Source organism: Thermovibrio ruber, from assembly GCF_055380895.1.
The window spans coordinates 1-112,915 of sequence record NZ_AP042397.1 but is presented as its reverse complement, the minus strand read 5'-3'; the positions used below and the strand labels follow the sequence as shown (position 1 = coordinate 112,915).

The following is a 112,915-nucleotide window of genomic DNA, read 5'->3' as shown; positions in this document are numbered from 1 at the left end:
CTATGGATCCAAAGTACCAGGCAGACATCGTTAGGGAGCTGGGGAAGTTCTACGAGAAAGGCTTAGTTTACAGAGCAAAGAAGCCGGTTTACTGGTGTCCAAGCTGCGTTACTGCTCTGGCAGAGGCCGAAATTGAGTATGGAGACGAAACCTCTCCCTCTATCTACGTTGCATTTCAGGTAAAAGACGGCAGAGGCATCCTCCCTGAGAACTCCTACCTCGTTATCTGGACTACTACCCCCTGGACGCTTCCTGCAAACGTTGCTGTTGCCGTGAACCCGGAGCTCTCCTACTCAGTTTTAAGGTCAGAGGACAAGAACTACTTGGTTGCAACGGAGCTTCTTGAAGATTTTAAGGAGAAAACGAAAGTTGAAGGAGAAATCGTTAAAGAGGTTAAGGGTACAGAACTTGAGGGAATAACCTATTCTCACCCCTTCGTTGAGAGGGAGGGTCAGGTAGTCCTTGCAGACTACGTAGCCTCGGATACGGGAACGGGACTCGTCCACATAGCTCCTGGCCACGGTGAAGAGGATTACCAAGTTGGCCTAAAGTATCAGCTTCCGGTAATCGTTCCAGTTGACGACTACGGAAGGTTTACAGACGAAGCCCCGGAATGGCTCAGGGGAATGAAGATCTGGGACGCAAACGGCGTCATTATTGAAAAGTTGAAAGAGCTGGGGAACCTTCTCTACGCCGGCAAGATTACCCACTCCTACCCCCACTGCTGGAGGTGTAAGGGTAAAGTTATTTTCAGGGCAACTCCACAGTGGTTCATAGCAATGGACAAGGGAAACCCGACACTGAGACAGGTTGCCCTCTCCGAGATTGACAAAGTCCAGTGGATTCCAGAGTGGGGAAGGGTAAGGATAAGGAACATGGTTGAACAGCGCCCCGACTGGTGTATTTCAAGGCAGAGAATTTGGGGAGTTCCCATCGTAGCTTTCTACTGTAAAAACTGTAGTGAAGTTGTTTACTCTAAGGAGATTGCTGACAGGGTAGCCGGCATCTTTGAAAAGGAATCTGCAGACGCTTGGTATGAAAAGAACTCTGAAGAACTCCTTCCTGAAGGTTTTACCTGTCCCAAGTGTGGAGGAAAGGAGTTTGATAAGGAGATGGACATCTTAGACGTCTGGTTTGACTCCGGCTCATCCCATGCTGCCGTCCTTGAGAGGAGGCCGGAGCTCTCCTGGCCTGCTGATCTCTACTTAGAAGGCTCAGACCAGCACAGGGGTTGGTTCCAAGCAAGCCTTTTAGAGTCCTGCGGAACAAGAGGGAGAGCTCCCTACCGTTCAGTCCTTACTCACGGCTTTACGCTGGACGAGAAAGGCTACAAGATGAGCAAGTCTTTGGGGAACGTAATCTCCCCGTTAGACGTCGTTAAGAGATACGGGGCAGACATATTAAGGCTCTGGGTTGCAAGTGAGAACTTTACGGAAGACGTAAGGATTTCAGACAACATCCTGAAGAAAGTCAGCGATGTCTATAAGAAAATAAGGAACACGATCAGGTTTATGCTGGGGAACCTTTCAGACTTCACGCCTAATAGAGCCCTCCCCTACGAGGAGCTCTCAGAGATTGACAAGTGGGCTATAAACAGGTTCCAACAGTTTGCAAACGAAGTTATTAACGACTACAACAACTACAGATTTAACAGAATATTCAGGCGTGTTTACGAATACTGCTCCGTTGAGCTCAGTTCAATTTATTTAGACATAAGCAAGGATACCCTTTACTGCGAGCACCCAGAGTCCAAAAAGAGAAGGAGCACCCAAACGGCCATATACAGGATACTTTACGGTCTCATAATCCTTATTGCTCCTATCCTCTCCTTTACAGCCGAAGAAGCCTACAGCCACATACCCGGATCTGAAAAAGAGTCGGTCTTCTTAGAGGAATTTCCGCCTGTGTGTGATGATTTAGACGAGGAGATTCTCAAAAAGTGGAACAGGCTCATTGAGATAAAGGGAGTTGTAAACAAAGCACTTGAAACAGCAAGGAAAGAAGGAGTTATCAGCCATTCTTTAGAGGCTGCAGTTAAAGTCTACGCAGATGGAGAAGACTACAAACTTTTAAAGGAATACGAGAAGGAGCTCCCCTTCATATTCATCACATCTCAGACAGAGGTTCTACCCTACGAGGGAGCTCCGGAAACGGCAGTGGAGCTTGAGGAGGTTAAAGGAGTAAAAGCCGTTGCGGAAAGGGCAAAAGGTGAGAAGTGTCAGAGGTGCTGGATATACAGTGAGACGGTAGGAAAGGACAAAGAATATCCGGACGTCTGTGAGAGGTGTGCAAGGGTCTTAAGGGAGTTAGAAGGGTAATGAGGTATAGGTTAAAGGAGCTCCCCCCTTCCGACAGGCCGAGGGAGAAGATGTTAGAGCTTGGAGTAGAAAACCTCACAGATTCCGAGCTCATAGCGATTCTCCTTAGGACTGGAACCAGCGGCAAAAACGCCGTTGATCTGGCGAGGGAGCTCCTTAAATACTTTGGCGGAGTAGACAACCTCTCAAAGGCATCAGTTGAGGAACTCAGCTCCTTTAAAGGCCTTGGAAAGGCAAAGGCGATAACCCTAAAGGCGGCCTTTGAGCTCTCAAAACGGGTAAGGGTAACAAAGAGGGAGAGGATAACCTCTCCCCAGGAAGCATACGAGGTTTTAAAACCGTTCAGCTTCAAAGAGAAGGAGCACTTTGGAGTTTTAACTCTCAACAGGAAAGGCTTTCTTATAAACGTTCACGTTATCTCTGTAGGAGGAACTGGAAAAGTATCGGCAACTCCAAAGGAGGTCTTCAACCCTGCCGTTCGGGATCTGGCTGAGGCCGTTATCCTCTTCCACAACCACCCGTCAGGAGACCCAACTCCCAGCAGCGAGGATATTAAAGTCACACGAAAGCTCATAGAGGCCGGAGAGTTAATAGGTATAGAGGTTTTAGACCACATAGTTCTCGGAAAAGAGAGTTTTGTAAGCCTTAAAGGAGAAAACTTTGTTTAGGAGAGAGATACTCCAAAGGTTTAAAGGAAAGAAGATACTCGTAATCGGCGACTACATGGTAGATGAATATATAAAGGGAACAGTTGAAAGGATATCTCCGGAAGCTCCCGTTCCCGTTGTTGAAGCAAAAGGAGTAACCCTGAAACCGGGAGGAGCTGCAAATGTAGTTGCGAACGTTATAGCCCTTGGCGGCTACGCCGTTCCTCTGGGAGTTGTGGGAAACGATGGAGCAGGAGAGAGGTTGAGGGAGCTCCTAAAGAAAATCGGCGTTGAAACGGATACCCTCATAACAGACACCTCACGGCCTACGACACGGAAGACTCGAATAGTTGCAGGTTCCCAGCAGCTACTGAGGGTTGACTGGGAGAGCCGAGACTACCTTCCTGAAGAGATTGAAAAACAAGTGATATCCTTCCTTAATACAAACTACAAGGAGTTTGACGCTATTATCATCTCAGACTACGGCAAGGGGGTGGTAACAAGAGAGCTCTTCAAATTCACGGGAAAGATAAAGGAAAAAATCCCCATTTTCTTAGACCCTAAGGAGAAGAACTTTCCCATCTACACAGACGTTACGGCAATGACCCCCAACATAAAAGAGACAGCACAGGCCGTTGGAGTAACCCCAACCACCAAAGAGGAAACGGAGAGGGCAGGGAAGCTACTGATAGAGAGGTATAAGCTTAACTACGCAGTTATTACGAGAAGCGAAAAAGGACTCTCAATAGTCACAAAAAAGGAAACGAAACACATACCGACACGGGCAAAGCAGGTTTTTGACGTAACCGGTGCAGGAGACACGGTAATAAGCGCCTTTGCCCTGTCGGTTGCTGCCGGAGCTCGTCCCTTTGAAGCCGGAGAGATAGCAAACCTTGCAGCAGGAGTAGTTGTAGGAAAACTCGGAACTGCAACTGTAACGGTTGAGGAGATAGAAGAGGCGGCAAAGTTCTTAGGGTTAATAGATTAGAGGAGAGGTATGCTCTGCAAAATATGTAAATCAAAGGGTAAGAGGAACAAAGCCGTTATTTACCTTAAACACCACAGGCTTGCCCTCTGTAAAGAGCACTTCGTTGAATGGTTTGAAAAGCAGGTTCAGAAAACGGTAAAACAGTTCAAAATGTTCTCACGTAAAGAAAAAGTAGCCGTTGCAGTATCCGGAGGTAAAGACAGTCTTTCCCTATGGCTTGCACTCCACAGGTTGGGATACGAGACCTACGGCTTTCACATAAACTTAGGAATAGAAGGATGGAACTACTCAGAAAAGTCGGCCGAAATCTGCAGGAAATTCTCTGAAAGAATAGGAAGGCCGCTAATAGTGTTTAACCTTAAGGAAGAGTTCGGCTACACGATAGAAGAGATAGCTAAAGGAACAGGAAGAAAAGACGTCTGCTCCGTCTGTGGAACTTTCAAAAGGTATTTAATGAACAAAATCTCAAAAGAGCACGGTTTTACCGTAGTTGCCACGGGACACAACTTAGACGACGAGTCGGCACTCTTACTCTCAAACACAATGCGGTGGGAGATAGGCTACCTCGGAAGGCAGTATCCCGTCCTTCCTGAAGAAGGAGGCTTTGTAAGGAAAGTAAAGCCTTTCTGCTTCCTTACAGAGAAGGAAACAGTTAGCTACGCAATAGTGAATAAAATAGAGTTTATGGAAACGGGCTGCCCAAATGCAAAAGAGGCAACCTCAAAGCTCTACAAACAGGCCTTAGCCTTCTTGGAACACGAAATGCCCGGAACTAAGCTCCGCTTCTACAAGGAGTTTCTTAAGAAAGCAAAACCATTATTTGAGAAGGAACTTAAAGAAAAACTTGAGCTGAACGAGTGTAATGTGTGTGGGATGCCAACAACAGCTCCCGTATGTTCAGTTTGCAGGACTCTTGAGAGGTTGAGAAAAGAATGTTAAAGGTTGGAAAGATTGAATACTTAAACACGGTTCCCGTCTACTACGGATTTCTAAAGGGAGTTGTTGACAGCAGCGGCATTGAGTTTGTTGAAGACGTTCCCTCTGAGTTAAACAGGCTCTTAAACGAAGGCTTCTTAGACGTGTCGGTAGTTTCGTCTTACGAATACATCCAGAACAGTAAAAAATACTTGTTACTTCCAGACCTTTCAATATCGGCAGAAAGGAGAGTCGTAAGCGTCCTCTTCCTCTCAACAGTCCCGATCCACCAGCTCCACAGGAAAGACGTATGGATAACCAGAAGTTCTATGACCTCAAAGGAGCTCCTCAAATACCTTCTCCGGGAAGTCTACGGAGTTGAACCAAACTTCTACTACTACTCAATGAAGGAGAACTCACTCCCCAAAAATCCAAGGGCTGTTCTATCAATAGGAGACGACGCTCTGAAACTGATGAGAATGAAGAAATTTCCTTTTATATATGACTTGGCGGAGGAGTGGTTTAACCTAACAGGATTTCCCTTCGTTTTTGCCCTCTGGGCAGTAAGAAAAGACAGCTACACTAAGAAACGGGAAGAAGTTCAAGAGTTTTACAGGAAACTCATAAAGTCAAGGGATTACGGAAAAAAACACTACAGTGATATATGTAGGGAATACGCTCCTAGGTTGAATCTCTCAGAGAAGATGTGCAAAAACTACTTGAACTGCCTCAGATTCCACCTATCTGAATTAGAGCTGAAATCCTTAAAACTGTTCTCTGAGAAAATAAACAAACCTTTTAGCCCCCAGTTTATAGAAACATAAGCCTGTGGTAGAGCTCCTCCCTTTCCTTTTCATCCTCTAAGCGAGAAACGATAAGCTCAACAAGTTCCTTGTAGTCTCCGCTTTTCCACTCCTCAAGGGCATCTTCCAAAACCGGAAGTGCCATTATTCCAAAGTAGTCAGAGAGTATTTCAAGAGCCTTCTCTCTCTTCTCTTCTGTAAACTCCTCTAATTCTTCCTCTTCTCTCTTTTCAGGAGAAGACTCAGAAAGGAAGAGAGAGGAAAGAAGCGGAGAAAGCTGTTCCCTAAGCGTTTCTTTTGTATTATCCGGCAGCCCTTCAAGAAGGTTGTCAAGGAAGCTTTCAACCCCTGACGAGTTTAAAAGAGCTTCATCTATAACAAGAGAAGATGCAACGCCGAAGTAAGGATTGAGGATTTTAAGGAGCTCCTCTCTAACAGCATCGGGGATTGAGAGAACACCTCTCTGCAGAGAAACCTTCCTTTTAACACCGCTCTTTAAACGCTCTACAACGTACCTGTGGAACTGGGCAACAGCTGAATCAATATCTGTACCTTCCTCAACATCTCTTTCCAATCTCTTTATGGAAAGGCCATCTTTAAAAATGTTAGAAACAACTTTCCCACTCTTCTTGTAGTATTCAGTCTGAACGTGGAAAATAGAACCGCCTAGCCTGATATTCTCGTTGTAAGAAACGGCCATTCCCTCTTCTCCCAATTAGGCGATATGTGGTAGGATTATTCTACCACCAAAGTAATATTGGGAGACATTATGGAACTAAGGGGTGATTTCTCCTCTTACTCAGAGATCCTTGACCTACTTCAGATAGTAAGTATAGGTAAAAAAACAGGGGAGGTTCTCCTTAACAGCAACGAAGAAAGTATAAGTCTACAGCTAAAATACGGAAAAGTTATAAACTTCAAAACAAATGTTCCTTTTTTAGAGGATCTAAGAGAGAGAATAGAGAAGGGTGAACTATCCCTAGCGGAAGCTATTAAGTTCATTCTCCACTATGTTTCAATGTGGGATAAGGGAAGGTTTTCCTTCTTAGAAAAAGAAGTTAAAACAGAGCCGATTGGAGAAATAGACACAATTGCTGTCATGATGGACTTTACAAAAGAACAGGACGAACTGGGAGAGAAACTCAAGGAATTTTTCAAAAAAGATTTGGTATTTGAACTCTCTGAGAGTTTATCAGAGCCGATAACCATAGATCCGGAGAGCTGGAAGCTTTTATCGCTCCTGTCTAAGAGAAATAGCCTTGTTAAGGCTATCTTCCGGAGGGCAAACTCGTTTAAAAGTGGCTTAGAAAAGGTATATGCACTAAAGGAGAAAGGGCTCATTAGAGAAACTGAAGAAATTTCCAAGCCAACTATAAAAGAAAAAACTAGCTTTGTTAATCCAGAAGTTTTTAAAAGAATAGGAGAACTCTTAGTAGAAGCAATGGGACCAATGGGTGAATTCCTGGTTGAGGAAACATTAGAAGATATGGATATAACAAGACTTCCTGTAAACAGGATAGACACTTTCGTTGATAACTTGATAGAGAAAATTCCTGATACTTGTTTAATAGAAGGAGAAAGCTGTAGAGAAAGGCTTAAGGATGAAATTACACTTCTTTTAAGAGGAGGAAATGATGAAGGTTAAAAACGTAAGTATCTCTCAAAAAGTTCTCCTCGTTTTTGCAATAGTTGTCACACTTGCAACGGTTTCCTTTCTCCACCTCCTTGATAAGAACTACCAACAACAGCTGGTAAAAGAAGGAAGGTTAATTGCACAACAGGTTATTATCTTCAGGCGCTGGGTTGCTGGTTTTGGAACAGTTTGGACGAAGGACAAATACAATCCGGATACGGGATACCTGGTTGCCCTTGACGCTCAAAACGGGGTTTTAAAAAGTTACAGAACAGATGAAGTCCTCCAAAACGTTGAAGAAGTCCACTTCTACGCCCATAACCCCGCTCTGGCAACGAGGGAACTCTCCAAGCTAACAAACATAGAATACGGCTGGGGTTTTAAAGCAGTTTCCGACAGATACCTTTCACCAACGGACAAACCGGACAAGTGGGAAGAGAAAGCTATAGAGAAAATCAAAGAAGCTTTCAAAAAGGGAAATACTGGTGGAGAGTTTTGGGGTTGGGATGGCAATAAGTTCCGCTTTGCAAAAGCTTTAAAAGTTGAAAAGGGATGTCTTAAGTGCCACGGAGCTCCAGACCAAGTTGATCCTGTTTTTAAAAAGGCAATCATCGCAAAGTATGGAGAAGAAGCCTTTAAGAGGGCCTCTGGTTACAAAGAGGGAGAGCTCCGGGGTATCATCAGCGTAACAATAGTTCCTCCTAGCCTCTTAGGAACAGCAATTGATCTGATAGATATCTGGAACTTCCTTGCACTCCTCATAGCATTTGTAATCTTCTGGTACTTTGCTAAGAACGAGATTATTAAACCAATTGAAAAACTTACTCAAGCAGCCCACGATATCAGCGTCGGAAAGTTGGACGTAGACTTAGGAGTTAGAGGACTTAAAGAGGAAGACATTAAAGACGAGATAACAAAACTTGCAATCGCAATAGACAGGCTGAGGGCAAGTATACAGATAGCAATGGAGAGGCTTAGAAAGAGGAAGAAATAACTGAAACTAAAAACGTTAACATAAGGCCGCCTTCGGGCGGCCTTTTCATTTGGAGGATGTATGGTTCCCTTCTTAAGAGAGAGGAGAGAGCTCATAAAAGTGGGAAGGATAGCTTTTGAAGCCGGGCTTACTGATACCCACGGCGGAAACATCAGTATGAGGGTGGGTGACTATATCCTAATAAAGCGCTCAGGAAAGATGTTGGGATACCTAAAAGAGGAAGATTTTGTTCTAACGACGTTAACGGAAAACCCTGAGCTTGACAAATTTGCCTCTATGGAACTGGTTGTTCACAGAGAAGTTTACAGAGCGAACGAAAAGGTTAAGGTAATACTTCACACGCACTCTCCGTTTACAGTCGCCTGTTCACTAAAGGTCGACAAGATAGTTCCTGCAGATTCGGAAGGGAAACTCCTACTGGGAAAAGTTCCAGTTGTGAAGGCTAAAAAAGTGGTTTCATCCCCTGAAGTCGCCCAAAAACTCTCAAAAATCCTCAAAGAACACCCTGTTGCCGTTGTCTACAGCCACGGTCCATTTGCAGCTGCTAAAACCCCGGAAGAAGCCCTGATGTTCATCTCTGCCCTTGAAAACTCCTGTAAAATTCTTGCTACACTAAAAAACCTTTAAGGAGAGCTCCTTGGAGTGGAACTTTCAGGAAATCTGCATAATTGGTTTAGGATTAATAGGAGGCTCCTTTGCCTTAAACCTTAAGCTTAAAGGATTCCCCGGAAAGATAACAGCAGTTGACATAAACCCTGAAGCAATTGAAAAAGGGCTTGAACTTGAGTTTATAGATAGCGGAAGCATTAAACACTCTATAGTTTCAAGCGCCGACCTCGTAGTAATAGCAACACCGGTAGGCGTTTACGAAAAAGTAATAGAACAGATTAAACCCTACATAAAAAGGGGAACAATAGTAACAGACCTTGGAAGCGTTAAAGGAGAATTGGTTATAAAGTGTGAAGAACTCCTTGAGGGAACTGCTCCCTTTGTTGGTGGACATCCTATAGCCGGAACGGAAAAATCGGGAGTTGAAAACGCTGTAGAAAACCTGTTTGTAAACGCCAAATTCATAGTTACTCCCACAGAGAGAACAGACCCGAAAGCTCTTGAAAAGATAAAGAAACTCTGGAAGAACTTAGGATCTAAAGTTATTGAGATGGATCCCTTTTACCATGACAAGGTATTTGCCGCAGTTAGTCACCTACCCCACGTAGTTGCCTACTCAATAGTTGCAGCCATAGACCGACTTTCCGAAGAAGTTAAGCTTAACCTGTTTGACTACACAGGGGGAGGCTTTAAAGACTTTACGAGAATAGCAATGAGCGACCCGATAATGTGGAGGGACATCTGTATAGCAAACAGAAAAAACCTGCTAAAGTCACTTAAAACGTTTAAATCTGCACTTGAAGAGGTTGAAAAGCTCATAGAGTCTGAAAACAGAGAGGGACTAAGGGAGTTTTTCCAAAGAGCAAAGGAGAAAAGGAGTATTGTTAAATGAGAGAGATATACCCAAAGTTAGGATACAGGAACAGAAAGCTCTACTTTGAGGAAATTCCCCTTAGAGAAGTTGCAGAGTCTATCGGAACTCCCGTCTATGTTTACAGCAGAGGAGCACTAGAACACTGGTTCAGAGAGTTTGACTCTGCTTTCTCAGGAATTCCTCACACAACTTGTTTCGCCGTTAAATCAAACTCCAACGTTCACGTTCTAAAGGTCTTAAAGGAGCTTGGAGCAGGAGCAGACACAGTTTCCGTAGGCGAGATCTTCAGAGCTCTAACAGCTGGAATAGACCCGAAAAAGATCGTCTTTGCAGGGGTTGGGAAGAGGGAAGATGAGCTCCTTTTTGTCATTGAGAGGGAGATTCTAATGGTTAACGTTGAGTCTGAAGGGGAGCTCTACACCCTTGAACGGGTAGCAGAGAGGCTGGGAAAGAGAGCTCCCTTCGCTATAAGGGTAAACCCAAACGTTAACCCAAAAACCCACCCCTACATCTCAACGGGGCTCAAAGAGGCTAAGTTTGGCGTAACCTTTGAAAAAGCCCTTGACCTCTACAGGTATGCAAAGGAAAGTAGATGGCTTAACCCAGTAGGAGTTCACTTCCACATAGGCTCTCAGATAACGGACGTCTCAGTTTTTGGAGAAGCTGCAAGAAAAGTTGCAGATTTCGTTAAGGAACTCCACTCTTTAGGTCTTGAAATAGAATACTTTGATGCCGGCGGAGGTCTTGGAATAAACTACAGACCTGACGAAGAGCCTATCCCCTCAAGAAGATTGGCAGACGAAGTAACTCCAGTAATTAAGTCCCTCGGATGCCACCTTATCTTAGAGCCGGGAAGGAGGATAAGCGGAAATGCCGGTGTTCTCATAACAAAAGTTCTCTACGTAAAGAGGAGAGGGAACAAAACCTTCTACATTGTAGACGCCGGAATGAACGACATTGCAAGGCCTGCACTTTACGGAGCTTACCACCACATTGTTCCAATTGAAGAAAAAGGAGGGGAAACGGTAGTTGCAGATGTTGTAGGTCCTATATGTGAAACAGGAGATATCATTGCAAAGGAGAGGGAACTTCCACTCCTAAAAGAAGGAGACTACATAGCAGTTTTAAGTGCAGGAGCCTACGGGTTTACGATGGCCTCAAACTACAACTCAAGGCCAAGGCCTGCCGAAGTTCTTGTTGAAGGAGAAAACTTTAGGACTATAAGGCAAAGGGAAACCCTTTCAGACCTTATAGCGAGGGAGTTTTAAACTTTTCTGCCAATAGAGAGAAAAACAGGATACTCCCTTCCGCTTTTCTTGATTGAGAAGATTACCTTAAACTCCAGAGGTTCTATTCCAGCTGACCTCATATACCTTTCAAGCTCCTCCCTTTCAAAACCGAAGTGGTAGACGCCAGTGTTATCTGAGTGGAAAGAGCCGTCCTCCTTAACAAGGTCGGCAACGGCAACAAAACCTTCCGGGTTTAAAACCGAAGAGAACCAGTTAAAGAGCTTCTGAATTTCCCTAACGTGGTGGAGAGACATACTGGAGACAATTAAATCAACAGGCTCTCCCAAGCAAACTTTATCATAGGAACCCAAAACAGGTTCCACATTTGAAGCACCAAGTTTTTCTACCTTTTCCTTTAAAACTTCAAACATACCTTTAGAGTTATCTAACGCATAGACTTTAGAAACAAACGGAGCTAAGAAAAACGTTAAAAGCCCCGTTCCCGCTCCAAAATCAAGAACAACCCAGTCTTTGGAAACTGGAGCAGAGGAGACAATAACCTCTCCAATCTTTCTTGCCGTTTCTACTCTGTGGGTTTTTGAGTCCCACTCCTTGGCTACCCTGTCAAAAATGTTCATACTTCCTCCAAAACCAAAAAGCCCCCGCATGTACGGGGGCTTAACTATTTATCAAAGCTTCTATTAAACGTCGTAGTAGAGGAGGAACTCCATTGGAGTCGGCCTGAGCCTTACAGGGTCAATCTCTTCCTTCCTCTTATACTCAATGTAGTCGGCAAGGAACTCCTCTGTCATTACGCCGCCCTTTGTAAGGAACTCGTAGTCCTTTTCAAGGGCGTTGATTGCCTCTTCAAGGGAACCAGGAACAGTTGGAATATCTTTAAGCTCTTCAGGTGGAAGGTCGTAGAGGTTCTTATCCACAGGCTCACCCGGGTGGATCTTGTTCTCAATTCCGTCAAGTCCGGCCATAAGAAGAGCTGCAAATGTGAGGTATGGAGCTCCTGAAGAGTCTGGGAACCTAACCTCAATCCTCTTAGCCTTAGGAGATGTAACAACGGGAACCCTTATTGCAGCAGACCTGTTCCTTGCAGAGTAGCAGAGGTTAACAGGAGCTTCGTATCCGGGGACAAGTCTCTTGTAGGAGTTAACTGTAGCGTTTGTAAATGCACAGATAGCCTTTGCATGCTTGATGATTCCACCGATAAAGTAGAGAGCAAGCTCAGAAAGTCCTGCGTAACTATCGCCTACAAAGAGGTTCTCTCCGTTCTTCCAGAGTGAAACGTGGGTGTGCATACCAGAACCGTTGTCTCCAAAGAGAGGCTTAGGCATAAAGGTTGCTGTCTTTCCAAACATCTTTGCAACGTTCTTAACGATATACTTTGTCCACTGAATGTTATCGGCAGACTCAATAATGGTTCCAAACCTAAAGTCAACCTCACACTGGCCGCCGGTAGCAACTTCGTGGTGGAGACACTCAACAACTAATCCAACTTCCTCCATCTTAAGAGCAATCATCTTCCTAATGTGGTCAAGCTGGTCGTTTGGAGGAACCGGGAAGTAACCTCCCTTAGGTTTTATCTTGTGACCAAGGTTCGGGTTCTCGTCTGCTCCCGTTCTCCACCATCCCTCTACAGAGTCAACCTCGTAAAATCCGTAGTTCATTCCAACGTCAAACTTAACATCGTCAAAGATGAAGAACTCAGGCTCAGGACCACAGTAGAACGTATCAGCAATTCCTGTTGACCTTAAGTATTCAACAGCTTTCTTTGCGATGTTTCTTGGGTCTTTGTGGTAAGGCTCTTTAGTAACAGGGTCAACGATATCTGCAATAACTACAAGGGTAGGAACTTCAGAAAGCGGATCTATAGTTGCAGTTGTCGGATCAAGTTTAAACATCATGTCGCTGGCGTTAATCGGCTGCCACTGCCTAATTGATGAACCGTCAAAGAAAAGACCCTGCTCAAAGCTCTCCTCTGTAATCTCGTGGGCAGGGAAGGTTACGTGGTGCCAGGTTCCAAACATATCTGTAAACCTGAGGTCGACAAACTTAACACCTTCGCGCTGCATAAGCTCTACAACTTCTTTGGCGTTTTTTGGCTTCATGAAACCCTCCTTCCTTTATGTTTAAATTGCGTTTTCTCCTCTCTCTCCAGTCCTAATACGAACGGCATCCTCAACGGGTATAACAAAAACTTTTCCGTCTCCAATTCTACCTGTTCTTGCGGCGTTAACAATCGTCTCAATGACTTTCTCTGCAAGTGAATCGGGGACGACAACCTCAATCTTTACTTTAGGAATGAAGTCAACGACGTATTCTGCTCCCCTGTAGAGCTCCGTATGCCCTTTTTGCCTTCCAAACCCCTTAACTTCAGAGACTGTAAGGCCGTGAACTCCAATCTCCGTAAGCGCATCTTTAACTTCTTCAAGTTTGAAAGGTTTGATGATAGCTTCTATCTTTTTCATTCTTTCCTCCAACCCCTCTTACTGTCTGCTATTTTACCACTAAAACTTATAGATTCAAGCTTGTTTAATAAGCAAGAATATTGCCAATTCCTTACACCTAAATTTGCTACTTAGTGCATAAATAGTGTTCAAAACCTACTCTTTTATGCCTAATTTTTGTGCACACTTAGAGCAAAGACCATAGAACTTATACTCAATATCCTCAACAACGTAACCTTTCTGTTCAACTTTTTTACACGTATACCTGCAGAGGGGAGTTTTTACATCCTCTATCTTACCGCACGACTTACAGATAAAGTGGTGGTGAAAATCTGTCCTTCCTTCAAAGTGAGACTGCTTGTTAACGATTATCTCTTTTATCTTACCTTCCTGAGAGAGCTCTTTCAGAATCCTATAGACAGTTCCGAGGCTTATGTTGGAGAGCTCCTTCCTTGCTCTCTCGTAAACCTTCTCGGCTGTAGGGTGATCGTTTGAGTCAAGAACAACTTGGTAGACAACAGCTTTCTGTCTCGTGTTCCTCTTCCTCTTCGTTTTTTCAGCCTTAAGCTTATCCAAAACTTTCCTCCTGCTTAATTTTGACTAATTTAAATAATAACTGTTCTTCTTAAAAAAGAGAAGCCCCCTCAAATAGGGGGCAAAGGGGGATGGAAGTGAAGGAGAAGCCCTTATACTTTTATCCTGTCCTCAGGGTAAGCAGTAATGTGGTGTATAGAGATGTCTGCTCCCTCAAACTCTTCCTCTTCAGAGAGCCTAAGTCCCATAGTAGCCTTTAGGGCTCCGTAGAGGATAAAACCTGCAATGAGGGCGTAGCAGAGGGTTAGGAGAGCCCCAAAAAGCTGAGCCATAAAAGAGACGCCTCCTAATCCCCAGAGCACTTTCTTTCCAAATATTCCGGCAGCAATTCCTCCCCACAGACCGTTAAGACCGTGAAGGGGAACGACTCCCAAAACGTCGTCTATTTTCAGAACTTCCTGTTCGTAGATAAAGGCTTTAACGAAGATAAAGGCCGCTACAAAACCGATGATGAAAGCTCCCAAAGGATTGACAACATCTGAGCCTGCACAGATAGCCACAAGGCCGGCCAGAGCTCCGTTGTGGATAAATCCAGGGTCGTTCTTACCAAAAACAAGACCGCCTATAAGGCCTCCTGCAGTTGCCAAGAGGGAGTTAACTGCAACCAAACCGGAGATATCCTCAAGCTTCTGAGAGCTCATAACGTTAAAACCGAACCAACCGATGATAAGTATCCAGCTTCCCAGTGCAAGGTATGGAATGTTGCTGATGGGAATGGGTTTTGATTTGCCCTTAACGTAACGCCCCATGCGGGGACCTAAGAGGAGAATGGCAGGTAGGGCTATCCAGCCTCCAAGACCGTGAACCACCATAGAACCGGCAAAGTCATGAATAGGTGCACCAAATATGTGCTCTACCCAACCCTGAAAGGCAGAAGACCACCTTTCACCCCAGATGAGGGCTTCAAAAATTGGGTAGATAACACCGGCAAGGAAAAAGCCCGCAGTAATGTAGGGCTTGAACTTCATCCTTTCAGCAACGCCTCCGGAAACTATGGCTGAGATACAGGCGGCAAACATGAGGAGGAAGAAGAAGCGAACCAACTCCAACCCTTGGTCAGACATAAGCTGAGATGCCGGTTTTACAAAGCAAACCTTGTGGGCTAACGGATAACCTATCAAATAATAGGCCATCGTAGCCAATGCAACGTCAACGATTATCTTTACAAGGGCGTTTACCTGATTTTTCTTCCTTACAGTCCCAGCCTCAAGGAAGGCAAAACCTACGTGCATAGAGAGAATCATAACGGCGCCGGCAAGAAGATAGAAGATGTTTAGAGACTGAATAAGATGCTGAATTCCCAATTTCATCGGTTCAATACCTCTTAATGGTTTTTGTCTCCGTTAATATAGCAAGTCCCGTGCCTAATTAATTTTGGTATGATTGGCAAAACTGAAATGGGGTGATAAATATGAAAAAAGGTTTCCTCCTGCTTTCACTTCTCTTTGTTACCTCTTGCGGGCTGAGTAGCCTTAACCCGTTCAGCAAAAAAGAAGTTAAGTATCAACCCTACGTTCCCAAATCAGAAGTAGAAGCCCACCCAAAACTGAAAGGTGTTGATAACGTTGTCTACTTCATGAAGAGGTATTTCTCACCAGTTACGGCTGAAATCGTTCTCAACAGTTACGACGGTTTCATAATAGATGCAGGAAAGGATAAGGGAATTTCTGTAGGAGATAGGTTCGTATCGGAAAGTGGAGCTGTTCTAAAGGTAAGGGAGGTTAAGGAAAACTACTCAATAGCTCTACCTACGCTGGGAAACCCTACAGTAGGAGAAACCGTTCAGAAGTTAACGTTCAACAGAGTTGCCTTTATAAACTTTGTAGGAGAGAAAGGAAAAGAGCTCTACAAGAAACTCTCAGAGGAAGTTAAGAACTTAAACCTTGCCCCCTACAGCGATGGAGAGAAGCTGAAGAGGGAGTTTCACCTGAAATACCCCAGTGACTTTAAGAGGAAAGTTCCACTTGACAAATTAACGGGATACGACGCCTACATAGTTGTTTCAAGGGAAGGGGTTGCCCTTTACGATACAACAAAACGCCTAATTAGGTTTTTCCCGTGGGAGGGAGTTCCCCAGAGCTCCGTTTCCGTGGCGATGGAGACCAACTACAAAGAGGTTTACGACTTTAAAGGACATGCAACGAGCCTTTTCGTGGCAAACCTTCTCAAGAACCCCGGAGATGAGATACTTATAAATGAGGAGAACGGAATAGACCTCTTCAAACCAACGGTTTACGGTGTTAAGCTCGTTAAAAAGTTTAAAAATCCATTCAGGGGTTCTTACCTGTTCCATATCTGTCCAATTGACCTAAATAGAGATGGAAAGACAGAAGTGGTTATTGACGGCTTCTACCAAGACACAAAGAGCGTCTTATCGGGAATTTTCAGCTTTGAAAACGGAAAACTGAAAAAGGTCGCAACTTCAAACCTAATACTCTCCTGCTTTGACACAGACGGAGACGGCGTAAACGATACCATCTTTGGCCAAACTGTAAGCGGTGAAAACGATAAGTTCTTCGGTAAAAACGTTTACAGAATGGAACTTAAAGGAAACAGAATCGTTAAAGGAAACAAGGTAGCAGTTCCAGAAGGCTTTCAGGTAACGAGTGCCCAGATGTTTAAAAGCAACGGAAAGGAATACTTTGCCTACTACGACCTTGACTACTACTTCAACGTTTCAGACGGAAAAAAGGTTCTGTGGCGCTCACCGATACAGATAGGAGCTTCTCCTAATGCAATCTACTGGTATAACGAGGGCATGCTTGTCAGCTACTACATAACTCCAAAACCCAAACCGGTAGACGTTGACGGAGACGGGAATCAGGAAGTCCTCTTCTCTCAAAACAAAAACGCCGTTCCAGGAATACTGAGGAACATCTATACCTTTGACGGTGGAAGGGTTCTACTCCTCTACAGAAGTGGAGACGGTTTTGACTGGGAAGAGGCAACATCCTCTATCTACAACTTGGGAGGAGTTGAGGAATTTGACTACCTGCCGGAACAAGACCTGTTCGTAGCGATATTTACAAAAGTGAACATACTTACCAATCCTAAGTCTAAACTTCTGTTTATAAAGCCAAAAATTTAGAGGTTAACGTGAAAGAGGCCATTGAAAGGATAAAAGAGCTTACAGGAGAAGAGAGGTTTGATGTTGCGGTAGTAGGGGGTTCAGGAATTGACGTAGAAGGATCTGAGGTTGAAATTTCCTACTCTCAAATCCCGGGTATGCCTCAGACAGCAGTTCCCGGCCACAGGGGAGTTCTAAAAGTAATTAGGGTGGGAGATAAGAGGGTTCTCTTCTTTGAGGGAAGGTTTCACTACTACGAGGGAAGGGATGACTGGGAGATAAGGTTTATACCGGAGCTCTCTTCCAAATTGGGAGTAAAGGTATTCATTCCTACCTGTGCCTCTGGAGCCGTTTCAAGGAGGGCTGTTGAATCTGAAATAGGGGTTATCTACGACCACATAAACCTTACGGGAAAGAATCCACTTGTTGGACTTATAAAGGAACAGGGAAGCAGAGTTTTCGTAAACGGTAAAAAGTTCTACGACAGACAGCTCGTAGAAACGTTTTTAAAAGCTGGCCTTTCACAGGGCATAAAGGTTATACCAGCAGTCCTTGCCGCTACACTGGGCCCAAACTACGAGACTTTCTCTGAAGTGAGAATGCTGGAGACTTTAGGAGCAGACTGCGTAAGTATGTCAACAGTTCCGGATGTCATAGCTGCTAACTTTTACGGGATGAGAGTTGTTGCTCTCACCCTCTTTACAAACGACACTCTACAGCCAGAAGCCGACCACGAAGAAGTTTTAAGATTATCTCAAAAAAGAGGAAAAAAACTAAAACAAGTTTTAGAAAAAGGTTTGCTTTACCACTTCTTTAACGAGGTCTGATACGGAAAAAGTCTCAACAAACGTTAAAGGACTTTCTGGGATATCCGAGAGTATAAGCAAGATCTTTAAACTTCTCGGTGAAGCAAAAGAGAAAGTAGCCAAGAGCTTAGCTACCTACTTTTCAAGTTAAACCTAATTCCTTCATAGAGAGGAGCAGTTTTTCTCTACAGCTGGGGCAGAAGTCTTCGCCTTTGTAGTCTGTATCAGCAAGTGAGTTTGAAAAGTGCATAACGCACCTCGGATTTGGGCAGTGAGAAAGGCCGAAGACGTGCCCCATCTCATGGGTAACCTCTTTCCTAACCCTTGAGAAAAAGAGTTCTGAGTCGTCTGAAAGGAGCCTTGCGTATGAAACGATACACCCCTTAAAGGGGTAGGCTACGCCGAAAACGAAGTTTAGGTTATCTGAGTAAAGATCGTAGGGAGTGAGGGCGAGGGCAAAGAGTGAATCTTCAGGCTTTCGGAAAAGGACATTTTCAAGCTGGAGCTCTGCAAGAAGCTGGGAGTGGCGTGAACCTTTAGCGTCTGGGGGAATTACCCCTTCAAAACGGGGAAGGAGACCGAACTTATTCCTTAAAACTCTTTCAGCCTCTTCTTCTACCTCCGGAAGAGAAACGCCTACAGAGAAAAGGGAACAGACTGCCATCAGTTATCTCCTATCTCTTTTTCTTGGATAACCTCTTCTATCTCTTCAGGGGTAAAGAAATACTCCTTTCCGCAGAAGTTACACTTTATAGAAACTCCTCCCTCTTCTTTGAGCTTCTTGAGTTCCTTAACCGGCATGGCAACAAGGCCGCCCTTTGCCACTTCCTTTGAGCAGCGACACCTGAAGGAGAGCTCCTTCAGCGCAAGGAGTTCAGTAGTAAAGCCTTTAAAGAGGAGCTCTGCAATCTCCTCCGGCCTCTTACCCTCCTTTATGAGTGAGCTAACGGGGGGAAGGGACTTAACATTTTCCTCAAGTTTTGAGATGGCCTCCTCTGATGCCCCCGGCAGGGGCTGAGCGATAAATCCCCCTGCTGCTTCAACTTTTCCGTTTTCACCGACTAAAACTCCGATCGCAACGGCTGAGGGTATCTGTTCCGACTTTAACAGGTAGTAGGCAATGTCTTGAGCTATCTCTCCCGAAACAAGGGGAACGGAGCTCTCGTATGGAGTTCCGAAACCGAGGTCTTTAACAACAGTTAAAGTTCCTTTACCTACAGCCTTTGCGATGTCAAACTTTTTTCTTCCGTTTTCTTCCCTAACGAAGAGAGGAACGTTTGGGTTCTGAACGAAACCTCTAACTTCCCCTTTAGCGTTTGCCTCTGCAACTACCAAACCAACTGGGCCGTCTCCTTCAATCCTGAGAAGGACTCTCTGGTCTGTTCCGTGCTTTAGAAGTGAGGTTAGCAGGAGAGCTCCGGTAAGAGCCCTTCCCAAAACGGCAGTCGCCATAGGAGAGAGTTTGTGTCTGAGCCTTGCTATCTCACACAAGTTCGTAGTTTTCACGACAAAAGCCCTAAGTGCATCTTCCCTGGTAACGGCAATTACGCCATAGTCTCTATCCTGAAAATAGTTTTTTAGGTCGTCTTTAACCTGAGGAGTAAGCTCCTTTACGAGCTGCTCTCTGCTTGGTAGCCGTTTAAACTCTTTTCTCTCCTTCTTCTCCATCTCTTCCCTCCAGTAAGTTTACTACCAGCTTTGGAACTTCATCCCTATTTTCTAAGTTCAGCTGAAAAATTTTAAATTTACGTCTAATTTCAGAAACGAGGGGGTGAACATTCTTTTCCGGAATCGTAACAAGACAGTCAACGTTTTCCTCTACGAGCTTCTTTACTGTAGACTGGAACGCTTTAGAGAGGAGCTCCATCTTACCAACTTCATCTACAACAACAATTTTTCCTTCTTTAAGTGCTTCAAGGAGAAAAGGGACGGCAAATGACTCAAACCTGTCTACTAAAACTCTGTATTTACCTACCCTAAAATGGGAAGCGACCTCTACAGAGGCGAGGAGCTCCTCCTTTCCGTCAGTCCTAACAACCTTAAAGCCCCATCGTTTTCCATTCTTCCTTATCTCCTCAGTCCAGAAATCCTTTGCCCTACCTTTAAGCTGAGAGACGACCTTTTTAACAGCCGTCGTTTTGCCTATTCCAGGTCTTCCGGTAAGGGCAACCTTCATCTCTGTCTCACAACCGATAGGTTTTCAAGGTCAAGAATCATATTGTCGTAGGCCGCAATTACTTTAACTCCCGTTTCCTTGGAAAGGGATAGGGCAACTTCCCAGGGCTTTGCCTTTAACATAGTCCTTCCAAAGTGGGTAAGAAGTGCTAATTTTGGCCTTATTTCCCCAACAATTACTTTGGCATCTTCAACGGAAAGGTGGTCAATTTTCGGGTTTGGTTTAAGTAAAGTGGTGTTGAGGATTAACAGGTCTGAACCTCTGTAGGCAGGAATCAAGCCGTCAAAGAACTTGGTGTCTGAAAGGTAGCTGTAGGTGGTTCCGTTCCAGCTGAAAACTGCTCCGTAGGTTTCAACTCCGTGAACGTGCTTTACGGGAAATGAGACAGTAACGTTTGGGGAGAGTTCTACTCTCTTTCCCTCCTCTACTACCTCAACCTTTTCAATATTTTTCCTCGTATACTCAAGAACTACAGGGTCTTGGTAGAGGCAGTCTGACGGGCACAGTAAAAGCCCTTTTTTGTTTTTTCCCCCTAAGGTCATAGCTTCCAATATGTGGTTAACGTCGGCACAGTGGTCCAAGTGACGATGGGAGAGGATAACGACGTCCGTCCAGAAGGGCTCTATTCCCTTTCTGTGGGAGTGAACAAAGGCTCCAGGTCCTGGGTCAACGTGAACGTTAACGTCAGGAAAGCCGAAGTAAAGACCTCCAGCTTGCCTCTCAAAACCAAAAGCAACGTAACGGGCTCCAGCAGTCCCTAAAAAGACTAACTTTCCCTTTAAGATCTCTCTGTTGAGCTTCAAGCCGGGCAAATACCCCTCTTACTCTTCCTTACAAAATCAACTAACTCAAGAACTTCTGGAACGTTCTGAAACTCCTCTTCAACCTTACCCAAAGAAACCAAAAGTGGCTCGTCTGTCTTAAAGAGCATTTCAAAGGCTGTGGTCAGTGCTCTAATGGTCTCCTTCCTAAAACCCCGCCTCTTTAAACCTACGATGTTTATACCTTCTAACCTTGCCCTATTACCCTGTGCCATAACAAAGGGCGGAACGTCTCTGTGGACTGCAGAGGCACCTCCCACCATTGCATGTTTACCGATCCTTACAAACTGGTGAATCCCCGTCAGTCCACCGATAACTGCATACTCCCCTATTTCAACGTGCCCTGCAATCTGGACAGAGTTGGCAACTATAACGTTGTTCTCTATCTTAACGTCGTGAGCAACGTGAACGTAGGCCATAAGGAGAACGTTGTCTCCTACAGAGGTTACGCCACCTCCCCCTTCTGTTCCTTTGTGAATGGTTACGTATTCCCTTACCTTTACGTTATTTCCAATAACAACTTCTGTATCCTCACCTTTAAACTTTAAATCCTGAGGGACAACCCCAATGTGAGAAGAAAAAATCTCGCAGTTTTCACCAATTGTTGTTCTTCCCTCAATAACTGCTCCCTTTCTGATTACAGTCCCTTTACCTACTCTAACTCTACTGCCAACGTAGGCAAAGGGCTCAACTACTACGCCGTCGTCTAACTCTGCCCCTTTCTCAACTACGGCAAGTGGATGAACGTTTACCATCACTTCCTCGTTATCATGGCCATTATTTCAGCATCGCAGACCAAGTCCTCTCCGACAAAGGCCTCTCCCTTCATCTTTGACATTCTGGTCTTTATCACTTTAGGCTCAAGAACGAACTTAACGGTATTTCCCGGCCTTACAGGTTTTCTAAAACGGGCTTTGTCAATTCCCATAAAGTAGACGACATACTCTTCCGGGGAGATGTCAAAGGACTTGAACATGAGGATACAGCCTACCTGAGCCATTGCCTCTATGAGGAGAGCTCCCGGGAATATGGGATGCCCCGGAAAGTGCCCTTGAAAGAAGGGTTCGTTCATCGTTACGTTCTTTATCCCTACTATCCTCTTCTTGGGCTCAAATTCAACTATTCTGTCTACAAGAAGAAAGGGATACCTGTGGGGAATAATCTTCATTATCTCTACAATGTCCATCACCAAAAGTACCTCCTAAAGCTGTTTTAAAAGGACAACAGCGTAGGCAGAGATACCCTCTTCCCTGCCCTCAAAACCCAGCCTTTCGGTTGTTGTAGCCTTTACGGAAACTTGAGAGGGAAGTATAGCAAGAACAGAAGAGATGTTCTCTTTCATCTTTTCAATGTAGGGTGACAGTTTCGGCCTCTGAGCCACCACAACGGAGTCAAGGTTAACGACAGTGTAACCTTTCTCTTTAACGAGTTTAGAAACGTGGGAGAGAAGTTTCAGACTTGAAATCCCCTTAAACTGAGGGTCTGTATCGGGAAAGTGTTTACCGATGTCACCTAAGGAGAGAGCTCCCAAAATGGCATCACAGATGGCGTGAACAAGAACGTCTGCGTCAGAGTGGCCTTTAAGACCTTTATCATGGGGAATTTTAACGCCGCCAATAGTAAGCTCATAACCGGGTTCTAAGGCGTGAACGTCATAGCCTATTCCTACTCTGAACATTCAGGCAAGGCGGCTCCTTATCAGTTTCTCAACCTCTTCCCTAATAACCTTCTCAGCTATTTCAGGAACAACTTCCCAAGCAATCTCCCTTATTATCTCCTCTACCTTCTCCTCAGGAACAGTAATCCCTGATACCTCTTCGGCTTTACGCTTAACCTCCTGTTTTGCCTCGCTGACGACAGGTTCAGTCTGAGGAATTTCTCCTTTAACCGTCTCTTCTAATTTCTCAACAGGCTCCTGTGGAAGCAATTGTTCCTCTTTTTCCTCCTCAATCTCAACAGGAATAACAGGAACGTTTTCTTCAAGCTCCTCCTTAACAGGGAGAACTGGAACTTCCGGCTCTAACGACTCTGGAACCGAAATTTCAGATGTCTCCGGCTCAAGGTTAACAACTCCAAACTCGCCACTTTCAGGAACGGTAAGCTCTAACTGTTCCTCAAGTTGAGGGACTTCTTTTTTAACCTGTCTTAACAGGTCTAAGAGTTCCTCAACAGTAAAGGGTTTCTCAAGTGTAGAGTAAGCACCTAAAGAGATAGCCTTTTCTCTATCAAATCCTTCAGCCTTGTGGCCTATGAGGATAACGGGAATACCCAACTTAACAAGGTCTGGAATAACATCATAACCTGTCCCGTTGGAAAGGGAAACGTCAACAACAGCCAAATTGGGCTTCTCTGAGCTAGCAACGTTAAGTGCCTCTTTAGGGGTGTAGGCATGAAGGACATCTATTCCTCTGAGTGAGAGAACTATTTCAAAAAGCCTGTGCCAAGTTTTCTTATCATCTACGTAGAGAAGCTTCATCTCTCACCTCTTCCAGTTTTTTCTTTACGTCCTCAAGGAGAAGAACCAACTCCTTAGAGTTAAGAGCTTGGTCGTCAAGTTCTTTAACCAATGAAGTTAACTCCTCGTTCTTAAAAGAGCTTGCCATAGCAGTAAGCTCTCCCTTTACAAGGAGGGTGTTAAGCCTTTTTGAGAGAGAAAGTGCAGAGTCAAGAGAGGTTATAATGGAATCTACTACAGACAGGTCAACAGCAGAAGAAGTTGGTTTAGTGCTCTTTTTGGTCTTTGAGAGGAGAGTTTCTACGTCGTTTCTCAGAATAAGAAGGCTGTCTTTCACCTGTGTAAGCAGTGACTCATCAATTTTAGGAAGGTTAAACTCTATTTCCTTTAAGAGTTTTTCCGCCCTTTCTAAAGCCGATATTGAACCTTCAGTTAGGTTTAACCTGTAGAGGGAGCTCTTCAATCTGTCAATTTCAGATAGAAGGCCGTCAACGTTTCTCTTTAACTCCTCAACCCTTTCAGACTGAGCTTTTTTTATCTTCTCCTTAATCCCGTCAACTAAAACGGCTATTCTGTCTGAAAGTCCCTCTATCCTCTCCTTTATTCCGGTTAAGTCCGGTTGAGGAGGTTCTCTACCCGACAGGAACTTTGATATCAAAATACCGACAACAATACCTATGGCAGAGAAGGTTACAGCAACAATTAGAGTAGCAGCCCCTACGCCCATCTCCTTAATCCTCATTCTTTTAGTTCTAAGCTAAGTATATCGTAAATTTTACCTATAGGAAGTCCCATAACGTTGAAAAAATCCCCCTCTATTCTCTCTATAAAGAGAGCTCCCTTCCCCTGGACTCCATAAGCTCCAGCTTTGTCTAAAGGCTCACCGGTAGAGATATACCAGTCAATCTCCTCTCTCGTAAGTCTTTTGAACTTTACCTTACTCTCTTCGTAAGAAGAAACAAGACGGCCGTTAACAAGGAGTGAGAATCCTGTAATGACTGTATGCCAGAATCCGGAGAGTTTTTTCAAGAACTCAACTGCCTCTTCCCTTGACGAGGGTTTTCCTAAAACCCTGTCTCCCAAAACAACTATGGTATCTGCAGCAAGTCCTATCTCGTCCGGCAGAATCCGGTCTTTTGCCGCAAGTAACTTTGATTGGGCGTTATTAACGGCAGTTTCGTAAGGTGAAAGATACTCCTTTTCTGCAGCGTTAACCTTTACAACCCTAAACTTAAAGCCTACCATTTCCAGTATTTCCTTCCTCCTGGGGGAGGAAGAGATAAGGGCTATTTTAATTTGGCTTGGAGTTATCACCGATTACCCCCAAGGCTTTCAGCATCTCCTTTGCCGCTTCTTGCTCGGCAGCCTTTTTTGAGCGACCAGTCCCAGTAGTCTTTAACTCTTTAATCCTACACTCAACTGTAAATGTCTTCTCATGTTCCGGCCCCTCGGAACTAACGACATTGTAAACCGGAATCTCTTTAAACTCTCTCTGGGTTATCTCCTGAAGGTAACTCTTGAAATCCTTGTAGGTAACGGCGTTATTTAAAATTTCCCAGAGTTTCTTTAAGAACTTTTCCTTAAATACCTGTTTTGCCTTTTCAAATCCGGCGTCCAAGTAGAGAGCTCCGAAAACCGCCTCAAAGACGTCACAGAGGAGGGAGCTCTTCTTACTCCCTCCGCTTCTCTTCTCTCCTTTACCAAGGTAGAGGAACTTTCCGAGGTCTACGGTCTTTGCAAGCTCAGAGAGGGAAGGTTCACTAACTAAGAAAGCCCTAATCTGGGAGAGCTCCCCTTCGCTTTTATCGGGAAACCTCTTAATCAGCTCCTCACTGACTATCAGGCCGATTACGGCGTCTCCCAAGAACTCCAAAACCTCGTAGTTCTCCCCTGTCTCCTTCTCAAAGGCAAAGGAGCGGTGGATGAGAGCTCTCCTCAAAAGACCTTTATCTTTAAAGGAATAACCGAGCTTCCTCTCAAGCTCTACCAGCTTATCACTCCCTATCAATCCTCATACCTCTTTAAAACCAAGCAGGCGTTTGTTCCGCCAAACCCGAAGGAGTTTTTGAGAACATACCTAACGTCTACCTTAACAGCCTCGTTTGGAGTGTAGTTAAGGTCACACTCAGGATCGGGCTCTTCGTAGTTGATAGTTGGAGGAATTACTCCGGTCTGAAGAGTCATAACAGAGGAAACGACCTCAACGCCTCCTGCTGCACCAAGGAGATGACCTATCATGGACTTTATACTGCTTATTTTCACCTTGTAGGCATGGTCTCCAAAGACCTTCTTTATGGCCATAGTCTCAAAGAGGTCGTTGAACTTGGTTGAAGTTCCGTGGGCGTTTATGTAGTCAATATCCTCAGGTTTAATTCCGGCATTCTTTAGGGCATTAGCCATAGCCCTTGCTGCCCCTTCTCCTTCAGGAGCCGGAGCCGTCATGTGGTAGGCATCTCCGCTCGTTCCGTAGCCTACAACTTCTGCCAAGATTTTAGCCCCCCTTCTCTTGGCATGTTCAAGCTCCTCAAGAACGACAATTCCAGCTCCCTCTCCCATTACAAAACCGTCTCTGTTCTTCTCAAAAGGTCTGCTGGCCTTCTCAGGCTCATCGTTCCGGGTTGAGAGGGCTTTTGCAGCAGCAAAACCGGCAACAGCAAGTGGAGTAATACAGCTTTCAGCTCCTCCAGCAACCATAACGTCTGCATCGCCGTACTGGATCGTCCTGTAGGCTTCACCTATTGTGTGGGTTCCTGTAGCACAGGCGGTAACAACTGAAATGTTTGGCCCTTTGTAGCCAAACCTTATAGAAACAAGACCTGAAGCCATGTTTATTATCTCCATCGGAACGCAGAAAGGAGAAACACGCCTGGGTCCTTTCTCCCAGAGAATTTTTAGCTGTTGCTCAATCGTTGAAAGTCCACCAATTCCGGAACCGATTAGAACGCCGACCCTCGTTTTATCTACGTCAGACTCTTCTAAACCGGACTGTTCAACGGCCTGAACTGCAGCTCCAACTGCAAACTGGATAAACGGGTCTGTTCTCCTTACCTCTTTCCTGTCAAAGTACTGGAGAGGGTCAAAGTCTTTCACTTCGCCGGCTATCTGAACAGGGAAGCCTTCAGGGTCAAACTTTGTAATCCTTCCTATTCCAGATTTACCAGCAGTTAAGTTCTCCCAGAACTTCTCAAGGGAGCTCCCTGCAGGAGAAACAACGCCTAACCCTGTAATAACAACTCTCCTTCCCATTTTCTACTCCTGAGTTAGAACTTTATCAGTGAAAATACGGGATATCCTCTCTCCTCTATCTTCTTCCTTCCATCTAAGAAGGTAAGCTCAAGGAGGAAGTCAACGCTGATAATGTTTCCACCTAACTTCTCAACTAAGTCTATTGCTGCGCTCATCGTTCCACCAGTTGCTAAAACATCGTCTATGAGAACAACTTTCATTCCTTCCCGAATGGCGTCTTCGTGGACTTCTATCTTGTCCTCGCCGTATTCAAGAGTGTAAGTTGCACTTATCGTTTTGTAGGGAAGTTTCCCAGGTTTCCTGATTATTGCAAGCCCTGCCCCTATCTTATAGGCAAGGGCTGCGGCAAGGATGAATCCCCTTGACTCTATTCCGGCAACGATTTCAACTCCTGCTCCGATGTATCTGTTCCCTATGTAGTCAATAACCTTTTGAAAAGCCCAAGGCTTGTGTAGAAGGGGAGTGATGTCCTTAAAGACTATCCCAGGTTTTGGAAAGTCCGGAACGTCCCTGATTAGGGACTTAAGCTCCTCTATCTCTTTGTGAATGTTTAAATCGGTTTCGTTGACGCTCATTTTTCCTCCACGTTGAGCAGTTTTTTGACAATTTTAACAGCTTCTTGGGCGTCTTCCCCGTAAATACCCCCTATAGACTCGGCATACTCAGGAGTAACGACCGCCCCACCAACGATTACGGGGATGTCCAAACCTGCCTCCCGTATAGCTTTAATCGTCTCCTCCATTGCAGGAAGTGTGGTCGTCATCAGGGCACTTAGCCCAACGATATCGGCCTTCTCCTTTTTTGCAGCTTCAACGACCTTTTGGGGTGGAACGTTCGTCCCAAGGTCTACAACCTCAAACCCGCTGTTTTCAAGCATCGTTATAACTATGTTCTTCCCGATTTCGTGGACGTCTCCGTGGACTGTAGCCATAACAATCTTACCACCGAGTTTTATGTCTCCTCCTTTCTTCTTCATCTCCCTTTTCAGTATCTCAAAGGCCGACTGGACGGCTTGGGCGGAGCGAAGCATCTGAGGAAGGAATATATCTCCCTTCTCAAACCGCTTTCCAACAACGTCTAAGGCAGGTATTAGAGCTCTATCGCTTATCTCTATAGGCTCATACTCTTTGAGAGCTCTCTCGGTAGGTTCAACTATCCCTTCTCTATCACCTTCAAGGACTTTTTTAAAGATCTCTCCTAAGACTCCCGGGGGAGCTCCCTCTTCCTCCTTTGACTCCCCCTTCTCCTCTTTCTTCTCCTCCTTCGGTTCAAACTCAAGGGAAACTTTCTCTCCACCGACAAAGGAACAGGTGAGTTGGCAGATTTTCTTAAGGAGCTCCCTACACTCCTTATCTTCGCCTTTAGGTTTATAGTTCTGAAACCTTTCAACGAACCTCTGGGCTCCCTTGTCCTTACCGACTAAAACATCTGAGGCGTATATGGTCTCAACCATCCTTGAGTCGCCTGTGTTGACAATTCCGGAGTCTAACCCCGAGTAAATGGCCATAGAGATAAAGGCAGAGTTAATCAGTGACCTTGCAGGAAGGCCAAAGGAGACGTTGCTTACCCCAAGAGTTGTGGCTATTCCGAACCTCTCCTTTACAAGCCTTATGGCCTTCAATGTTTCAACCGTTGCCTCGGGCATTGCACTAACTGCAAGGTTGAGAACGTCTACAACTGTGGAGTCCTTACTTATTCCTAACTTCTCGCACTCCTTTAAAAGCCTTTCAACTACAGTAACCCTATCCTCCGCCTTTTCTTTTAATCCTTCATCGTCTATCGCAAGGAGGAGAACGTTTGCCCCGTATTTCTTAACTAAGGGCAGTATGTTCTTGATGTCCTTCTCCTCTCCGGAGCAAGAGTTAACGATAGGCCTTCCGTCACACATCTTCAGGGCTTCTTCAACGGCTTTCGGGTCTTTACTGTCAATAACCAAAGGAAGGTCTGTCGTCTCCATAATAACCTTTACCGCCTCTTTCATAGCAGAGGGCTCGTCTATTCCAGGAACTCCAACGTTAACGTCTAAAAGGTCTGCCCCTTCTTCTGACTGCCTTTTAGCCTCCTCCTTTACAAGGGAAAGGTCTCCTTTCTTAAGAGCCTCCTGAAGTCTCTTTTTCCCAGTAGGGTTTATCCTCTCACCTATCATCCTCGTTGGGTGGCCCGTTCCAAGGAAGACTAACTTCGTTCTGCTTGCAACCTTTACTCCCCTAATCGGATTCCTCTTTACAGGCTTTAAGTCTTTAACGGCTTCTTTGATTGCCTTTATGTGGTCTGGAGTCGTTCCGCAGCAGCCTCCTATGATGTTTGCTCCGGCTTTAACGAACTCAACTGCATACTTACCAAAGGTTTCAGGAGGCTCAGGGTATATCGTCTTTCCGTTCTTTAAAACGGGAAGACCAGCGTTGGCATAAACGATAATCGGAGTTTCCGTAACTGCAGCCATCCTCTTAACGAGGCCAGCAAAGCTCTCAGGTCCCAAGGAGCAGTTTGCTCCAACTGCTGCAACTCCAAAACCTTCAAAGATTGCAGCAGAAACCTCAGGAGGGGTTCCCAGTAGAGTTCTGCCGTCCTCCTGGTAGGTCATACTAACCATTACTGGAAGGTCGCAAGTCTCTTGGGCTGCAACAACTGCAGCCTTTGCCTCCTTCGTGTCAGACATGGTCTCTATGAGGACAAGGTCTGCACCAGCCTCGGCTCCCGCCTTTATCTGCTCTTTAAAGACGTCAACTATCTCGTCAAATGTATAGTCCCCAACAGGCTCTACGAAAACTCCAGTTGGACCAACAGAGAGGGCAACCAAAGCCCTTCCATCTGCAACTTCCTTTGCAAGTCTTACTCCAGCTGCAGTAAGCTCCTTTACCCTGTCTTCAAGTCCGTAGTGGGAAAGCTTTATCCTGTTGCTACCAAAGGTATTGGTCTCAATTATGTCTGCTCCGGCCTCTATGTACTCCGAATGAATCTCCTTTAAAACCTCTGGCCTTTCTACGTTGAGAAACTCCGGCGCAAAGTTAACGTCAACCCCCTTCTTCATAAGCATCGTCCCCATCCCGCCGTCTAATACCCATATCCGTTCAGACTCTAAGAATGGGTTTTTAGACAAGTCAGCCTCCTTGAAAGTTTTTAAACTGAAAGGAATTATAGCAGTGAAGGGGAGTTAGCCTTTAAAGTGGGAAATTACCCTTTTGGCTTCCTCAAGAATTTGACCTATAACCCAATCAGTCTTAGGCTTCCCTTTAGGGCAGTAACGTTCCTTTTCAGAGTAGAGGCAGCCGCAGTACTGCTGACGGTAAAGACCTTCGGCCTTTGAAATCTCTATCCCTTCTTTCCACCCCTCCCTGAAGTCAACGTCTAAAAACTTAACACCGAACTTCTTAGCAGCGTTTTCTGCAAGGGGAACCATTAACTCCCTCTTCTGGTATTTTGAGTAGAAGAGAGTTGAGGTGAAGGCGTCAAACTTCCCCTTTTTTGCAACGGCGGCAGCCATCTCAAGGCGCATAGAGTAGCAGACTTGACACCTGACGGGCTTTTCCTCCCTGAAGGCAACAGCCCTAAACCACCTTTCGGGCTCGTAGGTATCAAAGTAGATAACCTTGATACCCTCAATTTCCTCTAACTTTTTAACGGTTTCCATTCTTTTGACAAACTCTGTGCAGGGGTGAATGTTTGGGTTATACCAGAGGCCGACTATTTCGTAGTTCCTCTCCTTCAGCCACTTAATAGGGTAACAGGCACAGGGAGCACAGCAGATGTGGAGAAGAACTCTCACTCCTCAAGCTCCACGTCAAGGTCTGTCTTTACTTGGTTCTTTCCAGAACGCTTTGCAAGGTAAAGAGCTTTATCTGCCCTCTCAACAATTGCCGTCTCGTCAAGGCCGTCTCTCATCATGGCAAGACCGAGGCTTATCGTCACAGGTATCTGAACATCTTTATACTTGAAAAGTTGTTTCTCTACAGAACGCCTGAGCCTTTCGGCAACCCTTAAGGCTTGACTGAACGTAACGCCGGGTAAGAGAATTGCAAACTCCTCTCCACCGTAACGGGCTATAACGTCTCTGGCTCTGAGCTGACTCTTTAAAACCCTGGCAAGCTCCTGAAGAACATAGTCTCCTGCTTGATGGCCGTAGGTATCGTTTATCTTCTTAAAGTTGTCTATGTCAATCATTATCAGCGCAAAGGGGTAGTTTCTGCGGTAGAAGTCATTAACCATGTCGGAGAGAGCTCTGTCAAAGCTTGCTCTGTTTGCGACTTGAGTGAGGAAGTCAACAGTTGCCTCTTTCTCCTTTTTCTCAAGCTCCTCAGTTAACTTTTTTATCTGACTGTTGGCTTCCTCTAAACGTTTCTTAAGCTCCTCGTTCTGCTTTCTTATCTCCTTAACCTCTACAAGGACTTGACCTACCATGTCTTTAACAGAACGGTCTTCAACACTTTCCTTTATCTCTTTAAAGGACTCTTCCTTTTCTGATAGATTCCGGTTGTGTTTCTCAAGGCTTTCTATTACGCTGTCAATTTCCGAAACTATCTCTGAGGCTACCTTCTTAATAAATTCCTTCTCCTCCGGCTCCACTTCTACAAGAACGCTCTCAACTTCAGCCGTCGTCGGATATTTCTCCTTGAAAAGTCCCATTATTTCAAGGTCTGAAAGCTTTAAATCGTTCTCAATTATGTAGCAAAATATCTCAAACCAGAGGACGTAGTTCTCGGGAATCAGAGGTATGTTGTTTCTGGCAAGGAAGCGGAGCTCCTCCTTCGCAATCTCCGTTATCTTCTGAAGCTCTGAAGGAGTAAGCTTCTTCTTCTCCCTTACCTGCTTCAGCAGTTTACATTCTATTTTTCTCTTTTCCATAGCAGCTCAACCCCCGCTCCCTTAAAGCTGTTCTGAAAGGGCACACTAAGTTTAACAGATTTTATTCTAACAAAATCGGAATTCCATTTCTCAAGAATAGTTTTTAATAATTCATCTTGAAATTCTTCGATGTAAGTAAAGGTCTTCTTAGAAACATCCAAAACTGCCCTGTAGAGCTCCTGGTAGTCGACAAACTCTTTAGAGGTTACCTCAACAGTTAGCTCAATTTCCACTCCCAACTTCCTCTCTTCAGGGTAAAGACCACACTTTAAATAGAGCTTTAACCCTTCAATGAAGACCGTTCTCTCAAGTTTTCCTCTCGGTTGCAATTCTTTCCGCCTCCTCTACTAACCTTTCTAAAGCATCTTCCTGAGAGAGCTTATCTATCACCTTTCCTTTAACAAAGAGGATAAAGTAGCTACCAGCACCGGCTATTCCAACGTCGGCAAATGAAGCCTCTCCAGGGCCGTTTACGGCACACCCCATCACGGCAACTTTCAAGGGAACTTCTATGTGCTCAAGCCTCTTCTCAACCTCCTCTGCCAGCGTTTCAACGTCAACAAGGCACCTTCCGCAAGTTGGACAAGAAATAACCTCTACTCCTCTCTTCCTTAGTTCCAAAGCAGAGAGGATTTTATAGGCAATCTTTACCTCTTCCTTGGGATGGGTTGACAGGGAAATCCTCACGGTATCACCAATTCCTTCGTAGAGGAGTATTCCCACTCCCACTGCAGACTTAACTGCCCCCGAGATAAAGGTTCCGGCCTCTGTTATACCGATGTGAATAGGGTAGTCGGTCTTTTCGGCAAAGAGCTTATTGGCAATTACAGTAGTTCTCACCTCTGAACCCTTGAGGGAGAACTTGAGGTTTGTAAAGCCTATGTCTTCAAATCTCTTCGCGTAATAAAGGGCTGTCTCGACAAGGGCTTCAGATGTGGGAGCTCCATACTTGTTCAAAACGTCTTTAGGAATAGAACCTGAGTTTACTCCGACCCTTATAGAAACTCCCCTCTCTGCTGCAAGCTTTGCAATCTCTACAACCTTCCACCACTGACCTATATTTCCCGGATTTATTCTGATGCAGTCTGCTCCGTTCTCAATTGAGAGGAGAGCGAGCTTGTGGTCAAAGTGAATGTCGGCTATTAGGGGTATTGATATTTTTTTCTTTATCTCCGGTAGAGCTTCTGCGGCCTTTACAGAGGGGACGGCAACCCTTACGATTTCACAGCCGACTCTCTCAAGCTCCTTTATCTGGGCAACGGTCGTGTCAACGTCTTCTGTAAAAGTGTTTGTCATTGACTGGACTACTACAGGGTGGGAGCTCCCAATGGGAACCTTCCCTACCCAAACAGTTCTCGTCTTTCTCCTCTCTATCCAGCTCAAGGGCTTCTCCTTCTCAGAATTGGCTATATTTTAACCGGTATGAAAGATAAGGTTAAGGAAAACTTTTCAAAAGCTGCCAAAAATTACGACCGTTTTTCAGAGTTTCAGGACAGGGCTGGAAGGGAGCTCCTGAAAATCTACGCTCTTGCAGGAAGCCCTAAACCAGTTCTTGACATAGGAGCAGGAACGGGAAAACTGATTTTCGGAAAGGACGTTTTCAGTTTAGACATATCACTGAAGATGGCACAGCTCTGTAAAAAAAGAGAAAACTTTTCGGTGTGCGGCGACGGGGAGCTCCTGCCCTTTAAAGACGAGTCATTTAAAGCAGTGTTCTCAAACTTCTCACTTCAGTGGACAGACATTAAAAGGGTTTTAAACGAAACTTGTAGGATTTTAAAGGACGGTGGTAAACTCTTCTTGTCCGTTCCTGTAAGGGGAAGCCTTAAAACGGTATTCAGAGCTTGGGAAAGGGCATCAGGCTCAGTTCCGCTGTTTCAGTTTCCAGATGAAAAAGAGGTTTTTAACGCTGCAAGAGAAAGGTTTGAAATTGTTATGTTTGAAAGACTTCTGTTAGAGAAAAAGTTTAAGTCGGCAAGGGAAGCTCTAAAACGGATTACAGGTGTAGGAGCTAAAAACCCGTTTGGGAGAGCTCCCTTTAGAGAGGCAAAAAGGTTCAGGAAAATCTTAGAGGAGAACCCGAAAGTTGAATACAGGGTTCTCCTTTTAATGGCAAGGAAGCGTTAAATTTCAGCTTCCTTGTGTCTTGAAGCGTGGCACTGAATGTTTACAGCAACTGGGAGCGAAGCGATGTGGCAGGGATACCACTCAATCTTTACGTCTAACGCAGTAACCTTTCCTCCAAAACCTGAAGGGCCTATTCCAAGTTTATTTATCTCTTCCAAAAGCTCTTCTTCCAACTCTGCATAGCGAGGATCAGGGTTTCTGTGGCCTACAGGCCTTAAGATGGCTTTCTTCGCCAAGTAGGCAACTTTCTCAAAAGTTCCACCAATTCCAACTCCCACTATAATAGGTGGGCAGGGGTTTGGACCGGCATCACTAACAGATTTGAGGACAAACTTCTTAACTCCCTCTAAGCCGTCTGCAGGCTTAAGCATTGCAAGCCTGCTCATGTTCTCACTTCCACCACCCTTAGCAGCAACGGTTATTTTTACCTTATCTCCGGGAACAATTGAGTAGTGGATAACTGCAGGGGTGTTGTTCCCCGTGTTTTTCCTATCAAAGAGAGGGTCTGAAACAATAGATTTCCTCAAATACCCTTCGGTATAACCCTCAGCAACCCCCTGATTTATTGCATCCTCAAGGCTGCCACCAACAAATCTAACGTCTTGACCAACTTCAACAAATACAACGGCAAATCCCGTATCCTGACAGTAGGGGATCTCTTCTGTTGCAGCTATTTTTGCGTTTTCCTGAAGTATGTCAAACACGTTTCTCCCAACCGGGGATACTTCTCTCTTCTTTCCTTCTCTAAAAGCACTCAAAACGTCTTGAGGTAAAAAGTAGTTAGCCTCCATACACAAACGTTTAACCGTCTCTCTAACTTTATCAACGTGAATTTCCCTCATTCTTCCTCTCCTTAAAGGGGCAGTTTTTCAACGAGTTTCCTTACAGAATCTACAGATTTCCTCCAAGCCTGCCATTCCTCATCTGTTAAATCAAGTTTAATGATACCCTCAACTCCTTCTTTTCCAAGGACTATCGGCACTCCAACACAGAGACCTGAAGCCCCGTAGTATTCCCCAATCTCACCGTCTAAGTAAACGCTTGCAGAGAGGATCTTCCTCTTGTTCCAAAGAATTGCAAGAACCATTTCAAGGATTGAGGCGGCAGGGGCGTAGAAGGCACTACCGGTTTTTAAGAGCTGAACTATCTCCCCTCCGCCGAACCTGGTTCTCTCTATTACCTCCTGGAGTTCTTCATCAGAAAGGAACTTCCTAACGGGAATACCCGAGATAGTTGTATACTCTGGAAGGGGAACCATATCGTCTCCGTGGCCGCCAATTACAAAGGCCTTTATGTTCTCAACGGAAATCCCGGTTTTCTCTGAGATAAAGTAGGCAAAACGGGCAGAGTCAAGAACTCCAGCCATTCCCATAACTTTTTCTTTCGGAAACCCGGTAACCTTAAGGGCAGTATAAGTCATTGCGTCTAAAGGATTAGTAACAACTATCACGAATGCCTCTGGAGAGTACTTCTTAATCTGCTCGGAAACAGACTTAACAACTTCAAAGTTTTTAAAGAGAAGGTCATCCCTGCTCATTCCCGGCTTTCTGGGGAAACCGGCAGTTATAACCACAACGTCTGAACCTGCAGTATCCTCGTAGTTCCCGGTTCCTACAACGTGGGCATTAAAACCGAGAATCGGAGAGGCCTCCATTATGTCAAGGGCCTTACCTTTTGCAACTCCTTCGTTGATATCTATGAGAGTAATGTCTGCCGTCTCCCGCCTTGCAAGTAAGAGAGCAAGGGTTGCTCCGATGTTTCCAGCTCCAACAATTGTTATTTTTTTGCGGTCCAACGTTTCCTCCCTTAATCCTTTAGTTAGGATATTTTAACACGAATTTAACACACTCAAATTTTAAGTTGATAATGGTCAAAGCAAAGCAGAGTTCATTAAGTTTAATATTAAGGTAGAATCACTTTTAGGAGACATTATGGAAAAGTTTTTAAAAGCCCTTAAAGACTTACTAATTATGGAAAATACTCTACTAAAGAAGATGGTAAAGGAAGAGTTTATCCCAATAGACGATCTAAAGGAATTAAAGGACATACAGAAGAAAAAGAAGCCTTTTCTAAAAGAACTCTTCTCAATGGGAAAGCCACAGCTGGTAGATAGCTGGAAAGAAATAGAGGAACTTTCAATCCTCAATACAGAAAACAAAGAGCTCCTCATCAAGCTAATAGAGATATATAGATACTATTGATTGTTTGTTCTCTTTACTTTCTTTACAGCTTCCTCCTTTAAAAGGCTTTTTTATTCTCATCAGCACTCTTCTCAAGTGTATCCCAGTCTGGACAAGCCCTTACACACTCTCCGCAGTAAATACAGAGATATAGATTGTAGTGAAACTTCTTACTGCCGCCTTCTCTGTATGTAAACTGGATAGCCCCTGGAGGACAGACCATTTTAAATTTTGTGCAGAAGATACAGAGTTCTTCCTTGTAAACAATTAAACCTCTGTAGTTAGGGGGCGGAGGCAGAAACAGTAGCTATCGGGTATGCAGGGATTCTAATAAGAACAGTCTTCTTCCTTACCTCCTAATACCTTGGGTCTGGATTCTCCTTACGGAATCTAATATGGAAATTCCGTGGAGGTCACAGGAGTGAACTCCAAAAATAATGAGGTAGGACTGTCCTCGTGTAGTCAAGGGTAAGAAGAGCGCCTTACTCCCTCTCTTAACCGGAGCAATCAGCGTAGAGAGTTTCCTTAGCCCCTCAAGGAACTCCCACAGGTTTGACTTAGGTAGAACTTTAGCTCTCTCTATGTGGAAATCCTATAGTCTCCTCCTTTGAGAAAGGCTTACGTAAAAAACCTAAAATTACAGCTTAAGGAGGTAGGCAATGATAAAAAGGGCGATTTACCCGGGAACTTTTGACCCAGTAACTTTAGGACATTTAGACATTGTAAAGAGAGGGGTAGAGCTCTTCCCGGAGCTCATCGTAGGAATCGCCGAAAACCCGAAGAAAAAGCCACTCTTCTCTATTGAAGAGAGGAGAGAGATGTTCATAGAGAGCCTCAAAGAGGTTGGACTAAAAGGAAAGGTTGAAGTAAAGACCTTCAACTCACTCCTTGTTGAGTTTGCAAAGAGAGAGGGAGCAGTGGCAATACTGAGGGGAATCAGGATAGTCTCCGATATGGACCACGAGTTTACGATGGCCTCCCTCAACAGGAAGCTCTACCCAGAGATTGAAACGGTCTTCCTGATGCCTTCAGACGAATACGCCTATCTCTCCTCTTCTGCCGTAAGGGAGATTGCGTTCTACGGCGGAGACGTCTCACAGTTCGTTACCCCATTCGTAGAGAAGAAACTAAGAGAAAAGTTTGGAAGAGGATAGCGTAAATAAGTTAGAAAAAGTAGAGGAGTTCCCCTCTTTTTGAAGAGTTCTTCAATAGGAAAGGAATACAGGTTAGGGTTTTCCTTTTCAGCTCAAGGGCAAGGGTAACAAACACTCCTTACTCAAAAGGTTGACATCGTTGAACTAAGAAAACTCCCACGAAGACAGAAACTTAACGGTTTACACATACAGGGAAGAGGTGGCCGAGGAGCTCTTTTGGAAACTCTCCGGCTACCTAAGTCTCAGAGAAGTTAAAGGAGATTACAGGTTAGTGTCAAAACAGATAGTCTTTATCTCCGTCATCTCCTCAATCGCAAACTTAGGACCTTCCCTTCCGATGCCGCTCTCCTTAACTCCTCCGTAGGGCATCTGGTCAACCCTAAAGGTCGGAATCTCGTTAACCATTATGCCACCACACTCAACTTCCTCTGAAAACTTAAAGGCTGCCTTTAAGTTGCTTGTAAATATCCCGGCCTGGAGGCCGTAAGGCGAGTCGTTAACAGCCCCTATCCCCTCCTCTAAAGAGTTTACCCTGTTAACAGCTATAACGGGTCCGAAAACCTCTCCCCTAAAGAGCTTTACATCTCTAGGAACGTTAATAACAACTGTCGGCTCTATTAAGGTGTCTGAAAGCCTCTTCCCTCCGCACACAACTTCTGCTCCTTTTGAAACTGCCTCATCTATCCACTCCATAATCCTGTCGGCAGCTCCCTTATCTATAACAGGGCCGACGTCTGTCTCCTCAAGCCGAGGGTCTCCGACCTTTAATTTCTTTGTAAACTCAACCATTTCGCTGACGAAATCGTCAAACAGAGAGGAGTGAACGAAAACCCTCTGAACGGAGATGCAGACCTGACCGGCTAAGGCAAATCCTCCCCTTGCAACCTTCTCAGCTACAAGAGGGAGCTTCTCCTTCTGGTCTTTGTCTATGTAAACTCCAGCGTTTGAGCCGAGTTCCATAGCGTATTTCTTCAGCCCTCCGCGGCTCATTATTATCTTACCGGTCTGGACGCTTCCGGTAAACGTAATCATCCGAACGTTCGGGTGGCGAACGAGGGCATCTCCGGCTTCCTCTCCGTATCCCGTAACCACGCTAACGGCCTCAGGCGGGAAACCGGCTTCTATAAAGAGCTCCCCAAGCTTTATAACCGTCAGAGAGGTGTTCTCTGAGGGCTTAACTACTACAGAATTTCCAGCTGCAAGGGCAGGGGCAACCTTATGGCAGGTAAGGTTTAGCGGAAAGTTGAAAGGCGTAATACAGCCTATAACCCCTAGTGGAACTCTCCTAAAGAATCCAACCTTTCCCTTAACTCCAGGGGCAGCATCAAACCTAACCTCTTCTCCTAAAACCCTTTTAGCCTCTTCAGCAGAGAGGGTAATAGTGTTAATAGCCCTACCTACCTCTCCCATTGCCTCCTTTATAGTTTTTCCAACCTCCATAACCAAAAGCTCTGCAAACTCCCTACTCCTCTTAGAAAGGAGCCTTGCAGCCCTTTCCAAAATCCTGAACCTCTCGTAGGCAGTGAGCTCCTTCATCTTCTCAAAGCCCAACCTTGCAGACTCAACTGCAACCTCAACGTCCCTTTTATCTCCTCTTGGAATAGTTCCAACTAAGGAACCGTCGTAGGGAAAGCAAATTTCAATTTCTTCTTTCTTAAAGACCCTCTTGCCTGCAATCAACATGTATCCCTTCATCTCATACCCCTAAAATGAGTCTTGCAGCCAAGTAATCTGGAAGACCAGCCTTTAGAATACTCTTAGCTGCCACCTTCGTATCATATTCTACCCGATAGAGAGAAAACCTCTTCTCCTTCAGATTAAATACCCCAAAAGACGCCCTCGGGTCGTTGTCCCTGGGCTGTCCAACACTTCCCGGGTTTATCAGGTATCTTCCGACGTCAAAGGAGAGTGAGTAGACGCTCAATCTGTCAACGGTAGAACTAAGTAGTCTGTAGGCAGCAGGAATATGGGTATGGCCGAAGAAACAAACGTCCTTCTGCTGGGAGAGAAGAGCTCCGTAAGCATCTTTCTTACTCAGTATGTATTCCATACTTCCCGGTGACTTCGGCGTATCGTGAACGAGCTGACAACAGGGAGTTAGCTGTTGCACCCCCAGTTTCCTCAAAAACTCCCAGTTCTCGTCAGTTATCACCTCTTTAGTCCATTCAATAGCAGCCCTTGCATAGTCGTTCAGAAGGTAAACGTCAACAAAGCCTAAAAGGGCAAGCTCGTGATTTCCGAGAAGAGCAATAGAACAGTTCTCCCTAACCCAGCTAACGCACTCGTTGGGAAAGACTCCATAGCCGACGGTATCTCCCAAACACCAGACCTCATCAACTTTGAAATCCTCTATCCTCTTCTCAACAGCCTTTAAGGCATGTATATTCCCGTGAATATCAGCGATAATGGCTACCTTCATAAAACTCTCCAGAGAGGGTTAAATGTTAGAGATTTTAAAACTTCGAAACACGATAGTTAATAGAATTAGACAAACTTTCAACAAAATGGGCTACTTAGAGGTTGAAACCCCCGTTATAGTCCCCTATAGGAACCCAGACCCAAACGTTGAAAACGTTAAGGCTACCTTCCACGACTTTCAAGGAAAAGAGCACAGCTGGTTCCTCCACACGTCTCCCGAGTTCTTCATGAAAAGACTTATCTGGCACGGAGCAGAAAGGATATTCCAGATAACTAAAGTCTTCAGAGACAGAGAGATAACCCCTCTCCACAACGTAGAGTTCACAATGGTTGAGTGGTATAGAACAGGTGCTGACTACAGGACTGGAATGGAGGAAACCCTTCGTTTAGTTACTTCATGCGCAAAAACCCTCGGGTTAAAAGAAGTAGAGTTTAAGGGAAAAAGGATTAAAGTTGAAAGTCCAGAGTTTTTAACCGTTGAGGAAGCATTCAGAAAGCTTGTAGGAGTTTCACCTTTTGACAAGGAAGCAGTTAAAAGCCTTGCTAGAGAAACGGACTACGAGATGGCTTTCCTTAAACTCCTGGTAGAGAAAGTAGAACCCAAACTGGCTGAAGTTCCTCACCCGGTTGTTCTCTATGACTACCCTTCAAAGTTTGGAGCCTTTTCAAAGAGAAGAGGAAAAGTTGCTGAAAGGTTTGAACTCTACATAGGAGGCGTTGAAATAGCAAACGGCTACACGGAAATGACGGAATATGAGGAGTATAAGAGAGAGATGGAAAAGAAAGAGAGAAGTTTAGACTTAGGTTTTTTAAACCTTTTAAAGGAAAAGCCTCTACCTCACTGCGAGGGAGTTGCTTTAGGGCTTGACAGGTTAATAATGGTTCTAACTGGCAAGGAAAAGATTTTGGAGGTGATCCCCTTTACAGTTGAGGAGCTCCTTAAAGAGACCATCCTCTAACTAAGCCTAAACTTTTGCCCAAAACGTGGGTTAGAGCTCTCTCAACCACAAAGTCAACCAGCTCCTCAACACTTTTTGGCTTTCCGTAGAAGGCAGGGGAAGCTGGAAGAACTGTAGCTCCAGCATCTATTGCCTTAAGGATGTTCTCTGTGTGAATCCTATTCAATGGAGTCTCCCTGAAAACTAAAACAACCGGTCTTTTCTCTTTAAGGTTTACATCTACAGCCCTGTGAATCAGGTTTTCCGTAGCTCCGGAAACAATGTGCCCCAAAGTTCCCGCCGAACAGGGAACAACAACCATCCCTTTAACCGGGTAACTACCGCTTGAAATGGGAGCAAAAAGGTCGTCCGGCGAGTAAATTCTAACCAAGTCTTCAGGCAGAGAGGAGAGGAACTTTTCAAAGGGGAGCTCCAACTCATACTCAAAAACTCTCCTTCCCACTTCAGAAACGACCAAATCAACGGCAAAACCTTTGGAGACGAGAACCTCTAAGCATCTTTTACCATAGATGGAACCACTGGCTCCCGTTATTCCAACAACAACTCTCTCCAATCAGACCTCCACTCTAAAAGTTGAGTTATTATAAAGTTTATAAGTTAAAACGGAGGAGGAAGAGTTGAAAAAACTGATAGAGAAAGTAACAACCCTCCTTGAAGCCCTTCCCTACATCAGGGAGTTCTACGGAAAGACAGTCGTCATAAAGTACGGCGGAAACGCAATGGTTAACGAAGAACTTAAAAGGGCATTTGCCGAAGATATAGTCCTCCTTAAGTATGTCGGGATAAATCCTGTAATCGTCCATGGGGGAGGGCCTCAGATAGGGGAGCTCCTCAAAAAACTCAACATTCCCACAAAGTTTGTAGGTGGAATGAGGGTTACAGACAGGGAAACGATGAACGTTGTTGAGATGGTTCTGGTAGGGCAGGTAAACAAGGAGATAGTTAAGCTCATCAACTCCCACGGAGGAAATGCAGTAGGCCTTTCAGGAAAAGACGGAAACCTCATAATTGCAGAGAAGATTGACTCAAAGGAGTACCTCTCTCAGGTGAGAGCACCAGAAATCATTGACCTAGGTTTCGTAGGAAAGGTCAAAAAGGTTAATCCTGAAATTGTCAACAAACTCCTTGAGTCTAAATTTATTCCTGTAATAGCGCCTGTCGGAATAGGGGAAGACTATGAGGCCTACAACATAAACGCCGACTTGGTAGCTGGAGAAATGGCGGCGGCTCTAAAGGCAGAGAAACTAATAATGCTTACAGACGTTGAAGGGCTGAAGGATAAAACGGGGCAGCTAATACGCTCACTTTATCGCTCTCAGATATCCGACTTAATAGAAAAAGGGACTGTTTCAGGGGGAATGATTCCAAAAGTTAAAGCCTGCGAAATAGCTCTAACTGGCGGGGTTAAAAAAGCACATATAATTGATGGAAGGCTTAAGCACTCTATACTTTTAGAACTTTTCACACAAGAAGGTATTGGAACTGAGATTATATAAGTAAGTTCGAATATAAGCACAGGTTTAGTGTTAATCGGATTTTGATATAATTAGGTTTTGGAGTTAAAAATAGAATAAGACCTACAAATCTTTTTGGGAGGTGCCGCGATGGACTTCGTACTACTGGTATCGCGACTGCAGTTCGCGATGACAGCCTTCTTCCACTTTGTCTTCGTCCCTCTTACTTTAGGGCTGTCAACGCTATCTGCAATCATGCTTACGCTTCACTACACCACCGGTAAAGAGATTTACCGGGACATGGCAAAGTTCTGGTCAAAACTCTTTGCCATCAACTTCGCCCTTGGAGTAGCTACAGGACTTGTTCACGAGTTTGAGTTCGGTATGAACTGGTCTGTCTACTCAAGGTTCGTTGGTGACATCTTCGGAGCTCCCCTTGCAGTTGAAGGACTACTGGCGTTCTTCATGGAGTCAACCTTCATGGGAGTCTTCCTTTTTGGATGGGACAAGGTCCCGAAGGCCGTTCACCTCTTAGCAGCTTGGCTCTCATCTATCGGTTCAAACCTTTCTGCCCTATGGATTCTCGTTGCAAACGGCTGGATGCAGCACCCAGCTGGAGCTACTGTTTCCCACTTTGTAGCAGGAAAGAGGGCAGAGCTTTCAGACTGGTGGGCAGTAGTCTTTAACTCCGTTGCAGACGTTAAGTTCTGGCACACGGCAACCGCTGGAATGATTCTATCTGCAGTATTTGTCCTCTCAGTAAGTGCTTACCACCTTCTTAAGAAACAGCACGTAGAGTTCTTCAAAAAGTCTGCTTACATTGCCCTCATCTTTGGACTTATTGCTTCAATCGGTGAAATAATCATTGGAGACATTCATGCTCACGAAGTAGCAAAAACTCAACCAACAAAACTTGCAGCTATGGAAGCTCTCTGGGATACAACGAGCCATGCTAACATTCAGCTTGCAGTATGGGCTGATCAGAAAGCACAGAAAAACGTAGTTGAAATACCTCTTCCAATTCCTGGACTTTTAAGCTTCCTTGCAACCCACGACTTTAACGGAAAACTATTAGGTGCAAAAGACCTTCAGAAAATGTTTGAAGCTAAGTTTGGCCCTGGAAACTACATTCCACCTGTTAACTTCGTATTCTGGGCATTCCACATAATGGTTTACCTCGGATTCTTCTTTGTTCTCCTCTTCATCTGGGGACTTGCTAAGTATAAAAACCTTGAAAACGCTACAGGATTCCTCAAAGTTGCACTCTACTCACTGCCACTACCATACATTGCCTGCTGGTTAGGTTGGGTAACAGCTGAAGTTGGAAGGCAGCCGTGGATTGTTTACCCGCTCACAGACGACTACGGAAAGATACTCCTTCCAGAAATCGGTCTTAAGACTGCTCAGGCCGTTTCTCCACTTACAAATGTTGAAGTTGTAATAACTTACATAATCTTCCTCGCAACGTTTACAGGACTTGCCATTGCAGACTTTTACCTTCTTGCCAAGTTTGCATCCAAAGGCCCAGAAAAAGAAGCAGAACTTTACTAATGGAGGAGGTGGGCAATGCACTTTGATCTACCGACTATATGGGCGATCTTGGTTACTATCTTGATCGCCGGTTATATAGTTACAGACGGTTTTGACCTCGGAGTTGGAATACTCCACGGTTTAGTTGCAAAAACAGACATTGAGAAGAGAGTTACTATCAACGCTATCGGTCCGGTATGGGACGGAAACGAAGTTTGGTTCATCACTGCCGGTGGTGCAGCCTTTGCTGCGTTTCCTGAGCTCTACGCAGCACTCTTTAGCTCCCTCTACATCGCACTCTTCGTAGTTCTCCTTGCCCTTATCTACAGGGCTGTTTCATTTGAGTTTAGGAGTAAAGAGGAAAGCGAAGGTTGGAGGAAGTTCTGGGATCAGAGCATTTTCTGGTCTTCACTTTTAGTCGCTCTTTTAATTGGAGTTGCCGTTGGTAACATCTTAGCCGGAATTCCTATCAAGAACTCTGCAATTGAAGGCGACATGCTCCACGGATTCGTTTACGCCGAGAAGTTCCCCATCAGCTTCATCAACCTTGTTAATCCTCTTACATTCCATGGCCTCTTTGGACTTTTAGTAGGCGTAACAACTGTTCTCTTCATCATCATGCACGGCGTATCTTGGCTCATTTGGAAGACTGAAGGTTCTATCGCCGAAAGAGCAAGAAACATAGGATTGAAAGTCTGGCTTCCTTTCGTAATCATGTACGTAATCTGCACGGGTGTTGCCTACACAATTTCGTTCAAAATCGGAGACCCTTCAAAGCTTAAGTTCCTCAACCTCCCACAGGACATGATTCAACAGGTTGCCTCTATGCTTCAAGGCAACGTTCTCCCACACGCGCTCTTCAGGTTCCCAGTTATTGAGTTCATTCTCATCGTTCTTGCTGCCCTCTGTGCAGTAGGCTGGTTAATGGCCGTTAAGAACATGAAGGGTGGACAGGCGTTTTTATTCACAACCCTCACATTCCTCTTTGCAGGATTTGCCGTAATGTTTGGAGCCTACCCGTTGACAGTTCCTTCAAGCCTCGGAATTGAACATTCAATGACCATTTACAACTCATGCTCAAGTCAACTTACACTTACAGTTATGTTGATAGCAGCTATCATCTTTACACCTATTGTTATTGCCTACCAAGCATGGGTTTACAAGATGTTCCTCTACAAGATCTCTCCAGAAACTCTTAAGAAAGAGCTTGAAGAAGCTGGAGAACAATACTAAGGGAGGATGTTGCTATGTGGTTAATAATTGCTTTTATTTGGTGGATAGGAATAGCTTGGCTAACATACACACTTGCTAAGTCAAAGCTTGAAGGAGAGGGAGCTTAGGCTCCCTCTTTTTAGGGGAGAACTCCATGGCAGCAATTATCGGTCTTAAAGAAAGGTTCTTTAAAGAGAGGAAGGATTTAGTAGAAAAAGCCTTCCAGCTTAAAAGAGAAGGGAAAACGTGGGAAGAGATTGAGGAGTTTTTAAAAGAGGAGTTTAAGGAAGACTTAAGCTTCTTTAAACCCAACCTATTTACCTACTTTCTTATAGTTGGGGGAACCCTCCTTCTCCCGTTCTTATACCTCTGGAAGGTAGCCTTTGAGCCGGGAACTACAGCACACTTTCTCTCAAGGCTTATATTTATACTTGCTGCCATGTTCTCCCTTAAAGGAATAGTTGGGCATTACGTTGTAGTGTTTTTAAACAGAGACCGGTTTGAAGAGGAGCTTAAAGCCCTCAAAGCAACTATTGAAGGAGGAAAGGATGGGAACCGTAGAAAACAGCCCAATTAAGACACTTCTCCTCTACGGAGTGTTTGGAATATACATTCTCATCGTTCTCATTACATCTTTCGTTATCGTTACAAGCCAGTAAACCATTAGCCCCCTTCTCGGGGGCTTCTCCCCTCTATCAGCTTTTCAAAAACACTTGGGCTTATAGGAACTGTTTTCTCCCCCGAGTAAATCACAAACCCTTTCGGGGTTTTAGGAGGCTTTTTTAGGTTTTTTACCTTCGTGTAGTCAACAAAAACTTTTCCAGATTCCCTACCTTTACTAAAGTAAGCAGCTGCAGAAGCAGATAGGATAATGTCCTCTTCCGTTGGTTCTTCCCCTTTCTGAAGCCGTAGAATAACGTGTGAACCTGGAACTTCTTTAGCGTGGAACCATAAATCCCACGGATTTGCAAGCCTTAAAGAGAGAAATTCATTCTCATAAGCGTTTCTACCAACAATAATTTTCCTTTTAGACGGCAGAGTAAAAGTTAAAAATTTTGGAACTGCTATTTCCTTATTTCCTTTTTGTAGAAAAACTTCTAAGTCTTCAAGTTTTTCCTTAGACGCTATTGCATCTTTAAGGAGTTTTACCTTCTCAAGTTCATCTTTTAGCTCTTGAAGTCTATTTTTTGAAAACTCCAACCTTTTTAAAGCTTTACGGTATTTCCTAAAGATTTGGTTAAGGTTTTCTTTAGGAGAGAGTGAAGGGTCTAATGGAACTGCCTCCTCTTTTCCCGTTGAGAAGTCTAAAACTTTAACTTCTCTCTGGCCGGGTTTTACAAGGTGAAGGTTATACTTGAGGAGCTCCCCCCACCTTTTCCACTTCTCTGCTTCCTCTTTCTGCTTTTCAAGGTTGGAAAGCTCCCTCAATTCAGACTCAAAAGCTTCTATCTTCTTCTCAAGCCTTGAAACTATCTTCTTTTTTAAATAGGATAGCCTCTTCTTTTCAATAAGCTCTACGTAGAGCTCCCTCCAAGCCGAAGAGTAGGGAAGGGATCCTTTAAACTCTTTAAACTCCAGATAGGAAAGTGAACTGTAAGAGAACGTTGTAAGAAACTTCGGTTTACCGTTCTGGTAGTAGAGGTAAGCACTTTTTGAGTTCCTGTGGAGGTCTAAAAACCTTCTATAGGCTTCCTCTAAACTACCCAACTCTCTCATTAAGTAGGCAATCTCTTTTGCGTTAAGTGGAGAAATACCGGAAACAAACTTGTAGAGGCTCTTTTCAACGCCTTCAGGTGTGACTTTTCCAAACCGGAGCTCCTCAAAAGGCCTTTTGTCTGACGGTGGAAAAACGTAAGGGTCTCCAACTGAAAGAGGCCTTACGGAACTCTCTACGCTCCTTAAAAGGAAGGTTATCTCCCTGTTCTCGTTAAGAAGGAAAAGGTTGGCGTTTTTACCGGTAAGCTCAAAAGTAAGGAAAAGACGGGTAAACCTGTTCCCGGCCAACGGTTTTATCAGTTCAAACTCAAGAACTCTGTCAACAACGGGAAGGTAAACAGACTTAACAAAAGCTCCTTTTAATTTTGTAAGGGGCAAAAACTCGGACTTTGCAACAGGCTCGCTACTCAAAAAGAGGGCGTTTGGGTTTCCCCAGTAAAAGTTAAGGTAGAAACGGCCAATTTTAAAGGAGAGCTCCTTCTCACCCTTTAGAACCTCACCGATTCTTTCCTTTCTGAGAGTAGATTGGAGTTCCTGAGAGAGCTTCTCTATGTAGAAGTAGTCCATTAAACGGCCTCGTAGGCAGTAGTAAGGAAGGGCTGGAGCTTTGTCCTGTTACTGTAGAGGGCCCTAGCCGCCGTCCCTACAAATTTCTCCTTTAACTTAACAAACGGCTTAACAGAGGAGAAAGCCCTCCTAAAGGCGAGTTCACTAACCTTTAAAGAGGAAAGCAGGTCGTTAAACTCTTTCTCAGCTGCCCTTTTGGCCTCAAAAAGCTTCATCTGAACTCTACTCTTAACGTTAACCTCACTGTCTCCAGAGGTCTCAACGGAGATAAAAATACTCTCAGGGTAGTCTGAGAGAACCTTTGCCTGAGCTCCATCACTCTGGGTAGAGGGCATACAGCCAAAAGGCTTAACCGAAAGAACCATATGGGCCTTTTTGTAAACGACGTTGTAAACGTGTTTACCAACTTCCAAATGTCCCTCTCCACCAACGACAAAGTGGTCAAAGTAAGGTTTAGCAAGCTCTGCAAGCTCCCTCTGAGGTGGAAGGGCTTTAGGTCTAAAGGAGAAGACAGAACGGTAGATGTTATAAAGCCCCCTAAAAATTATTGCCATAGACTTAACTGCCAAAAGCCTCTTTAATCTATCTAAAGAAAAGCCCTTAACCTTCAGGTCTCTTTCTATCCTCTCTTTCTCTATAAAGAGCTGATAGTCAATCCAGCCTGCAATCGGCTCAGGCCTCACTTCTGCTCCCTCTTCCTCAAGCCACCTGTGGATGTAGTAGTTGCCGGAGCTTTCTGTAGTGTGGGCCCAGAACTCTCCGATCACGCTTACAACGGGCTTAACCCGAGTATAGTCAAACTTGAGATTTTCAAGCTCTTTTCGGAGCTCCCTCAGGAGTAGAACAGTCTCCTTAACAGAAGCTCCCTCTTTCAGAGCCCCGTAAATCCTTTTAGAAGCCAAATCTATCCAGTCGTCAACACCGCCCTTTTCAACCTCATAAGGTCTCAACTGATAGCCCAAATCCCTTATAACATCTGCAAGCAACACAGCTTTAACCAAGGCCCATATAAGCGACGGAGTAAGCTGAAAGTCTCCTTCAGAAGAGAGTTTACTCTGGTTTAAGATAGAAACCTTAAAGTTCTTAAATCCAGCCTCTTTGAGGGCGTGCCTGTATTCGGTCTCATACATTCCGAAACGGCAAGGGCCACAGGCTCCAACGGTAACAAAGAAGTATTTTTCCTCTACGTCAATTCCCTTTTTGGACTCCTCAATCAGGAACTTTAGTAAGTTTCCCACAGTGTAGTAAGTAGGGTTACACATTCCTCTGTTGCAGAACTCTCTACCAACGGCAAGAGAAGTATTATCAGGATTAGGTAAAAACTGTGCACTGTAACCTAAACTCTCAACAGCTCCCTTTATAAAAAGCTCGTGGAGAGGAGTAAGGCCACCAAAAAGTAGAGTTTTATCCATTACCGTTCTCTCCTTTCTCCTCCTTCTGCTCTGAAAAAATGTTCCTCACAGGCCTTGAAGGAACAATGGTTGCAACTGAGTGCTTGTAAATCAGCTGCTGGGTTCCTCCGTTCTCAAGGAGAATCGTAAACTGGTCAAAAAAGGTAATAACCCCCTGAAGCCTCGTTCCCTTAGCAAGGAAAACGCTAACCGGTATTCTCTCCTTCCTCAACCTGTTGAGGTAAGCATCTTGTAAGTTCATGGTTCCTCCCCTATTCAATTTATTTTACTTTTATAAATTTAGTCCTGTTCTAACTTTTTTAAGTCCTCTTTGACGATAGAAATTACCTCTTCTTCCGAAACCTCAGAGAGGTTTAACCACTTAAAGCCCTCCTCTTTTCTAAACCAGGTAAACTGACGCTTTGCAAACTCCTTTGTCCTTCTTTTTAGAGTCCTAATCGCCTCTTCAAGACTCTTTTTTCCCTTTAGGTAGTCTACCATCTCCTTATAACCAAGGGCTTGATAAGCTGTAGTATCCTCTCCGAACTGTAAGAGGTATCTGGTTTCTTCCAAAAGCCCCTTTTCAATCTGAGAGTCAACCCTTTCCTCAATTCTCCTGTATAGCTCCGGCCTATCTCTGTAGAGAAAATAGCCAAGGAAAGGGTATCTTGGCTCCTCAGACCAGACTTTGAAAGATGAAAGGGGTTTACCTGTCAACCTGTAGACCTCTAAAGCCCTAATTATCCTCTTCCTGTCCTTCTCCCCGATTATTTTGGCATAATCTGGGTCAACTGAGAGGAGCTCCCTGTAGAGAGTTTCCGTTGGAAGTTTGGAGAGTTCTTTCCTCACCTCCTCACTTGCCGGCGAGGTTTTCGGAAGACCGTAGAGGAGAGACTTTATGTAAAACCCGGTCCCTCCAACGACAATTGGGTATTTCCCTTTCTTTCTAATTTCTTCTATGGCTTTATCTGCAAGCTTTACAAAGTCTGCAACTGAGAACTTCTTAGAAGGCTCAACAACGTCAATGAGGTAGTGAGGTATCTCCTCCCTAACCTCTTTTGAGACCTTATCGGTTCCAATATCCAAACCCTTATAAACCTGCATAGAGTCGGCAGAGATTACCTCTCCGCCTATCTCCTTTGCAAGCTTTATAGAGAAGTCCGTCTTCCCGGTCGCAGTAGGCCCCGTAATAACGATTAAAGGCTTTTGAACCATTTAATATTCTCCGAGCTTCTAATTACCTATTAGTAAAATAAGAGCAATTGAATCTTTTCTAAAACCTCTTTCAAAGTATCTTCAGAAATTTTCGTTATAAAAGATGCCCTTCTAACATTCCAATTTAAACTTCTAATTTGATCTGCAAGAATGACGCCTTTTACAGGACAGTTAGCTGGCAGGAAAACTTCAAAAGGATAACCTTTCTGTTTAGATGTTATCGGACAGAACAGACCTAAGTTCGTCCTTTCATTATAAAGCTTAGGAGACAAACATAAAGCGGGTCTTTTTCCTGCTTGTTCATGTCCGGCCTGAGGCAAAAAGTGCAACCACAGAATATCTCCTCTTTCGGGAATATACTTACCACTCTTCTTTTCCAACCTTTTTACCCCAGTCAACTTCACTGTGCACATTTTTAGGCGTTATCTGCTCCAATAGTTTTTCTAACTGTCTTTTTTTGTTAGGAATAATTACCAACTTGTTATTTTCAAGCTTTAACTCCACTTCCATATTGGGAGAAAGACCAATTTCTTTAGCAAAAGCTGAAGGAATCCTTACAGCTAGACTGTTTCCCCATTTTTGAACCTTAGTAAGCATCTCATTTCTCCATCCCGATTTAGGTATAAATTATGTAGATACTTTACGGAAAACAAGAAAACAACAGCTTATTTACACGCTCCTTAAGTTTACCTGTTGGAGCAGAGGCAAAGACAATTACAGTGTTGACGTCGGCCTCCTTAAAGCTCCTGATTGCGGATTACCTCTGCTATTCCCAAAAATCTCTCCTAACGCTTATTAAAGTTTCTTAATTTAAATCTAAGTTTCTTTAAGCTGCTTCAATGAATTCTCAAGCCTCTTTAAGACTCTCTCCTTTCCAAGGAGCTCTGACAGAATCGGGAGCTCCGGGCCGCTCATCTTACCGGTTAGGCCTATCCTTATCGGCATAAAAAGGTTCTTCCCCTTAACTCCTACCTCTTTCCCGACCTCTTTAACCAACTTCTTAAAGGCTTCCTGGGAGAGCTCCCCTTCAAAATTCTCAAGTCTTGACTTAAAAACCTTAATTACCTCCAACCTCTTTTCATCCTCTGAGATAAACTCCTTTGCCTCAGGCTGAACCTCAAACTCGTCCTTCAGGAACGTTTCCATGTAGACCGGAGCATCTGAGAGGACTGTGAAGTACTCCCTCGTTACCTCAACGACCCTCTCAAGCCATCCTCTACTAAAGCCCGATAGGTCAAAACCGGCCTTCTCAAGGTAGGAAATGACTAAATCTGCTAACTTGTCAATCGGATAGCTCCTTATGTAAACCTGGTTTAACCAGTTGAGCTTTGTAGTGTCAAAGACTGCAGGAGCACTGTTAACGTCCCTTATATCAAACCTCTCTATGAGCTCCTCCATTGAGAGGACTTCTTTTCCGTCCTTTGGATACCACCCAAGGAGAGCGAGGAAGTTTGTAAAAGCCTCCGGAAGGTAACCCTTCTCCCTAAACTCCCTTACAGAGGTTGAGCCGTGGCGTTTAGAGAGTTTAGACCTGTCCTCTCCCAAAATCATCGGAAGGTGGGCAAACTGGGGAACATCAAAACCTAAAGCTCTGTAAATGAGTATCTGCTTTGGAGTGTTTGAGATGTGGTCTTCCCCTCTAATAACGTGGGTAATCTTCATCAGAGCATCGTCTATAACAACGACGAAGTTGTAAACGGGCATTCCGTTTGACCTGACAATTACAAAGTCTCCGCCGAGTTGACGGGAGTTTATCTCAATCCTTCCCTTAACAAGGTCATCAAAGGCTATAACCTCGTTTTCCGGAACTTTAAACCTTAAAACAGGCTTCCTCCCTTCTGCCCTTAGCCGCTCTTTTTCTTCTTCCGTTAAGTGTCTACACTTCCCAGTATATCTCGGGGGTTCTCCCCTCTCAAGCTGCTCTTTCCGCATTGCGTCAAGCTCTTCAGGGGTACAGAAACACTCGTAAACGAGCCCTTTCTCTTTAAGCTTTTCAATGAACTCCCTGTATATGTCAAGCCTCTCAGACTGTCTGTAGGGTCCGTAAGGTCCTCCAACGTCTGGTCCCTCGTCCCACTCTATCCCCATCCACTTAAGGGCATCATATATAACGTTAACGGCCTCTTCGTTGTGCCTCTCAATATCTGTATCCTCAACCCTTAGAACGAAAGTCCCTCTGTTGTGGCGGGCAAAAAGGTAGTTAAAGAGTGCCGTTCTTGCGTTTCCAACGTGCATAAATCCTGTAGGGCTTGGGGCAAACCTGACTCTTACGCTCATTAGAACTCCTCCTGAGTTTGTAGCAGTTGAAATTTTATAATCAATAATATGGAGGAGAAAGTTAAAAAGGCTGCTGCTTTAAAGTATGAAAGAGGGAAGGACAGAGCTCCCCGCCTCGTTGCAAAGGGAACTGGACCAATTGCCGAGAGAATTGTTGAGATTGCAAGGGAAAGCGGCGTTAAGATTTTAGAGGATAAAGAATTAGTTGAGTTTTTGGTGGCCTTAGACATAGGGCAGGAGATACCGCCGGAGCTCTACAAAGCAGTTGCAGAAGTTTTAGCCTACGTCTACAGAATTATTCACCTAAGAACTCCTTAATAATGGCCTCAGAGATTCTGTGAGGGTTAACTTCGTATTTCCCCGCTTTTATTGCCCTCTTAATCTCCTCAACCTTCTCTTTAGAAACCTTTTCAGGCTCAAGTAAGGAAATCTCCTCTGTTATCTCAACGGAAATTCCCTCAAGCCCGTGAACGTTCTTTAGCGGAACTTGTTTCTTCCCTTGAGTCTCTTTAAGCTCTCCAGAGAGGAGTTTTAGGAGCTCCGACGAAAGGCCGTTTATCTTCAACTTTAACCCTCCTGACTGTTCCAGTTAAATTATCGGAAGTTCCGGCGGTAAATTTATACCTGCGGGAGTTCTTTTAAAACCACTTCAACAATCCCCCTCAGTGTAAACTCCTCTGGAATAGTATAGCAGGAAAAACCAGCTTTCTCTATTGCCCTTTTTGTTGTCGTCCCTATCGGTATGAGCTTTACCCCTTTTAAGAGCTCCTTTGGAACTTGAGAAAGAAAAGACTTAAAGTTTGAGGGACTTGTGAAGGCAGCAAAGTCTACACCAGACTTAAAAAACTTAAGGAGCTCCTCTCTTTTACTTTCATCAGGGACAGTTTCGTAAACGATAAGCTCTTCTACTACAGCTCCTTTCTCCCTTAAAAACTTGGGGAAAACTCTACGGGCAACTTTCGGTCTGACTGTCAGAAAACGGTGTCCTGAGAGCTCTTCTCCCTTAAAGAGGTCAACTAAACCCTCTCCACTGAACTCTGAAGGAGTTAGAGGAGAAAATCCGAGCTCTTTCAACTTGTCAGCGGTTGAAGAACCTACTGCAACAACCTCACAGTTTACCCAACTTTTGGGAACTCTCTCAAAGAACCACTTTACGCCGTTCTTACTTGAGAAAACGACAAAGTCGGGGGAAAAGACCTTCACAATTAGGGGGTTAAAGTCAACGGGAACTGTCTTTATAAGGGGAAAAGAGAGGAGCTCTATCCCTCTCTCTAACAACTTTTTCTTTAACTCCTCGGGAAGTTTAGAGGAGATAAAAACCCTTACTGGCACTTGAGGAGCTCCTCTAAAATTTCCTTACCTCCTGCAGAGAGAAGCCTTTCTGCCACGGAAACGCCAATTCTGTCGGCATCGTCTAAAGAGGAGAACTTAAAAACGCCCTCTTCCTTGTGGAAAAATTTACCGTTGAGGTCTGAAATGAAAGCCCTTACGTGAACTCTATCCTCGTTGACAACTGCGTAGCAGCCTAAGGGAACCTGACATCCTCCCTCAACGGTTCTCAGGAAAGCCCTCTCAGCTGTTGCCGCAACTTCAGACTCGTAGGAGTTAACGGCCTCCCTTACTATCCTCTCAACTTCCTCGTCTCCCTCTCTTCCCTCAATTCCTAAAATTCCTTGGGAAACTGAGGGAATCATCTTATCGGGAGAGAGTATCTCATCTATCTCGTCTTCCCAGCCGAGTCTCTTAACGCCTGCAGCTGCAAGGATTATTGCGTCGTATTGTCCCTCTTTCAGCTTTCTAATCCTCGTGTCAACGTTTCCCCTTAAGTCCCTTATCTCAAGGTCTGGCCTAAGAATCCTGAGTTGAGCTTTCCTCCTTAAAGAGCTCGTTCCAACAACGGCTTTTTCCGGAAGAGTGTCCAGCGTGTATTTCCCGTTTGAGAGGAGAGCATCCCTCGGATCTTCCCTGTCTGAGAAAGCTATGAGCTTAAGTCCTTCTGGGAGTTTACTTGGAACGTCCTTAAGGCTGTGAACCGCTATATCTACCTCTCTACGGAGCATTGCTTCTTCAATCTCTTTTGTAAAGAGACCTTTGTCTCCAATTTTTGCCAGAGGAACGTCTAAAATTTTGTCTCCCTTCGTTGTTATCTTTACAAGCTCAACCTCTACATCTGGAAACTTCTTCTCTATTTGAGCCTTTACCCACTCAGACTGCCATAGGGCGAGCTTACTTTTTCTGGTTCCTATCCTTATTTTCATCTAATTACTCCTTCCCAAGCCCAAATATTTCCCTGAATATCTGAACAACCTGACTTCTGGTCTCCTCCTCTACGGCCTTTCTCTTAACGTTTGTTATCGGCTGGTGGAGAAGCTTGTTGATTATTATTCTTGTGATGTTGTCAACCTCCTGCTCCTGTTCAGGGGTTAAGCCGAGCTTTGGAAGACGCTTTGAAAGGACTTCCTTCCTTATTGACTCAGCCTTATCTTTTAACTCTGCAATAAGGGGAGCCACCTCAAGCTCCCTTAACCACTTCATAAACCTCTCTACGTAACCCTCGATTATCTTTTTGGCTACCTCTGCTTCCCTGAGCCTTTCCCTTATGTTTGCCTCAACAACCTGCTGAAGGTCGTCTATGTCGTAAACGTAAATCCCCTCATGTTCGTTTAGCGAAGGGTCTATATCCCTTGGAACGGCTATGTCTATGAGGAACATGGGACGATGTTTCCTATCCTTTATAGCAGGGAGAACGTTTTTAGGAGTTAGGACGTAGCCGGGAGCTCCGGTAGAACTGATTACTATGTCAACTATCTTTAAAACAGTTTCAAGATCCGTCAGTGGAAAAGCTTTTCCTCCGAACTCTTCTGCCAACTTCTGGGCTCTCTCAAGAGTTCTATTGACGACGAAAACCTCTGAGGCTCCGTTGGTTATGAGGTGCTTAACGGCAAGCTCTGCCATCTCTCCGGCACCGATTATTGCAACCCGCTTGCCGTGGAGCTCTCCGAATATCTTCTTGGCAAGCTCAACGGCGGCGAAGCTTATTGAAACTGCGTTCTTTGAAATTCCTGTCTCTGTTCTTACTCTTTTAGAAACCTTTAAGGCTGTCTCACAGAATCTACAGAGAACAGTCCCGACTGTCCCAAGCTCCTTTGCCAATGAGAAGGCGTCTTTAAACTGGCCGACTATCTGAGGTTCTCCGACGACCATTGAGTCAAGACTTGAGGCAACGTAGAACCCGTGACGAACGGCATCTTTATCAATTTTCCTGTAGAAGCTCTTGTTTATCAGGTCTAAGTCGGCTCTCTTCTCCTCAAGGAGAAAGTTCATCACCTCCTTAAAGGGAGTTTCAGTCCTGGTAGTAAAGTAGATTTCAACCCTGTTACAGGTTGAGAGGATTAAACTCTCCTCTACAGAGGAAAGGGAATTGAGTTTTAAGAGGGCTCTCTCTATCTCTTCACCTTTAAAAGAGAAGCGCTCCCTTACAGAGACTGGAGCCGTTTTGTGGCTTACCCCCAAACAACACAGCTTTAACTCTCCCATCACTACCCCTTGAAAGAGTGAACATCTTTACTTGATAATAAATTTACTCCTAAAAAGTTTAACACTATTACGAATAAACCTAAAAGGTTCAGGTAGCAGAACTTTTTACCCCTCCACTCTCCGTAGAGGTAGAGGTGAATTACCCCTGCGTAAACAAACCAGGAAATAAGGGTTGCAACCTGTTTAGGATGCCAGCTCCAGTAAGTTCCGAAAAGTTTTTCTGACCAAACAGCTCCGGCAAACATTGAAACCGTTATGAAGAAAAACCCTACTGCAACGGCGTGATAGATAACAGACTCAACGAGAGAGAGTGACGGAAGCTTCTGAAAGAATACAGAGAACTTCTTCTTCTTCAGGTGGTTCTCAAATATCAGGTAAAGAACGGAAAGGAGAGAAGCAAATATAAAAGCGCTGTAGCCCAAGAAGGCCGAAACAATGTGAACCATTCCGACAATACCTACTGAAAAGGCCGCTTTGGGCACTCCGGAAACCTGAGAGGCAATAAAGGAGAAAAGGGTAGCCCAAGGCATCAAAAAGGCACCGGAAAGTGAAAGCTTGTGCCTTGTTGAAAAGTAGAGGTAAACAGAAACAACGCTCATTGAAAAGAGAAGAAATGCCCCTTTAGGAGTGAAGAGACTCTCTGAACCGTTTTTAACGATAAGGAGAACAACCGACAGAAGGTTCGTTAAAAAACCGAAACGGGCAGAGTAAAGACCGACTGTTGAGAGCTTCTCCTTCTTAAAAATCAGGTAGAGAAGGTAGTGGAGCGTTGAGATGCCGTAGAGGACAACTGTAGAGTAGATGAACGCTTCCAGATTCATGGTTAAGGATTATATCAATTCAAAAAACTCCTCAGAGAAGAATTTCTCCCTCTTTCTCCTATAGAACGGGTAGAGGTTGGAAAGGAGCTTTATCAGTCTTTCAGCCTCTATCTGCCCAGGAGCTACGGGTTTTCCGAAGAATGTATAAGTAAGGAGTGAGCCAAAGGAGAATCCTACAACCCTTGTAAAGGAGCCTACCTCTCCCATTACCATGAAGATTTTAGGGTGGTTAAACTGTGAAAGGAGGCAACAGACCCTTGCGGCGTCTTCTTGACTTTTACCCATAAAGGCAACTTTAACAATGTCCGCCCCCAACTCTTTACAGCGTTGCAGTATCTCTTCTATCTCACTGTTTGGCGGTGTCTTTTCAAAGTCATGGTAGGAAACTATTAACTTTTTCCTTTCTTCCCTAACCATAGAAGCAACCTCAGGAAGGATGGAGCTCCTCAACTCAACGTCAACGGCTCCCGTCGTAGGGTGCTTCACTACCTCCTCAAAGAGCTTAAGCCTTTCAGACTCTTTCCCTTTATAGTTTCCCCCTTCCCAGCTTGGCCTTAAAGTAGAAACCGTATAGAAGCCATAGTCTCCAACAACGTCCAAAAACCTCTTTATTTCTCCAGAGTTAATCTTAGGAAGGAGGTCAAGCCTTGCCTCTACAAGGTCTATCTTGAGCCTTCTGGCCTTCTCAAGGTTCTCCTCTAAGTTCTGACCGTTCAGGGCGATAATAACCGCAGGCTCTTTTCCAAGCTCAACAGTTCCTATCTGCATCACATCTCCCTGTGTCGGTAAGTTACAACCTCAACGTCCTCAAGAACTACAAGTCCCTCCTCAAGGACTTCGTCTAAAACTTTGAGAAATTCCCTTATTTTCTCTTCCTTATCTATTATTTCAACAACGACCGGTAAGTTCTGTGAGAGACGCCAGACGGAGAAGGTGCGGAGCTCCGAGTGTGCTCCTATTCCGGCAGCGGCTTTAAAAACCGTTGCCCCTGCAAGGCCGTTCTCCTTTACAAGTTTCAGAATATACTCCCAAAGAGGCTTTCCTTGGAACTTATCGTCAAGATCAATAAATACCCTCAGGAGCTTCCTCTTACCGACTATCCCCTTCATCAGTAGCTCCTCGTAACCCTTAGAACTTCTTCAGGAGTCGTAACGCCCTTTGCTATCTTTATCCTTCCTATTTCCCTTAAGGTTCTCATTCCATACTTCTTTGCAATTTTCCTTATCTCGTCGGCGTTCTTTCCTTTAACTATTGCATCCCTGATTTCAGGAACAACTTCCATAACTTCGTATAGGGCTACCCTTCCTTTGTAACCTGTGTAATCGCACTTTTCACAGCCTTTTCCTTTATAAGTCTGAATCCTTTCTATTTCTTCATCTGTAAACCCAACTTCTTTTAAAACTTCTACTGGATACTTATAAGGCTCTTTACAGTAAGGACAGATTCTCCTTGCAAGCCTCTGGGCAATAACAAGTATAACCGAGGACGAGACCAGAAACGGTTCTATTCCCATGTCTACAAGCCTTGTCACAGTGCTTGGAGCATCGTTTGTGTGAAGAGTTGAGAGGACGAGGTGACCAGTTAAGGCTGCCTCAATTCCAATTTCTGCAGTTTCTGTATCCCTTATCTCACCGACCATTATGATATCTGGGTCTTGACGAAGGAAAGCCCTCAAAGCCCTTGCAAAGGTTAAACCGATTTCTGGGTTAACTTGCACCTGGTTAATTCCGTAGAGGTTATACTCAACGGGGTCTTCAACGGTCATTATGTTAACTTCCGGCTTGTTAACCGTAAGGAGTGAAGAGTAAAGAGTCGTGGTTTTACCGGAACCTGTAGGGCCTGTAACCAAAACCATTCCGTAAGGAGAGTGAATGGCTTTAAGGAGAAGGTTGTACTCCCTTTCTTCAAGTCCCAACTCTGAGAGGTCTAACTTAAGAGCTCCCTTATCAAGAATCCTAAGAACAACCTTTTCGCCGTAAACAGTCGGAACCGTTGAAACCCTAAAGTCTATCTGTCTTCCTTTAAAGGATGCCTTCATACGACCGTCTTGGGGGAGCCTTTTTTCTGCAATGTCCAAACTGCTGAGAACTTTTATACGAGCTACAACAGCGTCTTTTATTTCAGGATTGTACTTGGCAACAACCCTGAGAACTCCGTCTATACGATAGCGGATACGGAGCTCCTTCTCAAAGGGCTCTATGTGAATATCACTTGCACCTTTTTGAATAGCTTCAAGAATTATGGCGTTTACAAGCTTTACAATGGGAGCCTGAGAGGCAAGACTCTTAAGGTCGTCAAGGGTAATAACTTGAGAAGAAACTGAAACGGTTTCTAAACCTTCCGACTCTGCAGGTACTTCCTCCTTTTCAAGCTCAGATTTTAAACGGGAAAAGAACTCCTCCTCAGCTTTTCCATAAACTTCTACAAGCTTTTCTCTTATCCTGAAAGGGAGAGCAACGTAGGGCTGAACTTTGAAACCGGTAGTAAACCTTATTCTTTCCCTTATCTGAATGTCTGAAGGATCTGCCATTGCAAGCTTTAAGACGGGGCCTTTTTTATCAAAGGGAAGAACTAAAAACTTCTCGGCAGTTACCCTTGGAACTATCTTAACGATATCGGGAGGGATCTCTACTTTTCTCAAGTCTACTGCCGGAAAGTTGTAAAACTCTGAGAGGAGGGAAAGGAGCTTATCTTCCGTAACAAATTTTTTTTCTATTAACGTTTTTTCCCAATCAGGACCTTTAAGGAGCTGGGGAGGAACCCCCAGCCTCTCAGAGATAAACTCCTTTAACTTCGTCTCATCAACTTTCTGCATTACTCTCTTTATCCTCCTTTAACAGCAGCTGCCAGCTTGTGGAGGAGGTCTGCCGGGCTTTTAATGGGAAATTCTACCTTATCAAGGAGCTCCTCAGCTGAAACATCTTTAACCTTGATTCCCTTAAGCCTCTCCTTGAGCTCTTCCTTCTTAGACTCGTCAACGGGAAAGTCCATCCCCTTAATAGCTTTGAGAACGTAGACAGGCCATACAAGACCGATATCAGGACAGGTTGCAGCCGGTTGACCAGATTCAGCAGCTTCCATAGGCTTCCTGATGTACTCCTCACACAGGTAGGCAACGAAGGAGACGTAGTCGTTACCCTTCTTAACCTCCTCGTAAGCCTTCTTGGCAAGGCCTCCTGCAGTGTGAACCTTTACCTCTCCACTTTCAAACTCACCTTTAAGCTTTGCCATTACGAGCTCAGGATCTGCAGAGAGCATGTTCCTCACAGTCTGCTTCGTAAGTCCCAAAAACTCTGCAATCTCGTCGTCTGTTTTCATTGCTTCATACTTTAGAACAACAGCGTAAGAGGCCTCCATAAGACTCGGAACCCACGTTAGGTTGCGATACTCAAAGAGAGCTCTCGGTCCACCTATTAGCTCAATAGCCTTCAAGAAAACCCTTAAAGCCAGAGCATCGTAATCCACTTCTTTCGGTTTAACCTCCACTACCATCACTCCCTCCTTAAAAAGTTTTTTCACATTTTTTAAATTATATCTTTTGTAAGTGAAATTGTTAGAATTGGACAAACTAAAAGGAGTTACTATGAATAGGAGAGCCCTCCTCAAAACACTTCTAATAGGGAGTGTTCTCAGTTTTCTAACTGAAGAAGCAGAAGCCAAAAGACATCCAGTAGTTTTAAGGGTTCGCTATTCCTCAACCCAAGAGCGAACGAGGATCGTTTTAGACTGCACGTCAAAGGTTTTAAGGAAAAACATCAAAGAAAGCTTCAGGAAAAACACTCTCTGGTTAGACCTTCAGGGAGTTGGAGCTGTTAGGAAAATCAAAAGGAAACTTAAAAGCCCCCTTGTAAAAGAGGTTGAGGTAATTCCAATAAGCCATAGAAGAACTAAAGTTAAAGTAGTTTTCAAGGAACCCCACAGGTTCAAAATATTCGGTTTAAAGAGCTGTGGCAAAAGACCTTTCAGGATAGTTATTGATGTTTTCCCAGAGTTTGTTACAACAGAGTGCAAGGTCAGAAAAACCCCTCAAAGGGTAGTAGTTATAGACCCAGGACACGGTGGAAAAGATCCAGGAGCCGTTTGGCCACCCTACTCAAGGCACCCAAAGATTAAGGAGAAGTGGATAACCCTACCTATAGCTCTGAAAGTCCGTAAATACCTTAAAAGAAACCCTCACATAAAAGTTGTAATGACAAGAACAAGAGATGTTTACGTTCCTCTTTTAAAAAGGGCAGAAATTGCAGCAAAGTCCTGTGCCGATGCTTTTGTAAGCATCCACGCAGACTCAATGCCAAACTACCCTCAGTGGAGTGGAGTTACGGTCTTTAAAGCTTCTCCCAAGCTCTTTGCAAAGGCTGAAAATACTGCAAAGGCTGTGGCAAAGAACGTAAAGCTCTGTAGCGACGTTATGTGCTGGAGCATAAGCCCACTTCTCATAAATCTTGCAACTACCGTAACGTTCGCAGAGAGTTCAAAACTTGCAGAGGCTATCATTCAGAGTTTGAAGGCCCACGTTAACGATGAGCTCCTTAACGGAATAAAAGATATGTATAGAAACATCTTAGTCCTCAAAACTCCTGGAAGACCGGCAGTTCTCATAGAGAGCGGATTTATGACGAATCACTTAGACAGACAAAGGCTTGTTAAAGGTTGGTATCAGGAAGAGATAGCAAAAGGAATAGCACAGGGCATTGAGCGTTACATAGAGTCTCTCAATACAGTTGCAATGGTAGAGGAGTAAAATGGCAATTTTACACTTCAAGGGAAAGTCTTTAAAAGGAGAGCTCCGAACCCCCAGCGACAAGTCAATCTCCCACAGGGCAGTAATGCTCTCAAGTATAAACAGAGGAGAGGTAGTTGTTAGGGAGTTTTTAAGGTCTGAAGACTGTTTAAACACGCTTAAAGCTTTTTTAGAACTTGGAGCTCCCATTGAAGATAGAAAAAGAGAGATAGTAATTAGAGGAAAGGGTAAACGCTCCTTAAAAGAACCTTTTAACGTTTTAGACCTTGGAAACTCCGGAACCTCAATAAGGCTCATAAGCGGAATTCTCTCAGGGCAGTCCTTTTACTCAGTTCTAACCGGCGACCAGTACTTAAGGCGAAGGCCTATGGACAGAATTGCAGTTCCCTTGAGGCAGATGGGAGCTCAAATATTTGGAAGGGAAAAGGGGAAATACCCGCCCTTAACGGTAATAGGTAAGGAGAGGTTGAAGGGAATAGACTACAAGAGCCCTAAGGCCTCCGCACAGGTAAAGTCGGCCGTTCTCCTTGCTGGACTTTTTACAGACGACCCCGTTTCAGTAACTGAACCTGCAAAGAGCAGAGACCACACGGAGAGAATGCTAAAAGCCTTCGGCGTTGACGTTGAAGTTGAAGGTTTAACGGTAAGACTCGGGAAGAACAGGGAACTTGAAGGAAACCTTGAGATAACCGTTCCTGCCGACATCTCTTCTGCTGCATTCTTTATGGTTGGAGCGGCAGTAACTCCCGGCTCAGAGGTTGTTCTGAAAGAGGTAATCCTCAACCCGACAAGAACGGGAATCTTGAAAGTCTTTGACAGAATGGGAGTTAGGTACGAAATACTTAGCAAAAGGGAAACTTCAGGTGAAGAGATTGGAGACGTTGCTGTTTACTACTCGCCAGACCTCAGAGCTACAGAAATAAAAGGTGAGGAAATACCAACTCTCATAGACGAACTTCCGGTAATAGCCCTGCTTGCAACTCAGGCAGAAGGAAAAACAGTTATAAGGGACGCAGCGGAGCTCCGCGTAAAGGAGAGCGACAGGATTAGGTCAACAGTTGAGAACCTAAAGTCTATCGGAGGAGATGCAGAGGAGCTCCCAGACGGAATGGTTATAAAGGGAAAGACGAAACTTAAAGGAGGAAAGGTCAGGTCTTTTGGTGACCACAGGATAGCAATGACTTTCTCAATAGCCTCACTGATAACAGAGGGGCCTGTAGAGATAGACGACACAGAGTGCATCTCTACTTCATACCCCGGCTTTTTTGAAGATTTAAAAAAACTCCTATCCTAAAATGAAAGTTGACAGAAACGTCATTCTTTTGGGGCTTGCCAGCTTTATAAACGACGTTGCGAGTGAGCTCATCTCTGCTGTTCTCCCCCTCTTTTTAGCCCAGCTCGGTGGGGGAGGAGTTGCCGTCGGGCTTTTAAGCGGACTAAGGGAACTCCTTTCAAACGGCCTAAAGCCGATATCTGGCTACCTATCGGACAGGTTTAGAAGTAAAAAACTGCTTATCTTTGCGGGCTACCTTACTTCAGCCCTCTTTAAACTCTTAATAGGTTTTTCAAAACACGTTGAGCAGGTAGTTCTAAGCTCAACACTTGAGAGAATCGGAAAAGGACTGAGAACCGCCCCGAGGGACGCCCTCATATCACTCTCAAAGGGCAAAAGCGGAAAGAAATTCGGAATTCACAGGAGTATGGATACGGCTGGAGCTCTCCTCGGAGTTCTCCTTGCAACGATGCTGATCTACGCAGGAGCCGAAAACAGACTTGTTATCCTGATAGGGGGAGCTCTCTCCTTCTTTAGTCTTATTCCATTAATTTTCGTAAAAGAACCAAAAGTAAAAGAGACTAAACGGGAAACCCAAAGTGAGAAAACTCTGAGTAAAGAGTTTCTAAAAGCCCTCTCTGTAATTACCCTCTACTCTGTTGGATCTCTCAGCTTCATGTTCCTGATTTTCGTTGCAGGGAAGGAGACATCGGAAAAGAAAGCCCTTCTCCTCTACCTTCTCCTAAACGTCGCTTATCTTCTGACTTCACTTCCGGCAGGGAACCTCTCGGACAGGCTCGGAAAGGGAACTGTCCTCTCCGTCGGCTACGGATTTTCGGCACTATCACTTCTCGTTCTATCATTTCACGGTGGTTTAGGAACACTAACCCTCTCATTTCTCCTCTACGGAGTGGGGCTCGGAGTTACAGATACTGTCCAGAGAGCTCTAATCGGAGAGATTACTGGAAAGTCAAAGAGGGGGACAGCCTACGGGATTTTCCACGGAGCAGTTGGAGTTGGAGCTCTCGCTGGAAACCTATTAGCCGGCTATTTTTATAACCTTTCCGGTAATATCGCATTTCTACCTTTCTCAGCTCTGTGCCTTTTATCTTCAGTCCTTACAAAGAAAATTAGCCATTAGCGCCCAAGCTTTTCCCGACCTCGGGATTGACTACGTAATCGTTGAAGAGAAACCCTACTTGGGAGGCTTCGCAGCCTCAGTTCCGTTCCTGTGGCAGTCTGAAAGCTACCCAGCGGCCTGCACGAGCCAGTGGGTAATTCCTGTAGTAGGAAGGGAAACCTTTTAAGGAATAGGGCTAACTCAACGGTAATTGGCGTTGAAAAGGGAACGTTTAATGTGAAGATAAAGCAGAGAGTTCCAAAAGTTGACCCAACAAAGTGCGTAGCCTGTGGAGAGTGTGAAAACTGCCACCACGCTTGGGGCAACTACATGCAGGAAAGAAGAATTGAAATGCTTAACGAAAGCCTTCAGCTACTTGGAGTAAACGACAAGTTGGTTAAGTGGGAGTACATAGGCGTCCCCCACTGGAAAAAGCTTGCCAACTCAATAAGGCAGATGAACCAGAAACTGAAGGAGATTAAGGAGGGATGCTATGCAGAAGCTTAATATGGCCTACTACTTAGAGGGAGGTTGCCGGCTACGACACTTCCCTCCTTGATACTGCACGGATTTGGACTGAGGGTTGTTAGGGAACTCCCTCCTCCACTTAAACAGCTGCCGGTTCTTTTACCTCTTTCCTTCTGAGTATTGTATTTTCAGGAACGTTAACTTTCCTGTTAAACTTGATTAGCGCCTGCTGGTTCGGGTTCGCAACCTCTGAGGAAACAAACCTTCCTTTTTTTAAAACCTCTATTCCTTCAACTTTTAACCTTAAAACTTCTGCAGACGGAGTGAAGAGCTCCACATCGTCTCCAAGACTTAGCCTGTTCCTCACCTGCCAGAGGTTTCTCTTATAAATTCCTAAGAACTTGTAGTTCCTTATGTAGGAGCTTGTTTCGTAGTGCTGAAGGTTCCCTTCTCCACCTTTTAAGAAACCAAGGGTATAAGGTCTGTGGCTCACCTTCTCAAGCTCTGCCATCAATTTGGGAATCTCTCTTTTAAACGCTTCCCTGTCGGTCAAAATGAGGTCAACTGCCCTTCTGTAAACGCTCGTCGTCACCGCAACGTAGTAGGCTGACTTTACTCTTCCCTCAATCTTTAAAGAGTCAACTCCGGCGTCAACAAGTTCATCAAGGACAGGCAGGGCGCAGAGGTCTTTTGAGTTAAATATGTAAGTTCCGCTCTCGTCTTCCTCTACCTGGTAGAGCTCCCCAGGCCTTGTCTCCTCAACTACGTAGTACTTCCAGCGGCAGCTCTGTGAACAGGCTCCCTTGTTACTCTCCCTGTAAGAGAGATAGTTAGAGAGAAGACACCTGCCGGAGTAGGCCATACACATAGCACCGTGGACGAAGACCTCTAACTCCATATCTGGAACTCTATCTTTAATCTCCTTTATCTCGTCTATGGAGAGCTCCCTTGCAAGGACGACCCTGCTTGCACCTAAACTCTTATAAACCTCAACAGCCCTGTAGTTTGTAGTGTTTGCCTGAGTGCTTATGTGAACCTCTATTTCCGGAGCTCTCTCCTTGATGGTTTTCAAAACTCCAAGGTCTGAAACGATGAAGGCATCGGGAGAGAGCTCCTTAACCTCGTCAATAAACTCTTCAATAGAGTGAAAATCTCTGTTCCTTGCAAATGCGTTGAGCGTTATGTAAACCTTAATTCCTCTGCTGTGGGCGTAGTCTATCCCTTCTGCCATCTCATCTAAAGTGAAGTTTCCAGCCTTTGCCCTTAGGTTAAAGAGCTTTCCTCCCAAGTAAACGGCATCTGCTCCAAAGTCAACGGCAAACTTAAGTTTCTCCAAATTCCCAGCAGGAGCAAGGACTTCAGGTTTCTTCATAACTTTCCCCTTAACAAAAGTTCACGCTAAAATTTAGGTTTGAAAGGCCTTATTGAGAACCTCTTTTAAAAAGGAAGATTTAAGTACTTAGGTTTTATAAAGAAACTCTAAAAACTTAGAAAGGCTTCCATAGGAGTTATAACTCTACTGAAAGGGAATTTTTATTCGTCTCTAATTTTAAAAAGGAAAAGGGGGAGTAAAACCCTCCCCCTTCAAAACGGACTAATCTTCAAGTGTAGATAGGTCTCCAGGATCTATACCTAACTCTTTAGCCTTGAGAACCCTTCTCATAATCTTTCCGCTTCTTGTCTTTGGAAGCTTGTCAACGAACTCAATCTCAGAAGGAACGGCAAGAGCTCCAAGCTCCATCCTTACGTGGTATTTAAGGTCATCAACAAGCTTCTCAGAAGCCGCTACACCCTCTTTGAGGATAACGAAGGCCTTTATAGTCTCTCCCTTAACCGGATCTGGCTTACCGATAACTGCAGCTTCGGCGACTGCCGGGTGGGAAACCAGTGCAGACTCAACCTCCATCGTTCCAATCCTATGGCCGGAAACGTTGATAACGTCGTCTGCCCTACCTAAAATCATTATGTAGCCGTCTTTATCTTTAACCGCAACGTCTCCGGCTGTGTAGCAGTTGGGAATCGTGTTCCAGTACTGTTCATACCTCTCTGGGTTCTTCCAGATAGTCCTCATCATGGAAGGCCATGGATACTTAACGACTAAGAACCCTCCCTTGTCTACTTCAACTGGATTGCCTTCCTTGTCAACAACATCCGCAATAACTCCGGGAACAGGCTTTCCAGCCTTTCCAGGTTTCATTGGGAGACCGTCTATAGTTGTAATCATCACTGATCCAGTCTCTGTCTGCCACCAGGTATCAACGATCGGGCACCTTTCCTTACCTATCACTTTGTAATACCAGAGCCAGGCTTCCGGGTTGATAGGCTCTCCAACAGACCCGAGGAGCCTCAGGGAAGATAGGTCGTACTTATTTGGCCACTCATCTCCTGCCCTCATGAACATCCTTATCGCAGTTGGAGCGGTGTAGAAGATGTTTACTCCATATTTCTCAACAATCCTCCACCAACGGCCGTAGTCTGGATAGTTGGGAGCTCCCTCTGCAATAACCTGAGTAGCTCCAGCAACGAGGGGACCGTAAACGATGTAACTGTGACCGGTAATCCATCCCGGGTCTGCCGTACACCAGTAAACGTCGTCGTCTTTCAGGTCAAAAACTGTCTTCATTGAGTAGTAAGTCCCGACCATGTAACCGCCTGTTGTGTGAAGAACCCCCTTAGGCTTGCCTGTTGAACCTGAGGTGTAGAGGATAAAGAGAGGGTCTTCTGCATCCATAACTTCCGGTTCGCAGTAGTCTAAGTGACCGTCCATAAACTCGTAGAAGTCAACCTCTTTCTCTCCAATGAGATCAACCTTTGGCTCAAGCCTCCTTAAGACAACAACTTGCTCAACGAAAGGAAGATCCATAATCGCTTCGTCAACTATCCTCTTTAGAGGAATAGCCCTTCCCCTTCTGATTGTTACGTCAGCTGTAATTACGAACTTTGCCTCTGCGTCCTCAATCCTGTGCCTTAAGGCTGGAACGCTAAAACCTGCGTAAACTACTGAGTGGATTGCCCCAATACGGGCACAGGCAAGCATTGCAACAACCTGTTCAATAACGAGAGGCATGTAGATAACAACCCTGTCTCCCTTTTTAACTCCCGCAGCCTTTAGGGCGTTTGCAAACTTGTTTACAAGCCTATAGAGCTCTCCGTATGTAAACACCCTCTCGTTGCCGAGTTCGTCTTCCCAGAAAAAGGCAACCTTGTTCCTCTTTCCGTTTTTTACGTGCCTATCTAAAGCGTTAACAGTTATGTTTGTTTTACCTCCAACAAACCACTTGGCGTATGGGTAGTTCCACTCAAGGACTTTCTCCCACTTCTCGTACCAGAAGAGCTCCTCGGCAACACCTGCCCAGAACTTTTCTGGGTCTTCAAGGAACCTTTTGTACTCCGCCTCGTAGTCCTTAACGTTTGCTCTCTCTACAAACTCTTTCGGCGGTTCAATTACGAGCTCCTTCTTCAACAGGTGGTCAAGCTTTTCCTCTGCCATTTTTACCTCCTCTATTTAGTTATGCTGTTTTTGACTCAGCTAAAACAGTTTTGAATCCTACGTACATTGCCAGAGCCCCACACAGTATTCCTTCCCATCCAGCAAAGTGTTTAATTGTGGAGCTCCCTGTAAACTCCCCAAATGCCAAGAGGAAGAAGAGAATCCAGAGAGTTATGAACACGACCTGAATGTCCCAGCCGTGCTTCGTTACGTAGAGAACTACCCAGAGAAGGAATGTGAAAATTCCCCAGATTGTCAAGTAGGCAACCAACGCTCCCTTATCCGGTCCCGGCCACCAGTTCCACTTTGACATCAAGAGAAGGAACACGAGTGTCTCCCAGAAGAGCCCATAAGATGAAAACGCAAGAGCACCAAAGGTATTTCCCTTTTTAAACTCAAATATTCCGGCAATGATCTGGGCAAGGCCTCCGTAGAAGATGCCCATTGATAAAATCATCGTTCCGAGGCCAAATAGGCCTGCATTGTGAAGGTTTAGAAGAACAGTTGTCATACCAAAGGCAAAGAGTCCTAAAGGTGCTGGGTTCGCTATTTTTCCCTCCATAACGTCTCCTCCTTACTATTTTATTACCAGTTGTAGATAGCAGACATCATGAACCTTTCTCCGTGCTCAACATCCCCCTTGTAGAGGGTCTCTTGGTGGTCCCACTCAGCTCCAAGTGAAACGTTGGGAGCAAGGCTGTAAATCACGTTTCCAAATGCCCTCCAGTTCTTCTCATACGTCCCGACCTTGTCAGCATCGTCGTTGTCTGGGTTGTCCATTCCAGCTCCAAGGTTGACCGTAAACCTTTGATAGGGCTTCACTGTCAGCTGGACAAATCCTCCCCAAGTCTGAAGCTCGTCTACGCTGTTTCCATCTTTATAGTGGGGAGTTGTGAAGACTAAGAAGTCCCTCGTCGTTAACCCTTGGCCAACGTATGCCTCTCCCTTTATTCCCATCGGAACAATCAGGTTAAACGGAACGTTCCACTCAACTGCTGCCAAATAGTCAGATACGTCGTCCTTTACTCCACCTACCTCGTCACTTCCGTGTCTGTAGGCTCCTCCAAGGGCTAAGTAGAGAGGCTTTCCTGTTCCAAAGAGGTCTCCCTTGTAGAAGATTTTTGCTCCTACCCAGGGCATCCTCATCCCTACGTGGTCAGTCGTTGCGGAGCTCTTCCAGGCCGTCCCAAGTATTCCGAATCCGTTGTCAAAGGTCTGTGTTATCGTTATCTGAGGCGTCCTGTCCCACAGGTTACCAGAACCTCCCATACTCAAGAAGTCAAGGGTTGACGCCATCTGTGAAGCTATTGGGATATAGTCTTGTCCTATCCTGATGTTTGTTCCCTCGCCGTTGTTCAAGTTGATGTATGAGAGCCTTATCCTGAAACCTCCGTTGTCCTTTCCGCTTGCACCGAGGCCGTAGAAGTCTCCCTCTATCCTTCCAGTTATCTTCCAGCCGTCTGTTTCAGGACCGTTTATTATGAGGCCTATGCGGGTGTCTTTCACGTTGAAAGTTGACCTATCCTGTCTATCGTCTTTTGGAAGTTTTGTTATGAAAGCGTCTGTTCCCATGTTGTGTGTATCGTAGATTGCGTCCATCTTGATGCGGCCGTAGAGTTTAACGCCACTCTTTAGACCCGTTACTGCCCTTGCTCCAACACCTCTTTGAGCTTCAAGTTCGGTAAGTTTCGCCTGGAGCTTTACCATCTGCTCCTGAAGCTTTTGAATCTGTGCTTTCAGCTGCGAAATTTCATCCTGGCTGTAAGCAGGATGAATAAGGAAAAGTGCCGCCGTTACGGCTAAGAGCTCTTTCCTCATCCTCCATCCTCCTTCTACTTTTTAAGCTGTGTTGCAGTAATTGTAGCAAAATTTTAATATTTCCTTATACAATATATTTAGCATCATCTCTTAATTCTTTGTAAATTTCTTGTTAAAAGGATGTAAAAATGCGGGTTCTCCTAATAGAGGACGACAAAAGCCTTGCAAAAGAGATTGCCGATACCTTTGACCTTCAAGGAATAGATGTTGAAATAGGAACTAGCAGAGACGACATATTTAACAGAAACAATTATTCATTTCTTATCTTTGATTTGACTTTAATAGGAAGTAAAGGGCTGGAAATATGCAAAGAAATCAAAGAGAGAAAAGGCATTCCCATAATTGTTCTAAGTTCTGTGTGTGACGTTAATACAAAGGTTAAGTGGTTTGAAATGGGGGCAGACGACTTTGTGGTTAAACCGTTCAGTACGAGGGAGCTCCTTGCAAGGTGCCTCGCAATAATCAGGCGCTACAGGGAAAAACTCAAGAACGTTTTGGAGTTTGAGGGAATTATTCTGAAGAAGAAAGAGGGAAGGTTAATAGTTGGTGAGAGGAGCGTAAACCTAACGAAAATTGAACTTGAAATCTTAGAGCTCCTCATCAAATACTCAGAAGAAGTCCTACCGAAGGAGTTTCTATTAGAGAAAGTTTGGAAAGGAAAAGGAAACACGAGAACACTTGACGTTTACATCTACCGGCTGAGGAAGAAGTTAGGAGAGAAGGGTAAGCACTTAAAAACCCTAACAAACGTTGGATACATCTTAACCAGGAATATCTAAGCCGGAATCAAAAGTTTTCGGAGCTCCTTTATTTTGTCCCTCAGCTCTGCAGCCCTCTCAAACTCCCAATTCTTTGCAGCCTCTTTCATCTCCCTCTCAAGCCTTGCTATTTCCTCTAAGAGCTCCTCTTCACTCCTCGGAAATCTCTCAATGCCTTTCTTCTTTAACCTCTGGAAGGCCGTTAAACCTGCGTCCTCTAATATAGAGGAGTCAAGCTCCCTCTTTACAGTCTTCGGAGTTATTCCGTGCTTCCTGTTGTATTCCTCCTGAATTCTTCTCCTCCTCTCCGTCTCCTCTATGGCCTTCTTCATTGAGGGGGTAACTCTGTCTGCAAAGAGGATAACTTTTCCGTTAACGTTCCTTGCCGCCCTTCCCATAGTCTGAATAAGGGAAGTGGTAGACCTGAGGAAACCTTCCTTGTCGGCGTCAAGGATTGCAACGAGTGAAACCTCAGGAAGGTCTAAGCCCTCTCTCAACAGGTTAACTCCGACCAGAACGTCAAACTCGCCGCTCCTTAAACCCCTTATGATTTCAACCCTCTCTACCGAATCAACCTCTGAGTGGAGATACTTGGCTTTAATTCCCCTCTCAATCAGGTATTCCGCAAGCTCCTCGGCGCTCCTCTTTGTAAGGGTTGTTATGAGAGCTCTCTCGTTCCTTGAGATAACCTTCCTAATCTCAGAGATGAGGTAGTCAATCTGACCCTCCGTCTGCCTTACCTCAACAACTGGGTCTAAAAGTCCAGTAGGCCTTATTATCTGCTCAACTACCCTCTCTGAAACCGAGAGCTCAAACTCTCCGGGAGTTGCAGAGACGAAGATGGCCTGAGGAACCCTCTCTAAAAACTCCTCAAAGTTTAACGGCCTGTTGTCGTAGGCTGAAGGAAGCCTGAAGCCGTGTTCAATTAGGTTAAACTTCCTCGCCCTGTCTCCTCTCCACATTGCCTTAATCTGGGGAATGGTTACGTGGGACTCGTCAATGATTACCAAGAAGTCATCGGGGAAGTAGTCAAGGAGCGTATATGGAGGTTCTCCTGGCTTCCTTCCGTCTAAGTGGCGGGAGTAGTTCTCTATTCCCTTACAGTGGCCGATTTCAAGGAGGAGCTCCATGTCGTAGCGAGTTCTCTGCTCAAGCCTCCTCGCCTCAAGCTCTTTACCTTCCCTCAAAAAGTAGGCAACCCTCTCCTCAAGCTCCCTCTCTATAGACTCAACGGCCTTTAGAATCTTTGAGTAGGGAGTTGCGTAGTGAGAAGCCGGATAAACGGTGTAGGAATCAAAGCTCTTTAAAACTTTCTGGTTGAAGTAGTCAAGCATAACTATTGAATCAACCTCATCTCCGAAAAGCTCCACCCGAATAAAATGGTCTTCCTGGTCTGCCGGGTAGATGTCAATAACGTCTCCCCGAACCTTAAAGATTCCAGGCTTAACGTCGTATTCGCTCCTTTCGTAGCCTAAGGTTACAAGTTTCCTTATAATCTCGTCCCTCTCAATCTCCTCTCCAACCTCAAACCTCAAAGAGAGTTCCCTGTAGTGTTCCGGAGAACCTAAACCGTAAATACAAGAAACTGAGGCAACGACAATAGTGTCAGGGCGGGTTAAAAGCGAAACCGTTGCAGAGTGGCGCATTCTGTCTATTACAGGGTTGATTGAGCAGTCCTTTTCTATGTAGAGGTCTCTGCTGGGTATGTAGGCTTCCGGCTGGTAGTAGTCGTAGTAGCTTATGAAGTATTCAACGGCGTTGTTCGGGAAAAAGTTCTTTAGCTCGTGGTAGAGCTGGGCAGCAAGAAGCTTGTTGTGGGAAATTACTAAAGTAGGTTTTTGGACTTGCTCTATGACCTTGGCAATCGTGTAAGTCTTACCGCTTCCGGTAATCCCCAGCAGAGTTTGATACTTAAGGCCTCTCTTTATACCATTTGAGAGTTCCCTTATAGCCTTCGGCTGGTCTCCCCGGGGCTGAAACTCTGAAACTACTTTAAACTTTCTCAAGACGCTTACCTCTAAACTTTGTTTGGCAAAGTTATAAGATTAAACTCTGCAGAAAACCCATCAAGGGGAGAGAAATGATAAAGAGAACGCTATTTGCACTCCTTCTAACGGGATCTACAGCCTTAGCGTCAGACATATCCCTCGGAGTTAAGCTCTACAGAGACGGGCTTTACTCCTTGGCTGCCAAAACGTTTAAAGAGAACCTAAACAGTCTAAAAGGTAAAAACTTTAAAAAAGTTTATAGAATTGCATACCTTTCCTTCCTAAAAGCCAAAGACTACAAAGGATTAGAGGAGCTCGTTAATTTCTGGGAGAAGAACTACCTTCAGTTCCACGGGGGAGAGCTCTTAGCCCTCCAAACTCTACTGGCTTTGAAAAAGGGAATTCCCATAGACAAAGCCTTTCCTATACAGGAGCTTAAAGCACTTCCTATAGGTGAGAAAATCGGCTTCTTCTACGCCCTTTCGAAGGGGGAGCTCTCTCCCGAAGACACCTACTACGTGATAAAAACAGCGGCTAAGGACCTTGAGCTGAAAGGGGCGATAAAGGACAGTGGTTTTTTAAAAACGGCACTTGAAAAGGCAACGGAGAAAAACAACTACCAGCTGATAGACCTGATATTTGACACCTACGGCCGCTGGTTCAAAACCCCAGACGAGACCGTTCAGTTCATAAGATACCTTGAGAGGAAAAAGCAGTTTCAGGACGCCGTTGTTGAAGCAGAGAAACTCTACAAAAAACACCCCAACTCAAAGACCAAACTGGAGCTTGCAAAGGCCTACTACTTAGCAGGGCAGTATAAGAAGGCAGCAAAACTCTTAAAAAACCCTCAATCAACAGAGGAGAAATACCTCTTAGCTTGGACTCTCTACAAGTTAGGAAAGCCCCGTGAGATTCCCAAAGTCATCGGTCTTAACGTTTCCAGACCGGAGGAACCGGAAAATCTTAGAGTCTTAGAGGACTTCTACAACGGCAAATTTGACTTTGAAGAGCTTAAGAAACTATACCCAGAGCTCTACGTCAAAGCACTGCTGTTTTCGTTCTCAAGCCAAATTCCGGAAGGTGAAATCGGCTCACCTCACGATCTCGGATACCTCTACTACGAAAGGGGACTATACAACAAGGCTCAGGGTGAGCTTGAGAAGGCCATACAGAACCCGACGGAGAAACTCACAACCGCAAGAACCCTCTACCTGCTGGGAAAGTTGGGAACGCTGAACCTTCAGGTAGGAAACGTCGTTTATAACCAGCTTATGGGTAACTACCAAGACACTCCCTATTACAGGGAATCCCTCATAAACGCCGCAAAGGTCTACCTCTACTCCGGGAACCCTTCACTGGCTCTGAAACTCTTAAAGTTTGCCTACAATCAGGGAAAGAGGACAGAGGAAACGGTAAAACTTATGGGAATTGCCCTCTTTAACATGGAAGACTATAGAAATGCCTCAGAAGTTCTAAAAAAAGTAAACGACGGAGAGGTAAAAACCTTTTTGGCTTTCAGCCTCTACCAGATGGGAGAGAAGAGTAAAAGCTTCAAAGTCCTAAAAAAAGAGCTTAAAGAGGATGGGCTGTTTCCGGAGGTTAACGGAGGAAGAGCCGTCTTCCTTGCAAAAGAGATAGGAAAAACGGAAGAAATCTCTAAGCTTCCACTGAACTCTCCAACAGTTGAAACTATGGCCGCGGTAGTCTCAAAAAACCCGAAATTGGCACATAGAGTTTTCAGCAGAGCTCCCCAGAGGGAAAAGATTGTCCTATCCCTCTTTCTATCACAGTTCTATGAAAATAAAAACCCTCAGAAGGCGATGTTTTACCTTACGGAGCTCTTTAATCTCTCACCAGACGAGGAAACTTCAAAGTTTGCAAAACAGTATATAAACTACTTGGCCTACAAAAGCGGGAAATTTGAGCCTCTGCTCTTTAACGACCCTTACTTCATAGCCTACAACCCGGAAAACACTACTACAGATACCTCAACATTAGTGGCAAAAGCCGAAGACTATCTCTCTCAAGGAGAATTAGGAAAGGCTTACGGCCTCTTAAAGTTAGCCCTCCAGAGGACTACGAACCCGGAGCTTAAAGACAAGGTAGCAGAGAGGTTGGTTGATATTGACCTGAAACTGAAGACCTACTCAAGAGTTCTGAAAGATTCACAGCTTGCAAGTAACGACAGCCTTAAAAACTTCCTCCTCTTTAAAACCTACCTCTCAATGGGAAGGCTGGTTGACGCCTACACAGCAGCCCAGAACGTTAAGGACATAAACAGAATTCCACAGGAAGAGAGAGGATACTTCCTTGCAAAACTTGCCCACTACTACAAGCTGACGGGAGAGAAAGAGAAGGCCTTAGAGCTGACTCAGGAGATAGTTAAAGCCGGGGAGCTCCCCTCGGCAAACTACGACGACCTCGTAAGTTTGGGAATACTGGCTCAGGAGCAGGGGAAACTTGACCTTGCCCAGAAGCTCATAAACGAAGCGATGAAAAAGGCAGAAACAAAGGAACAGAAGGCAGAATCCCTCTTCTGGAAGGCTGCAATAGAGGCACAGAAGGGAGATACAGACAGCGCAATAATAGACTACCTGAAGATTCCCTACGAGCTAAATGTTGAGCCCTGGAGTTCCACGGCCCTATACAGAGCCGCCCAGCTCTTTGAGGAGAAGGGAAACCTGGAACAGGCACTGAAACTCTACAGGAAAGTTGTGAAGCTTAAGAGGGGAACGAAAGAGGGAGAAGTAGCGGCAGAAAAGGTAAAATCTCTCCTGCAAAGATTGAACAGGGAGGAATGATGGCAAAAAAACACCGCTTCCTTAAGCTTCTCGCAGACAGGATTGCAAACAACCTCTTAGAAAATGAGCTCGTGATAGCTGATAACCCAGAGGAGTTCAGAGAAAAGGTTTACCAGATACTAAACGAAGACTACAAGACCGAAAAAGAGCTTGAGGAAGAGGCCGAGAGGATAATTCAGGAAAACAGTGAAGAAGTTCTCTACAGAGGCGTATCTCTACACAAGGCGAGAAAGCTCATAAAGGAAAAGCTTGCCAAAGAGAGAGGAATACCTGTTATAGGGAGTCCCCTTTCAAGGGATAAGGCAAGCTACCTTGCAGGAAAGATCCTAAAACTTATCCTTACAGATGAAAGCTTAGACTATACGGAAGAGAGAGGAGTAATAAGGGGGGCGATAGTTAAATCTTTTGAAGAGATTGCAAAGTTAAGAAGGGAGATTGACGAGAGCATAAGGGAGAAAATCGCTTCCCACTCAAGGCCGATATACGAAGGAACTCCGGAGTGGTATGCTCTTTACAGACGCTACTACAACGAAGAGCTTATAGAGAGAGGACTGGTTGAGCCGGAAGAGGAATCTGAGCTGTAGGCTTTGGCCTCTCCTACTCCTATGGGCTGTCATTATCCCCTGGTTTCTCCACAGCTACTTTGTAGGTGAAAACTCTGTAAGGGAGCTCCAAAAGCTCAAGGACACCGAAAGGAGGCTAAAGAGAGAGGTAAACTACTGGCAGCTTCAGAACGAAGTTCTAAAAGAGAAGCTAACAGCCCTAAAAGAGAACAGCAGCTTTTACTACGAAAAGTTAGGACGCGAGATGCTCGTAAAGGGAAAGAACGGAGAAGAGGTTATCCTGTTTGTTGAGTAAAAAGTTGAAAGAGTTTTTCACCGAAAACGGCGTTTGGCAGGAACCTTTTAAAGACTACCTATTCTTCGGAAAAGTTACAGTAAAAACTGTCCATGAAATCCTCTTCTTAAAGGACTACGAAATTGTCTCAAACTTTTACGTCTTTGGGAAAAAAGTAAAAAATCAGATGGACGCCGAAAGTTCCTTTAAAAAGTTCCTAAAAGACTCTGAAGAGTTCGCAGAAGTTCCATCAGACCACTATCTTTCATCTGTAGCGTTAATTTTAAGTTCAGAAGAGGAGGTAGACGTCTCAAACTTCTTTAAAAAACAGTTTTTGTGGTTTGGAATAAAGGGAAAAGTGGTAAAGTTCGGATGTAACTTGTTAAAGAATGGAGTAAAGTTTCCGGGAAAAGCCCGGAAAGAGATTCCAGAGTTTGTAGAGTTCCTTAAATCTATTCTTAATAGTTAATCTTAAAGCCTCCAGAGAATCAGGTCTTTAAACTTCTCCCTGTCGTAAATTCCCTTAACGTCTAAAACTATCGGTTTTGTTCTGCAGATTGATGAGAAAAACTTTGGCGGGAGCTCCCTAAAACCGTCGTGCTTTACGGCGACGATTACGGCGTCGTAAGGCTTTTCAGATTCAGGGCTTTCAAGGAGCTCTATACCATACTCCCTTTTCACGTCTTCACCGTCTGCAACCGGATCGTAAACGAAAGGCTTTATCCCGAAGGAGGAGAGCTCCTCGTACATGTCAACGACTTTTGAGTTTCTAACGTCCGGAATGTTCTCCTTAAAGGTTATCCCCATAATGAGGACTTTTGAACCGAGTATCTGTTTACCCTCCTTAATCATCAGCTTAACGCAGCTCTCGGCTACAAACTTCCCCATTGAGTCGTTTATCCTTCGGCCGGCAAGTATCACCTCCGGGTGGTAGCCGATTTCTTGGGCTTTAAAGGTTAAATAGTAAGGGTCAACACCTATACAGTGGCCACCGACAAGGCCGGGCTCAAACTTCAGGAAGTTCCACTTTGTTCCAGCTGCTTCAAGAACGTCCCTCGTGTCTATTCCAAGCTTGTGGAATATAAGGGCAAGCTCGTTCATAAGAGCGATGTTTAAGTCCCTCTGGGTATTCTCAATAACTTTTGCGGCCTCGGCTGTCTTTATGTTCGGAGCAACGTGAACCCCGGCAGTTATTACAGAGCCATAGATATTTTTAAGGAGCTCCGCAACCTCAGGCGTATCTCCAGAAACGACCTTTACTATCCTGTCAATGGTGTGCTCTCTGTCTCCGGGATTAACCCTCTCAGGAGAATATCCGACGTAGAAACCCTCTTTCCACTTTAACCCACTCTCAGCCTCAAGGATTGGAACACATATCTCCTCAGTTACCCCGGGGTAGACAGTAGATTCGTAAACGACAACGCTACCTTCCGACAGGTTCCTTCCAACCGTTCGGGTTGCAGCCTTTAAAGGTCTAAGGTCTGGGATTTTGTGTCTGTCTATGGGAGTCGGAACTGTAACGATTAAGAGGCGGCACTCCTTTAACTTTTTCTCGTCGGTTGTGAACTCAACGGTTGTTTTAAGGAGCTCCTCACTCTCCACCTCGTTCGTCCTGTCAATTCCGTTACGGAGCTCCTCAATTCTCCTTTCGTTTATGTCAAAACCGATAACGGAGAACTTCTTCCCCAGTAAAACGGCAAGAGGAAGCCCAACGTATCCCAAACCGACAACTCCTATCCTCTCCTTTCCCGAAACAAAACTTTCAAAAGACGGAACCTTAGCCATTTAGAATCTCCTCGTAGAGTTTTAAAGTCTCCTCTGTTACCCGTTTTATATCAAACTCCTCTGCCGTTTTCCGGGCTTCTCTCTTCATACCGGTATTTTCCAAGTTTTTAACGGCTAAAAACATTCCTTCTAACAAAGAGTCAATACTGTTAGGCTTAACTGCTATTCCGTTCTCCATGTGCCTTAGATAACTCCTGATTCCTCCAACGGAAGAGGCCACAACAACCTTCTCCATTGCCATAGCCTGAAGGAGAGAGCCGGCAATTCCCTCGTTGAGTGAGGGAAAGACGAAAACGTCTGAAGCCTTTAAAATCTGAGGAACATCTCTTCTAAAACCTAAAGGGATAACTCTTTCCTTCAGCCCGTATTTTTCTATAAGAGACTCAGCCTCTTTGGATTCTGTGTCCCTTCCAACCAACAGTAGGTAAACATCTCTCTTTCCAAAACTTTCAAGGAACCTTTTAAAAGCAGGAAGTAAAACATAGTGTCCCTTAACTTCTGAGAAGTTTCCTACGTTTGTAAAGAGGAGAGCTCCTTCCGAAATCCCTAACTCTTTACGAACAGAGCTCTCAACTTCTGGAGAGAACCTATCAAGTTCCACTCCAGACGGTATGTAACGAACCTTCCGACCTACAACGGGAACCTTAGAGAGCTCTTCGTAGATCTTCGGCGAAACTGCAACGATAGAGTCTGTAAAGAAGTTATACTTAGTAAGGAGCGAGACTTTAGAAACCGGATAAGGAACCCTCCGTGTATAGACCAACTTCGGTCTTTTTTTTGCGAAAAAAAGGGAAAACCAGACAAACCAGTGAGCCCTTGAGATGTGAGTATTCACAACATCGTAATCTGAAACGATAGACGAGAGCTCTTTGGCTTCAGCGATATTAAACTTAGATGTGTTAGGAAAATAGCGCACCCCTATACCTAAACTTTTAGCCTTTTTCTCAAGCTCAGTTCCTTTAAAACAGAGAATATCAGTCTTAACTCCGAATTTATTCATATACTTTGCAAGTAAAAGGCACTGCTCCGTTCCACCGCTCCAGCCTTTGGCAGTCGTTACCTGAAGGACTTTCATTTATTTAACCTTAACAATGTAGTTTTTATATGAGATGGCCGCCATTTTATCATTCATAGCTAAATCCTCTCTACTGTAGTAAAGCTCATCAGGAGTTCGGTATCCAAGTGACTGATGCAACCTCTCACTGTTGTAATACTTAGCCCAGTCTCTGCTAATTTTTAGGAGAATTGATAGAAGCTCACACTGATACAGTCTCTAAAGTAAAATTATAGAAATTTCCCGGGAGACAGAGTTGAAAATCCTTGTTATCCAGATTAGACAGCTGGGAGATGTTCTGCTGTCGTCTCCAATGGCTAAAGCTCTAAAGGAACACCTGAAAGGGCCTGAAGTCCACTTCCTCACTTCCTCCGTAGGAAGTGAAATACTCAGAGGAAATCCGTTTATAGATAAAACGCTAACAATTAAAGAGGAAGTAGCTCAAGAGCTCAGAATAACTCTATCGGTTAGAAAAGAACTGTATGACGCAGTTATTGACGTTCAGAGGACAGGTAGGTCTCAGAGGATTACATTCTTCTCGGGAGCTCCCCTCAGAGTGGCCTTTAAAAAGAGCAGAAGAAATTTCTTCTACAACCGGTTAGTTGAATGGGAAAACAGAGGCTACACCACTTGGGAGAGGATTAAACTCTTAGAAGGTATAGGAGTAAAAGCAGAGAACTACAAGGACTATGTTCCTGAATTTTTCAACTATATGGAAGTAAAAAGCTTAAAACTTCCTGAAAGTTACTTTACAGTTGTTCCAACGGCCAGAAAATCGGAGAAAATGTGGCCGGCAGAGAAGTTTTCAGAGCTAATTGGTAAACTCTACAGAAAGCTTAAAATTCCAGCAGTCGTTCTCTACGGACCCGGAGAGAAAGAAGTTGCATTAAAAGTGGCAGAAAATACCAATGGAGAAGTTCTCATCCCAGAAAATCCTCTACCGATAGGAGAGTCTGCAACTGTCATAAAGGGAGCTCTCTTCTTCATCGGCCTAAACTCTTTTGCCTCTCACTTATCTATAGCCTCAGGGACGAAAACAGTCGTTATTGATAAAAAGCACTCAGGCTGGTTCCCACCGTTAAAGACGGTTAAAGAGGTTTATGGAAAAAACAGTTTCCCCGAAGTGGAAGACGTTCTAAAGGCCGTTTTATCACTCACCAACTGAGAACTGAAGGTCAACGAGGCGACGGTAGTCTGGGAGTTTCTCGTAGAGCTCCCCGTGGCTCCCCCTTCCAACCAACTTACCGTCTTTCATAAATAGAATCTCGTCACTGTTCAAAACTGTTGAGAGCCTATGGGCAACAGTTATCAAAATTCTATCTCTAAACCTTTCGTCAATTGCCCTCTGAATGGCCTTTTCCGTTTCAGAATCAAGGGCACTGGTTGCCTCGTCAAGGATTAGAACGTCCGGGTTCTTCAAAACAGCCCTTGCTATGGCTATCCTCTGCCTCTGGCCGCCGGAGAGCTGAACCCCCCCTTCACCTAAAAGAGTATCGTAGCCGTTAGGCAGAGAAACGATGTCGTCGTGAATACAGGCAATCTTCGCAGCCTCAATAATTTCATCCATGGTAGAGTCCGGTTTACCTATGGCGATGTTCTCCCTTAAAGTTCCCCTAAAAAGGATTATTTCTTGAGATACAACCCCTAACCTTTTCCTGTAAGGAAGGAGCTTCAACTCTCTGTAGTCAATACCGTTTACGAAGATGGTTCCACCAGTCGGATCGTAAAACCTCGGAATTAAGTTAACAAACGTCGTTTTACCACTGCCGGACTTCCCAACTACAGCATATTTTCTTCCCCGAACGAACGAACAGCTAATAGAATCAAGGACTTTTTTGTTGGAGCCGAGATAGGAAAAGGAGAGGTTCTCTACCTGGAGCTCCTTTATAGGCTCTTTCAGTTCCAAAGAGCCGTCCTTAATGGAATACTCGTCCGGAAGGTCTAAAATTTTTTTAACCCGCTCTGCAACTGTTATGGACTGCTGAATTCTGTTGTAGTTCTGCCCAAGCTTCCTTATCGGCTCGTAGGCCATTATGAGGGCAATAATGAAAGAAAAGAAAGATCCCGGCGTCGTTTCACCACTTAAAACCCTGCTACCGCCGTAGAAGATGAGAAAGCCTACGAGGAGAGCTCCCGTAATTTCAACAATCGGCGGATATATTCCCTCAACCTTTTTAATCTTCATAAACTCCTTTAAATACCTTAAGTTATCCTCGGCAAAGACCTTTGAAAACCTCTCCTCAAGTCCAAAGAGCTTTATCTCACGAATGTTCTTAACGGCGTCAAAGAGGTGACCTGTGATAACTGCAAGTCTGTCCTGCATTCGGTCCGTGTAGCGCTTAATCCTCTTTCCAATTCTTGAAATAACGTAACCTACGAGAGGAAGCCCCAAAAAGCCGATAAGTGCGAGCCTAAAATCCTGGTAGAAGACGACTCCAATTAAACCTGCTGCCGTTAAAATGTTCCTAACAAACGTTGCAATTTGACGGCTTGTAAAGTCCTGCAGAAGTGAAGTATCGTTAATAACCCTTGAGACAAAAGTTCCCGGCGGCTCTTTCAGAAAGTTCTCCAAAGGAAGAGAGATTATCTTCGTGTAGAGCTCCTCCCTCAAAGAAGCTATAACCCTCTGACCTATGTAAGCCATTGAGTAGTAGTTGATAAAGAACACTATCCCCTTAAAGAGGACTAACAGAACGAGGATAACTGGAACGAGTTTTACCATGTGGGCGTCTTTCTCAACGAAAACCGAGTTAACAACCACCTTAACGAAGTAGGCAAGGTAGGAAGTGAGAGCAGCGTTGAGAATGAGGGTAACAACGGCAACAAAAACTAAGAGCTTTAAAGGTTTTAAATACCTAAAGAGCCAAGAGGGAAAGTTTCTCACGGCCTCTCCTAAAGGGAGTAAAGAAGCGTTCGGGTTTTAAACCAGAACATACTCTTTTTCTCGCTAACTGCAAGCCTCTTAATGCGGCAGGAATCTCCCCTATTCCAGCCTCTTTCTGTAGTAAAGCAGAACTTGTAGCCCACTCTTTTTGCAATTTCTATGAGTTCTTCGTCGTAAATTCCCCAAGGCCAGGCAACTGCGTTGACCTCTTTTCCGAGTTTTTCCTCCAAAATTGATTTAGAGAGGGAGAGCTCCCTCTCGGCCTCTCTCTTATCTGCAAGCAAGATACTGGTTAGCTCAGTTCCCGGACTTACTCTCTCCCTTAAATCAGAGGGTAAAGAGTAAACTCTCCAGTCGTTCGGTGGCCTGTAGGGTTTCCCCTTCCCGACGGCCGCCCTATGGGTTAATGCGTGGGACTGGACAGAAACGAGCCCTTCAGACGAGATTTTGCGGAGCTCTCCCCAAGAGAGAAACGCCGAGTTATCTCCCTCTAAAAAAGATCTATTGAAGGCCTCAGTTGTTGAAACGTTTGAAAACTCCGGAGAAACTCTAACCTTATCGCTCTCTAAAACCCTTTCAGGAGAGACAAAAATAACAGCCGGAACCCCATACTTTTTAAGAACCGGATACGCATAAACGAAGAAATCGTAAAAACCATCGTCAAACGTAAGAAGAGAAGTCAACCTTCCGAATCTATTTAAATCTTTAACAGAAATAGGCCTAAGCTTTTTTACTAAAAACTCTATATGTTTTCCAAATTCTTCAGGATGAACGCCATATTTCGGATGAACTCTATGGTAGAGAAGAACAACTCCCATTAGAAAACCTCTAAAACGTCAAAAATAATTCTTTTAACTACGTTCTGCCAGCGAAATTCTTCAGCTTTCTTTCTCATAAACTCTGTCTTTTTATTTGTAGAATCTAAATCTGAAACTGTAGTTTTCAAAACCTTTTTAAAACTCTCTATACTCTGAGGAACAAAATAGTTAAAGTAATCCTCCGCAACAACCTTAACAGACGGTAAATCGGAAGAGAGAACAGGTCTCCCAAGAGCCATATACTCGTAAACCTTAAGAGGAATCGTCTTCTGCTCTAAAGTAAACGAAGAGACCATAATGTCAACTTCTTTGAGAACTTTAGGAATCTTCTTTTGGGGAACAAACCCTGTAAACTTAACTCTATTAAGAATTCCAACCTTTCCAGCCAGGCGCTTCACCTCTGAAACCTGTCTTTTGTTTCCACCAACGACTAAGAGGTCAAACTCAGGGAGCTCCCTAAGAGCCCTCAAAAGAAACCCCACCCCCTTTTCAGGAAGCATACTTCCCAAGTATCCCAAGAGGTAACGCTCCTTTCTCTCCAACCTCTTAACTGGCTGAAAGAGGTAATCTCCGACAGGATAGTGGTAGTTCCACAGCTTAACGTGGTCAAGTTTTTCCGAGAGCTCCTCGTAAACTTCTGGACAGACAACGTAGTTAAGGTCTGAACTCTCAGCTGCATCAAAAAAAGGTTTCGTTTGATGGTTCTCAAAAACAATTTTCACGTTTGCAAACTTTCTCAGCCATTTAAGCTGTAAAACGTGAGAAGCCTTTGAGAGAAAAATAATGTTAAACGAACTTCTATTTTTTAGAACATCACTCAACAACCTTGAAAAGTTAACAGCACTTGAAATCCCTTTGTGTTTAACCGTCGTAAAAACCCTTAGATTTTCAGAAAAATTTACCCCTAAAAACTCTTCCAGCTCCTTCAAACTCCTCTTAGGCTCAAAGCTCCTCAGATAGATGTAGGAATCAATTCCAAAACAGGCAAGGTAGTTTGACAGTAAAATCTGACTAACAGAGTGGGCGCTCTTATCAAAAGCGGCAATAGGTCCCAGCCTATAGAGCTTGATTCGTCTTAAATCCAAACTTAAATTCTCCCACTATGAAAAAGATAGCACTATTCTACAAAAGTTTTAGTCTATTCGGCGGCCAAGAGAAGTTTGTCTATAACTTTGCCCATTTCCTATCAGAGAGAGGATGGAAAGTTAAGGTAATAACCTCAAAAGTTAAAGAAAAACCCAAAAATAAAAACATAGAAATCCTAAAAGTCCCCATACCGAACCTTGGAAGAGGGCTAAGAAATCTCCTCTTTGCCATAGCATGTGGAAAGATAGGCAGAGAGCTAAAAAGAGAAGGTTATACTCTCTTTGGATTTGGGAAAACTTATTACCAAGACATATACCGTTCAGGAGGTGGAGTTCACAAGTTCTACGTAAACAGAGCCCAGTATAAGTTTGAAAGTAAGCTATTTAGGAAATTTTACACACTGAAGAAAAAAGTTTCAATCTCTTACAACATAACAAACTTTATTGAAAAGCTAACGTTTGAAAGCAGCAATCTCCAAGTGATAGTAGCTCCAACAGAGTTTGTAAAAAAACAGATAGCAGAAAACTTTAATCCAAAGGCCGAGATAAAAGTTGTAAGAAACGGCGTCAATTTGAAGCGGTTCAACCTGGAAAAAAGGAAAAAATCACAAGAGATGTTTAGAAAACAATTAGGAATAGATAAAAACGAACTTGTTATAGGCTACGTCTCCTCAAACTTCCGGCTTAAAGGGTTTCAATATCTGTTAAAAGCCCTCTCTAAATTAAAAGAGGAAGGTTTTTCCTTTAAGCTCCTTGCTGCCGGAGAGGATTCAGAAAAATGGGAAAAGGAAGTAGAACGGCTAAACCTGAAAGAGAACGTCCTTATAATAGGAAGAATAAGGGAAGTTGAGAGAGTCTATTTCTCGTCAGACCTATTTGTATATCCAACCCTTTACGACGCCTCTGCCAACGTTGTTCTTGAAGCTATGGCATCGGGATTACCCGTCCTTGCAAGCAAGTTTTCCGGAACGGGAGAGCTCCTCTCTCCCCAATACGTAATAGAAAAACCTGAAGACCCTAAGAACATATACAATCAGATTAAAACCAAAATACTAAAACACAAGAAGGATTTAGAAGAAGAAGGCTACAGAAATTACAAAACTGTCAGTAACTATCCCCAGGAGGAAGTCTTTAAGAAGTATGAAAGATTACTTAAAGAGATTTCCTGAAATAGTTGTTTATCTATTTCTCTTTTTAATTCCAATTACTCATCCAGCAGTAAGATTATTAGCCAAAATAATTTTCCTAATTTTCATTCTATCTCTTCTACAAAAAAGGGTAAAGTTCCTTAAAGAAGATGCAATTGCTCTCTCATTTCCTATATATCAGCTTCTTCAAAGCTTACTTAAAGGAAAACTTTTAACGTTCTTAGAAATTCCGCAGGGAATAACTCCCGTTTTCTCCTACTCCATTAGATTTCTAAACTTCTCAGAGGAAAAAGGGCTAAAAATTCTACTTTACGGAATATCTATTTCCTCTTTAGGCGTTATCCTACAGAGCCTCTTAGGTGTAAACGACTACAGAGAGTTCCTACAGATAGACAAACTCCACTTAAAGATAATAAGGCCTTGGTACACGTTTTTAGGACATCCCCTTACTGCAGGAGCCTTTACATCTGTCGGCTTTTTTCTATCTGTATTTCTGTACATACTTAAACGGGAAAACAGATACCTCCTGATTGGACTAATAACTCTAAACGGAACTATTTTAACATTTGACAGGAGCTATTGGGTGGGAGTTGTTACAACATCCCTCATTTCAGGTTTACTATACGCAAATGTTAAAAAGGTTCCCCTTAAACGAACACTTCTCTTTGGAATTCCAGTCGTTTTGTTATTTACAGCGACAATAACCGTTCCACAGATTAGGGAGAGGATCATCTCAATAACAGACGTAAAAACTAACGGCAGCAACAGGTATAGGTTAGCAATGTGGAAAGGAGGACTTGAGTTTTACAGGAAAGCTCCTCTTAAAGAAAAACTTTTCGGAACAACGAAGTTTAACTATAAAGAAAGAGTAGGAAAGTTTATTGAAAGGGAAGAAATCGCTTTCAAATTGCCTCCACACATATTTTCTCACCTTCACAACAACTACATAACAGTTTTAGTGTGGTACGGAGCCGTAGGTCTTGCAATTTTTCTCCCATTTTTCCTCTATTTCCTCTACAAAAATTACTTTTTATTTAGAACAACAGGAAGCGAAATCTACCTCGCGTTCTTTTCAGCTTATTTAGTTCTACTGATAGGAGGATTTTTTGAGTATAACTTTGAGGATGAATCCGTTAAATACTTAATTTACAGTTTACTTGCTCTTAATGTTAAGTTCATGAGCAGGAAGAATCAATAATTTTTCTCAACCCTTTCGCGTTTTCATAAGGGTCTCCAGTTTCAAAAACCGCCCTTACTACAGCAATTCCGGAAGGTTTGCAGGAACAGACCTCTTTTATATTTTCAGCAAATATTCCACCTATTGCAACCACCGGGAGCTCCGAAACCTCAACAGCCCTGCAGAGGTTCTCAACACCAGTTACAGGGTCCGGATTTTCCTTTGTAGTTGTAGGGAAAACGGGGCCAAAACCGATGTAGTTGGCAAGTTTTTCTCTGCTTGCCTCTTTAACCTGCTCTAAGTTGTGAGTTGAGAGGCCAACTATGAACTCTTCTCCAACTATCTGGCGAATGGCATCAACAGGAAGGTCTTCCTGACCGACGTGGACGCCATCTGCTCCAACGGCAAGTGCAAGGTCTAAACGGTCGTTAACAATAAAGGGAACTTGATGGAGTTTTGCTGCTTCCCTTACAAGGAGAGCTTCTTCATACATCTCCCGTGAGGTTTTCTTTTTCGCCCTATACTGAACTACTGTAGCTCCCCCTAAAATAGCCCTCTCAACGGCATCAAAAATGTTGAAAACGTTTAGGAACCGTTCATCGGTTATTACGTAGAGGGAAAGGTCTAATGAGGGATTATTCATTATTTCCTCAGAGGAGTTAATGGTAGGGCCGAGGGGTTTCGAACCCCTGACCTCCACCGCGTCAAGGTGGCGCTCTCCCACTGAGCTACGGCCCTACGGGGTATTCAATAATATAGCCTTACTGCTGTGCTACGGCAAGTTCTTTCTCAAGCTGGGCTACAGCCTTTGAAATCCTTGACTGGCGCCTTGCAGCTTCGTTTTTGTGGATTGCGCCCCTTGCAGCAGCCCTCTCAATCCACTTCATTGCAACCTTAAGCTGCTCCTTTGCAAGCTCTAAGTTCTTCTCCTCAACAGCCTGAAGAACTTTTTTAGCCTCTGTCTTCATCCTACGAACGTAATACCTGTTACGCTCCCTTCTCTTTATGTTCTGACGAAGCCTCTTCTTAGCAGACTTTATATTCGGCATTTCGCTTCCTCCGCCTGTGGTTAATTTGCGCTGGTCAAGTTTATAGCAATTGGCTTTAGAAGGCAAGAGAGTAGCTATAATTTACGAAACTCTCTGGAGGATTAAGATGTATGTTGAAGTCGGAAAAGAGGCACCAGATTTCTGCCTGTTAGATGAAAATAGACAAAAGGTCTGTTTAAGCGATTTCAAAGGTAAGTGGGTCGTTCTATATTTCTACCCGAAGGATAATACCCCCGGGTGCACAAAAGAGACGGAGGATTTCTCGGAGCTCCTTCCCAAGTTTGAAAAGCTAGGAGCAGTTGTTTTAGGAGTAAGCCCAGACTCCGTTGAAAGCCACAAGAAGTTTAAGGAGAAGAAGGGACTTAAAGTTAAACTCTTAAGCAACGAGAGTAAAGAAGTGCTTAAAGCTTACGGAGTTTGGCAAAAGAAGAAAATGTATGGAAGGGAATACTATGGCGTCGTCAGGACAACTTACCTTATAGACCCCAAAGGGAAAGTTGCTCACCTTTGGAAAAGGGTTAAGGTAAAAGGCCACGCTGAAGCAGTCTTAAATAAGCTCAAAGAATTGATGGGGGAGAAATGAGAAAAGCGCTACTTGCAGCAGCCCTGTTCCTTATCTCAAGTTCCGGTGCAAACGCCATAACGATTTCGGCAGGGGGAGGTGCCTGGAGGGAAAATCCAGAAGGCTGGATTGAATACAAAAGCGACAAAGTTCACGGAACAGGAGTTAGCACTAAAACCCACGTTGACGTTGATGACGACCTCAACCTTGACACCGAAACGAAAGGCGAAGGTTGGTTCAAGATAGAAGGGATTCCAATTCTTCCTGACATTAAAGTTCAGTACACAGGAATGAAATTCACAGGGAACGGCATCGTTAACACGTCTTTTACGTTCGGTGACATCACAGTTCCAACAAAGTCTTATGTTGACTCAAAACTTAGAGCCAACCAAGTTGACGTTACTCTAACCTACGGAGTCCCATTTTTGGAAACTACCAGTGCTGGAAAATTCAAAGCTAACTGGGGACTTAACTTAAAGGTAATTGACGGTTACGCCAGGGTTAAGTATTACAATCCTGCGACAGGAACTCGTGGAGAGGACAGTAAATCTACAACGATCCCCGTTCCTATGGCTCACCTTGACTTTGAGATAAGACCTGTTGAACTGTTAGGGCTTGAAGCCTCTGGAAACTTTATCGGGTACGGAGGAAGCAAGTTCTACGAATATACGCTTGAGGGTAAGGTTCACCCTATAAAACACCTGTTCGTAGGGGTTGGATACAGGTATCAGAGGCTTAAAATTGACGACATCAGCGATGTTTCATCAGACCTTAAGGTTAAGGGTCTGTTCGGAGAGGCAGGCTTTAGGTTTTAGAGGTAAAAATGAACAGGAAAGTTAGAGAGTTAAAGGCCTACCCTATGGATAGACTCAACAAGGCAAAGGAGGAGCTCCGTAAGAAGGGAGTAAAGATCTACGACTTTGGAACCGGAGACCCGAAAGAGCCGACAGATGAGAGAATAAGGAGAGCTCTCATAGAGGCCGTTCCGAAAGTAAGCCAGTATCCGACGGTTAAGGGGCGGCCGGAGCTCCGTCGGGCAGTAGCAAGCTGGTTTGAGAAAAGGTTCGGAGTTCCTTTAGACCCTGAAAAAGAGGTAATCCCAACTGCAGGCTCAAAAGAGGCAATATTCCACTTCCCTTTAGTGTTTATTGATACCGATTCAGACAAGAGGAAGGTTATTTTCGGAACCCCTGCATACCCGGTCTACGAAAGGGGAACTCTCTTTGCAGGGGGGGAGACGTACCCAGTAGAGCTTAAATACGAAGACAAGTTCCTCTTAAGGCTTGACAGGGTTCCAAAGTCTGTTTTAGAGGAGACTGCAATCGTCTGGATAAACTACCCCCACAACCCGACGGGAGCCGTTGCCCCGCTCTCATACCTTGAAGAGGTTTACGGTATCTGCCGCGAGAACGGAATTATTCTCTGTTCAGACGAATGCTACACGGAAATTTACTTCAATGAACCTCCCCACTCTGCATTAGAGGTTGGGAAAGAGGGAGTTGTTGTCTTCCACTCCCTCTCAAAGAGAAGCGGAATGACAGGTTACAGGTCAGGGTTCGTTGCCGGAGACGAGAAGATAGTTCAAGAATATCTGAAATACCGCTCCTCCTTTGGAGTTGCATCTCAGGACTTCGTCCAGAGAGCTGCAGAGGTTGCCTGGAGTGACGAGAAACACGTTGAGAAGAGGAGAGGGATATTCAAAAAGAAGGCTGAAATATTTGACAGGTTCTTCAGGGAAGTCGGGCTTGAGTTCCTGCCCGTTGAGGCAACTTTCTACTTTTGGGTAAAGCTTCCGGAAGGGGTAAGCGGTGAGGAATATGCCCTTTACCTCTTAAACTACGGAATAGTCATCTCTCCCGGTGAGTTCTTCGGAAAGGGGGGAGAGGGCTTCTTTAGAATTGCCTTAGTTCCAACTCAAGAGGAATGCAGTGAAGCAGTAGAGGTTTGGAGAAAAGCCCACAGAGAATTTATGGAGAAGTTGAGTTGAAAATAAGGGAGAACAAAAAGGGACTGATAGCTGATATAAACCTATCTCCGATTTTAGACCTTTCCTTAATGCTCGTTATCTTCCTTGCAGTTACAACTGAGTTTATATCCGGAGGGGAGATAAAAGTTCAAGTTCCGAAAGGGGGAGCTCCAACAACCCAGTCTGTAGAGCCAGTAAAGATAATCGTAGACAAGTGGGGAAGAATCTACTACAGGGGAAAAATCTACAAAGATCCCCTAAAGCTTTCACAGGAAATTCCAAAAAACGGAAAGGTTTTTATAAAGGCAGACAAGGAGACCCCCTACAAGTTCGTCTTTACACTCCTTGATACCCTCAGACAGCAGGGAATTACAAAAGTCTCTTTAGTGGGGCAGAGGGTTGAGTGATTGTCAGTTCCTCTCAAAAAGCGAGGAAGAGACCAAGAATTTAGGAAAGTTGATAGCAAGGTCTGTCTCTCCCGGAACGCTAATTATTCTGAAAGGAAATTTAGGCTGCGGTAAAACAGCTCTAACGAGGGGAATAGCAAAGGGGCTTGGAATCCCTGAGGATGAGATATCCTCTCCCTCTTTTAACGTCGTTCACGAGTACGAAAACTTTGTCCACGCCGACCTTTACAGGATTAACTCACTTGAGGATTTGGAGGACTTAGGGCTATACGAAGCCTTGGAAGACGACAGGATAAAGGTGGTTGAGTGGGGAGAGGAACTCCTTTCAGAGTTTCCAAATGCCGTAGTCGTTGAGTGTAGAGAGGAGGAAGGAGGCAGATTCTTTAAGATTTACGATCCGACAGGTAAAATCTGCGAAAAACTTAACCAGATATCGGAGGAGTGATGTCAAGAATAGTTGACGTAAGGGCAAGGGAAATACTTGACTCAAGGGGAAACCCGACGGTTGAGGTAGAGGTAACTCTTGAGAGCGGAGTCTCTGCAAGGGCTGCAGTTCCAAGCGGAGCTTCAACGGGAGAGAAAGAGGCATTGGAGCTCCGTGATAAAGACCCAAAACGCTACATGGGAAAGGGAGTTTTAAAGGCGGTAAAGAACGTCAACGAGGTAATTGCACCGGCTCTCATCGGAGTTGAGTCAACAGACCAGGTAAACGTTGACAGGCTTATGATTGAGCTTGACGGAACTCCAAACAAAGGAAACCTCGGGGCTAACGCAATTTTGGGAGTTTCAATGGCAGTCTGCAGGGCTTCAGCAGAGGAGCTCGGACTTCCACTCTTTAGGTATATCGGTGGAACAAACGCAAAAGAGCTCCCCGTTCCAATGATGAACATCCTCAACGGAGGAGTCCACGCAGACAACAACGTTGACCTTCAGGAGTTTATGATAATGCCCGTAGGGGGTGAAACATACTCAGAAGCCCTAAGGATTGGAGTTGAGGTTTACCACACACTCAAGAAAGTTTTAAAGAGGATGGGACACTCAACAAACGTCGGAGACGAAGGAGGATTTGCTCCAAACCTCTCCTCAAACGAGGAGGCAATTCAGGTAATAATGAACGCAATTGAGGAAGCAGGATATACTCCGGGAGAGGATGTAGTCTTGGCCTTAGATGCAGCATCAAGCGAGTTCTACAAAGGAGACGGAGTTTACGAGCTTGCCGGAGAGGGTAAGAGTCTTAACAGGGAAGAGCTCGTTGACTTCTACAGGAAGCTGGTTGAGAAGTACCCGATAATCTCAATTGAGGATGGAATGGCAGAGGACGACTACGAGGGATGGAAGCTCCTTACTGCAGCCCTTGGAGACAAGGTTCAGTTAGTAGGAGACGACGTCTTCTGCACAAACACGGAGCTCCTCAGAATCGGAATTAAGGAAGGATTTGCAAACTCAATTCTAATTAAGCTCAACCAGATTGGAACGGTAACTGAAACTTTAGAGACAATTGAAATGGCAAAGAGAGCAAGCTACACGACCGTTATCTCCCACAGGTCTGGAGAGACTGAGGACCCCTTCATTGCAGACCTTGCAGTTGCAGTAAACAGCGGTCAGATAAAGACCGGAGCTCCCGCAAGGAGCGAGAGGAACGCAAAGTATAACCAGCTCTTAAGGATTGAGGAGCTCCTTAACGGCGCTGCCGTCTTTAAAGGAATGGACGTCTTCTACAACTTAGAGTTTTAACCTTTGGGGGCTTTGCCCCCTTTTCTCTTCTCTCCTAAATTTCCCCCTCAAACTTTTAAGGAGGTTCTGTTTTGGAGTTTCAGAAAATTGCCGAAAACTTGGAGCTTATTAGAGACATTTTTGGAGAGGTTGAACTGCAGCCCTTTTCAGTTGAAGAAATAGAGAAGCTGGCATACAGATATTACTGGGACTACAACTGTGAATACGGCGTTATAACGGCTTTTAACGAAGGAGCTCTCTACCCTATAACCTACCAAGAAATTAAAAAAATGGCGAAGGAGCTCCCTCACAGGTGGAACGCCGTTTGCGGAGCAGTAACGGGAGCTCTCTACGTCCTCTCAACAACTCTTCCATTTGAGAGAGCTCTTGAGGGAGCGAAGAGACTGGTTGAGTTCCACAACACACAAAAATTGCCGGTCTTTAAAGGAAAAATCCCCAGCCTTCCAAAGGCTGCAGTAGGCTCAATTCTGTGTAGAGACTCAATCGTCAACTGGTGCAAAGCAACGGGCATCCACCCAAGGAGTGTGGAAAGGGCAGAAAGGTGCGCCTGCATAACGGCAGACATAGCAGGAGAGTGCGGAAGGTTAGTTGTAGAGCTCTCTGAGGAGCTGGTCAGGGATTAGATGAACTTTACGGAGCTCTACTTTGTAATCGTTTTTGCCATAGCCTTTGGCTACGTTTTAGCCGCCGTTTTGGTTGAAACAAAGTTAGTTAACTGGCTGGGGCTTAAAACTCTTAAACTCTCAAAGTTTGGACTTCATCCCCTTTTAACGAACGTTCCCGTAATTTACTTAGTTTCCCCAAGGGCTGCCCACATAACGGCCTCTCAGCTACTAAAGGAAGGAAAGATTGAGCCTGTAGACCTCTACCTCTCAATCCTTGCCTCAAACTTCCCGATGAGGCTAATGTTCCTCTACAGGTATTACCTCCCAGTCCTTCTGCCCTTAATTGGGATAATTGCCATCTACTACGCACTCCTAAGGCTTGCTTTTGACGTTGTTTTACTTGGGGCTGTTTCAATAGTCGGGAAGTTCAGATATAGAAACGTTAAAGTGGAGCTCCCGCCACCAGAGGAGGTAAAACCAGAGCTAAATCTAAATGTTATAAAGGAAGGAGTTTTAAGAGGGGGAAAAGAAGCAGTCTCTTTTATCCTAAAGTTTACTCCCCTTTTTCTCTTTATAGTCTACCTGATAAAAGCAGGAACAATGGAGTGGTTAACGATTAAGTTAAAACCGATTTTCGGAAACTTAGGGTTTAACTCCCTTGAAATAACCTACATAACAACTGCAGCAATAAGCCCACCTGTGGCCTACGGCTTAATAAAGGTAATGGTAAAAGAGGGAATTCCCGTTGCCCACATCCTTGGAACCATGGCAGTCGGGAACGGAATGTTCTCACTATTGAGGAGCTGGTGGGCATACCTCCTACCCTACTACTTAGGGCTTTACCCACTAAGGATAACGGTCACTCTACTGCTCCTACAGGCAGGCCTACCCATTATTTACAATTTTACGGTAGGAATAGCTCTAATAAAGTGGTTCTGAAATGGAAAGCTTGAAACGGTTTATAGTGGAGCTTCGGAAGTTCTCGTATACCCATCCAAACTGGGCAATCGTAGTTGAGGGGAAGAGGGACAAGCAGGTTCTTGAAAAGCTAGGGGTTGAGAATGTTGTAGACTTAAAGGGGAGGAAGTTCCACGACGTTGCGGAGTACCTTTCCGAAAATTACGAAGGGGTAGTTCTACTAACAGACTTAGACCCTGAAGGGGAGGATATTTTCAAAAAACTTGGAAGAATTTTAGAGAGTTACGGGTTAAAACTTGACGGAAGCTTCAGGGAACAGCTTAGGGAGTCGGGAACAAAATTTGTAGAAAAGATAATTTCAGACCTTAGGAGGAGAGATGGAGTCTGACTTTACGAAGGAGTTTGAACAGGAGAAGAAGTTAGAAGAGGGAATCTTTGAAGCGCTGAGAAGGTTTAACAAGCCCTTAAGGGCAAGGGAAATTGCTAAGTATTTGAAAATACCGCCGGAGGAGAGGGGAGCTCTCAGGGAAAAACTGAAGGAGCTCACAAAAAGGGGAAAGTTGGTAAAGCTTAGAGGAGCGAAGTTTGCCCTTCCCGAGAAGCTGAACCTTGTAGTAGGGAAGCTTTGCGTTTACAGGGAAGGTTTCGGCTTCGTTGATCCTCTTGAAGGAGGAAAGGGAGTCTTCGTTCCCGGCAGGAACATGGCCGGAGCGATGAACGGAGACATCGTTGCAGTTGAAATAGTTAAGGAGGGAAAAGAGGGAAGAAGAGAGGGGAAAATCGTCTCCGTCATAGAGAGGGCAGTTAAGAAGGTCGTCGGAAGGGTTGAGAAGAGTAAAAAATCCTGCTTCGTCGTTCCTGAAGATAAGAGAATAAGGTATGACGTAATCCTCACCCACGAGGACTGTAAAAAGGTTGAGAACGGCGACTACGTAGTAGTTGAAATTATCTCTTACCCTTCAGAGACGAGAGGTCCCGTAGGAAGGGTAGTTGAGAACTTAGGAAAAACCGGTCCGAAGCTCGACATTGAGCTGATAATCAGAAAGTACGACCTTCCGACAGAGTTCCCACCTGAAGTTTTAGAGGAGGCAGAGAAGGTACCATCTGAGGTAAAGGAGGAAGACCTAAAAGGAAGAGTTGACCTGAGGGAACAGCTCTGCTTTACGATAGACGGGGAGAACGCAAGGGACTTTGACGACGCAGTAGCTATAGAAAAACTCCCAAACGGAAACTACAAGCTCTACGTCCACATAGCGGACGTTTCCCACTACGTAAAGCCGGGAAGCGCCTTAGACAGAGAAGCCTACAGGAGGGGAACCAGCGTCTATTTCCCGGATAGGTGCATCCCTATGCTTCCTGAGAAACTCTCAAACGGTATCTGTTCACTAAACCCCAACGTAGACAGGCTTACCTTCACCTGCGAGATGGAGATAAACAAACGGGGAATGGTAGTTGACTACAAGATTTACAAGAGCGTAATTCACAGCAAGGCAAGGCTTACATACACGATTGCCCAGAAGATAATAGACGGAGATAAGGAGGCAATAGAGAAGTTCCCCCACGTTGTTGACTCCCTCAAGAAGATGTATGAGCTTGCCCAAATACTCTACAAGAAACGCTACAAGAGGGGTTCTTTAGACTTTGACCTTCCTGAACCGGTTGTCGTTCTAAACGCTGAAGGTGAACCTATTGACATATACAAGGCAGAGAGGCTTTGGAGCCACAGGATAATTGAGGAGTTCATGATTGCAGCAAACGAGACAGTTGCAGAGTATATGTTCTGGACAGACTACCCCAGCGTCTACAGGGTCCACGAGTCTCCAGACAGGGAAAAGCTCCAGGAGTTTCTCAACTTCGTCCGCTCACTTGGAATAAGGGTTCCAGTAGTCCAGAACGACGTTCAGCCAAAGCTTCTCCAGAGGATACTTGAGCAGGTAGAGGGAAAACCAGAGGAGAAGCTCATTAACTACCTGATGTTGAGGACTATGGCAAGGGCTAAGTACTCCCCAGATAACATAGGCCACTTTGGACTTGCCTCTACCTACTACACCCACTTTACCTCCCCGATAAGAAGGTACGCAGACCTCCAGCTCCACAGGCTAGTAAAGATGGCACTGAAAGGGATGTTTACTCTGGAGAGTATCCCAGCCTGGGAGGAGAAGTTAGAGGTTGTCTGCAAACACGTAACCGAGCGCTCAATAACGGCAGATGAGGCAGAAAGGGACGTTATAGAGCTTAAAAAACTCCAGTTTGCCCAGAACCACGTTGGGGAGGTTTTTGAGGCAATTATTACAGGAGTTTCTGAACAGGGACTTTACATAGAGACGATAGAACAGGTAATTCCCGGGTTTATCCACGTCTCAAACCTTAAGAACGACTACTACATCTGCGTTCCGAAGCAGTACTGTTTAGTCGGAGAGAAGACAGGAACGGTTTTTAGAATCGGAGACAGAGTCCTTGCAAGGCTTTTAAGTGTTGACGTTGAGAACAGAAGGGCGGAGTTTGAAATAGTGAGGAAGCTAAGTTGAGAACGGCAGCTATCTACGACGACATATTCCTTAAGCACGACCTTCCGACACACCCAGAGAACGCATTAAGACTTAAGTATTTCATGGAGCCAGTTTACAGGCTCAACCTTCCCATCATTAAGCCTAAACAGGTCTCCTACGAGCTCCTGAAAGCAGTCCACTCTGAAAACTACATAGAGGATGTTATCACCTCCTGCCGGGAGAACGCTCCCGGTTTCTTTGACCCAGATACATACTACAACCAGTTTACTTGCGATGCAGCCTTGATGGCAGCAGGTGCAAACGAGTTGGGAGTGGAACTCCTACTGTCAGGAGACTACGAGGCAGTTTACTGTGCAGTAAGGCCACCTGGTCACCACGCAGAGAGAAACAGGGCAATGGGATTCTGCATCTTCAATAACGTTGCAGTTGCTGCTCTAAAGGCCCTCTTTGAGGGAGTAGAGAGAGTATTCATAGTTGACTTTGACGCCCACCACGGAAACGGAACCCAGCACACCTTTTACAACGAGCCAAGGGTCTTCTACTTCTCAACCCACCAGTATCCCTTCTACCCTGGAACTGGAAGTGAGAGGGAGAACAACGAACACATCCTAAATGTTCCAATGGTAGAGGGAAGCGGAGACAGAGAGTTCACAGAGGTTTACTCCACAGTTTTTAGAGAAACAGTAAGGGAGTTTAACCCTCAGATAATCTTAGTATCTGCCGGATACGACCTCCATAGAGACGACCCTTTAACGGGACTGGAAGTTTCAGATGAAGGAGTTGAGTTCATAATCAGAGAAATCGTTGATGCAGGAAGGGAGCTCTCCGCCCCCATCCTTTTCACCTTAGAGGGAGGCTACAACCTCAACGCCTTAAAACGCTGTTCAGAAAGAACTTTCAAGGTCTTGCTGGAATCTTAAGAGGGTATTTCGGGAGAGGGTTTACCAAAGTAGAACCCTTGGCCGTAGTCTATCCCTAAATCCTTCACTTTGTCTAAAATCTCTTTGCTGGTAACAAACTCAGCAATTGTTTTAATCTCAAGGTCTTTTGCAAGCTGGACTATGTGGGCAACAAGCTTCTCTATATCACGGGAAGTAACAACCTTTGTTATAAGGCTTCCATCAATTTTTATGTAGTCAGGCTTCACCGTAGCAAGGTATTCGTAGTTTGAGTATCCACTTCCAAAGTCGTCTATGGCTAAAGAACTCCCCAAATCCTTTATCTTAAAGTAGAAACTTTCAAGTTTCCTTATATCGCTAAAAGCCTCCGTTTCAACAACTTCAAAACAGATCCTATTAGCAATACCGTAGTGTTTAATGGCTGCAACTATCCAGTCAACCATTTTAGAACTGGCAATGTCCTCTGCAGAGAGGTTAACAGATATATCTACTCCCTTCTCAGCGGCAATTTTAAAGGACTTTTCAATAACAGTCTTGGAGAGTTTCCTGTAAATAGAGATTTTCTTAGCAACAGGTAGAAATTCTCCAGGATTTAAAAGAGTTCCATCTCTTTCCACTATTCTGATTAATGATTCATACTTAACAGGCTTAAGAGAAGAGAGTTCTACAATAGGCTGGAAGTAGGGAACTACCCTATCTTCCTCTAAAGCCTTTTTGATTTCGGTTGCTATTATTACGTTTTTCTCTAAGTTCTTAAATTTTTCCTTTAGCTCTTCGTCAAAAACGTAAAGGTCAATTCCCCTTTTTTTTGCCTCTTCCTCTGCTACCTCAGACTCTATCAGAAACTCATCTGGATTCTTAGAGATACCGGCATCGACGTCTAACCGAAAGTTTATGCCTCTTACGACAAAATCTTTTAACTCAAGGTTCCTAATTACCCTCTGAATAAGGTCTATAAAGCCCGCATCGTTAAAGTCACACCCCAAAACACCGAACTTGTCTCCCCTTACCCGGTAAACAGAGCAGCGGCTGTTTTTTCTCTTAACTACACGGCGGAGTTCCCTTCCAAACTCCTTCAGTATGGCGTTACCTTCCTCATACCCGAATAGCTCGTTTAAGTCTTTAAAGTTCCTTATGTTAACGAGGGCAAAGTGAAGGTTTCTGACGGCCTTAAGGGAATTAACGTCATCCAAAAGCTTCTTCTTGTTGGAAAGACCGGTAATATCATCCTTAAAAGCAGTAAGTTTAAGCCTTCTACTGAGGCCCCGGAGCTCCTGTTCTCTTTTTCTCAAAAAAGAAATCGTCTTCACAAGGTCTCTGTTTGTCTTATAAAGTCCTAAACTGGCAGTGATAACTATAAGGGAAACTAAGAGAGAGCTGATCCCAAGGGCAGCATTAACCTTTGTAAGGAACTGTTTTTTTAAGTAGTAAACGGTTTGAAGAAGCTCTTTTCCGGTAACGTATGAACCTATTATCCAGTTCCAGTCGGGGAAGTATCTAACGTAGTAAATCCTATTCTGATACTCTACAAGAAGACCATTTTTAAGGTCATCTAACCTTAATCCTTTAAGGAAGTTAAACTGAGAAATTCTGTTTGAATCCAAATCAACAATAAAAACGTTAAAAGGCATTAGCGTTTTAAGAACGTGTTCTTTTACTTTTTCCTTTACGTAAGATTGGTATAAACCGGCACCTATAATCCAGTTAAAGGGCTTAAAGTACTTTACGAATGAATTTTTTAAATCTATCTGTTTAGTTCCAGGAAGATACCAGTAGTAGGAGACATAACCTTCACCTTTCGGTGAGTAAAGGGCTATTTCTTCAAACTTCCTGTGAACGTAAGTGCCCCTAAGGTCCCTCCAGTTCCACATACTTTTACCCTCAATCTGAGGGTAAGCCGGGTTCAGAACAACGGCTCCCTTGACAGAGTCTATGAAGATGTAACCTTCACCGTCAAAAAAGCGAACTTTGGAGAGAGCTCTCTTTATAAGAAGAGCCGTTTCCCTTTTACTGCAGCCCCTACTTTTACAGAACAGATAGATAGAATTGGCAACAAGCCACGCGTTCTCAACTTCGTTTTTTACCTCACTCCTTGCCATATCTATAAAGAGCTTCTCTTCAACTTTTGCCATATCAACGGCAGAGTTAACCGTTGAGCTGAGCTTTTTTTTAGACTCAGCTACAGTTGTTGTGTATATTGCGTCCTGAATCTCTCTTTCAAAGAAGTAGTAGTTGAAACCTGTAAAGAGAAGAACGCAGACGATAAAAACCCAGAGAACAGCAGTATAGAACTTAGCGCTGCTGAACATAAGCCTTCCTCAGCTGGTAAAATTGGAGCAAACCAACCGGAGGGTTGAGAGGTGAAAAAACCGCCTTACAGGGTCTACAAGAAGAAGGAAGAGGATTCACCGAAGGTTCCAATACCCGAGAAGATTGACACACCCCAAGCCGAACAGCTAATCTCAGACCTCTACTCACTCCTCCACTTCCTTGAAAGACACAAAAAGAAGATAGTTTTATTAATTTTAACACTCCTCATTATCGGCGGAACCTATGGCGGATATTCTTGGTATCTCTCATCTGTTGAGGCAAAGGCGGCAAGAATTATTGACGAAGGGCTATACTACTTAGACAAGGGAGAAAATAAAAAGGCCTTCTCTCTGTTTGAAGAAGCAGTTAAGGAATACCCTAACGCTCCTTCTTCAAAACTTGCAGAGTTTCTGTTGGGAAAACTTGACGGAAAGGAGGAATACTTAGTAAACCTCTCCAAATCCAAGAGCTCCCTCTTCTCACCGCCGTCTAAAACATCCCTCGGAGCTCTATACATAGACAGGGAAGAGTTCCCTAAGGCAGAAGGGATTTTAGAGAAGGTTAAGAGGGATAAGTGGACGCATCCAGAAGCCCTCTACGACAGGCTCCTGATTGCACTTAAAGAGAAAAGGTTAAAGGACGCTAAGAACATACTTGATACCCTAAAAGGAGACTACGAGAACCTGCCGATAACTCAACTTGCAGAGAGGTTGATGAAGTGAAGCTGAAGGTGGTTGAGGGAGCTCTAAAAGAGGAGCTCTTAAGGAAGCTGAGGGACAGGAACACTCCGACGGAGGAGTTTAGGGAGTCTTTAGAGAGGATAGGAGTTCTTCTGATTTCAGAGGCGCTAAGGGACATTGGGACCAAAGAGGTAACCGTTGAAACTCCGATTTCAACGGGAAAAGCAAAAGAGATTTCTCAAGAAGTTATCTTTATAGCCATTCTGAGGGCTGGACTCTCACTGATTCCACCGGCACTTTTGGTTTTCCCTAAGGGGAGAATAGGATTTATAGGAACTTACAGGAACGAGGCAACGTTAGAGCCAATTAACTACTACCTAAAGTTCCCAAAGGTTAACGGGGCAAAGTATCTAATCTTAGACCCGATGCTTGCAACTGGAGGAACAGCTTACCACGCCGTCAAAACCCTAATTGAGAACGGAGTTAGTGAGGAGAACATAACCTTCGTCTCTGTAGTTTCAGCCCCGGAGGGGATTGAGAGGTTAAAGGAGTTTGAAAGGGCTGAGCTAATTACTGCATCTGTTGACGAGAAGCTCAACGACAGAGGATATATCGTCCCAGGCCTTGGAGATGCAGGGGATAGGTTCTGCGGAACAGAAGATGTGGAGGTAGTTGAGAGCTATGGAGTTTAAGGCAGTAAGAGGAGTTGAGGATATCCTACCCCTTGAGAGTTTGAGGTTTGAGAGGGTAGTTGACAAATTTAAGGAAACTGTAAAGCTCTACGGATTTAAAGAGGTAATCCTTCCAATATTTGAAGAGGCAAAGCTCTTTACAAGGAGCGTAGGGGAGACAACAGACATCGTTCAGAAGGAGATGTACGTCTTTGAGGATAAGGGAGGAAGGGTAATTGCCCTAAGGCCTGAAGGGACGGCCTCGGCAGTTAGGGCATACGTTGAGCACGGAGTTTACGCAAAGGAACCCTTTACAAAGTGGTTCTATTTAGGGCCGATGTTCAGGTTTGAAAGGCCTCAGGCAGGAAGGAAGAGGCAGTTCTTCCAGGCTGGATGCGAGGTGTTTGGCTTAAAACAGCCGGGAGTAGATGCAGAAGTTATAAAGATGGCCTCTGAGGTTTTAGGAAGGCTGAAGGTAGAGGCTGAGCTTGAGATAAACTCAATCGGCTGTAAAAAGTGTAGGCCTAACTACAGGAGAGCCCTAATTGAGTTCCTAAAGGAGAAAGAGGAGGAGCTCTGTCCAACCTGCAGGGAGAGGCTTGAGAGGAACCCCTTAAGGGTTCTTGACTGTAAGGAGGAGGGCTGCCAGAGGGTTGTTGAGGGAGCTCCAAAGATAACAGACTACCTGTGTGACGAGTGTAGAAAGCACTACAAAAAAGTTAAGGAGTACCTAAACCTACTTGGAGTTGACTTTAAGGAGAACCCTCTCCTTGTAAGGGGGCTTGACTACTACACGAAGACGGTCTTTGAGTTTAAGAGTTCAAAACTTGGGGCTCAGAGCACAGTCCTCGCCGGAGGTAGGTACGACGACCTCGTAAGGGAGATCGGAGGGCCAGACACTCCAGCCCTTGGCTTTGCAATGGGAATTGACAGAGTTCTTCTTCTAATTCCCGAGGAAGAGGAGAAAAGAGAAGGAGTTTTCGTCATAACGAGAGGAGAAGAGGCCTACAGGAAAGGCCTTGAAGTTGCAGAGTTTTTAAGGAGAAAGGGAATAAAGGCTCAAATCGACCACAGACAGGGAAGTTTTAAGGCACAGATGAAGGCTGCAGACAGGGAGAGGGCAGCCTTTGCCGTAATAATCGGGGAAGAGGAAGTTAAGGAGGAGTTCTTCTCTCTAAAGGAGTTTGAGACAGGAAAGCAGGAGAGAGTTGAGAGCCTGGAGGAGCTCCTTGGAAGGCTCTAAAAGGGTTTTAATCCTCGGTTCCACCGGCTCAATCGGTGAAAACACTCTAAAGGTTGTTGAGGAGTTTCCGGAGCTCTTTAAGGTCGTCGGTTTGGTTGCAGGCTCCTCAAAGGAGAAACTCTTAGAGCAGAAAGAGAAGTTCAACGTAGATAACGTTGCCCTCTACTCACAGGTAGGCCTTGAGGGGATAAGGGAGCTAATAGAGAGAACCGATTTTGACGTTGCCGTCTGTGCAATATCAGGCTCAGCTGGGATACTTCCAACCTACTGGGCAGCAAAGAAAGGAAAGAGGTTAGCCCTTGCAAATAAAGAGTCTCTCGTCTGTGCTGGAAAGTTCATAACAGAGGCAGCAAAAGAGATTATTCCTGTTGACAGCGAACACTCTGCAATATTCCAGTGTTTAGTCGGAGAGAAAAGAGAAGCGGTAGAGGAGATAATCCTGACGGCTTCGGGAGGGGCGTTCTTAAACAGGGAAGACCTTGAGACGGTTAAGCCTGAAGAGGCTCTAAAGCACCCGAACTGGGAGATGGGAAAGAAGGTTACGGTTGATTCCTCAACACTAATGAACAAGGGTTTAGAGGTTATAGAGGCCTACTGGCTCTTCGGCTTTCCTGTGGAGAAAATAAAGGTTGTTATCCACCCCCAGAGTATCGTCCACTCCCTCGTCAGGTTCAGGGACAACTCCGTTAAAGCCCAGCTCGGGGTTCCAGACATGAGAATTCCCATAGCCTATGCCCTCTCCTACCCTGAAAAGCTTCCGCTGAAAGAAGAAGAGTACCAGCTGAACCTCTTCGGACTGAAGCTTACGTTCTTAGAGCCGAACACGGAGAAGTTTCCCTGCTTAAAGCTTGCCTACAAGAGTTTAGAGATAGGATACCCATACCCGATAGTCCTTAACTCAGCAGACGAGGTTGGAGTTGAGCTCTTCCTGAAAGGGGAGATTAAGTTTACAGAGATTCCAAAGCTCATTGAGGAAACTCTAAACAGGGCAGATTTTGAACCGCCTAAGGATATCTACGAAGTTGTGGAGATTGATAGGAAAGCAAGGGAGTTGGCACTGGAGGTCTTCAAAGGTTGGCACTGAAGAAAGGTTTTATCCACCTCTACACGGGAAACGGTAAGGGTAAGACCTCCGCAGCCTTAGGCCTCTGCCTTAGGGCAATTGGAAGAGGTTTAAGCTGCACGTTCATCCAGTTTCTAAAGGGAAAGGAGACGGGAGAGCTCCTCGCAGCAAAGTACCTTCCAAGGTTTGAGTTTATTCAGACTGGAAGGCCAGACTACGACTTTAGGCCAAACGAGGAGGACAGGAGAAGGGCAGAGGGAGCTCTAAATCTTGTAAGGGAGAGAATGGAAGGAACCGACGTTTTGGTTTTAGACGAGGTTGTCGTTGCAGTTCACCTTAAACTGATAGAGGAGGAAGAGCTCCTATCCCTAATTAGAGAAAAACCTGAAAAACTTGAGCTTGTTCTAACCGGAAGGCACGCAAGTAGAAGACTCATAGAGGTAGCAGACTACGTTACCTACTTCCAGCTGATAAAACATCCTTTCTACAGGGGAGAGGGAACCAGAAAGGGAATAGACTACTGATGGAGGATGCAGTGAGAAGGGTAATACTTCTCTCCCTAATCTCCCTGACTTCACTTACAAGTTGCGTTCCACTCCTTATCGCCGGAGGAGCAGGTGCAGCAGGGGGCTACTACGTTGGGAAGCACTACGACGTAAAGGCAAAGTCTCCTATAGAGGTTAAGAAGAAGGATGGTTAGGGTTTGCGAGATATTTGAATCGGTTCAGGGAGAAGGTCTTACAGTTGGAGCTCCCTCACTATTTATCAGAACAGGAAGGTGCTCCGTCGGGTGTAAGTTCTGCGACACAAAGTACTCCTGGAATTCCGGTAGGGAATACCAAGTTAACGAAATAACCGAAATTGTGAAACGGACCTCCCTTCCTGAGGTTGTAATCACTGGAGGAGAGCCTTTAGAGGAACCGGGAATAGAGGAGCTTTTAAGGTCTGTTTCAAACTTGAGGGAGGTAAGGAGGATAACCGTTGAAACCTGTGGTCACTATTTCAGAGAGCTCCCAACGGAGAAGCTCCACCTCGTCGTCTCTCCAAAACCGCCGACTATGGGAGTTGAGTTTCCATTTGAAACGGTTTCAGAGTTTCTAAAACGCTACAGTAACCTTGAGCTTAAGTTTACCGTCTTCTCACAGGAAGACCTTAAAAGAGTTAAAGAGTTTCTAAAGGCATATGGCAACCTGATAAACTCTCCGGTAGTTATTCAACCCCTTAACCACCCTCAAGAGGAATACCAAAAAACCTGCCGGAGAGTTGTTAAAATGGTTCTAAGGGAGAGGGAGTTCCTTTCCCGGTTTGAAGTGAGGGTAATCCCTCAAGTCCACAAGCTAATCGGAGTAAAGTAGTGTTCTGGCTCTATAACTTAGCAATTCTCCTTTCACTTCCACTCTTCCCGTTGATAAAGAGAAAAGTAAGCAAAAGGGGAGAAGTTTCCCTCACTCCGAGGCTTTCGGCAGAGTTTCAGGAGCTCCAAGGAAAACTCCTTCTCCACGCAGCCAGTATAGGGGAAGTCAACACCGTTAAACCGCTGATAAAAAAACTGAAAGGAAAGGTTGGAATAACGACCTTTACAGACTACGGACTTGAGAGGGCTAAGAAACTTTACCCAGAAGTTCCCTCAAGGCTAATTCCTTTAGACTTCTACCCTCTAATTAAGAGGTTCTTAAAGAAGAACAGGCCGAAGGGAATTCTAATCTACGAGTCAGAAGTATGGCCGTCTCTACTGAAGGCTTCTACGGAGCTATCCATACCCCTCTTCTTCGTAAGCGGGAAGGTAAGCGAGAGAGCTCTAAAAAAGCTCTTAAAGTTCAAAAGGTTCTTAGAGCCTTTAATTTCTGACAAGTTCTTCCTTGCAAGAAGTAAAGCAGACGCGGAGAGGGCAAAAGAGATCGGCTTTAAGGAAGTTGAGGTAGTAGGAGACCTAAAGCTTGACTACGAGCCGCCAAAGGAAAGAGCTCCACTGAAAATAGAGGGCAGGCGGTTCGTTTTAGTTTGGGGAAGCACCCACCCGGGAGAGGAGGAATTGGCAGCTGAAGTTCACAAAAAACTAAAGGAAGAGTTTCCCGGCCTTCTAACAGTAATCGCTCCAAGACACGTAAAGAGGGCAAAGGAGTTAAAACTCCCGGGGAAAGCGGTGTTCAGGAGCTCCTTTCAAACAGTTCCGAAAGATACAGAGTTCTACGTAGTTGACACTGTTGGGGAGCTCCCGTCACTTTACTCCTACTCAACTGTTTCAGTTGTTGGAGGGAGCTTCGTCCCGGGAGTCGGAGGCCACAATCCAGTTGAACCGGTTGCAGCCGGCGTTCCGACCCTGATGGGGAGCTACGGAACGGAGTTCCTTGAGGTTGCAGAGAGGCTTGACGTTCCTGTAGTTCTACCTTCAGAACTAACTGGTGTCTTACAGAAACTCCTCAGAAGTCCTAAATTAAGGCGTGAAACGGCAGAGAAGAGCTACCTAAACTGGAAGATGGAGAGAGGAGTAACGGAGAGAATCCTAAAGAGGATCGGAGAATCAGTTGAACTTTGATGAGTTAAGGAAGAAGGTTTTGAGAAGAGAGGGGAAGTATACCCTCCTCTTTCCGATTCTATACCTAACCTCAAAGCTCTACTGCTTCATAGCCTCTGTAAGAAACCGACTCTACGACTCCGGAGTGCTGACGGGAAGGAAGTTCGGATTTCCAGTAATATCTGTTGGGAACATTACAGTTGGGGGAAGCGGTAAAACGCCCCTAACTGAAACGGTTTACCAGATCTTGGAAGAGGCCGGTTTTTCACCGGTAATAGTCTGTAAAGGCTACAGGGGAAAGGAGAGAGGACCAGCATTTGCAGAGCCAGACCCCAAAAAGTTCGGGGACGAGTGCGCAGTCTTCTCTCTTAAGAAGTTTAGAACGGTAGTTTCAAAGGTTAAGGTTGAGGGAGTTGAGTTCGCCTTTAAAAACGGAGCAACGGCCGTAGTTTTAGACGACGGGTTCCAACACAGGAAAGTTATTCCAACCCTTTCAATTGTAGTAATTGACCCCTTCAACCCCTTTGGAGACGGCTACTGTTTACCCCTCGGGACCTTGAGGGAGCCGATATCCGGACTTGAAAGAGCTGATGCCTTTGTAATCTCAAGGAGCAACCTTGTTTCAGATGAAAGGTTAAACTCTATAGAGCTCTACCTTAAAACGTTCAAAAAACCAATCTTCAGGGCTGAACAGACGTTTAGCTATTGGGTTGACGGTAACTTCAACAGGACAGAGCCACCACAAGGGGAGGAGATTGACCTATTTTGCGGAATAGGAAACCCGGGACAGCTTGTTGAGATGCTAATAAAGATGGGATACAGAATCAGAAACCTTTACGTTTTCAACGACCACCACAGCTACACAGAGGAAGAGATTAGCAGGTTAAAAAAACTGAAGAACCCCGTAACAACCGAGAAAGACTTAATTAAGCTTAGGGGAAGAATTCCCCACGCAAAAGCTCCAGTTCTAAGGGTTGACGCCTACGGACTGAAAGAGTTTATCCTTGCAAACGTAGAGAACGCTGAAAAGGCTGAAGAGGAGTCAGTTGAAGGGGAGTTCTCACCTTCTGGAGTATCTACTTTTAAAGCTACTAATTAAGGGAATCCAGAAACTTCCGAGGGAAAAGGCTTTCTCTATTGCCGAAGGCTTGGGGAACATCGCCTACAACTACCCGAGACTCAAGAAGGTTACAGAGGAAAACCTTGAGTTTACGGGATTTCCAAAGGAGATAGGTAAGGAGAGCTTTAAGAACTTTCTAAAATGCTCGGCAGACTTCTTTAGGCTTCCAAACTATACCCAGGAAGAGCTTAAGAGCCTCTTCTACCCTGTTGACCCTTCCGTAGTTCCAGAGGAAGGAGGGTTTCTCTTAACGGCCCACATAGGGAACTGGGAGGCGATGGGAGCTCTCTTTTCACTTTTAAGCGGAGGGAAGCTTGCCGTAGTTGCAAAGCCCATGAAGAACAGGAGAGTTGATGCCCTTATAAACAGAATAAGGGAGCACTGGGGAGTTAGGGTAATCCCAATAGGGAAGGGAACGGCAGTTTTAAGGGAACTAAAGAGGGAAAACTACGTCGGCATTCTCCTTGACCAAAGACCAAAGGTAAAAGAGGGCGTTCTAACGAGGTTTTTAGGGAGGAAGACCTACACAAACAAAGGCCTTGCACTACTATCTTTAAAGACGGGAAAGCCCGTAATCCCTGCGTTCTGCTTTTTAGAAGGGGAAAAATACAGAATTGCAGTTTACGAACCCATCTACCCGGAAGGGAAGAGCGTTGAAGAACTGACACAGGAGTATACATCTGCCATAGAGAGGGCAGTTTTAGAACACCCAGAACAGTGGTTCTGGTTCCACAGAAGGTGGAAGAACTCACCGGAGTTTAAGGAGTGGAAGAGTGAAAGGTTGGCTGAGAGCAGTTAAGCTCTTTTTCAAGGGAGCAGTTTCAGACTCCGCAACGGACAAACTTGAATACAGGGCTGCCGTTTTAGACGATACGCTGTTAACGGTTATTCTCAGCGAAAGGCTTGGAATTCCGAACCCTATGGCCTACTACACTGTGGAACTCCTTCCCTACCTCGGAAACGAAATTCCAAACTGGGAGAGGAGAATGGCAGACAGGGAGAGCGTCCTCTCAAGGGTTATGGGAGAGGTTGGAGAGCCTTGAGGCTGGAAGAGTTTGAAACCGTATTCCTGTCGGGTAAAGGAGGAGTTGGAAAGAGCACCGTCTCCTCTGCAATGGGGGTTTTCTTTTCAGAGAAGGGATTTAGAACGTTAGTCATCTCCTTAGACCCTGCCCACTCGCTCTCACTAACCTTCAAGAAGGAAATAGGAGAAAAGCCTAAAAAACTCTCAGAGAACCTCTACGCCGTTGAGGTAGACCTGGAAAGAGAGGCCAGAAGGTATTTAGAGAGAGTAAAGAGGGAGGCAAGGGAGCTCCTCTCACCTGTGGTAATCGGGGAGATAGAGAAGCAGATAGAGCTCTCCTACTACTCGCCGGGAGCCCTTGACCTCGCGACAACGGACGTTATCTACAGGCTTGCAGTTTCAGAGAGAGAGTTTGAGAGGGTCGTCTTTGACACAGCACCTTCTGGCTACACCGTAAGGATGCTCACATCCCCTGAGCTAACCGAGGAGTGGTTTAAGAGGCTAATAAAGTTAAGGAAAGAGGCCCTAAAGTACAGAAAGATGGTAGGAGAAAAACTAACTGAGAAAGACCCCGTTCTTAGAATTTTAGAGAGGAGGCTGAAGGAGGTAAGGGAGCTCCGGGAGCTCCTACTCTCTCCTAAAACTCTAATCGGGGTTGTCGTAAACCCTCAGAGCCTCCCGATTGAAATTGGTAGGAGGACAGTTGAGGAGCTCTCCTCAGCAGGAATAGAGGTAAAGCTAATTGTCGGAAATAAAATTTTAAAAGAGGACGAGAGGAATTTAATTAAAAAGACCTTCCCTAAAATCTCCAAAGTTTTTACTCCAAAACTCAACAGAGAGCCCAAAGGTATTGAAACGTTAAGAGAGTTAACAAAATTTTTCAAATTAGAATCAGGTAAAGGAGAAAAACGTGTCAGCCCAAAAGGTTCAGTCTTTAAAAGAAATATTAGAACTGATAAAGAACAGACAGGGAGAACTTAAGTCTTTGGGAGTTACTTCTCTCAGCGTGTTCGGTTCTTTTGAAAACGACGAAGACATAAATAATTGGGGAAGCTGCAAAAAGAATCCTGAAGTCTTTCAGAGACAAATACTCTGAAATTCCTTGGAAAGAGATGGTAGGAATGAAGAATGGCATTATTCACGACTACGGAAACTTTGACTACATAATACTTTGGAACGTTATCCGTTTTGAAATTCCAAAGCTCAATGGATAGATAGAAACCCTCATTAAGAACCTTTAAGTCAATCTCAATCCTATATTTAATGAGAACCGTTTTCAACAAGGAGAGGATTTGAAAAGGGTAGCCTTCTACACTCTCGGATGTAAGATGAACATCCACGAAACGGCCTACATGGAGGAACAGTTTAAAAAGGCAGGCTATGAGGTTGTTCCCTTCGACGAAGAAGCAGACGTTTACGTTGTAAACACCTGCACGGTTACACACACGGCAGACGCTAAAAGCAGAAAAGCTCTGAGAAAGGCAAAACAGAGAAACCCTAAGGCTTTAGTTGTCTCAACAGGCTGCTACTCTGAGGTCTACCCTGAAGAGGTTGAGGAGATAAAAGAGGTTGACCTCATAACGGGAAATGTAGAGAAGTTCAACATTGTTGACCTGGTTGAAAAGAGAATAAAAGGGGAGCTCCCCCGAACTATAGTTAAAGGCGTTTGGAATGAAAAACGGTTCTACCCCTTAACCCTCAGGCAGTTTGAGGGTAAAACCAGAGCGTTTTTAAAAGTCCAGCAGGGGTGCCAGCTCTTCTGTTCCTACTGCATCATTCCAAAGGCAAGGGGAGTAATGGTAAGCATGAAGCCGGAGGAAGTTCTGAAACAGGCAGAAGAGCTGGTCAGTGCAGGTTACAAGGAGATAGTCCTGACGGGGACTCACCTCGGGGCTTACGGAGTTGACCTTGAGGGAAACTGGAACTTGGCAAGGTTGATTGAGAAACTGATTGAGATACCCAACCTCTACAGACTGAGGCTCAGCTCCATTGAGCCAATGGAGTTTACGGAGGAGCTCCTTGAAGTAATAACGTCTGAGAAGGTTGCCCCCCACTTCCACGTTCCCCTTCAGAGCGGAAGTAGAACAGTCCTTGAGAGAATGAGGAGAAGGTACATGCCGGAGGAGTATAGGAGAGTAGTTGAGGAAATCCTTAAGAGGAGGCCTGAGAGCTGTATAGGAACGGACGTAATGGTTGGTTTTCCGGGGGAAACTGAGGAAGAGTTTAAAGAGACGAAAAGGTTAATAGATGAACTCCCCTTGGGCTACCTTCACGTTTTCCCCTACTCTCCGAGGGAAGGAACGGTAGCAGCAAGGCTGAAAGATTCCGTTTTTCCTCAGGTTAAGAAGGAGAGGGCAAAGATTTTGAGGGAAATCGGAAAGGAGAAGAGTCTAAACTTTAGAAGACGGTTCTTAGGAAAGGAACTTGAAGGTTTAGTTCTATCAGAAGTTGACGGAAAGAGTGTAGCTCTAACTGGAAACTACATAAGGGCAATTTTGGACAGGAAACTTTCGCCGGGAGAGGTCGTTCGTTTTAGGCTTAAAGAGGTTAAGGAAAAGAGAGAGGAAAACTATGGAGAGGTTGTTGGTTGAGCCCTTCTACGTAATGGCAGTTTTAGAGAGGGCTAAAGAGATTGAGAGGAACGGCGAGAAGGTAATCCACCTTGAAGTGGGAGAGCCTGACCTACCGGTTCCGGAGAAGGTAAAGGAAGAGGCAAAAAGGGTAATTGATAAAACGGAGCTCCGATACACAGAGAGTACTGGAATATACCCGTTAAGGGAGGCTATTGCTGAGTTTTACGAGAAAGAATACGGGGTTAAGGTAAAGGCTGAGCAGGTTATCGTTACTCCGGGGAGCTCCCCGGGCCTTCTATCCCTCATTAAAGTCGTTGGAGAAACGTTAGGGGAAATCTCCTATACAGACCCTGGATATCCCTGCTACAAGAACATGCTTAAGTTCTTGGGGCTAAAAGGAAGGGCAGTTGAAGTCTACCCCGAAGATAGTTTCAAGGTTAAGCCGGAAAACGTTAAAACTCCAGCTCTAATAGTCAACTCCCCTTCAAACCCAACAGGAACGGTTTACACGAAAGATGAACTGAGAGAGCTCTCCAAAAGGGCATTCTTAATATCCGACGAGATCTACCACGGCTTAACTTACGGAAGGAGGGCCCCCTCTGTTTTAGAAGTAACTCAGAACGCTGCAGTTGTTAACGGGTTCTCTAAGTTCTTCCTGATGACAGGCTGGAGGTTGGGTTGGCTCGTAGTCCCGGAGGAGTTAGTTCAAAACCTTACTGCAATCCTTCAGAACATAGTAATTTCACCGCCGACGGTTTCTCAGATTGCAGCTATAAAGTGTTTTGACGAGAATGTTTTAGGGGAGCTCCGCAAAAACGTTAAAGTGTTCAGAAAGAGGAGAGATACTCTTTTAGAAGGCTTAAAAGAGATAGGATTTAAAATCCCGGCAGAACCGGAGGGGGCATTCTACATCTACGCCGATGCCTCAAACTTTACGGAAGACAGCTTCCGGTTTGCCTTTGAGGTTTTAGAGAGGACAAAAGTTGCAATAACCCCCGGTAGGGATTTTGGATATAATAGAACTGAAAAGTTTGTAAGGTTCTCTTTCTGCACAGATCTAAAAAAGATAGAAGAGGGGCTTGAAAGGCTCTACAGGTACTTGAGGTAGCGTTGAGAAAAAACTTAGAGAAGAGGCTTCCCAAGAAATTCAGCCAAGAAAGAGTCCTTGAAATCTTAATGAAGTTCAGAGCTCCCCTCATTGTTGGCCTTGTAGCCATAATGGTCTCAACCATCGGTTATATGGTCATTTCGGGAGTTAACCTATTAAAAGCCTTCTACATGACAATCCTCACCGTTACGACCATCGGCTACGGCGAAATGTGGGACATGACGGTCAAGGATAGGCTATTCAACTTGCTCGTTATGACCGTTGGTGTTGGAGCCGTAATGGGCTACTCTTTAGCAGTTCTGATAAATCTCGTAACCAGCGGAGAGCTAAAATCAATTCTGAGGTTTAGGAAAATGGTAAACGACACCGCCTCTTTAAAGGGACACTACCTAATTTTCGGGTTTAACGACTACGTTGTTGAGCTTATAAAGGAGCTCCGCTATAACAGAATTCCGGTAGTGGTTATCTCAGAAGACCCAGAGCTTGAGGAGTTTGCAAAGGAACACGAAGTCAGGTTCTACCTGAACCTAAACCCTACAGACGAAAATACCCTCCTCCTTGCAAACGTAGAGTCTGCCGTAGGAGCAATAGTTGCAACAAAAGATGACTATAAGAACCTTGCAATTACTCTAACAGTAAAAACCGTCGTATCAAAAAACAACATCTACCCGTTCTTCATAATCGGTTTGGTAAAAAACCCAGAGTTTAAAGAGAAACTTAAACTGGTAGGAGCAGACTACGTAGAGACGATACCCTCAATAATTTCAAAGAGAGTGGCAGTTCTTGCAAGGAAGCCCCCAATATTCGGAGAACGCTCACTCCTTGAGGAAATTCTCTTCGGAGAGCGCACATTCATTGACATTGAGGAGTTGATCGTTCAGCCGGACTCTCCCATTGTGAACAAAACCTTGAAAGACTTAGACCTAAGAAGACGGTTTGGAATAACGGTAATAGCAATAAAGAAAACCGACGGTAGGGTAATCTTTACCCCCGGAGGAGACACAATTATAGAACCTTTAGACATTCTCGTAGTTGTAGCTCCAAAGGAAAAACTGAAAGAGGCGGTAAAAGTTCTGTTTAAAGGGAAGATAACTTCAAGGAGTGCAATGCTGAAGAAAAAACTGAAGGATAGACTCGGAGGATAAAATGGACTGGGGAAAGGTTGGAACAGCGTTCTTCATAATGATGTCACTAACCACAACTGTAGGATTTGTTTATGATGGAGACCCCTACGAGCTAATTGCATCGGTTACGTTTAACCTTATAGCAACCCTTCTTAAAATAGGAAGCAAGAAGACACTAAGCGCAGAGCTCCTTGCAACAAGCCTCGCGGCAGACCTCCATCTGATACCGGCTCTCATCTTCTACGAGATGGGAACGAGAATGACCTTAGTTGAAGCCTTAGCCTGGGGAGCTTTAGTTGCAAACATCTTCTCTGTAATTCTTCTTATTACAGAAACCGTTTTAGAGGCAAAAGAGGAGGATTGGTGGAGTTAAAGGCTATATTTGAAGACTGACAAAGGATAGGGAGAAAGCCATGCTGACAGGAAAGTTTCCCCAGCTTCGCTTGAGAAGGCTGAGAAAGAACGAAAACATAAGAAGAATGGTCAGGGAAACCGTTCTAACTCCAAATGACTTCATATACCCGATTTTCGTAGTTGAGGGAGAGAACGTTAAGGAAGAGATACCATCAATGCCTGGACAGTTCAGGTACTCTATAGATAGGCTCCCGGAGATTGGAGAGACCGTTTTAAAACTTGGAATACCGGCGGTTATCCTCTTTGGAATTCCAGAGCACAAAGACGAGTTAGGTTCAGATTCTTACTCAGAGAAGGGAATCATCCAGAGGGCTGTAAGGAAGCTTAAAGGGGAGCTCCCGGAGCTCTACGTAATAACGGACGTCTGCTTCTGTGAGTACACTTCCCACGGACACTGCGGATATTTGGCCTGTTCTGGAGAGGTGTGCGACGTTGACAACGACAAAACGTTGGAGCTCCTAAAGAAACAGGTTGTCTCCCACGCATCAGCAGGGGCCGACATGGTAGCTCCCTCTGGAATGATGGACGGAATGATAAAAGCTATAAGGGAAGCTTTAGACGGTGCAGGTTTTACAGATATTCCGATAATGTCATACGCAGCAAAATACGCTTCTGCATACTACGGACCATTTAGGGATGCAGCAGAATCTGCACCGGCCTTTGGAGACAGGAGAACCTACCAGATGGATCCTGCGAACTTTAACGAGGCTTTAAGGGAAGTGGCATTAGACATTCAGGAGGGAGCAGACATCGTTATGGTTAAACCAGCCCTTGCATACATGGACGTAATTAGAGCTGTTAAAGAAACCTTTAAGTATCCAACCGCCGCCTACAACGTTAGCGGGGAGTACTCAATGGTAAAGGCAGCGGTGATGAAGGGCTGGATAGATGAGAGGAGAATCGTCCTTGAAACTCTAACGGCAATGAAGAGGGCAGGGGCTGACCTTATTCTCACTTATCACGCCTTAGACGCTGCAAAGTGGCTTAAGGAGGGGAACTAACTGTCCCTCTTTTTACTTTAAGATGAAAAATTTCTGGGGCTTTATGATAGTAACAGCTAACGAACTAAAGAGAAGAGGTATCTCGAATCTCGAAAAGTTTGAAAACGTTTTGATTTTAAAGGTAGAGGAAAAGGAAAATT

The 112,915-nt window shown here is 44.7% G+C and carries 122 protein-coding genes and 1 tRNA gene (1 of these 123 cut by a window edge); 62 read left to right on the top strand and 61 right to left on the bottom strand.

Annotated elements, in window-relative coordinates:
• The 5 genes in view from ileS to ACZ424_RS00595 are tightly spaced (at most 9 nt apart) and all read left to right on the top strand, a layout consistent with a single transcriptional unit that may run on beyond the window.
• Positions 1-2,318, top strand: partial view of an isoleucine--tRNA ligase gene (ileS, locus tag ACZ424_RS00615; RefSeq protein ID WP_464904584.1) — the 3' portion only. It extends 472 nt beyond the left edge of the window; 2,318 of the gene's 2,790 nt are visible here — the last part of the coding sequence; its start codon lies beyond the left edge, outside the window; its stop codon occupies positions 2,316-2,318.
• Complete coding sequence (gene radC / locus ACZ424_RS00610) at positions 2,318-2,986, top strand: RadC family protein (protein ID WP_464904583.1); 669 nt, start codon at positions 2,318-2,320, stop codon at positions 2,984-2,986. Before ileS ends, radC begins: the two co-directional genes overlap by 1 nt.
• On the top strand, positions 2,979-3,953 hold the full coding sequence (rfaE1, locus tag ACZ424_RS00605) for a D-glycero-beta-D-manno-heptose-7-phosphate kinase (protein WP_464904582.1): 975 nt from the start codon (positions 2,979-2,981) through the stop codon (positions 3,951-3,953). The genes radC and rfaE1 overlap by 8 nt, the downstream gene beginning before the upstream one ends.
• A 9-nt stretch (positions 3,954-3,962) precedes the next feature.
• A complete protein-coding gene (locus tag ACZ424_RS00600) occupies positions 3,963-4,892 on the top strand; it encodes a TIGR00269 family protein (protein WP_464904581.1) in 930 nt (309 codons plus the stop codon).
• Positions 4,886-5,692, top strand: a complete 807-nt coding sequence (locus ACZ424_RS00595) for a menaquinone biosynthetic enzyme MqnA/MqnD family protein (protein ID WP_464904580.1) — start codon at positions 4,886-4,888, stop codon at positions 5,690-5,692. Before ACZ424_RS00600 ends, ACZ424_RS00595 begins: the two co-directional genes overlap by 7 nt.
• Here the strand turns inward: ACZ424_RS00595 and ACZ424_RS00590 are convergent.
• On the bottom strand, positions 5,679-6,371 hold the full coding sequence (locus ACZ424_RS00590) for a hypothetical protein (RefSeq protein ID WP_464904579.1): 693 nt from the start codon (positions 6,369-6,371) through the stop codon (positions 5,679-5,681). The two genes, ACZ424_RS00595 and ACZ424_RS00590, sit on opposite strands and share 14 nt — an antisense overlap.
• A gap of 69 nt (positions 6,372-6,440) precedes the next feature.
• On the opposite strand from ACZ424_RS00590, the gene ACZ424_RS00585 reads away from it, so the two are divergent.
• The 5 genes from ACZ424_RS00585 to lysA are packed head-to-tail and all read left to right on the top strand — an operon-like array spanning position 6,441 to position 11,049.
• A complete protein-coding gene (locus tag ACZ424_RS00585; RefSeq protein ID WP_464904578.1) occupies positions 6,441-7,316 on the top strand; it encodes a DUF4388 domain-containing protein in 876 nt (291 codons plus the stop codon).
• Positions 7,303-8,298 carry a c-type heme family protein gene (locus tag ACZ424_RS00580; protein WP_464904577.1) on the top strand — a complete coding sequence of 332 codons (996 nt, stop codon included), beginning with the start codon at positions 7,303-7,305 and terminating at the stop codon, positions 8,296-8,298. The genes ACZ424_RS00585 and ACZ424_RS00580 overlap by 14 nt, the downstream gene beginning before the upstream one ends.
• A 60-nt stretch (positions 8,299-8,358) precedes the next feature.
• The gene (locus ACZ424_RS00575; protein ID WP_464904576.1) at positions 8,359-8,925 is read left to right on the top strand and encodes a class II aldolase/adducin family protein; all 567 of its coding nucleotides are present in this window, start codon (positions 8,359-8,361) and stop codon (positions 8,923-8,925) included.
• A 10-nt stretch (positions 8,926-8,935) separates the two neighbouring features.
• Positions 8,936-9,799, top strand: coding sequence for a prephenate dehydrogenase (locus tag ACZ424_RS00570; RefSeq protein WP_464904575.1), 864 nt, complete (start codon positions 8,936-8,938; stop codon positions 9,797-9,799).
• Positions 9,796-11,049, top strand: a complete 1,254-nt coding sequence (gene lysA, locus ACZ424_RS00565; protein ID WP_464904574.1) for a diaminopimelate decarboxylase — start codon at positions 9,796-9,798, stop codon at positions 11,047-11,049. The genes ACZ424_RS00570 and lysA overlap by 4 nt, the downstream gene beginning before the upstream one ends.
• On the opposite strand, the gene ACZ424_RS00560 is transcribed toward lysA, so the two are convergent.
• The 5 genes from ACZ424_RS00560 to ACZ424_RS00540 form a co-directional block, all read right to left on the bottom strand.
• On the bottom strand, positions 11,046-11,648 hold the full coding sequence (locus ACZ424_RS00560) for a class I SAM-dependent methyltransferase (protein WP_464904573.1): 603 nt from the start codon (positions 11,646-11,648) through the stop codon (positions 11,046-11,048). The genes lysA and ACZ424_RS00560 overlap by 4 nt on opposite strands.
• A 63-nt stretch (positions 11,649-11,711) precedes the next feature.
• Positions 11,712-13,130 carry a type I glutamate--ammonia ligase gene (gene glnA, locus ACZ424_RS00555; protein ID WP_464904572.1) on the bottom strand — a complete coding sequence of 473 codons (1,419 nt, stop codon included), beginning with the start codon at positions 13,128-13,130 and terminating at the stop codon, positions 11,712-11,714.
• A gap of 21 nt (positions 13,131-13,151) precedes the next feature.
• Positions 13,152-13,490: a P-II family nitrogen regulator gene (locus ACZ424_RS00550; RefSeq protein WP_464904571.1), complete on the bottom strand. Its 339-nt coding sequence runs from the start codon at positions 13,488-13,490 to the stop codon at positions 13,152-13,154.
• A gap of 135 nt (positions 13,491-13,625) precedes the next feature.
• On the bottom strand, positions 13,626-14,045 hold the full coding sequence (locus ACZ424_RS00545; protein ID WP_464904570.1) for a Fur family transcriptional regulator: 420 nt from the start codon (positions 14,043-14,045) through the stop codon (positions 13,626-13,628).
• Positions 14,046-14,155: 110 nt separating this feature from the next.
• Positions 14,156-15,373 carry an ammonium transporter gene (locus ACZ424_RS00540; RefSeq protein WP_464904569.1) on the bottom strand — a complete coding sequence of 406 codons (1,218 nt, stop codon included), beginning with the start codon at positions 15,371-15,373 and terminating at the stop codon, positions 14,156-14,158.
• A 101-nt stretch (positions 15,374-15,474) separates the two neighbouring features.
• Between ACZ424_RS00540 and ACZ424_RS00535 the strand changes: the two genes are divergently transcribed.
• Both ACZ424_RS00535 and ACZ424_RS00530 read left to right on the top strand, forming a co-directional pair.
• Positions 15,475-17,151 (top strand): hypothetical protein, encoded by a 1,677-nt coding sequence (locus ACZ424_RS00535; protein WP_464904568.1) that lies wholly within the window; start codon positions 15,475-15,477, stop codon positions 17,149-17,151.
• Positions 17,152-17,159: 8 nt separating this feature from the next.
• Positions 17,160-17,957, top strand: a complete 798-nt coding sequence (locus ACZ424_RS00530) for a purine-nucleoside phosphorylase (RefSeq protein ID WP_464904567.1) — start codon at positions 17,160-17,162, stop codon at positions 17,955-17,957.
• Positions 17,958-18,078: 121 nt separating this feature from the next.
• On the opposite strand, the gene ACZ424_RS00525 is transcribed toward ACZ424_RS00530, so the two are convergent.
• From ACZ424_RS00525 to ispG, 18 genes are read right to left on the bottom strand one after another with little or no spacing between them, the layout of a single operon-like run.
• On the bottom strand, positions 18,079-18,600 hold the full coding sequence (locus ACZ424_RS00525) for a zinc-dependent metalloprotease family protein (RefSeq protein WP_464904566.1): 522 nt from the start codon (positions 18,598-18,600) through the stop codon (positions 18,079-18,081).
• Positions 18,600-19,604: an Hsp33 family molecular chaperone HslO gene (hslO, locus tag ACZ424_RS00520; RefSeq protein ID WP_464904565.1), complete on the bottom strand. Its 1,005-nt coding sequence runs from the start codon at positions 19,602-19,604 to the stop codon at positions 18,600-18,602. Before hslO ends, ACZ424_RS00525 begins: the two co-directional genes overlap by 1 nt.
• Positions 19,576-20,112: an NTPase gene (locus tag ACZ424_RS00515; protein ID WP_464904564.1), complete on the bottom strand. Its 537-nt coding sequence runs from the start codon at positions 20,110-20,112 to the stop codon at positions 19,576-19,578. Before ACZ424_RS00515 ends, hslO begins: the two co-directional genes overlap by 29 nt.
• The gene (locus ACZ424_RS00510; RefSeq protein WP_464904563.1) at positions 20,109-20,924 is read right to left on the bottom strand and encodes an MBL fold metallo-hydrolase; all 816 of its coding nucleotides are present in this window, start codon (positions 20,922-20,924) and stop codon (positions 20,109-20,111) included. Before ACZ424_RS00510 ends, ACZ424_RS00515 begins: the two co-directional genes overlap by 4 nt.
• On the bottom strand, positions 20,912-21,688 hold the full coding sequence (gene lpxA, locus ACZ424_RS00505; RefSeq protein ID WP_464904562.1) for an acyl-ACP--UDP-N-acetylglucosamine O-acyltransferase: 777 nt from the start codon (positions 21,686-21,688) through the stop codon (positions 20,912-20,914). Before lpxA ends, ACZ424_RS00510 begins: the two co-directional genes overlap by 13 nt.
• Complete coding sequence (gene fabZ / locus ACZ424_RS00500; protein ID WP_464904561.1) at positions 21,688-22,125, bottom strand: 3-hydroxyacyl-ACP dehydratase FabZ; 438 nt, start codon at positions 22,123-22,125, stop codon at positions 21,688-21,690. Before fabZ ends, lpxA begins: the two co-directional genes overlap by 1 nt.
• 9 nt (positions 22,126-22,134) lie before the next feature.
• Positions 22,135-22,611, bottom strand: coding sequence for a 2-C-methyl-D-erythritol 2,4-cyclodiphosphate synthase (gene ispF / locus ACZ424_RS00495; protein WP_464904560.1), 477 nt, complete (start codon positions 22,609-22,611; stop codon positions 22,135-22,137).
• Positions 22,612-23,409 (bottom strand): response regulator, encoded by a 798-nt coding sequence (locus ACZ424_RS00490; RefSeq protein ID WP_464904559.1) that lies wholly within the window; start codon positions 23,407-23,409, stop codon positions 22,612-22,614.
• On the bottom strand, positions 23,387-24,130 hold the full coding sequence (locus tag ACZ424_RS00485; protein ID WP_464904558.1) for a hypothetical protein: 744 nt from the start codon (positions 24,128-24,130) through the stop codon (positions 23,387-23,389). The genes ACZ424_RS00490 and ACZ424_RS00485 overlap by 23 nt, the downstream gene beginning before the upstream one ends.
• Positions 24,127-24,633, bottom strand: a complete 507-nt coding sequence (locus tag ACZ424_RS00480; protein WP_464904557.1) for a Maf family protein — start codon at positions 24,631-24,633, stop codon at positions 24,127-24,129. The genes ACZ424_RS00485 and ACZ424_RS00480 overlap by 4 nt, the downstream gene beginning before the upstream one ends.
• Before the next feature lie 46 nt (positions 24,634-24,679).
• The gene (gene rnc / locus ACZ424_RS00475; RefSeq protein ID WP_464904556.1) at positions 24,680-25,396 is read right to left on the bottom strand and encodes a ribonuclease III; all 717 of its coding nucleotides are present in this window, start codon (positions 25,394-25,396) and stop codon (positions 24,680-24,682) included.
• Positions 25,393-26,634: a beta-ketoacyl-ACP synthase II gene (fabF, locus tag ACZ424_RS00470; RefSeq protein WP_464904555.1), complete on the bottom strand. Its 1,242-nt coding sequence runs from the start codon at positions 26,632-26,634 to the stop codon at positions 25,393-25,395. Before fabF ends, rnc begins: the two co-directional genes overlap by 4 nt.
• A gap of 14 nt (positions 26,635-26,648) precedes the next feature.
• A complete protein-coding gene (locus ACZ424_RS00465) occupies positions 26,649-27,170 on the bottom strand; it encodes an adenine phosphoribosyltransferase (protein WP_464905229.1) in 522 nt (173 codons plus the stop codon).
• A gap of 35 nt (positions 27,171-27,205) precedes the next feature.
• Positions 27,206-29,734, bottom strand: a complete 2,529-nt coding sequence (locus ACZ424_RS00460) for a homocysteine S-methyltransferase family protein (RefSeq protein WP_464904554.1) — start codon at positions 29,732-29,734, stop codon at positions 27,206-27,208.
• A gap of 54 nt (positions 29,735-29,788) precedes the next feature.
• The gene (locus ACZ424_RS00455) at positions 29,789-30,400 is read right to left on the bottom strand and encodes an epoxyqueuosine reductase QueH (protein ID WP_464904553.1); all 612 of its coding nucleotides are present in this window, start codon (positions 30,398-30,400) and stop codon (positions 29,789-29,791) included.
• Entirely contained in the window at positions 30,397-31,476 is a 1,080-nt protein-coding gene (locus tag ACZ424_RS00450) for a GGDEF domain-containing protein (protein WP_464904552.1), read from the bottom strand. Before ACZ424_RS00450 ends, ACZ424_RS00455 begins: the two co-directional genes overlap by 4 nt.
• Complete coding sequence (locus tag ACZ424_RS00445; protein ID WP_464904551.1) at positions 31,458-31,805, bottom strand: dihydroneopterin aldolase; 348 nt, start codon at positions 31,803-31,805, stop codon at positions 31,458-31,460. The genes ACZ424_RS00450 and ACZ424_RS00445 overlap by 19 nt, the downstream gene beginning before the upstream one ends.
• The gene (gene ispG, locus ACZ424_RS00440; RefSeq protein ID WP_464904550.1) at positions 31,783-32,859 is read right to left on the bottom strand and encodes a flavodoxin-dependent (E)-4-hydroxy-3-methylbut-2-enyl-diphosphate synthase; all 1,077 of its coding nucleotides are present in this window, start codon (positions 32,857-32,859) and stop codon (positions 31,783-31,785) included. The genes ACZ424_RS00445 and ispG overlap by 23 nt, the downstream gene beginning before the upstream one ends.
• A 39-nt stretch (positions 32,860-32,898) precedes the next feature.
• Here ispG and ACZ424_RS00435 point away from each other — a divergent pair, with 39 nt between their 5' ends.
• Entirely contained in the window at positions 32,899-33,603 is a 705-nt protein-coding gene (locus tag ACZ424_RS00435) for a methyltransferase domain-containing protein (RefSeq protein ID WP_464904549.1), read from the top strand.
• Here the strand turns inward: ACZ424_RS00435 and ACZ424_RS00430 are convergent.
• Together ACZ424_RS00430 and mdh are read right to left on the bottom strand one after the other, a co-directional pair.
• A complete protein-coding gene (locus ACZ424_RS00430) occupies positions 33,600-34,445 on the bottom strand; it encodes a fumarate hydratase (RefSeq protein ID WP_464904548.1) in 846 nt (281 codons plus the stop codon). The genes ACZ424_RS00435 and ACZ424_RS00430 overlap by 4 nt on opposite strands.
• A gap of 11 nt (positions 34,446-34,456) precedes the next feature.
• Positions 34,457-35,398, bottom strand: coding sequence for a malate dehydrogenase (gene mdh / locus ACZ424_RS00425; protein ID WP_464904547.1), 942 nt, complete (start codon positions 35,396-35,398; stop codon positions 34,457-34,459).
• A 136-nt stretch (positions 35,399-35,534) separates the two neighbouring features.
• Here mdh and ACZ424_RS00420 point away from each other — a divergent pair, with 136 nt between their 5' ends.
• Complete coding sequence (locus tag ACZ424_RS00420; RefSeq protein WP_464904546.1) at positions 35,535-35,804, top strand: hypothetical protein; 270 nt, start codon at positions 35,535-35,537, stop codon at positions 35,802-35,804.
• A 37-nt stretch (positions 35,805-35,841) separates the two neighbouring features.
• Here ACZ424_RS00420 and ACZ424_RS00415 read toward each other — a convergent pair whose 3' ends face one another.
• Positions 35,842-36,006 (bottom strand): 4Fe-4S dicluster domain-containing protein, encoded by a 165-nt coding sequence (locus ACZ424_RS00415; RefSeq protein ID WP_464904545.1) that lies wholly within the window; start codon positions 36,004-36,006, stop codon positions 35,842-35,844.
• 436 nt (positions 36,007-36,442) lie between these two features.
• Between ACZ424_RS00415 and coaD the strand changes: the two genes are divergently transcribed.
• On the top strand, positions 36,443-36,937 hold the full coding sequence (gene coaD / locus ACZ424_RS00410; RefSeq protein WP_464904544.1) for a pantetheine-phosphate adenylyltransferase: 495 nt from the start codon (positions 36,443-36,445) through the stop codon (positions 36,935-36,937).
• 261 nt (positions 36,938-37,198) lie between these two features.
• Here the strand turns inward: coaD and ACZ424_RS00405 are convergent, their stop codons facing one another.
• The gene (locus ACZ424_RS00405; RefSeq protein WP_464904543.1) at positions 37,199-38,632 is read right to left on the bottom strand and encodes an aldehyde dehydrogenase family protein; all 1,434 of its coding nucleotides are present in this window, start codon (positions 38,630-38,632) and stop codon (positions 37,199-37,201) included.
• Position 38,633: 1 nt separating this feature from the next.
• Positions 38,634-39,356, bottom strand: coding sequence for a metallophosphoesterase family protein (locus ACZ424_RS00400; RefSeq protein WP_464904542.1), 723 nt, complete (start codon positions 39,354-39,356; stop codon positions 38,634-38,636).
• 22 nt (positions 39,357-39,378) lie between these two features.
• Here ACZ424_RS00400 and ACZ424_RS00395 point away from each other — a divergent pair, with 22 nt between their 5' ends.
• Entirely contained in the window at positions 39,379-40,314 is a 936-nt protein-coding gene (locus tag ACZ424_RS00395; RefSeq protein WP_464904541.1) for an amino acid--tRNA ligase-related protein, read from the top strand.
• Here the strand turns inward: ACZ424_RS00395 and ACZ424_RS00390 are convergent.
• Positions 40,295-40,867: a UbiX family flavin prenyltransferase gene (locus tag ACZ424_RS00390; RefSeq protein WP_464904540.1), complete on the bottom strand. Its 573-nt coding sequence runs from the start codon at positions 40,865-40,867 to the stop codon at positions 40,295-40,297. The genes ACZ424_RS00395 and ACZ424_RS00390 overlap by 20 nt on opposite strands.
• 64 nt (positions 40,868-40,931) lie before the next feature.
• On the opposite strand from ACZ424_RS00390, the gene argB reads away from it, so the two are divergent.
• The 4 genes from argB to ACZ424_RS00370 all read left to right on the top strand — a co-directional run bounded on the left by argB (position 40,932) and on the right by ACZ424_RS00370 (position 45,087).
• Positions 40,932-41,810 (top strand): acetylglutamate kinase, encoded by an 879-nt coding sequence (gene argB, locus ACZ424_RS00385; protein WP_464904539.1) that lies wholly within the window; start codon positions 40,932-40,934, stop codon positions 41,808-41,810.
• Between the two features lie 108 nt (positions 41,811-41,918).
• A complete protein-coding gene (locus tag ACZ424_RS00380) occupies positions 41,919-43,319 on the top strand; it encodes a cytochrome ubiquinol oxidase subunit I (RefSeq protein WP_464904538.1) in 1,401 nt (466 codons plus the stop codon).
• 15 nt (positions 43,320-43,334) lie between these two features.
• The gene (cydB, locus tag ACZ424_RS00375) at positions 43,335-44,531 is read left to right on the top strand and encodes a cytochrome d ubiquinol oxidase subunit II (RefSeq protein ID WP_464904537.1); all 1,197 of its coding nucleotides are present in this window, start codon (positions 43,335-43,337) and stop codon (positions 44,529-44,531) included.
• A gap of 133 nt (positions 44,532-44,664) precedes the next feature.
• Positions 44,665-45,087: a hypothetical protein gene (locus tag ACZ424_RS00370; protein ID WP_464904536.1), complete on the top strand. Its 423-nt coding sequence runs from the start codon at positions 44,665-44,667 to the stop codon at positions 45,085-45,087.
• A gap of 86 nt (positions 45,088-45,173) precedes the next feature.
• On the opposite strand, the gene ACZ424_RS00365 is transcribed toward ACZ424_RS00370, so the two are convergent.
• From ACZ424_RS00365 to gltX, 7 genes are all read right to left on the bottom strand, one after another.
• Positions 45,174-46,793, bottom strand: a complete 1,620-nt coding sequence (locus tag ACZ424_RS00365; protein ID WP_464904535.1) for an Rqc2 family fibronectin-binding protein — start codon at positions 46,791-46,793, stop codon at positions 45,174-45,176.
• Entirely contained in the window at positions 46,793-48,205 is a 1,413-nt protein-coding gene (locus tag ACZ424_RS00360; protein WP_464904534.1) for a hypothetical protein, read from the bottom strand. The genes ACZ424_RS00365 and ACZ424_RS00360 overlap by 1 nt, the downstream gene beginning before the upstream one ends.
• Complete coding sequence (gene hfq, locus ACZ424_RS00355) at positions 48,198-48,446, bottom strand: RNA chaperone Hfq (RefSeq protein WP_464904533.1); 249 nt, start codon at positions 48,444-48,446, stop codon at positions 48,198-48,200. Before hfq ends, ACZ424_RS00360 begins: the two co-directional genes overlap by 8 nt.
• Positions 48,447-48,484: 38 nt before the next feature.
• Entirely contained in the window at positions 48,485-49,399 is a 915-nt protein-coding gene (gene miaA, locus ACZ424_RS00350; protein WP_464904532.1) for a tRNA (adenosine(37)-N6)-dimethylallyltransferase MiaA, read from the bottom strand.
• Between the two features lie 29 nt (positions 49,400-49,428).
• Positions 49,429-49,779, bottom strand: a complete 351-nt coding sequence (gene mazF, locus ACZ424_RS00345; protein ID WP_464904531.1) for an endoribonuclease MazF — start codon at positions 49,777-49,779, stop codon at positions 49,429-49,431.
• On the bottom strand, positions 49,760-49,996 hold the full coding sequence (locus tag ACZ424_RS00340) for an AbrB/MazE/SpoVT family DNA-binding domain-containing protein (RefSeq protein WP_464904530.1): 237 nt from the start codon (positions 49,994-49,996) through the stop codon (positions 49,760-49,762). The genes mazF and ACZ424_RS00340 overlap by 20 nt, the downstream gene beginning before the upstream one ends.
• A 219-nt stretch (positions 49,997-50,215) precedes the next feature.
• Entirely contained in the window at positions 50,216-51,676 is a 1,461-nt protein-coding gene (gene gltX, locus ACZ424_RS00335) for a glutamate--tRNA ligase (RefSeq protein WP_464904529.1), read from the bottom strand.
• 48 nt (positions 51,677-51,724) lie between these two features.
• Here gltX and ACZ424_RS00330 point away from each other — a divergent pair, with 48 nt between their 5' ends.
• Entirely contained in the window at positions 51,725-51,994 is a 270-nt protein-coding gene (locus ACZ424_RS00330; protein WP_464904528.1) for an EscU/YscU/HrcU family type III secretion system export apparatus switch protein, read from the top strand.
• Here ACZ424_RS00330 and ACZ424_RS00325 read toward each other — a convergent pair.
• From ACZ424_RS00325 to ACZ424_RS00285, 9 genes are read right to left on the bottom strand one after another with little or no spacing between them, the layout of a single operon-like run.
• On the bottom strand, positions 51,972-52,241 hold the full coding sequence (locus tag ACZ424_RS00325; RefSeq protein ID WP_464904527.1) for a flagellar biosynthesis anti-sigma factor FlgM: 270 nt from the start codon (positions 52,239-52,241) through the stop codon (positions 51,972-51,974). The genes ACZ424_RS00330 and ACZ424_RS00325 overlap by 23 nt on opposite strands.
• 53 nt (positions 52,242-52,294) lie before the next feature.
• Positions 52,295-53,008: a uroporphyrinogen-III synthase gene (locus tag ACZ424_RS00320; protein WP_464904526.1), complete on the bottom strand. Its 714-nt coding sequence runs from the start codon at positions 53,006-53,008 to the stop codon at positions 52,295-52,297.
• Positions 52,999-53,934, bottom strand: coding sequence for a hydroxymethylbilane synthase (gene hemC / locus ACZ424_RS00315; protein WP_464904525.1), 936 nt, complete (start codon positions 53,932-53,934; stop codon positions 52,999-53,001). Before hemC ends, ACZ424_RS00320 begins: the two co-directional genes overlap by 10 nt.
• 4 nt (positions 53,935-53,938) lie before the next feature.
• Positions 53,939-55,213 carry a glutamyl-tRNA reductase gene (hemA, locus tag ACZ424_RS00310; protein ID WP_464904524.1) on the bottom strand — a complete coding sequence of 425 codons (1,275 nt, stop codon included), beginning with the start codon at positions 55,211-55,213 and terminating at the stop codon, positions 53,939-53,941.
• A gap of 2 nt (positions 55,214-55,215) precedes the next feature.
• Positions 55,216-56,034 carry a cytochrome C assembly family protein gene (locus ACZ424_RS00305; protein WP_464904523.1) on the bottom strand — a complete coding sequence of 273 codons (819 nt, stop codon included), beginning with the start codon at positions 56,032-56,034 and terminating at the stop codon, positions 55,216-55,218.
• A 9-nt stretch (positions 56,035-56,043) separates the two neighbouring features.
• Positions 56,044-56,802: a type I 3-dehydroquinate dehydratase gene (aroD, locus tag ACZ424_RS00300; RefSeq protein WP_464904522.1), complete on the bottom strand. Its 759-nt coding sequence runs from the start codon at positions 56,800-56,802 to the stop codon at positions 56,044-56,046.
• Positions 56,802-57,143, bottom strand: a complete 342-nt coding sequence (locus ACZ424_RS00295) for a DUF190 domain-containing protein (protein WP_464904521.1) — start codon at positions 57,141-57,143, stop codon at positions 56,802-56,804. Before ACZ424_RS00295 ends, aroD begins: the two co-directional genes overlap by 1 nt.
• Positions 57,143-58,849, bottom strand: a complete 1,707-nt coding sequence (gene pilB / locus ACZ424_RS00290) for a type IV-A pilus assembly ATPase PilB (protein WP_464904520.1) — start codon at positions 58,847-58,849, stop codon at positions 57,143-57,145. The genes ACZ424_RS00295 and pilB overlap by 1 nt, the downstream gene beginning before the upstream one ends.
• A gap of 8 nt (positions 58,850-58,857) precedes the next feature.
• On the bottom strand, positions 58,858-59,526 hold the full coding sequence (locus ACZ424_RS00285; RefSeq protein WP_464904519.1) for a bacterio-opsin activator: 669 nt from the start codon (positions 59,524-59,526) through the stop codon (positions 58,858-58,860).
• 91 nt (positions 59,527-59,617) lie between these two features.
• Here ACZ424_RS00285 and ACZ424_RS00280 point away from each other — a divergent pair, with 91 nt between their 5' ends.
• The 4 genes from ACZ424_RS00280 (at position 59,618) to ACZ424_RS00265 (ending at position 63,675) form a co-directional block, all read left to right on the top strand.
• Positions 59,618-60,775: an N-acetylmuramoyl-L-alanine amidase family protein gene (locus ACZ424_RS00280; RefSeq protein WP_464904518.1), complete on the top strand. Its 1,158-nt coding sequence runs from the start codon at positions 59,618-59,620 to the stop codon at positions 60,773-60,775.
• Between the two features lies 1 nt (position 60,776).
• On the top strand, positions 60,777-62,069 hold the full coding sequence (gene aroA, locus ACZ424_RS00275) for a 3-phosphoshikimate 1-carboxyvinyltransferase (RefSeq protein ID WP_464904517.1): 1,293 nt from the start codon (positions 60,777-60,779) through the stop codon (positions 62,067-62,069).
• Position 62,070: 1 nt separating this feature from the next.
• Complete coding sequence (locus ACZ424_RS00270) at positions 62,071-63,189, top strand: MFS transporter (protein WP_464904516.1); 1,119 nt, start codon at positions 62,071-62,073, stop codon at positions 63,187-63,189.
• Positions 63,190-63,318: 129 nt separating this feature from the next.
• Complete coding sequence (locus tag ACZ424_RS00265; protein ID WP_464904515.1) at positions 63,319-63,675, top strand: hydrogenase iron-sulfur subunit; 357 nt, start codon at positions 63,319-63,321, stop codon at positions 63,673-63,675.
• 100 nt (positions 63,676-63,775) lie between these two features.
• Here the strand turns inward: ACZ424_RS00265 and ACZ424_RS00260 are convergent, their stop codons facing one another.
• The 4 genes from ACZ424_RS00260 to ACZ424_RS00245 form a co-directional block, all read right to left on the bottom strand.
• Positions 63,776-65,008, bottom strand: coding sequence for a U32 family peptidase C-terminal domain-containing protein (locus ACZ424_RS00260; protein WP_464904514.1), 1,233 nt, complete (start codon positions 65,006-65,008; stop codon positions 63,776-63,778).
• Positions 65,009-65,230: 222 nt separating this feature from the next.
• On the bottom strand, positions 65,231-67,126 hold the full coding sequence (gene acs, locus ACZ424_RS00255; RefSeq protein ID WP_464904513.1) for an acetate--CoA ligase: 1,896 nt from the start codon (positions 67,124-67,126) through the stop codon (positions 65,231-65,233).
• A gap of 19 nt (positions 67,127-67,145) precedes the next feature.
• Positions 67,146-67,688 carry an acetate uptake transporter gene (locus ACZ424_RS00250; protein ID WP_464904512.1) on the bottom strand — a complete coding sequence of 181 codons (543 nt, stop codon included), beginning with the start codon at positions 67,686-67,688 and terminating at the stop codon, positions 67,146-67,148.
• 23 nt (positions 67,689-67,711) lie between these two features.
• Positions 67,712-68,944 (bottom strand): DcaP family trimeric outer membrane transporter, encoded by a 1,233-nt coding sequence (locus ACZ424_RS00245; RefSeq protein ID WP_464904511.1) that lies wholly within the window; start codon positions 68,942-68,944, stop codon positions 67,712-67,714.
• A 128-nt stretch (positions 68,945-69,072) separates the two neighbouring features.
• On the opposite strand from ACZ424_RS00245, the gene ACZ424_RS00240 reads away from it, so the two are divergent.
• On the top strand, positions 69,073-69,723 hold the full coding sequence (locus tag ACZ424_RS00240) for a response regulator transcription factor (protein ID WP_464904510.1): 651 nt from the start codon (positions 69,073-69,075) through the stop codon (positions 69,721-69,723).
• Here ACZ424_RS00240 and uvrB read toward each other — a convergent pair.
• Entirely contained in the window at positions 69,720-71,708 is a 1,989-nt protein-coding gene (uvrB, locus tag ACZ424_RS00235) for an excinuclease ABC subunit UvrB (protein WP_464904509.1), read from the bottom strand. The two genes, ACZ424_RS00240 and uvrB, sit on opposite strands and share 4 nt — an antisense overlap.
• 74 nt (positions 71,709-71,782) lie before the next feature.
• Here uvrB and ACZ424_RS00230 point away from each other — a divergent pair, with 74 nt between their 5' ends.
• The 4 genes from ACZ424_RS00230 to ACZ424_RS00215 are packed head-to-tail and all read left to right on the top strand — an operon-like array spanning position 71,783 to position 75,797.
• On the top strand, positions 71,783-74,491 hold the full coding sequence (locus ACZ424_RS00230; RefSeq protein ID WP_464904508.1) for a CDC27 family protein: 2,709 nt from the start codon (positions 71,783-71,785) through the stop codon (positions 74,489-74,491).
• Positions 74,491-75,075: a DUF507 family protein gene (locus ACZ424_RS00225; protein WP_464904507.1), complete on the top strand. Its 585-nt coding sequence runs from the start codon at positions 74,491-74,493 to the stop codon at positions 75,073-75,075. The genes ACZ424_RS00230 and ACZ424_RS00225 overlap by 1 nt, the downstream gene beginning before the upstream one ends.
• Positions 75,047-75,349, top strand: coding sequence for an FtsB family cell division protein (locus ACZ424_RS00220; protein WP_464904506.1), 303 nt, complete (start codon positions 75,047-75,049; stop codon positions 75,347-75,349). The genes ACZ424_RS00225 and ACZ424_RS00220 overlap by 29 nt, the downstream gene beginning before the upstream one ends.
• Before the next feature lie 4 nt (positions 75,350-75,353).
• Positions 75,354-75,797: a hypothetical protein gene (locus ACZ424_RS00215; RefSeq protein WP_464904505.1), complete on the top strand. Its 444-nt coding sequence runs from the start codon at positions 75,354-75,356 to the stop codon at positions 75,795-75,797.
• 2 nt (positions 75,798-75,799) lie between these two features.
• Here ACZ424_RS00215 and ACZ424_RS00210 read toward each other — a convergent pair whose 3' ends face one another.
• Genes ACZ424_RS00210 through ACZ424_RS00200 form a run of 3 tightly spaced genes read right to left on the bottom strand, consistent with a single transcriptional unit; the run spans position 75,800 to position 78,347 of the window.
• Positions 75,800-77,113, bottom strand: a complete 1,314-nt coding sequence (locus ACZ424_RS00210; protein ID WP_464904504.1) for a nucleotide sugar dehydrogenase — start codon at positions 77,111-77,113, stop codon at positions 75,800-75,802.
• Positions 77,106-78,188, bottom strand: coding sequence for a glycosyltransferase family 4 protein (locus ACZ424_RS00205; RefSeq protein ID WP_464904503.1), 1,083 nt, complete (start codon positions 78,186-78,188; stop codon positions 77,106-77,108). The genes ACZ424_RS00210 and ACZ424_RS00205 overlap by 8 nt, the downstream gene beginning before the upstream one ends.
• On the bottom strand, positions 78,189-78,347 hold the full coding sequence (locus tag ACZ424_RS00200) for an integrase core domain-containing protein (protein WP_464905228.1): 159 nt from the start codon (positions 78,345-78,347) through the stop codon (positions 78,189-78,191).
• A gap of 76 nt (positions 78,348-78,423) precedes the next feature.
• Here ACZ424_RS00200 and ACZ424_RS00195 point away from each other — a divergent pair, with 76 nt between their 5' ends.
• Complete coding sequence (locus tag ACZ424_RS00195) at positions 78,424-79,332, top strand: glycosyltransferase family 9 protein (protein ID WP_464904502.1); 909 nt, start codon at positions 78,424-78,426, stop codon at positions 79,330-79,332.
• On the opposite strand, the gene ACZ424_RS00190 is transcribed toward ACZ424_RS00195, so the two are convergent.
• The 3 genes from ACZ424_RS00190 to ACZ424_RS00180 are packed head-to-tail and all read right to left on the bottom strand — an operon-like array spanning position 79,318 to position 82,954.
• The gene (locus ACZ424_RS00190; RefSeq protein ID WP_464904501.1) at positions 79,318-81,051 is read right to left on the bottom strand and encodes an ABC transporter ATP-binding protein; all 1,734 of its coding nucleotides are present in this window, start codon (positions 81,049-81,051) and stop codon (positions 79,318-79,320) included. The two genes, ACZ424_RS00195 and ACZ424_RS00190, sit on opposite strands and share 15 nt — an antisense overlap.
• An 8-nt stretch (positions 81,052-81,059) precedes the next feature.
• Positions 81,060-81,869, bottom strand: a complete 810-nt coding sequence (locus ACZ424_RS00185) for a polysaccharide deacetylase family protein (protein ID WP_464904500.1) — start codon at positions 81,867-81,869, stop codon at positions 81,060-81,062.
• A complete protein-coding gene (locus ACZ424_RS00180) occupies positions 81,869-82,954 on the bottom strand; it encodes a glycosyltransferase family 4 protein (RefSeq protein WP_464904499.1) in 1,086 nt (361 codons plus the stop codon). The genes ACZ424_RS00185 and ACZ424_RS00180 overlap by 1 nt, the downstream gene beginning before the upstream one ends.
• A 17-nt stretch (positions 82,955-82,971) precedes the next feature.
• Between ACZ424_RS00180 and ACZ424_RS00175 the strand changes: the two genes are divergently transcribed.
• Together ACZ424_RS00175 and ACZ424_RS00170 are read left to right on the top strand one after the other, a co-directional pair.
• Positions 82,972-84,123, top strand: coding sequence for a glycosyltransferase family 4 protein (locus ACZ424_RS00175; protein ID WP_464904498.1), 1,152 nt, complete (start codon positions 82,972-82,974; stop codon positions 84,121-84,123).
• Positions 84,095-85,300: an O-antigen ligase family protein gene (locus ACZ424_RS00170; RefSeq protein WP_464904497.1), complete on the top strand. Its 1,206-nt coding sequence runs from the start codon at positions 84,095-84,097 to the stop codon at positions 85,298-85,300. Before ACZ424_RS00175 ends, ACZ424_RS00170 begins: the two co-directional genes overlap by 29 nt.
• On the opposite strand, the gene thiE is transcribed toward ACZ424_RS00170, so the two are convergent.
• The 3 genes from thiE to rpsT form a co-directional block, all read right to left on the bottom strand.
• Positions 85,278-85,922 (bottom strand): thiamine phosphate synthase, encoded by a 645-nt coding sequence (gene thiE / locus ACZ424_RS00165; protein ID WP_464904496.1) that lies wholly within the window; start codon positions 85,920-85,922, stop codon positions 85,278-85,280. The genes ACZ424_RS00170 and thiE overlap by 23 nt on opposite strands.
• Before the next feature lie 20 nt (positions 85,923-85,942).
• Positions 85,943-86,017 (bottom strand) — tRNA-Val (locus tag ACZ424_RS00160).
• Between the two features lie 23 nt (positions 86,018-86,040).
• On the bottom strand, positions 86,041-86,328 hold the full coding sequence (gene rpsT / locus ACZ424_RS00155) for a 30S ribosomal protein S20 (protein WP_464904495.1): 288 nt from the start codon (positions 86,326-86,328) through the stop codon (positions 86,041-86,043).
• Positions 86,329-86,434: 106 nt separating this feature from the next.
• Between rpsT and bcp the strand changes: the two genes are divergently transcribed.
• The 11 genes from bcp to ACZ424_RS00100 all read left to right on the top strand — a co-directional run bounded on the left by bcp (position 86,435) and on the right by ACZ424_RS00100 (position 95,950).
• A complete protein-coding gene (bcp, locus tag ACZ424_RS00150; protein ID WP_464904494.1) occupies positions 86,435-86,911 on the top strand; it encodes a thioredoxin-dependent thiol peroxidase in 477 nt (158 codons plus the stop codon).
• A complete protein-coding gene (locus ACZ424_RS00145; protein WP_464904493.1) occupies positions 86,908-87,705 on the top strand; it encodes a TIGR04219 family outer membrane beta-barrel protein in 798 nt (265 codons plus the stop codon). Before bcp ends, ACZ424_RS00145 begins: the two co-directional genes overlap by 4 nt.
• 8 nt (positions 87,706-87,713) lie before the next feature.
• Complete coding sequence (gene dapC, locus ACZ424_RS00140) at positions 87,714-88,877, top strand: succinyldiaminopimelate transaminase (protein ID WP_464904492.1); 1,164 nt, start codon at positions 87,714-87,716, stop codon at positions 88,875-88,877.
• A complete protein-coding gene (locus tag ACZ424_RS00135) occupies positions 88,874-89,263 on the top strand; it encodes an ExbD/TolR family protein (RefSeq protein ID WP_464904491.1) in 390 nt (129 codons plus the stop codon). Before dapC ends, ACZ424_RS00135 begins: the two co-directional genes overlap by 4 nt.
• Entirely contained in the window at positions 89,256-89,708 is a 453-nt protein-coding gene (gene tsaE / locus ACZ424_RS00130) for a tRNA (adenosine(37)-N6)-threonylcarbamoyltransferase complex ATPase subunit type 1 TsaE (protein ID WP_464904490.1), read from the top strand. The genes ACZ424_RS00135 and tsaE overlap by 8 nt, the downstream gene beginning before the upstream one ends.
• On the top strand, positions 89,708-90,997 hold the full coding sequence (gene eno, locus ACZ424_RS00125) for a phosphopyruvate hydratase (RefSeq protein WP_464904489.1): 1,290 nt from the start codon (positions 89,708-89,710) through the stop codon (positions 90,995-90,997). Before tsaE ends, eno begins: the two co-directional genes overlap by 1 nt.
• Positions 90,998-91,068: 71 nt before the next feature.
• A complete protein-coding gene (locus ACZ424_RS00120; protein WP_464904488.1) occupies positions 91,069-91,620 on the top strand; it encodes a C-GCAxxG-C-C family protein in 552 nt (183 codons plus the stop codon).
• Positions 91,621-92,541, top strand: coding sequence for a hypothetical protein (locus tag ACZ424_RS00115; protein WP_464904487.1), 921 nt, complete (start codon positions 91,621-91,623; stop codon positions 92,539-92,541).
• 1 nt (position 92,542) lies between these two features.
• Complete coding sequence (locus ACZ424_RS00110) at positions 92,543-92,908, top strand: toprim domain-containing protein (protein WP_464904486.1); 366 nt, start codon at positions 92,543-92,545, stop codon at positions 92,906-92,908.
• Positions 92,898-95,048 (top strand): ribonuclease R, encoded by a 2,151-nt coding sequence (gene rnr, locus ACZ424_RS00105; RefSeq protein WP_464904485.1) that lies wholly within the window; start codon positions 92,898-92,900, stop codon positions 95,046-95,048. The genes ACZ424_RS00110 and rnr overlap by 11 nt, the downstream gene beginning before the upstream one ends.
• Positions 95,045-95,950, top strand: a complete 906-nt coding sequence (locus ACZ424_RS00100) for a histone deacetylase family protein (RefSeq protein WP_464904484.1) — start codon at positions 95,045-95,047, stop codon at positions 95,948-95,950. The genes rnr and ACZ424_RS00100 overlap by 4 nt, the downstream gene beginning before the upstream one ends.
• On the opposite strand, the gene ACZ424_RS00095 is transcribed toward ACZ424_RS00100, so the two are convergent.
• Entirely contained in the window at positions 95,947-98,238 is a 2,292-nt protein-coding gene (locus ACZ424_RS00095; RefSeq protein ID WP_464904483.1) for an EAL domain-containing protein, read from the bottom strand. The two genes, ACZ424_RS00100 and ACZ424_RS00095, sit on opposite strands and share 4 nt — an antisense overlap.
• Positions 98,239-98,289: 51 nt before the next feature.
• Here ACZ424_RS00095 and ACZ424_RS00090 point away from each other — a divergent pair, with 51 nt between their 5' ends.
• From ACZ424_RS00090 to hemB, 18 genes are all read left to right on the top strand, one after another.
• The gene (locus tag ACZ424_RS00090; RefSeq protein WP_464904482.1) at positions 98,290-98,961 is read left to right on the top strand and encodes a tetratricopeptide repeat protein; all 672 of its coding nucleotides are present in this window, start codon (positions 98,290-98,292) and stop codon (positions 98,959-98,961) included.
• On the top strand, positions 98,958-99,611 hold the full coding sequence (gene upp, locus ACZ424_RS00085) for a uracil phosphoribosyltransferase (RefSeq protein ID WP_464904481.1): 654 nt from the start codon (positions 98,958-98,960) through the stop codon (positions 99,609-99,611). The genes ACZ424_RS00090 and upp overlap by 4 nt, the downstream gene beginning before the upstream one ends.
• Complete coding sequence (gene hisS / locus ACZ424_RS00080; RefSeq protein WP_464904480.1) at positions 99,601-100,833, top strand: histidine--tRNA ligase; 1,233 nt, start codon at positions 99,601-99,603, stop codon at positions 100,831-100,833. The genes upp and hisS overlap by 11 nt, the downstream gene beginning before the upstream one ends.
• Entirely contained in the window at positions 100,820-101,917 is a 1,098-nt protein-coding gene (gene dxr / locus ACZ424_RS00075; protein ID WP_464904479.1) for a 1-deoxy-D-xylulose-5-phosphate reductoisomerase, read from the top strand. The genes hisS and dxr overlap by 14 nt, the downstream gene beginning before the upstream one ends.
• A complete protein-coding gene (locus ACZ424_RS00070) occupies positions 101,908-102,420 on the top strand; it encodes a cob(I)yrinic acid a,c-diamide adenosyltransferase (RefSeq protein WP_464904478.1) in 513 nt (170 codons plus the stop codon). The genes dxr and ACZ424_RS00070 overlap by 10 nt, the downstream gene beginning before the upstream one ends.
• An 11-nt stretch (positions 102,421-102,431) precedes the next feature.
• Positions 102,432-102,596: a hypothetical protein gene (locus ACZ424_RS00065; RefSeq protein ID WP_464904477.1), complete on the top strand. Its 165-nt coding sequence runs from the start codon at positions 102,432-102,434 to the stop codon at positions 102,594-102,596.
• Complete coding sequence (locus ACZ424_RS00060; RefSeq protein ID WP_464904476.1) at positions 102,589-103,251, top strand: 7-carboxy-7-deazaguanine synthase QueE; 663 nt, start codon at positions 102,589-102,591, stop codon at positions 103,249-103,251. The genes ACZ424_RS00065 and ACZ424_RS00060 overlap by 8 nt, the downstream gene beginning before the upstream one ends.
• On the top strand, positions 103,251-104,432 hold the full coding sequence (locus ACZ424_RS00055) for a 3-deoxy-D-manno-octulosonic acid transferase (RefSeq protein WP_464904475.1): 1,182 nt from the start codon (positions 103,251-103,253) through the stop codon (positions 104,430-104,432). The genes ACZ424_RS00060 and ACZ424_RS00055 overlap by 1 nt, the downstream gene beginning before the upstream one ends.
• The gene (gene lpxK, locus ACZ424_RS00050; protein ID WP_464904474.1) at positions 104,422-105,510 is read left to right on the top strand and encodes a tetraacyldisaccharide 4'-kinase; all 1,089 of its coding nucleotides are present in this window, start codon (positions 104,422-104,424) and stop codon (positions 105,508-105,510) included. Before ACZ424_RS00055 ends, lpxK begins: the two co-directional genes overlap by 11 nt.
• On the top strand, positions 105,458-106,330 hold the full coding sequence (locus ACZ424_RS00045; protein ID WP_464904473.1) for a lysophospholipid acyltransferase family protein: 873 nt from the start codon (positions 105,458-105,460) through the stop codon (positions 106,328-106,330). Before lpxK ends, ACZ424_RS00045 begins: the two co-directional genes overlap by 53 nt.
• Positions 106,305-106,574 (top strand): DUF7990 family protein, encoded by a 270-nt coding sequence (locus tag ACZ424_RS00040; RefSeq protein ID WP_464904472.1) that lies wholly within the window; start codon positions 106,305-106,307, stop codon positions 106,572-106,574. The genes ACZ424_RS00045 and ACZ424_RS00040 overlap by 26 nt, the downstream gene beginning before the upstream one ends.
• Positions 106,571-107,536: an ArsA family ATPase gene (locus ACZ424_RS00035; protein ID WP_464904471.1), complete on the top strand. Its 966-nt coding sequence runs from the start codon at positions 106,571-106,573 to the stop codon at positions 107,534-107,536. The genes ACZ424_RS00040 and ACZ424_RS00035 overlap by 4 nt, the downstream gene beginning before the upstream one ends.
• Positions 107,537-107,595: 59 nt before the next feature.
• The gene (locus ACZ424_RS00030) at positions 107,596-107,769 is read left to right on the top strand and encodes a HepT-like ribonuclease domain-containing protein (protein ID WP_464905227.1); all 174 of its coding nucleotides are present in this window, start codon (positions 107,596-107,598) and stop codon (positions 107,767-107,769) included.
• 78 nt (positions 107,770-107,847) lie between these two features.
• A complete protein-coding gene (gene mtaB / locus ACZ424_RS00025; protein WP_464904470.1) occupies positions 107,848-109,146 on the top strand; it encodes a tRNA (N(6)-L-threonylcarbamoyladenosine(37)-C(2))-methylthiotransferase MtaB in 1,299 nt (432 codons plus the stop codon).
• A complete protein-coding gene (locus ACZ424_RS00020; RefSeq protein ID WP_464904469.1) occupies positions 109,127-110,236 on the top strand; it encodes an aminotransferase class I/II-fold pyridoxal phosphate-dependent enzyme in 1,110 nt (369 codons plus the stop codon). Before mtaB ends, ACZ424_RS00020 begins: the two co-directional genes overlap by 20 nt.
• A 2-nt stretch (positions 110,237-110,238) precedes the next feature.
• On the top strand, positions 110,239-111,381 hold the full coding sequence (locus tag ACZ424_RS00015; RefSeq protein WP_464904468.1) for a potassium channel family protein: 1,143 nt from the start codon (positions 110,239-110,241) through the stop codon (positions 111,379-111,381).
• A 1-nt stretch (position 111,382) separates the two neighbouring features.
• Complete coding sequence (locus tag ACZ424_RS00010; protein ID WP_464904467.1) at positions 111,383-111,733, top strand: DUF6394 family protein; 351 nt, start codon at positions 111,383-111,385, stop codon at positions 111,731-111,733.
• 40 nt (positions 111,734-111,773) lie between these two features.
• Entirely contained in the window at positions 111,774-112,775 is a 1,002-nt protein-coding gene (gene hemB, locus ACZ424_RS00005) for a porphobilinogen synthase (protein WP_464904466.1), read from the top strand.
• The last annotated feature ends 140 nt before the right edge of the window (positions 112,776-112,915 follow it).

Excerpts from the sequence above, each read along its gene's own strand:
- ACZ424_RS00270 (WP_464904516.1), top strand. The coding sequence starts at position 62,071 with ATGAAAGTTGACAGAAACGTCATTCTTTTGGGGCTTGCCAGCTTTATA.
- ACZ424_RS00515 (WP_464904564.1), bottom strand. The coding sequence starts at position 20,112 with ATGAAGGTTGCCCTTACCGGAAGACCTGGAATAGGCAAAACGACGGCT.
- hisS (WP_464904480.1), top strand. The coding sequence starts at position 99,601 with ATGGAGTTTAAGGCAGTAAGAGGAGTTGAGGATATCCTACCCCTTGAG.
- hemB (WP_464904466.1), top strand. The coding sequence starts at position 111,774 with ATGCTGACAGGAAAGTTTCCCCAGCTTCGCTTGAGAAGGCTGAGAAAG.
- thiE (WP_464904496.1), bottom strand. The coding sequence starts at position 85,922 with ATGAATAATCCCTCATTAGACCTTTCCCTCTACGTAATAACCGATGAA.
- ACZ424_RS00225 (WP_464904507.1), top strand. The coding sequence starts at position 74,491 with ATGGCAAAAAAACACCGCTTCCTTAAGCTTCTCGCAGACAGGATTGCA.
- ACZ424_RS00010 (WP_464904467.1), top strand. The coding sequence starts at position 111,383 with ATGGACTGGGGAAAGGTTGGAACAGCGTTCTTCATAATGATGTCACTA.
- ACZ424_RS00370 (WP_464904536.1), top strand. The coding sequence starts at position 44,665 with ATGGCAGCAATTATCGGTCTTAAAGAAAGGTTCTTTAAAGAGAGGAAG.
- ACZ424_RS00185 (WP_464904500.1), bottom strand. The coding sequence starts at position 81,869 with ATGGGAGTTGTTCTTCTCTACCATAGAGTTCATCCGAAATATGGCGTT.
- lpxA (WP_464904562.1), bottom strand. The coding sequence starts at position 21,688 with ATGGTAAACGTTCATCCACTTGCCGTAGTTGAGAAAGGGGCAGAGTTA.
- aroD (WP_464904522.1), bottom strand. The coding sequence starts at position 56,802 with ATGCAGATAGGAACTGTTGAGCTTGGAAAAGAGCCTGCGGTTATTATC.
- ACZ424_RS00340 (WP_464904530.1), bottom strand. The coding sequence starts at position 49,996 with ATGCTTACTAAGGTTCAAAAATGGGGAAACAGTCTAGCTGTAAGGATT.
- ACZ424_RS00400 (WP_464904542.1), bottom strand. The coding sequence starts at position 39,356 with ATGAAGGTAGCCATTATCGCTGATATTCACGGGAATATACATGCCTTA.
- ACZ424_RS00550 (WP_464904571.1), bottom strand. The coding sequence starts at position 13,490 with ATGAAAAAGATAGAAGCTATCATCAAACCTTTCAAACTTGAAGAAGTT.
- ACZ424_RS00490 (WP_464904559.1), bottom strand. The coding sequence starts at position 23,409 with ATGAAGCTTCTCTACGTAGATGATAAGAAAACTTGGCACAGGCTTTTT.
- dapC (WP_464904492.1), top strand. The coding sequence starts at position 87,714 with ATGAACAGGAAAGTTAGAGAGTTAAAGGCCTACCCTATGGATAGACTC.
- fabF (WP_464904555.1), bottom strand. The coding sequence starts at position 26,634 with ATGGGAAGGAGAGTTGTTATTACAGGGTTAGGCGTTGTTTCTCCTGCA.
- ACZ424_RS00415 (WP_464904545.1), bottom strand. The coding sequence starts at position 36,006 with ATGGTCTGTCCTCCAGGGGCTATCCAGTTTACATACAGAGAAGGCGGC.
- aroA (WP_464904517.1), top strand. The coding sequence starts at position 60,777 with ATGGCAATTTTACACTTCAAGGGAAAGTCTTTAAAAGGAGAGCTCCGA.
- gltX (WP_464904529.1), bottom strand. The coding sequence starts at position 51,676 with ATGAGCGTAAGAGTCAGGTTTGCCCCAAGCCCTACAGGATTTATGCAC.
- ACZ424_RS00380 (WP_464904538.1), top strand. The coding sequence starts at position 41,919 with ATGGACTTCGTACTACTGGTATCGCGACTGCAGTTCGCGATGACAGCC.
- ACZ424_RS00175 (WP_464904498.1), top strand. The coding sequence starts at position 82,972 with ATGAAAAAGATAGCACTATTCTACAAAAGTTTTAGTCTATTCGGCGGC.
- ACZ424_RS00435 (WP_464904549.1), top strand. The coding sequence starts at position 32,899 with ATGAAAGATAAGGTTAAGGAAAACTTTTCAAAAGCTGCCAAAAATTAC.
- ACZ424_RS00560 (WP_464904573.1), bottom strand. The coding sequence starts at position 11,648 with ATGAACATTTTTGACAGGGTAGCCAAGGAGTGGGACTCAAAAACCCAC.
- eno (WP_464904489.1), top strand. The coding sequence starts at position 89,708 with ATGTCAAGAATAGTTGACGTAAGGGCAAGGGAAATACTTGACTCAAGG.
- hfq (WP_464904533.1), bottom strand. The coding sequence starts at position 48,446 with ATGAACTTACAAGATGCTTACCTCAACAGGTTGAGGAAGGAGAGAATA.
- rnr (WP_464904485.1), top strand. The coding sequence starts at position 92,898 with ATGGAGTCTGACTTTACGAAGGAGTTTGAACAGGAGAAGAAGTTAGAA.
- coaD (WP_464904544.1), top strand. The coding sequence starts at position 36,443 with ATGATAAAAAGGGCGATTTACCCGGGAACTTTTGACCCAGTAACTTTA.
- hemC (WP_464904525.1), bottom strand. The coding sequence starts at position 53,934 with ATGAAAATAAGGATAGGAACCAGAAAAAGTAAGCTCGCCCTATGGCAG.
- ACZ424_RS00525 (WP_464904566.1), bottom strand. The coding sequence starts at position 18,600 with ATGGCAGTCTGTTCCCTTTTCTCTGTAGGCGTTTCTCTTCCGGAGGTA.
- acs (WP_464904513.1), bottom strand. The coding sequence starts at position 67,126 with ATGGCAGAGGAAAAGCTTGACCACCTGTTGAAGAAGGAGCTCGTAATT.
- ACZ424_RS00245 (WP_464904511.1), bottom strand. The coding sequence starts at position 68,944 with ATGAGGAAAGAGCTCTTAGCCGTAACGGCGGCACTTTTCCTTATTCAT.
- ACZ424_RS00170 (WP_464904497.1), top strand. The coding sequence starts at position 84,095 with ATGAAAGATTACTTAAAGAGATTTCCTGAAATAGTTGTTTATCTATTT.
- radC (WP_464904583.1), top strand. The coding sequence starts at position 2,318 with ATGAGGTATAGGTTAAAGGAGCTCCCCCCTTCCGACAGGCCGAGGGAG.
- ACZ424_RS00330 (WP_464904528.1), top strand. The coding sequence starts at position 51,725 with ATGGAGGAGAAAGTTAAAAAGGCTGCTGCTTTAAAGTATGAAAGAGGG.
- ACZ424_RS00115 (WP_464904487.1), top strand. The coding sequence starts at position 91,621 with ATGAACTTTACGGAGCTCTACTTTGTAATCGTTTTTGCCATAGCCTTT.
- hemA (WP_464904524.1), bottom strand. The coding sequence starts at position 55,213 with ATGGGAGAGTTAAAGCTGTGTTGTTTGGGGGTAAGCCACAAAACGGCT.
- ACZ424_RS00110 (WP_464904486.1), top strand. The coding sequence starts at position 92,543 with ATGGAAAGCTTGAAACGGTTTATAGTGGAGCTTCGGAAGTTCTCGTAT.
- ACZ424_RS00595 (WP_464904580.1), top strand. The coding sequence starts at position 4,886 with ATGTTAAAGGTTGGAAAGATTGAATACTTAAACACGGTTCCCGTCTAC.
- ACZ424_RS00230 (WP_464904508.1), top strand. The coding sequence starts at position 71,783 with ATGATAAAGAGAACGCTATTTGCACTCCTTCTAACGGGATCTACAGCC.
- ACZ424_RS00250 (WP_464904512.1), bottom strand. The coding sequence starts at position 67,688 with ATGGAGGGAAAAATAGCGAACCCAGCACCTTTAGGACTCTTTGCCTTT.
- ACZ424_RS00480 (WP_464904557.1), bottom strand. The coding sequence starts at position 24,633 with ATGGTAGGCTTTAAGTTTAGGGTTGTAAAGGTTAACGCTGCAGAAAAG.
- ACZ424_RS00360 (WP_464904534.1), bottom strand. The coding sequence starts at position 48,205 with ATGGATAAAACTCTACTTTTTGGTGGCCTTACTCCTCTCCACGAGCTT.
- ACZ424_RS00600 (WP_464904581.1), top strand. The coding sequence starts at position 3,963 with ATGCTCTGCAAAATATGTAAATCAAAGGGTAAGAGGAACAAAGCCGTT.
- rpsT (WP_464904495.1), bottom strand. The coding sequence starts at position 86,328 with ATGCCGAATATAAAGTCTGCTAAGAAGAGGCTTCGTCAGAACATAAAG.
- lysA (WP_464904574.1), top strand. The coding sequence starts at position 9,796 with ATGAGAGAGATATACCCAAAGTTAGGATACAGGAACAGAAAGCTCTAC.
- ACZ424_RS00285 (WP_464904519.1), bottom strand. The coding sequence starts at position 59,526 with ATGGTAGTGGAGGTTAAACCGAAAGAAGTGGATTACGATGCTCTGGCT.
- hslO (WP_464904565.1), bottom strand. The coding sequence starts at position 19,604 with ATGGAGAAGAAGGAGAGAAAAGAGTTTAAACGGCTACCAAGCAGAGAG.
- ACZ424_RS00280 (WP_464904518.1), top strand. The coding sequence starts at position 59,618 with ATGAATAGGAGAGCCCTCCTCAAAACACTTCTAATAGGGAGTGTTCTC.
- bcp (WP_464904494.1), top strand. The coding sequence starts at position 86,435 with ATGTATGTTGAAGTCGGAAAAGAGGCACCAGATTTCTGCCTGTTAGAT.
- ACZ424_RS00095 (WP_464904483.1), bottom strand. The coding sequence starts at position 98,238 with ATGTTCAGCAGCGCTAAGTTCTATACTGCTGTTCTCTGGGTTTTTATC.
- ACZ424_RS00430 (WP_464904548.1), bottom strand. The coding sequence starts at position 34,445 with ATGAGGGAAATTCACGTTGATAAAGTTAGAGAGACGGTTAAACGTTTG.
- ACZ424_RS00260 (WP_464904514.1), bottom strand. The coding sequence starts at position 65,008 with ATGAAGAAACCTGAAGTCCTTGCTCCTGCTGGGAATTTGGAGAAACTT.
- ACZ424_RS00145 (WP_464904493.1), top strand. The coding sequence starts at position 86,908 with ATGAGAAAAGCGCTACTTGCAGCAGCCCTGTTCCTTATCTCAAGTTCC.
- ACZ424_RS00205 (WP_464904503.1), bottom strand. The coding sequence starts at position 78,188 with ATGAAAGTCCTTCAGGTAACGACTGCCAAAGGCTGGAGCGGTGGAACG.
- ACZ424_RS00020 (WP_464904469.1), top strand. The coding sequence starts at position 109,127 with ATGGAGAGGTTGTTGGTTGAGCCCTTCTACGTAATGGCAGTTTTAGAG.
- ACZ424_RS00060 (WP_464904476.1), top strand. The coding sequence starts at position 102,589 with ATGGTTAGGGTTTGCGAGATATTTGAATCGGTTCAGGGAGAAGGTCTT.
- ACZ424_RS00395 (WP_464904541.1), top strand. The coding sequence starts at position 39,379 with ATGTTAGAGATTTTAAAACTTCGAAACACGATAGTTAATAGAATTAGA.
- ACZ424_RS00405 (WP_464904543.1), bottom strand. The coding sequence starts at position 38,632 with ATGAAGGGATACATGTTGATTGCAGGCAAGAGGGTCTTTAAGAAAGAA.
- miaA (WP_464904532.1), bottom strand. The coding sequence starts at position 49,399 with ATGGTTCAAAAGCCTTTAATCGTTATTACGGGGCCTACTGCGACCGGG.
- ACZ424_RS00485 (WP_464904558.1), bottom strand. The coding sequence starts at position 24,130 with ATGAGGATTAAGGAGATGGGCGTAGGGGCTGCTACTCTAATTGTTGCT.
- ACZ424_RS00535 (WP_464904568.1), top strand. The coding sequence starts at position 15,475 with ATGAAAAAAGGTTTCCTCCTGCTTTCACTTCTCTTTGTTACCTCTTGC.
- ACZ424_RS00580 (WP_464904577.1), top strand. The coding sequence starts at position 7,303 with ATGATGAAGGTTAAAAACGTAAGTATCTCTCAAAAAGTTCTCCTCGTT.
- glnA (WP_464904572.1), bottom strand. The coding sequence starts at position 13,130 with ATGAAGCCAAAAAACGCCAAAGAAGTTGTAGAGCTTATGCAGCGCGAA.
- ACZ424_RS00540 (WP_464904569.1), bottom strand. The coding sequence starts at position 15,373 with ATGAAATTGGGAATTCAGCATCTTATTCAGTCTCTAAACATCTTCTAT.
- pilB (WP_464904520.1), bottom strand. The coding sequence starts at position 58,849 with ATGCAGAAAGTTGATGAGACGAAGTTAAAGGAGTTTATCTCTGAGAGG.
- ACZ424_RS00585 (WP_464904578.1), top strand. The coding sequence starts at position 6,441 with ATGGAACTAAGGGGTGATTTCTCCTCTTACTCAGAGATCCTTGACCTA.
- ACZ424_RS00210 (WP_464904504.1), bottom strand. The coding sequence starts at position 77,113 with ATGGCTAAGGTTCCGTCTTTTGAAAGTTTTGTTTCGGGAAAGGAGAGG.
- cydB (WP_464904537.1), top strand. The coding sequence starts at position 43,335 with ATGCACTTTGATCTACCGACTATATGGGCGATCTTGGTTACTATCTTG.
- ACZ424_RS00420 (WP_464904546.1), top strand. The coding sequence starts at position 35,535 with ATGGAAAAGTTTTTAAAAGCCCTTAAAGACTTACTAATTATGGAAAAT.
- ACZ424_RS00590 (WP_464904579.1), bottom strand. The coding sequence starts at position 6,371 with ATGGCCGTTTCTTACAACGAGAATATCAGGCTAGGCGGTTCTATTTTC.
- ispF (WP_464904560.1), bottom strand. The coding sequence starts at position 22,611 with ATGTTCAGAGTAGGAATAGGCTATGACGTTCACGCCTTAGAACCCGGT.
- ACZ424_RS00450 (WP_464904552.1), bottom strand. The coding sequence starts at position 31,476 with ATGGAAAAGAGAAAAATAGAATGTAAACTGCTGAAGCAGGTAAGGGAG.
- ACZ424_RS00240 (WP_464904510.1), top strand. The coding sequence starts at position 69,073 with ATGCGGGTTCTCCTAATAGAGGACGACAAAAGCCTTGCAAAAGAGATT.
- ACZ424_RS00365 (WP_464904535.1), bottom strand. The coding sequence starts at position 46,793 with ATGGACTACTTCTACATAGAGAAGCTCTCTCAGGAACTCCAATCTACT.
- ACZ424_RS00295 (WP_464904521.1), bottom strand. The coding sequence starts at position 57,143 with ATGAAGGGGATAGTCGGTAAGAGGAAGCTCCTGAGGGTATTTATTGAT.
- ACZ424_RS00305 (WP_464904523.1), bottom strand. The coding sequence starts at position 56,034 with ATGAATCTGGAAGCGTTCATCTACTCTACAGTTGTCCTCTACGGCATC.
- ACZ424_RS00575 (WP_464904576.1), top strand. The coding sequence starts at position 8,359 with ATGGTTCCCTTCTTAAGAGAGAGGAGAGAGCTCATAAAAGTGGGAAGG.